The organism is Bacillus sp. LSHTCR4 (assembly GCF_057197025.1).
The window spans coordinates 300,594-415,936 of the sequence record NZ_JBXUNO010000002.1 but is presented as its reverse complement, the minus strand read 5'-3'; the positions used below and the strand labels follow the sequence as shown (position 1 = coordinate 415,936).

Sequence of the window (115,343 nt, the reverse complement as noted above, 5' to 3'; positions counted from 1 at the left end):
CTCACCAATCGGACTTTTATGGGCAGCCCGACCCCCACCTAACTTCTTTGCTTTCGCTGAATTTTGAGGTAGGGGTCTTACTGCCCATTAAAGTGGGATAAAAAAAGACTGCCATATTTCGGCAGTCTTAGTCGATAAATTCAAATTCATATTCAAGAATTTTTACAATATCTCCATCTTTTGCACCACGTGCACGAAGCGCTTCATCAATACCCATTCCGCGCATTTGACGAGCGAAACGACGTATAGATTCATCACGTGAGAAGTCTGTCATTTTGAATGTTTTCTCAATATCGTAACCAGAGATAACAAACGTGCCATCACTTTCACGTGTAATGTCAAATTTAACACCTTCAGTCTCAAATTTGTACATTACACTTGTATCAGACTCATCCGCAACTTCATGTATTGGGAATTCTGGTGTTGTTTCTATTAAGTTCGCTACTTCAAACAGTAAGTCACGAACACCTTGTTTCGTTACAGCTGAGATTGGGAATATTTTTACTTCGTCTCCCACTTTCTCTTTAAATGCTTGTAAGTTTTCTTCTGCATCTGGCATATCCATTTTGTTTGCAACAACAACTTGTGGACGCTCCGTTAGGCGAAGATTGTATTCTTTTAATTCATTATTAATCGTTACGTAATCTTCATATGGATCACGGCCTTCTAAACCAGACATATCAATAACATGCACGATTACACGTGTACGCTCAATATGACGTAAGAATTGGTGTCCAAGTCCGACGCCAGCATGTGCGCCTTCAATTAGTCCAGGAAGGTCAGCCATAACGAAGCTGCGGTTATCACCAGTTTCAACAACACCAAGATTTGGAACGATTGTTGTGAAGTGATACTCTGCAATTTTCGGACGCGCTGATGATACGACAGATAATAATGTAGATTTACCTACACTTGGGAATCCAACAAGTCCAACGTCTGCTAGTACTTTAAGTTCTAGAATGACATCACGCTCTTGACCTGGTTCCCCGTTCTCAGCGATTTCTGGCGCTGGATTCGTAGCTGTTGCGAAACGTGAGTTACCACGGCCACCGCGGCCACCTTTTGCAATTACAGCAGTTTGTCCATGCGTTACTAAATCGGCAAGAATTTGACCAGTTTTTTCATCTTTTACTACTGTTCCTGGCGGAACCTTTACAAGTAAATCTTCAGATTTACGTCCGTGCTGACCTTTACTCATTCCATGCTGACCGCGATCAGCTTTGAAATGACGTTGGTAGCGGAAGTCCATTAATGTACGTAAGCCTTCCTCAACAATGAAAACAACATCTGCACCTTTACCACCGTCGCCACCTGCTGGGCCACCTTTAGGTACATACTTCTCACGACGATACGCAACCATTCCGTTACCACCGTCGCCGCCTTTTACATATATCTTGACCTGATCTACAAACATTATTTCACCACACTTTTTTCGATTGGTTGTAATATAACTGAGACTTCTTCGTCTCGTACTGTATAAGAAATGGAATACCATTTATTGTTTTGGGTCGCAAGCCAATTCTGTAGTTCTTCTACACTCGTTAGCTTACCACGAAAATCAAAAAAGAAACGAGCATTCTCCGCGTCACATTCAATTGTGATACAAACATAATTTTCAACATATACGTCTAAACTATGCTGAAGCATTGAGAAAAATTGATTCGTCCATGTACATACAGTCTCATCTAAGTGAGATAAGTTATGTAATTTCCCTAATACTTCGTACTCCAATAAGCACGGCTGCTGTTTCCAATTATATGTTAAAATCCACTCTGAAAATAAAGGCATTGATAGCCCCATCAGATTGGATTCTTGTCTCGCTTCTTGGACAAAACGATCGATGAGACTATGAATCTCTTCCACTTTTCCAAGGGAAAGGTTTCCTTTCACCATCTGCATACGATTGAGCCAATCATGTCTTGAATGGCGCAATGCATCTATAATTGTCCATTTTTCATTCATTTAGATACCCCTTAATATAGAAAAACTCTAACCTGCACTCAGGTTAGAGTTTTCCGTGAGTTCTTATGCTTCTTGAGCAACAGGATATACGCTCACTTGTTTGCGGTCACGGCCAAGACGCTCAAAGCGTACTACGCCGTCAACTTTCGCGTATAAAGTGTCATCGCCACCACGACCAACGTTAACACCTGGATAAATTTTTGTACCGCGTTGACGGTAAAGAATTGAACCACCTGAAACCGTTTGACCATCTGCGCGTTTAGCACCAAGACGTTTTGACTGAGAGTCACGACCGTTCTTAGTACTACCTACACCTTTCTTAGATGCGAAAAACTGAAGATCTAATCTTAACATACGTTACACCTCCTGCACTTTTTCTATTAAACGGATATACTTTCCGTAATCAAGTTCGATCGTCTTAAGCGAAACAACCAATCCTTCTAAAAGCGTTTGTGCTTTTTCTGCTGCATGAACGTCTAAATCATTAGGCAATTCATACGTTAAGAATCCGCCATCACTTCCGAGTTCAATAGTTGCCTGCACATTACAAAGTTCTTCCACTGCATTTATAGAACCAAACACAACCGCTGTAGTTCCAGCACAGACAAGATCTTGTCCATGTGGCGCATAATCGGCATGTCCAGTCATTTTAAATGATTGGATACTTCCTAATTTCGTGCGACTTATCGTAATTTTAATCATGTTAACCTGGATTAAGCGTTGATAGCTTCAACAACTAGCTTAGTGTAAGGTTGACGATGACCTTGTTTCTTACGATTGTTCTTTTTCGCTTTGTATTTGAAAACGATGATTTTCTTAGCGCGACCTTGTTTTTCTACTTTCGCAGTAACTGTTGCACCTTCTACAACTGGGCTACCAACTTTAACGTTTTCGCCACCAACGAAAAGAACTTTGTCAAAAGTAACAGTTTCACCAGCTTCAACATCTAATTTTTCAATGTAGATTGCTTGACCAGCTTCAACTTTAATTTGTTTTCCACCTGTTTCGATAATTGCGTACATACTTGCACCTCCTCTTAATTACTAAGACTCGCCAAAAACGAGGTAGACATAAATGCCTTTAGGGAACCTGTCTTGTGCGGTTGTAGCATATAGCCGTTTAGGTGCTATAAACTATAACATAAAGATGTTATCATGAATCATAGACGGTTGTCAATAAATGTTCTGCTAACTATTTTTTCCGCTCTACAATTTCTTTTTTACTTCCAAAACGGATGATTGCATACTTTTCGATCATATCATCTTTGAAATAAATTTCAAATGGAATATTTTTTTGTAATTCTTTTTTCAAAAATTGTTTTTGCAGTTCTTTAGGTGCAGAGATTAATACCGCCTCATCTTCTATATTGCCATATGTAATTAGCTCTCTCTCTAGCTCATACGCAATCGTTTCATATGACATCACATACCCTGTCGCTTTGCACGGTGCACACTCTTCAAGTAATACGTCGCGTAAAGAATGTTTCTTACGTTTACGTGTCATCTCTAAAATCCCTAACTCTGTAAACCCGAGTACTCTTGTATATGTGCGATCATTTTGCATAGCAGCCATGAGACTTTCTCTTACCTTTTCTTTTTCTTCTCTTCTCTTCATATTAATAAAATCAATTAATATCATACCACCGATATCACGCAGTCTTAATTGACGCGCTATCTCTTCAGCCGCCAATTCATTTGTACGAAGAACTGTATCTTGTAAATTCTGTTTGCCAGTAAACTTGCCCGTATTCACATCAATTACAGTCATCGTCTCCATTTGTTCCACAATTAAATAAGCGCCATTCGGGAGCCACACAATTTTTTGAAGTGCTTTCTCAATTTCACGCTCTATTCCAAAATGGTTAAACATTGAAGATTTTTCGTTATAAAAAGATACTTTCTCTTTACCAACTTTTTCTTCTAATTCTTTTACTATACTTCTTGTATCTACAATTACTTTTTCAATTGTTTCAATTGGATTTTCTTGAAATACACGATCTAAAAAGGTTGCCGGTCGATGAAGTAGTAACGGCGCCTTTCCTTGGCCCTCTTTTCTTTTTAACTCTTCATATAACTGCTGTAACCTTTGCATTTCAGCTTGTATTTCTTCAATCTCTCCTTTTTCAGAAGCAGAGCGAAAAATATAACCTCCTGTCCCTTCTACTTCAATTTGGAGTAGTTGTTGCCTTCTTTTATTGTTTTTTATTTTCCGAGAAACCGCACGCATTTCATCATATGGCATATAAACGACATATTTCCCGGTAAATTCTATATTTGCTGTCAATTTCGGCCCTTTCGTATCAATTGCCTCTTTTACAACTTGTACGAGTACCGCTTGTCCTTCATGTATCCGATAAGAAGATGGTACATCATCGTACGAAAGATACGCATGTTTTTCTAAACCTATATTTACAAAAGCTGCGTTCATTCCAGCAATTGTTCTTACGATACGTCCAACATAAATATGCCCAACAATCTCTTGTTCTTCATTTCGTTTCCATAAGAACTCAACAATTTTCTTCTTCTCTTCAATTGCAACGCGTTTTTCCGATCCAGCATAGTTCATATATAACGTTTTCAAAATTCTTTCCTCACTTTATAATCTTCTTTGCTTTTACAATAATAAAAGGTTAGTGCTAACGTCAACACTAACCGATTAATTCTTCAACAGATGAAGTTGTTCGTTTTTCAGTAAAATACGCATAAAGCAATTCATTTTCATCCAATGTGTAATGCTCTTTATATTTTCCATGGACGATAATAGAGTGCTTATACCCTCTACGAAATTTTGTGAAGATTGTATATAAACGATCTTCTGTTTTCACCTCAATTGGTGCAATCTTTTCAATTCCTCTTTTGTTCCCATAATAACGTTCTAATAAAAAACGCATAAAGGCATACCGTCTTTGTTTCCATTCTTGATATAAAGACACCGCTAAAAATATGAGTAGTACCCACATCATAATATTGTTACTATTCCAAAGTAACTGCCATCCTAGTATGACACTAAAAAAAACACATGATAATTTCATCATCTTTTCATGTGCTTGTAAATAAGGAAAACGATATGATAATACGTTAAATAATACTTTTCCACCATCAAGAGGCCAAATAGGTAGTAAATTAAATGCTAAAATAATTATATTATTCCACATAAAGAAATAATATAATTCCGCATCAAGCCAACCAGCTTCAAACAACATATAGCCTACCGCCATCATCCAAATATGTTGAATAGGTCCTGCAATTACGACAACAAGTTCCTCTTTCAATGATTTATTCCCATGTTCCTCAAGCTCAGCCACACCACCAAACGGTAAAAGTTGAATCTTTTTAATACGCCAATTATAGTGTGCCGCTGCAAAAGCATGCCCAAGTTCATGAATAAGAACGATACAAAATAACAGTAGTAACTCTTTAAAACGTGCCGTAAAAATACCAATGACAATAATAACCCAAAACAATGGATGCACTGAAATCTTCGTTAAAACATCTCTATATTTAATCAAATGAAATCACCTGAATCGGATCAATAAATTTTTCATCCTTTTTTATTGCGAAATAAAACTTACCATTTTTATTATTCGCATCATTATTCACTGTTCCAATTTTTTGTTTCTTTGCAACATAATCATATAATTTCACTGACATATCATTTAAATTTGCATACCATGACTCCGTACCATCTGCATGCTGAATTTGAACTGTATTACCAAGTTCCTCTTTTTTGCCTGCAAAAACAACTAGACCTTCATTCACTGACTCAACAGTTGCATTTGTTGCTGTTTGTACAAATACACCTTGGCCATTTTTTTGAAACCCTTGCATCACCTTTCCGGAAGCAGGAATTGCATAATCTTTTTGCTGAATATTCCCTGCTTTTTTCTCATTAGGCGAATAGAACACGAGAGGTTTTCCAAACTGTTTTTCGTACCATTTCGCTACAGTAGCAAACTGAAACTCTTCTTTCATCACTTTTTCTGTAACAGCTTTCGCACCGTCGAAAGGAGCTGGTGCATTCTTATATAAAATAGCGACAGAAAGAACTAATATTGCTGATAACAATACTTTGAAGAAAAACACTTCTTTTCGAAATAAAGGATGAATTTCCTTTTCTCCATCTTCAATAAATACTGTTTCACTATCAAAATTCCCTCCAGCAAAATACTGCTCTTCCTCCATCCTTTCTTGCTCTGCCTTCCTTTTCGCAATCCGTTTTTTAATTTCTTCTACACGTCTATTCTTCATACTGTCTCCCTTCTTTCGTTCAGCTAATTTACATAGAAACAGTTGTATACAGTTTGTACATATGTATGAGCTAGGAAAGGAAGTTATTCGTGTGAAGAAAAAAGAAAGCACTCCGCAAATATGCGAAGTGCTTTTAACGGATCCCAAAGAAGTTTTTCATCTTTGTAAATACCGATACCTTTTCTTGTTCAAATGCTTGTAATGGGACATTCTCACCCAACAAACGTCTTGCAATATTACGATAAGCTAACGCTGCTTTTCCGCTCGGTTGCAACGCTACAGGTTCACCTGTATTTGTAGCACGAATAACTTCATCATCATCTTCGACAACACCAAGAAGCTCGATTGACAATGTACGTACGATTTCATCAACATCTAACATATCCTGTTCATGAAGCATATGACTACGCACACGATTAATAACAAGTTTCGGTGGTTCAATATCCTCTTTTTCTAAAAGCCCGATAATACGATCCGCATCGCGCATTGAGGATACTTCTGGCGTCGTAACAACAATTGCTTTATCCGCACCAGCTACCGCATTTTTAAATCCCTGCTCAATCCCCGCAGGACAATCAATTAATATGTAATCATAATCTTGACGTAATACTTGTATTAATTCATCCATTTGTTCAGGTGTTACCGCTGATTTATCACTCGTTTGGGCTGCAGGTAATAAATAAAGATCATCAAAACGTTTATCTTTAATAAGAGCCTGAGGTAAACGGCAACGCCCTTCAACGACATCAACAAGATCAAATACAATACGATTTTCCAGCCCCATTACTACGTCTAAGTTTCGAAGACCGATATCTGTGTCAATTAAGCACACTTTCTTTCCAGATAACGCTAGGGCTGTACCAATGTTCGCAGACGTTGTAGTTTTACCTACACCGCCTTTTCCAGATGTAATTACTATTGCCTCTCCCACAGCTATACAATTCCCCTTTCTAACTTTGTTAAATTAGGTCTAAGATGAGTGAGAAGTTGCAGTCGATCGACAACAATGTGATTGTTCTCATTAATATACGCACATTCTGCCGCCTCCGCTCCGTCTTCTTTCTCTTCCGGAGCCCGCATTGCCACATCACTAATTCGAAGTTGCATCGGGTTCATAACAGATGCAGCGATTACAGCATCCGAATCCCCATAATACCCAGCATGCGCAATTCCTCTTAATGATCCTACGACAAAAATATTCCCCCCAGCGATAACCGTTCCGCCTGGATTAACATCACCAATTAACAATAAATTTCCTTTTACATGTAAAACTTGTCCAGAGCGAACAATTTTGGAAATAGGGACAATTTCTGTTTCTTCTTTCCAAGCTATTGCTTCCTCTTTCGTTATAACATCACTTTCAATCGAATCCACAACGAGATTCTTTTTATTACGAATTAACGTACGAATCTCTTCTTGTTGGACTTCTGTTAAATAACGATTTCCCACTTTCACATGCACTTCAATTAAAGAGCGTCCATCACCATCATAGTAATGAGTAGAAAGCTTTTCATCCAATTCCTTCAGTAATTCAGAGAATGAACAACAATCATCTAAATGAAGCGTTATCCCGTCTTTTGTCCCTTTTATTGTTACATTTTGTTGCTTTTTTTCTTCCACTAAAGTTCACCCCACCGATTCAATTCGACATAAAATTAGAAAATCCTTTTTTCTTTTTCTTCCATCGCTTTTGAAAGACGCACTAAATATCGTCTCAGTGGGAAACAAACTATCAATAAGAAAATTGCATTCAGCAATAAAGTAGACAGGAGACGATCTGTGAAAAAGACATACGCCGACATATGAGTACGTCCTAACAAAGTTAAAAATCCATACACATAATACTCTAATGCTGCAATGCTAGCTAGTACGATAGAGACAACAATAAATAAATTTAATTGTAGTACTTTCATCACACTATAAACTAAATAAGCTAAGATCGGATACGCAAAAATATATATACCGACAAGTTCTGTGTATACGGTATCAAATAAGAACCCAAATAAAAGTCCGTAATAAATCCCTTGGACCGGACTATAGTACACAGTAATAAAACATAAAACAATTATAAAGAAATGAGGTGCTGCTATACTGTCTTTCCAAAAAACTGCTGTTGGAACAATAGTAGCAAACATATTTTCAAATAGAAAAACAAAAAGGAGCAAAAGAGGAAGAGCTGCTCTTTTTAAAATCTTCATCATCTCTTCTCCCCCTCCTATTCTAATGGCGCTGAAGGCATTGCACGTTTCGCAACTATAACATGCTCTACGTCATTTAAATCAGCGGCAGGTTTTACATAAGCTGTTTTTGTTAAACCATATGGATCCGGCTGAACATCTACGATTTTTCCAATTACAAGACCTTTCGGGAAAATATCACCAAGTCCAGATGTTACAACTAGTTGATCTTTATCTACCTGAGCATCAGAGCCAATCTTTGTGAAAAGGAGTAAGTGCTTTTCTTTGTCATACCCTTCAATCAATCCAAAGATTTTCTCATTTCCTTGTACGATAGCAGAAACACGATTTGTTCGGCTCATAGAGCTTAATAACTCTACTGATGATGTAAACTGAGATACACTTTTCACTCGTCCAACTAAACCTTGTGAAGTTACTACAGCCATATCTTTTTTAATTCCTTGCTGTGCTCCTTTATCAATTCCAACTAAATCGTACCATTTATCTGGATTACGAGAAACGACAGTAGCTGGAATTTCAGTATAATCACTAGGCAACTCTTTTTTACCAGTTAACTCTTGTAACTTCTTTTTATCATCTTCTAATTGCTTTACGTCACCTGATAACTTTGCATAGTTATCTAATTTTGCTTTTAATTCTTTATTCTCTTCATACGTGCGCTTTACATCCTCTACATTTTCGAAGAATCCAGCTACGTATTTCGCTGGCTTTTGGAATACACGTTCTACAACACCGACAGTGTCTTTAACAAACTGCTCTGGCCATGTTAAACTGTTCCGTTCTTTCAATGAGATTCCAATCAATGCCACGAGAAGAATAATACTAACTAACAAAACAATTAATCTTTTGTTTAAGAAAAACTGTGGCACGTTCACACCCTCTTAATTTCATTGATTTTTATTTTGCAATATTATCGAGCAGCAGTTTTGAAAAGATCGATATTGTCTAATGCTTTACCCGTTCCAATTGCTACGCAATCTAATGGGTCTTCTGCAACAAGAACTGGCATATTTGTTTCTTCACTAATCACTTTATCTAAGTTACGTAGTAATGCTCCGCCACCTGTTAATACGATACCACGGTCCATAATGTCTGCCGCTAATTCTGGTGGAGTTTTCTCTAACGTATTTTTAACAGATTCTACAATTGCATCTACTGTATCTTTTAATGCATCTGCAATTTCTTCTGGTTGAATTAGTACTGTTTTTGGTAAACCACTTACTAAATCACGACCGCGAATTTCCATAGGCTCGATACCTTCTGGCTCGCCTGCAGAACCGATTTCTAATTTTAATGCTTCAGCTGTTCTTTCACCAATCATTAAGTTGTAGCTTTTCTTAATGTACTGAATGATTGAATCATCCATATCATCACCAGCAACACGAACTGATTGACTTGTTACAATACCACCTAAAGAAATGATTGCAACTTCTGTAGTACCGCCACCGATATCAACAACCATGCTACCAGTTGGTTCCCAAACAGGTAAGTTCGCACCAATTGCTGCTGCAAATGGCTCTTCAATTGGATAAGCATCACGAGCACCAGCTTGACGAGTTGCATCGATTACTGCACGTCTTTCTACAGCTGTAATACCAGACGGTACACATACCATTACGTATGGTTTACGTGAGAAGAATCCATTTGATTTTTGAGCTTGTTGAATGTAATATTTCATCATTGTTGCTGTCGTTTCGTAATCAGCAATTACACCGTCTTTCATCGGGCGAAGTGCCACAACGTTTCCTGGTGTACGACCAATCATTTGTTTTGCATCGCTACCTACAGCAACGATTTGTTTCGTATCAGTTTGTAACGCTACTACTGAAGGTTCACGTAATACTACACCTTTTCCTTTTACATATACAAGCGTGTTCGCAGTTCCTAAGTCTATTCCAAGATCGCGAGTAAAGCCACCAAATCCAAACATATTATTTATCTTCCTTTCTTGTTTTCACGGACTCATTTTTTCTTACTTTATATTATAAAAACAGTACGTTTTTTATATCTTTATCCTTTTTGTAGATAATTTTCTACAAAAAACTCATAAATCACATTATAAAACAAAATAAGTAAAAAGCATAGTCTTAAATATGACCTTTTTCCTTTAAACTCACGAATTTATGGTCACCTATTATAATATGATCGAGCACTTCAATTCCGATAATTCGGCCGCATTCTACTAAGCGTTTTGTTACTTCAATATCTTCTCGGCTCGGCGCGGGGTCTCCTGAGGGATGGTTATGAAGACATATGATAGAGGCTGCTGCACGGCGAAACGCTTCTTTAAAAACTTCCCTTGGATGTACAATTGATGAGTTTAAACTTCCAATAAAAATCGTTTGCCTATGTATAACTTGATTCTTTGTATTCAAATAGAGACATACAAAATGCTCCTGTTGCAAGAAGCGCATTTCTTCCATCATATATCTGGCGCAATCTTCCGGACTTCGAATGCTGTATCTATTTTGATACTCTAAACGCACCATTCTTCTACCGAGTTCAAAAGCAGCTATAAGCTGCGTTGCCTTTGCAATCCCAACACCATGTATACTGACAAGCTCTTCTAACGTTGCATCTTTCAACATACGTAAACCATCAAAGTGATGTAAAATTTTATCTGATAACTTTAAAACTGTTTCTTCCTTAGAACCTGTTCTCAGTAACACTGCAAGAAGCTCCCGATTTGATAAACTTCCTGCTCCCTCTAACAATAAACGCTCCCGTGGCTGTTCTTCTTTGACAACATCACGAATACCGTTCATTTCTCCACCCCTTTATTTGTTCTCTCAAAGAAAATCCCATGCACTTTTACGCATGGGCTATATCAGTATCAAATTGTTTTAATTCCCGAACGAGACGTGCAATTGGTAGACCGACTACACTATAGTAATCCCCTTGAATATGTTGAACGAAAATAGAACCTTTTCCTTGAATCCCATAGCTTCCTGCTTTATCCAAAGGCTCTTTTGATGCAACGTATGCGTTAATTTCCTCTTCTGTTAATTCCCAAAACGTAACTTCTGTACGCTCGTAAAAAGTGACTGTTTTGTCTTTTGCTATAATTGCAACACCAGTATACACTTCATGTGTTTTCCCTGATAATAATTGCAACATTTCTTTCGCCTCAGCCTCATTAGATGGCTTTCCAAGAATACGCGACTCATATGTAACAATTGTGTCTGCACCTAACACAATATGATCACTGTTATTTTCTGCTACCGCAGATGCTTTTTGCAGAGCAAGGGACATAACAATATCAGAAGGTGATGAATAAGCACCAATCGTTTCTTCTACTTCACTTACAATAATTTCAAATGGTATACCCGCTAACTCAAGTAATTCCTTCCTGCGAGGTGATCCTGAAGCTAAAATAATTTTTTTCATATTTTCTCCTTCCTTTCTCATATGAAGCAGAATCATTTACATCAATCGTATCAAAGGAATAGTTTGTCCACAAATGAAAGAAATATTATTTTCTCTAAACAAAATAATACTTCCTTACTAAAACACGATTATATTCCTGTCATAGAGAAAGTACTTTACTCTAAATTCAAAAGAAAAGAAAGAAGCACCTATACTTCTTCCTTCTTCCTTCTTCCTTCTTCCTTCTTCCTTCTTCCTTCTTCCTTCTTCCTTCTTCCTTCTTCCTTCTTCCTTTCATTATCCTATTATTTCACCTTTTGTGAAACAATTTTTTCGTATGAAAGTATACCATCAATGATAACTTGATTTAATTTCGCCAAAGATTCCTTATCACCTTTTCCATCCTTCACTGTTTGCACAGCTACTGACGTGTACATATACAATTTCTTTGCTTCTTCCTGCTTCATGCTTTTCCCTTCTTTTTCAATCGCTTTCCACTCTTTTTCGATCGCACCTATATCTTTTGCATTACTTTTTTCACTAGCTTGTACGCTAGAAGCATATTTTGCTAAATGAGTATATAATGGCTGTACTTTTGTTAAAAACGCCCCGACTTCTTTATCATCTTTAAGTAACGCTTTATCTGTTATATCCCACTCCTTTTTCAATACGGAGACATTATCATTTTTATACTGCATCATTAATTGGTTTATGCCTTGTTCATCGCTAGCAATACCAACAACTAATGCATACTTATCACCACTCGGTTTTAAGGCTGCTACACCTCCATTACCTTTCCACTCTTCAAGAGCGGCCTGTCCCTTTTCTTCAGAAGAATAAACTCCTCCTTGAACAAAAAATAACTTCATTGGATCTAGTGACGTTCCTGTCTGTGCTTTTGTTTTTTCCTCTTTTGGTGCTGGTGTTTGTTCTGCCGTTCCGTCCACCTTTGATTCTTCATTTCGCACCTGCTTCGAAGTTGTTACTTCGCTTCCCCCTGTCGCACCTTGTCCTTTAAGTAACTGTAGCATTCCCATTCCAAACGCCGTACCAATAATAATCGCAGTTGCAACAATTGCAATTAACGTATTGCTCCACTTCTTTCGCTTTTTTTCCGTAGACGCTACTTTCGCTTTTTGAAACGGAACAACGTTTTTCGGTCTTTCACTTTCTACTACCATCCAGTCAAATTCATCTTTCTTCTTCTCCTCATACTTCGCTTCTGTTCCATTCACTTTCACTGAGATCGTTCGTGATTGCTTGTCCATACACTCACACCTCACCTCTTATCGTTGTCCGCATCATATCATATTCATTTCACAAAAAAACGAGATATTTGTCAGAGGAATTCGCCAAATAACCCTATATATTTATCTTATATGTATGCATTTGACTTCATTTGTAGAACAAAAAAACTAGATAGCAAAGACTATCTAGTTTTTCTCGCGAATATATTTTCGAACTTCCGAAATGAAATAAAGAGAACCTGTTATGATAAAAACATCATTTTCTCCAAGCATTTCAACCTTCGTATCAATTGCCTCTTTCCAATTTTCAAAAACTAATTTTGACTCCTTCTTTGAATACGATGCAAGTTTTTCAGCAGAAATAGCACGATCAAAGGCGAATGTTGTAAAAATAATTTCATCGGCGATCGTTTCTAATCGACCTACCATATTGTGCAATTGTTTATCACCAAGGGCAGTAAATAAAACTATTACATTTTTATCTTTGTAATGTGATTCTACCGTTTTCACAAGACTTTCAATACCTTCTGGGTTATGAGCACCATCTATAATAATATCTGGATTACTTTGCAGTTTTTCAAAGCGCCCCACCCAATACGCTTCCTGTAATCCAGTTCTTATTTCTTCTTCCTCAATTAAAAATGATAAGTATGTTTTTACATACATGACTGCCATAAGCGCAAGTGCTGCGTTTCCTACTTGGTGGCTGCCTTTCATTGTGATTCGCACATCTTCAAAAGAGGCGAAAGGACAAGTGAAATCGAACTGTTCTCCATCTTCACTAGACTGTTTATGTAACGCTGTAAAATGATTGCCCATCTCGTATAAGTTTGCATGATTTTCCTTTGCAACTTTTTGAATGACTTGCAACGCTTCCTCATCTTGCACACCAGTAATAACTGGAACACCAGACTTAATAATCCCCGCCTTTTCATATGCAATTTCTCCTAGTGTATTACCTAAAATATGCATATGATCGTGACCGATATTCGTAATAATCGTGAGAACTGGATGAATCACATTCGTAGAATCAAAGCGCCCTCCAAGCCCTGTTTCAAATAAAACAACATCACAGAAATTAACTTTACCGAAATAACAAATTGCCATAACAGTAATAATTTCAAACTCAGTCGCTTCCCCTAAATCCGTCTCATCTAGTTTTTCAACGACTGGCTTTACCATCTTTACAAGTTCAGTAATCTCTTCATCTGCAATTGGTGTTCCGTTCACACTAATACGCTCGTTAAATGTTTCAATATAAGGGGAGGTAAATGTTCCTACCTTATATTTTGCCCCTTCTAACATGTAGCGCATATATGTTAACGTTGAACCTTTTCCATTTGTACCAGCAAGATGAACACATTTTATGTGACGCTCTGGATTTCCGAGCTCTTCTAGCATCCATCTCATTCTTTCCAATCCTGGTTTAATACCAAATTTCAATCGGCTATGAATCCATCCTATCGCTTCTTCGTATGTATGTATCACGTATGCTTTCCCCTTTCAAAAGACAACCTTCTTCATTCTATTATACGCAAAGAAAAGAGACTCACCAATATAGTGAGTCTCTAAAAAACATTTTTATTTCTCAAGATCCGCTAGACGTTGGCGAACTGCTTCGCGTTTTTCTAGGTAATCTTGCTCTTTCGCACGCTCTCCTTCAATAACTGCTGCAGGAGCTTTCGCTACGAAACCTTGGTTTGAAAGTTTCTTCTGTACACGTTCTACTTCTTTATCGAACTTCTCAAGTTCTTTCTCAAGACGCGCTCTCTCTTCATCAAGATTGATAAGATCAGCTAACGGTAAGAATAACTCTGCACCTGTTACGATTGCAGTCATCGCTTTTTCTGGCGCTTGTAAATCCGTTTGAATTGTTAATTCGCTTGGGTTACAGAAACGCTCAATGTAAGAGCTATTTTTCGTAAGTTGAGCAAGTACAGCCTCATCTTTTGCTTTAATTTGCATTTGAACTTTTTTGCTCATTGGCGTATTAACTTCTGCACGGATGTTACGAACAGAGCGAATGATATCAACTAGAAGGTGCATTTCTGCTGCAGCTTCTGTATCTTGTAAATCTTCGCGAACTGTTGGCCACGCTGCTACTGTAATAGATTCGCCTTCGTGCGGTAAATGTTGCCAAATCTTCTCTGTTACGAATGGCATGAATGGGTGTAATAGACGCATTGTTTGGTCTAATACGTAAGCTAAAATAGAACGAGTTGTTTTCTTAGCTGCTTCATCTTCACCGTATAGAGGAAGTTTCGCCATTTCAATGTACCAGTCACAGAAATCGTCCCAGATGAAGTTGTATAATGAACGACCAGCTTCACCGAACTCATATTTATCCATGTTACGTGTTACGCTTTCGATTGTTTCATTTAAGCGAGTTAAAATCCACTTATCTGCAACTGATTTTTCACCAGTTAAATCGATTTCTTCATACTTCATGTCATCCATGTTCATTAATACGAAACGTGATGCATTCCAAATTTTGTTAATGAAGTTCCAAGTAGATTCTACTTTCTCCATGCTGAAACGTAAGTCTTGACCTGGTGCACTTCCTGTTGATAAGAAGAAACGCATTGCATCTGCACCGTACTTCTCGATAACTTCCATTGGGTCAATACCGTTACCAAGAGATTTACTCATTTTACGTCCTTGCTCATCACGAACTAAACCATGAATTAATACATCTTTAAATGGACGCTCGCCTGTAAACTCTAAACCTTGGAAAATCATACGAGATACCCAGAAGAAGATGATGTCATAACCAGTTACTAGTGCATCTGTTGAATAGTAACGCTTGAAGTCTGCTGCATCTTCATTTGGCCAACCAAGTGTTGAGAATGGCCATAGTGCTGAACTGAACCATGTATCAAGTACGTCGTTATCTTGATTCCAGTTTTCAATATCGGCTGGTGCTTCTGTACCTACATATACTTCACCAGTTTGTTTATGATACCAAGCTGGAATGCGGTGTCCCCACCATAATTGACGAGAAATACACCAGTCGTGAATATTTTCCATCCAACGTAAATATGTGTTTTCGAAACGCTCTGGTACGAACGTTACTTTCTCTTCTTCTTTTTGCTGAAGCGCTACTGCCTTCTCAGCAAGTGGAGCCATTTTTACGAACCATTGTGTTGATAGGTAAGGCTCAACAACTGCACCACTACGCTCACTATGACCTACTGAATGCATATGAGGCTCGATTTCTACTAATACGCCTGCTTCTTGTAAATCTTTCACTAACGCTTTACGGCATTCGAAACGATCCATGCCGTTATACTTACCAGCTTTTTCGTTCATCGATCCATCTTCGTTCATTACTAAGATACGCGGTAAGTCATGACGGTTACCTACTTCAAAGTCGTTCGGGTCATGAGCTGGTGTAATTTTTACAACGCCTGTTCCGAAGTCTTTTTCTACGTACTCATCAGCAATAATCGGAATCTCACGGCCTACGATTGGAAGTGTAACTGTTTTTCCAATTAAATGTTTGTAACGATCGTCTTCTGGATGAACCGCTACCGCTGTATCACCAAGCATCGTTTCTGGACGAGTTGTTGCAAGACGAATGTGACCAGATCCATCTGTTAATGGATAGTTCATATGGTAGAATGCACCTTGAACTTCTTTATGAATTACTTCGATATCAGAAAGAGCTGTGCGTGTTGCCGGGTCCCAGTTGATAATATATTCACCGCGGTAAATTAAGCCTTTTTCGTATAATTGAACGAATACTTTATTAACCGCATCAGATAAACCTTCGTCTAATGTGAAACGTTCGCGAGAATAGTCTAGTCCTAAACCAACTTTCCCCCATTGTTGACGAATGTGAGAAGCGTATTCTTCTTTCCATTCCCAAGCCTTTTCAAGGAATTTCTCACGGCCAAGATCGTAACGTGAAATACCTTCTTCACGAAGTTTCCCTTCTACTTTCGCTTGTGTTGCGATACCCGCATGGTCCATTCCTGGAAGCCATAATACATCGTAACCTTGCATACGCTTCGTACGAGTTAAAATATCTTGAAGAGTTGTATCCCAAGCATGACCTAGGTGTAACTTACCAGTTACGTTCGGAGGTGGAATTACAATTGTATACGGTTGTTTCTTCTCATCTCCTGTTGCTTCAAAATATTTGCCTTCTAGCCACCACTGATAAAGGCCTTCTTCAACGGACATATGATCATATTTAGTTGGTAAATTCTTTTCCGTGTTTGACATTATTTTCCCTCCTTAAAATAAAAAATGCCCCTCATCCAAAAAAGGACGAGGGACATCGCGGTACCACCTTTATTTACAAACAAATTCAGGAATTTGCTTATACTCTTAATTTGATAACGGACAAATCCGTCTTTTCCTAATGAGAACTATTCCGTTCAGAAAAGATGCTCCAGGGCTACCTTCTAACATAACTATCTAGAGAATCTCCCAGCTAATGATTCTCCTCTCTGAAGACGTTTCTTGTTATACTCTTCCCCTTCAAGGCATTTATATGATTGTTAATTATTATATACAATAGTGTAAAAAACGAAACCTTATTCGTCAAGATAAATTTAAGACTACAGCTTTTTGAGTAAAAAAAAGAAGATAAGTAGCATCCTCTACTTATCTTCTTTATCCGTTCCCTTGCTGGGCAGCTTGTAATTGCGAAAGGAAATATTCTATATTACTAACGAGCCAATGCGCTTGTTGCAAACTCTTTACTCCGAGAAGTTCATTTTCCTCATTACGACGCTCTCTTCTTTTCTTATAAGACTGGATTTGCCGAATAAATTGCGATGGATACGTCATATACGCAAACATGAGTAGTTGCTCTTCTTTCGTAAAAGGGAAATTTTTTTGATACATTTGATACCATTCAAACCGATCACTTCGCGCAATTGGATATGTGTTTAACGACCGAGAATAAAACTCTACAATATCTTGCACAGGTGTTGCAAACTTCGATTTTTCTAAACTAATAAAATAGCCATTCCGTTCATAATCAAATAAAAAATGATTAAGTGATACGTTACCATGTACAAAAGTAATACGTGTTTTTTCTTTTTCTTTCATCGCATCGTTCCACTCATTTAATTGCTTCGTTGCAAACTCACGTGCTCTCATTACATGATGATAATACGTACAATATTGCAATTCAAATGGAGACATATACCACTTCGCTTCCGATTCTACAAGAAACTCCTCTAACATCTCTCCATCATTTTCCCAGCGATCGGATATATTTGTATAATGTTTTTCTAAATCCTCTTCTGTATACGTTTCTTCCTTTACCGTTTTTTGATGCAACGTTCCGAGAGTCTGAAACATTTTATGGTATTGATCATTATCCTCGCCATTTCCTTCCGCACGCTCTAACCAAGGCATTAAATAGTAATTATACGTACCATCACTTAAAATATAATTTCCATCCGTCGCATGGTATATAGGTACATAATTTGAGAAACCCTTCTCCTTCAAATATTGAATATGGTGCAGAAAGTTATTCCGCTCTAACTTCCTGCCTTCTATTTTCTTGAGCGCATATGGACCTTGATTCGTATAAATTTTCGTTACGCTTCCGTGCTCTTCCATATGCTGCGTATCCAATCTATATTGCCTTACAATGGGTTCATAGCGATTTCGTAATTCCATATCCATACGAATAACCCTTTCTATTCAAAACATCGCCTTTAGAAAAATAAGTGAGTGAAAACACTCACTTATTTCGCTTTTGCTCTTGAAACAGGAATATAAATAATTTGTCCTGTAGTTAAATATATATCTTCTGTTTGATTGACACGGTATAAGTTTTGTACAGATGTTTCATAACGTTCTGCAACAGATTCGATCGTATCTCCTTCTTGCACGAAATACATTCTTAACTTTGTAAATTCTTCTTCCGGTTCTTTCGTAAATAATTTCGTTAAATAAAGCGCATTTTCATCTCGCTGTGAATACGTTTCTTCTTCTTGCTCTTCTTGTTTTTTCGCTTTTTCTTTCTTGAAATCTTTTCGTCCGAACAATTCAAATTGCGGCGTTGTTTCTTTCTCCTCTTCACGCTCTACAAATTCATGTTCTTCTATTTCCTCTTCCTCTACTTCTTGCTCTTTTCTTTCTTCTAATTGGAACGGTTCAAACGCGTAATCTTCCCACTCATCTGATTCCTTATAAGCTGGTTCTTCTACTTGCGGCGTTGGTCTATTTTCATCCTCTTGCTCTGAATCATCTTCTAACTCAGCGTATGCCGTTTCTTCCTCTTCATCCTCGATTCTTTCTTCATCACATAACCCTGTAATAGATATATCCGCTAATAATTGTAAGCAACCATTTTCCTTTAGTTCATAATCAAATTCCTCGATAGATACATATAGTTCTTCAATTACTTTCACACGGTTTCTTGGGATTGATATTTCAAGCGGAAAGGAATGAACAAGCTCATTAACCCCATCTTCTCTTGTTTCTACATAATCAATGGACTTCGCTGGCGATAGATCTCTTAATGAATAAGCTGAATCATCTTGCCTTGCAACATACTCTCCCGTTAAATCTAATTGCCCTCTCACAATAACCTCATGATCAAGCTCTTCTATCTCAACGTCTGGATCTAACGAAATTGACAAAAGTTCTTCGACTTCCTGTCCTTTTTGGAACCAAACAGATTCTTTTAATGAAAAACGTAATGAATGATCTGCTGCCACTTCTTTTCCCCCTCCCAAACTATATGTCATTACAGATTTATGTACGGAAAGCTGACTTTATGAATAAAAAAAATCGCTCCCCTTTTGGAGAGCGATTTTTTTTATTCAATTAAGCTTTTAATTTTGACATGGCAATTTCAGCCGCTGCAATCGTCGCTTCAATATCTGCATCACTATGTGCTGTCGATAAGAATAAACCTTCGAATTGAGATGGTGGCAAGAATACACCTTGCTCTACCATTTCACGATAGTAAGCTGCAAAGAATTCTAAGTTTGAAGATTTTGCTGCATCGTAATTAATAACTGGTTCGTCTGTAAAGAAGATACCAATCATAGAACCCGCACGGTTAATATGATGCGGAATGCCATGTTTTTCAGCCGCTTTACGTAAACCAGCTTCTAACATTTCAGCTTTACGCTCGAATTCTACATACGATTCTGGCGTTAACTGTACTAACGTTTCATAACCTGCTGCCATTGCTAGTGGGTTACCTGATAAAGTACCTGCTTGGTAAATCGGTCCGCTCGGTGCAACTTGGCGCATAATTTCTGCTTTACCACCGTATGCTCCTACTGGTAATCCACCACCGATTACTTTACCTAAACAAGTTAAATCAGGTGTTACACCGTAATAACCTTGCCCGCAATTATAAGCAACACGGAATCCTGTCATTACTTCATCAAAAATAAGCAATGCACCATTTTGCTCTGTTACTTCACGAAGACCTTCTAAAAATCCTGGTTGCGGAGGAACAACACCCATATTCCCTGCTACTGGTTCTACAATAACACAAGCAATATCATCACCGAATTGTTCGAAAGCGTATTTCACACTTTCTAAATCGTTATACGCTACTGTAATCGTATTTTTCGCTACACCTTCTGGTACACCAGGGCTATCTGGTAAACCTAGCGTTGCTACACCAGAACCCGCTTTAATTAATAACGAGTCACCATGACCGTGATAACAACCGATAAATTTCAAAATTTTGTTACGGCCTGTATAACCACGAGCTAAACGTAGCGCACTCATCGTTGCTTCTGTTCCAGAATTAACCATACGTACAATCTCAATTGATGGTACACGCTCAATAACAAGTTTCGCTAATTTATTTTCAATTTCCGTTGGGGCACCGAAGCTTGTACCTCTTTCAGCAACAGCTTTTAAAGCCTCAACAACACGATCATTTGCATGACCATGAATTAAAGGACCCCATGATAATACGTAATCGATGTATTCATTTCCATCGATATCATATACTTTAGAGCCTTTTCCACGCTCCATAAACAACGGATTCATACCGACAGACTTAAAAGCACGAACTGGGCTATTTACGCCACCAGGCATTAAATCTTGCGCCTCTTCAAACGCTGCAATCGACTTATCAAACTTTTTCATTATTTAGCGCCTCCTTCTTGTAACCATCTTGCTGCATCTTTCGCATGATACGTAATAATTAAATCTGCTCCTGCGCGTTTCATACTAATTAATTTTTCAAGTACAACTTCTTTTTCATTAATCCAACCATTTTGCGCTGCCGCTTTAATCATTGAATATTCACCGCTTACGTTATAAGCAACGACTGGTAAATTAAAGTTATTTTTCACATCACGAACGATATCTAAGTAAGAAAGAGCTGGCTTTACAATTAAGAAATCTGCCCCTTCCATTACATCTGATTCTGCTTCACGGAATGCTTCCATGCGGTTCGCTGGGTCCATTTGATATGTTTTACGATCACCAAATTGCGGTGCACCATGTGCCGCATCACGGAATGGTCCGTAAAATGCTGATGAATATTTCACAGCGTACGACATAACTGGTACATGTCCAAAACCATTTTCATCTAATGCGTGGCGAATTGCTGTTACGAATCCGTCCATCATGTTTGATGGCGCAATAATGTCTGCTCCTGCTTTCGCTTGGCTTACAGCTGTTTTTGCAAGAACTGCAAGAGACTCGTCATTTAAAATAATACCATCTTCAATTACACCGCAATGACCATGGCTTGTAAATTGACATAAACATGTATCCGCCACTACTACTAGCTCAGGGAATTCACCTTTAATTTGCTGAATCGCACGTTGCACAATTCCATGATCACAATATGCTGATGATCCAACTTCATCTTTTTCAGCAGGTAAACCAAATACAATAACAGAACGAATACCTAAATCAACAACTTCTTGCATTTCAGCTTGCAATAAATCTAAAGACATTTGATATACGCCTGGCATAGAAGGCACTTCATTACGAACATTTTCTCCTTCTAATACAAAAATAGGGTAAATAAAATCTTCCGTATGTAAAAACGTTTCACGCACAAGCGCACGCATGCCCCCGCTTTGTCTTAAGCGACGATGACGATTAAATTGTAAAGAGTTCATAGATTTCTATCCCCATTCTTTTATTTTATAGATTCACAAATGCATTGTAGTAATGCCTCTACAGTGTACTCTTTCGGCATAATAATATGCGGAAAATAAAGGCTCGCCTCTTTTTCCGTAATAGGCCCTATACAAGCAATTGTACATTTTTTTGTCCATTCTCTCCAGTCTGTACCCTCAAGTAAACGAACAAAACTAGTAACAGTTGAAGGGCTCGTAAATGTAATAACGTCCACTTTTCCTACTTCTAACGCTTCTATAAGCTCTCGCTTTTTCTCTACATTTTCTTTCGTACCATATACGATGAGCTCATCTAGAGAAACACCCATTTCGCGAAGCGCAACTGGAATTACATCTCTCGCTAAATTCCCTTTCGGAAATAAAATGCATTCGTTTCCACTTAATCTTTTTACAAACTCTTCTGCAAATACTTCTGCAACAAATGAAGTTGGAACGAAGTCCACTTCATAGCCTCGCTTTTCTAACTCTAACTTTGTTTTCACACCTACTGCAGCAATTTTAGTCGTTACAGGTAGCTTCTGTCCCAAACGATTTAGAAAAAAAGCTACCCCATTTTTACTCGTAAAAATAACCCAGTCATACGAATGTAACTGCTCTGCTATATGTTGAATTTGCCTATGAGACATACCTTCCATACGCAAAAGCGGAATTTCCAATGGAATTCCGCTCTTTTCTTTCACCGCTACACTCATTTGTTTTGCTTGATGCTGGGCACGTGTAACCAATACCGTTTTGCCAGCGAGAGCGCTCATATTTATTGTTGCCCCTTATTTGCAGCAAGAATGAGTTCTTTTGCGCCTTGTTTAATTAAACGGTCCGCAGCCTCTAACCCTACTTTCTCTGGATCAGTTCCTACTACTGTCTCTTTCAATAAAACCGAACCGTCCATAGACCCGACAAGAGCTGTTAATTCGATTGCATCATTTTCTGTAAGAGTTGCATATCCAGCGATTGGAACTTGGCATCCACCTTCAAGTTTATGAAGAAATACGCGTTCTGCTGCCACTGTTTTTTCTGTTACTCCATCATTCATATGAGCTAACAACTGTAGTAAATCCTTATCATCCTCACGACACTCAATCGCTAATGCACCTTGTCCTACAGCAGGTACACATAACGTCTCATCTAAATGTTCTGTAATAACTTCATTATCCCAGCCCATTCTTTGTAATCCTGCTGTCGCTAAAATAATTGCATCGTAATCTTCTTCTTTTAATTTGCGTAAACGTGTATCGATATTTCCGCGAATCCACTTCACTTGTAAGTCTGGTCTCGCAGCGAGTAGCTGTGCACTACGTCTTAAACTACTCGTACCTAAAATAGCGCCTTCTGCTAACTCTTTAAACGATGCACCGTTTTTTGAGATAAAAGCATCACGAGGGTCAACACGCTTCGGTGTACAACCGATCATTAATCCTTCTGGAAGTACGGCCGGCATATCTTTCATACTATGTACAGCCATATCAATTTCTTTCGTAAGTAACGCATGTTCAATCTCTTTCACAAACAAGCCTTTGCCGCCTACTTTTGAAAGAGTAACATCTAAAATAACATCACCTTTTGTGACGATTTCTTTTACTTCAAATTCATATGGTAAACCTAGCGCTTTTAACTGATCAATAAACCAGTTCGTTTGCGTTAATGCTAATTTACTCTTTCGTGACCCTACAATAATTTTGCGCATAATTTTCTCTCCTCATTATAAATACCAAAAGTGGAAGTTGGATAAACTGCTTAATAGAAAAATATTAATTAGCATTACGAGAAATGCTCCAATGTTCCACTGCACGATTTTCTTCCCTTGTAACACATCTGCGGCTCGTAAATATAGGCCAGCACAATATACAAATAGTACGACAAAAGACCCAATCACTTTCGTATCATACCAATGGAAATTGTCCAATTTTGTATATCCCCATATGCATCCTAATAAAATGGCTAGTAAGAAAAATGGAACAGAAAATAAATTTAATCCGTAAGACATCGATTCTAGCTTCGGTAAATTCCCTAATCTTCTTAATCTCGCATTCCATTTTTTCTTTTTTAATAGGCGATATTGCAATAAATACATAATAGAAAAAATGAACGATACAGTGAATGTTGCATAAGAAATAATAGCCATACCGACATGTACGTATACAAGTTCCGAAACTAATTGCTCTGCAAGTACCGGCGACATCTTTCCAAGCGGCGTAAAGATAGAAAAAGCGCTTACGCCAAATGCAACAACATTTGTAAAAAAGACTAAAAAATCGATTCTCATAAATCGATTAATGACTAACGACATCGTAATCAATAGCCAAACATAAAAATAAATCCCTGATAATAAGGTTAAAAGAGGGTTCGTTTCTGAATCTGTAGCTCTAAGCAACATAAAAATAGAATGCAGAACCCATACAATCGAAAGTAACCAAAAAGCAAATCGGTTCGCCTTTCGGTTACTTTGGAAATAATCTATAAAATATAAACTAATGCTACAAGCATATAAAATAATTGCAATATGATAAATAATACTGTTATTTAAAAAACTCATCCGATCATCCTTCCAAATTATAAAGATGGAACGGATGGTGTCCACGCTCTTTTATGTTCTACTTCTTCCGCACGACTCTCTACGTCTTCCATTTCTAAATCGAAAATCTTTGCAAATAACGCTAATTTTTCGTCTGCTCCCTCTTCAGCAGCTATTTCTTTCGCTACTAAAATTGGGTCTTTTAATAATTGATTAATAATACTTTTCGTATGCTTACTAATTACTTTTCTCTCACGATCACTAAGATTCGGTATTTTTCGTTCCAGGCTTTCCATCGTTTCACTTTGGATAGCAAGTGCCTTATCACGAAGAGCTGATATTAACGGAACGACACCAAGTGTACTTAACCACGTTTTAAATAAAACAATTTCCTCTTCAATCATAAATTGAATTTTCTCTGCTTCTTTCAAACGCTCAGCACGGTTCGCTTCCACTACTCCTTGCAAATCATCAATGTCATATAAGAAAGAACCTTCTAACTCATCAATCGCTGGATCAATATCACGCGGCACTGCAATATCAACCATAAATAATGGACGGCCAGAGCGCATTTTCTCTACCTTTGTCATCATCTCTTTCGTAATGACATAATCCGATGCACCAGTTGAACTAATTAAAATATCAGCTTCTAATAATGCACATTGTAATTCACTTAAAGGTTTTGCATGTCCCATATATTTCTCAGCCATTATTTCTGCTTTTGAAAGCGTCCTATTCATGACTGTTACTTTACGAGCACCGCTTCCATATAAGTTTTGCAGTGCAAGTTCACCCATTTTACCAGCACCGAGAATAAGCACGTGACAATCTGTTAACTCGCCGAATATTTTCTTCCCTAGCTCAACAGCAGCATAACTAACAGACATCGCACTTTCACCAATTGTCGTTTCTGAGTGAGCACGTTTCGCTAATGTAATAACTTGCTTAAACAATTCATTAAAAATTGTCCCTGTTGCTTTTACTTGTTGGGCTTCTAAAAAGCTATCTTTTATTTGACCTAAAATCTGCGTCTCTCCAACTACCATAGAATCTAAACCGCAAGTTACGCGGAATAAATGATCTATTGCACCATCTTGTTCAAAAATAGTTAAATATGGTGCGACTTCTTCTATTTCAAGCTGAAACCAATCAGCTAAAAACTTCTTAATATAATACCGTCCCGTGTGTAATTGATCGACAACAGCATAAATCTCAGTGCGATTACAAGTTGATACAATGACATTCTCTAACACGCTCTTTTGATTTTGTAATGTCGTCATTGCTTGCTCTAGCTCTGCTGCCTGAAATGTGAGTTTCTCACGAAATTCTACAGGGGCTGTTCGATAATTTACACTAACAACAAGAATATGCACGCAGCATGTCCCCCTTCACCCGTTTTATCACTTTATCTACTATCATAATACAACTTTCCTCTTATGAATCTGACAATCGTGTGAACAACCGATTATTTTTTATTTATTCTCCGTATGTAATAAAGGAGATTCAGTAAAACGAATAAAAATTTTCTACTTTATAATGATTATAAATTAATAACTCTATTTGTACGTTACCAAAAAAAGCCCTCATAATCAAGTGATGGAAACTATTCCATATGAATTATAACATCATCTTTCCTATCTTCTTTCATCATGAAGGAAAATATGTATGATTGTTCCAAATTGTAGCACGAACTTTCTCAATACAATGTATTTGACATTGTATTTCTTTTTCGTTATATTGGTTTTACAAAATTAAATTGCGCGCAACTTAATAAGAAAGGAGTTATGTATGGTAGATAATTCTTTACATCTAGATAACCAACTTTGTTTTTCCATTTACGCCTGTTCTAGAGAGATGACACGCTTTTACCGACCGTATTTAGAAGAAATGGGCATTACGTATCCACAGTACATTACTTTACTCGTACTATGGGAGCAAGATGGACTAACAGTAAAAGAAATTGGAGAACGTCTATTTTTAGATTCAGGTACGTTAACACCTATGTTAAAACGAATGGAATCATTAAACCTTGTAAAACGCGTTCGTTCCAAAGAAGATGAGCGAAAAGTATGTATTGAATTAACAGAACAAGGTAAAGATTTACAAGAAAAGGCTTGTTCATTGCCAAAAACGATGGCAACAAATTTAGGAATTACAGAACAAGAATATCGTTCTTTATTAATTCAATTAAATAAACTAATTGAAACAATGAAAACAATTAATGATAGAAAAGGGGAATAAACATGGATAAATTATATACTGCTTCAGTAACTGCTACAGGTGGAAGAAACGGAAAAGTAGTCTCAGATGATGGCATATTAAATCTTGATGTAAAAATGCCGAAAGCACTAGGTGGTGCAGGCGGAGAAGCAACAAATCCAGAACAACTATTTGCTGCTGGTTATGCCGCTTGTTTTGATAGTGCATTACAACTTGTCATTCGTACAAAACGTGTGAAAGTAGAAAGTACAGAAGTAACTGCTCACGTTTCTATCGGAAAAGATACAGATGGTGGTTTCGGCCTATCTGCTGTACTTGATGTACATGTCGCTGGCGTCTCACATAGCGAAGCACAAGAACTTGTAGAAGCCGCTCACGGTGTATGTCCTTACTCGAAAGCAACACGAGGAAATATTGAAGTTACGTTAAATGTACGCTAAAAGTGTATAAAGAAAAAACGCGCGACATTCGTCACGCGTTTTTTGTTTTTGTCATTTTATGAATTGCTTTCCATGCTTCTTCTTTTCCAAGTCCTGTTTCAGAAGAGAATAGAACAATTTCATCTCCAATTTCAACAGCAAGCGTTTCTTTTACAACTTTTAAATGCTTTTGCCATTTCCCTTTCGGAATTTTATCGGCTTTCGTTGCAATAATAATTGTTGGGATTTCATAGTGCTTTAAGAAATCATACATCATCACGTCATCATTTGTTGGTTGGTGACGTAAATCAACTACTAATACAGCTGCGTCTAGTTGCTCACGCGTTGTAAAGTACGTTTCAATCATTTTGCCCCATGCTGCGCGCTCTGATTTAGATACTTTCGCATATCCATAACCTGGAACGTCAACAAAATGCATCATCTCATTGATTAAGAAAAAGTTCAACGTTTGCGTTTTTCCTGGTTTAGAAGAAATACGTACTAACTTTTTACGATTTAAAATTTTATTAATAAAGGAAGACTTCCCGACATTTGAACGACCTGCTAATGCAATTTCTGGTAAATCACTGTCTGGATATTGTTCTGGTTTAACAGCACTAATTACAATATCTGCTTTTGTTACTTTCATTGTTTCACTCCTACTAATGCGTGCTCCAATACTTCATCTAAATGAGATGCAAGCACAAACGTAAGATTTTCTTTTACGCTCTCTGGAATATCATCTAAATCTTTCTCATTTTCCGCTGGTAAAATAATCTTAGTTAAACCTGCGCGGTGAGCACTTAATGTTTTTTCTTTTAAACCACCAATCGGTAATACACGACCACGAAGTGTAATTTCACCTGTCATCCCCACTTCTTTACTTACAGGAATACCTGTTAGTGCAGAAATAAGTGCTGTTGCCATCGTAATACCTGCTGACGGTCCATCTTTTGGAACTGCTCCTTCTGGAACATGAATATGAATATCATTTTTCTCATGGAAATTCGGATCAATCTGAAGCTCTTCTGCACGAGAGCGAATATAGCTAAACGCTGCTTGTGCGGATTCTTTCATAACATCCCCAAGTTTCCCTGTTAAAATTAATCTCCCTTTACCTGGCGCTACGGACACTTCAATCGCCAGTGTATCGCCACCTGCTGCTGTATACGCTAAACCTGTCGCCATACCAACTTGATCTGTTTTTTCGGCTTGCCCATAACGGAATATGTGCTTACCAAGTAAATCAACAACATTTTTCTCTGTTACTACAATACGCTTACGTTCTGCTGTAACGATAATCTTTGCTGCTTTACGACAAACTTTTGCAATTTGGCGCTCTAGTGTACGAACACCAGCCTCACGTGTATAATAGCGAATAATTTCAAGAAGCGCTTCATCACGTACTTGTAAATTACCTTTTCGTAAGCCATGCTCTTTTAATTGTTTCGGCAATAAATGTTCGCGAGCAATATGAACTTTTTCAAGTTCTGTATAACCAGCAATCGAAATAATTTCCATACGGTCAAGTAATGGGCCTGGAATACTGGAAAGTGTATTCGCAGTTGCTACAAACATAACTTTCGATAGATCATATGGTTCTTCAATATAATGATCACTGAAGTTATGGTTTTGTTCTGGGTCTAACACTTCAAGTAATGCTGCTGATGGATCTCCACGGAAATCATTAGACATTTTATCAATCTCATCTAATAAGAAGACTGGATTAACTGATTTCGCCTTTTTCATACCTTGAATAATGCGTCCTGGCATTGCTCCAACGTACGTACGGCGGTGACCACGAATTTCAGATTCATCACGTACACCACCAAGGGATACACGGACAAAATTACGATTTAATGATGTTGCAATAGAACGCGCTAACGACGTTTTTCCGACCCCAGGAGGTCCTACTAAACAAAGGATAGGTCCTTTTAATGAATTCGTTAACTTCTGTACTGCTAAATATTCAAGTACGCGTTCTTTCACTTTCTCAAGACCGTAATGATCTTTGTTTAAAATCTCTTCAGAATGAACAAGATCAATCATATCTTCTGTTGCTTCTGTCCACGGAAGTGCTAATAACCAATCCATATAATTGCGAATAACGCCGCTCTCCGCAGAACTTGCTGGTAACTTTTCATAACGATCTAATTCTTTCAGTGCAGCCTTCATTGTTTCTTCAGGCATTCCTGACTGTTCAATTTTCTCACGAAGTTCTTCAACTTCCCCGCCCTTACCTTCTTTATCGCCAAGTTCAGTTTGAATCGCCTTCATTTGCTCACGTAAGAAATATTCTTTTTGCGTGCGCTCCATTGAACGTTTCACTTTTTGTCCAATTTTCTTTTCTAAACTAAGTAATTCTTGTTCATCTTGAATAATTGAAATAAGTGTATGTAATCGTTCTTTCACAGATATGATCTCTAAAATCTCTTGTTTCTGCTTCGTTTTAATTGGCAAGTGAGAAGCAATTAAATCAGCTAATCTTCCTGGCTCTTCTACATCAGCTACCGTTGCAAATGTTTCATTTGAAACTTTTTTCGAAACTTTAATATATTGTTCGAAATGCTCCAGTAACGTACGCATAAGAGCTTTCTCTTCTAAATCAGCTTCCACTTCTTCCGTTATCGTTTTAATAGAAACTTGCACTACATTTTCTTCTTCGATAAACTTTACTACTTCTGCTCTATGTAAACCTTCTACAAGGACACGAAGCGTACCGTTAGGCAATTTTAACATTTGCTTCACTTTCGCCACTGTACCTACACTATATATGTCATCTTCTTTCGGATCATCGATATTCATTTCTTTTTGCATTGCTAAAAAGATGATATTTTCATCCATTGCCGCCTGCTCTAGTGCTTGTATCGATTTATCACGTCCTACATCAAGATGCAGAACCATCGTTGGATATACGAGAACGCCTCTTAATGGTAGGAGGGGTACGATTCTTTCATTCGTATTCATACTAGACATAGCACCTCCATAATAAATTAAACTCCTGTTCAACCATTTTATATTACAATACATCTAGATGCAATTGCAGAGATTTTCCGCAATTGTAAATCACTCGTTTTTTCTCCTTTATAAAAAGAAAAAAGACTCCGCTTAAGCATACAAACTTAAACGAAGTCTGGCAAATTTTATTATCGTTCACTCTCACATTGATTGTGCATCTGTTTCGTCTATCGTAGTATGTACATCAAGCTCTCGATGCATATTTTCTTGCATAAATGTTAGCTCAAATACTTCCTTTAACTTACGAACAGGGATAATTTCAATTCCTTTTATTGTGTACAAAAACGGTTGCATGTTTTCAGCAGGGATGATAACTTTCTTAGCTCCCGCCTTTTTCGCAGCTTTTATTTTTGCGTACACACCACCGATAGGTTTCACTTCCCCGTGTATACTTATCTCACCAGTCATCGCTACTTCATTATTCACATACGTATGATGCACTGCCGAATACACACCTGTTGCCATAGCAATTCCCGCAGAAGGCCCATCAATCGGGATACCACCTGGAAAATTAATATGTATATCGTACCCTTCTGGCAACACATCTAGAGATCGAAGTACTGTTAATACATTATCTACAGAACCTTTCGCCATACTTTTACGGCGAATTGATTTCGTTTGACTACCAATACTTTCCTCTTCAACAATTCCGGTAACATTTACCGACCCTTTATCTTTCGCCTTAATTGCTGTTACTTCAATTTCTAATAACGCGCCTGTATTTGGTCCGTATACAGCAAGTCCATTTACAAGACCGATTCTCGGAATAGGGTAAATGCGTTTTTCATACTTCGGTGTAAGCTGACTAGAGTGAACAACCCACTCAATATCTTCATCTTTAATGAAAGGACGTTCTTCATTTATTGCCATTCCAGCAGAAATTTGCACAAGATTAATCGCTTCTCGTCCATTTCTTGCATACATCCCAATCATTTCAATACCATTTTCACCGATTTGCATTTCCACTTTGTCAGCCGCATTCTTCGCTACTTTTTGAATTTCTTCTGTATCTAACTCACGGAAGAACACTTCTAAACAGCGCGACCGAATAGCAGGAGGAATCTCCTCTGGCGAACGTGTCGTCGCCCCAACTAAGCGAAAATCGGCTGGTAAACCTTTTTGAAAAATGTCATGTATATACGTTGGAATCATCGTATTCTCTTCACTATAGTATGCACTTTCCAAAAACACTTTTCGATCTTCTAGCACCTTTAACATTTTGTTCATTTGAATCGGATGTAGTTCACCAATCTCATCAATAAACAAAATACCACCGTGCGCATCTGTTACCGCACCTTTTTTCGGTTGTGGAATACCTGCTTGTCCCATCGCCCCAGCACCTTGATAAATGGGATCATGCACCGAACCGATTAAAGGGTCTGCAATACCACGTTCATCAAACCGAGCTGTCGTCGCATCCAGTTCAATAAATGTTGCATTTGTGCGAAATGGAGATTTTGGATTTCGTTTCGCTTCTTCTAATACAAGACGTGCTGCCGCTGTCTTTCCTACACCTGGCGGACCATATATAATCACATGTTGCGGGTTTGGGCCACAAAGAGCCGCTTTTAACGACTTAATCCCGTCCTCTTGCCCTACAATATCTAAAAAGGATGTAGGGCGCACCTTTTCCGCAAGCGGCTCTGTTAAAGAAATCTCACGCATTTTACGAAGCTGTTCTAATTCTTTTTTCGATTCTCGATCAATTGAAACTTTTTGTGTTCGCTGATTTCGAAGTAAATGCCAAAAATACAATCCGACAATTACACCAAAAACAAGTTGAACAAGTAAAAATATATTTGTCCAGCTCATCATTTATTTCCTCCCGCAATGTTTTATCTCTTAGTATTTCCGCGGAGGAACATAGCTAAACATAAAGAAAAACAGCAATTATAAAAATTGCTGTTTCTCTTTCGCATTATGCAGATGTTTTTGTATCAAGTACAGTACCGTCTTGTAACACCAATTTTGGCGGTGCATTATCAGCTACTGTTTCTTTTGTAAGAACACACTTCTCGATATCTTTACGAGATGGAAGTTCGAACATTACATCCAGCATTAAGCCTTCAATAATAGAACGAAGTCCACGAGCACCTGTTTTACGTTCAATTGCTTTTTTCGCAATCTCAATTAGTGCGCCTTCTTCAAACTCTAACTCAACATCGTCAAGCTCCAATAGTTTTTGGAATTGCTTAACAAGTGCATTTTTCGGTTTCGTTAAAATATCAACAAGAGCATCTTCATCAAGCGGCTCTAGGTTCGCAATAACTGGAAGACGACCGATAAACTCTGGAATTAAACCAAATCTTAAAAGGTCCTCTGGTAATACGTGAGATAAAACATGCTTCTCATTTACATCCGCATTTTTCTTCTCCGAACCAAATCCAATTACTTTTTCACCAAGACGACGTTTAATAATTGGCTCAATGCCATCAAACGCTCCACCACAGATGAATAAGATATTCGTTGTATCAATTTGAATAAACTCTTGGTGCGGATGCTTACGACCACCTTGAGGTGGAACGCTTGCTACAGTACCTTCTAAAATTTTCAGAAGTGCCTGCTGCACACCTTCACCAGATACATCACGTGTAATTGATGGATTTTCGGACTTACGTGCCACTTTATCAATCTCATCAATATAAATGATTCCTTTTTCCGCTTTCTCTACATCATAATCAGCTGCTTGGATTAATTTAAGTAAGATATTTTCTACATCTTCCCCAACGTATCCAGCTTCAGTTAAAGATGTCGCGTCCGCGATTGCAAATGGAACATTTAAAATACGCGCTAACGTTTGTGCCAGTAATGTTTTACCACTACCTGTTGGCCCGATAAGTGCGATATTACTCTTCGCTAATTCTACATCATCAATTTTGCTGTTAGAATTAATGCGTTTGTAATGGTTATATACCGCTACCGCTAGTGCTTTTTTCGCGTTATCTTGTCCGATGACATACTCATCTAAGATTTCACGAATTTCTACCGGTTTCGGTACATCTTTGAATTCTACTTCTTCGTCTTTCGCAAGCTCCTCTTGTACAATTTCAGTACAAAGTTCGATACACTCGTCACAAATGTAAACACCTGGACCTGCAACTAACTTTCGAACTTGCGTTTGTGTTTTACCACAGAAAGAACATTTTAATTGCCCTTTTTCATCATTAAATTTAAACATATTTTCACACCCCTTACAAAGTGCTAACCTCTTGCCTTCGTATGTACACGATAAATGTATCGTATGTAAATACATATTATGTCACTACGTGGCGAGAAATACAAATAATATGACTAGTTATGTACAAATAAAAAGTTTTTAAAACTTTTGAAATATGTATATTCGACTCATTAAGGAAGTTTTCCTTCTTCATCGAAAAGTTTTATAAATATATTTCTATATTTATAAAACAAGGCACGATTAAAATCGTGCCTTGTTATTTTATTATGCAGCGTTTTCTACTAAGAAGTCTACAGCTTTACGAACTTTAAGATCTTCAGCTAAAGCGTCTACGCTTCCAAGAGCTTGCTTGATAGCGTCTACTGGCATACCGTACATTTCAGCCATTTTTTCAACTTCTGCAGTTACTTCTTCTTCAGTAACTTCGATGTTTTCAGCTTCAATGATAGCTTCAAGAACAAGGTTGATTCTTACGCGTTTTTGAGCGTCTTCTTTCATTTGCTCTTTTAACTTGTCAGCATCAGTACCTGTGAATTGGTAGTAAAGCTCAAGGTTCATACCTTGTTGGCTTAAACGTTGCTCGAATTCACGAACCATACGATCTAACTCAGTGTCGATCATAGCTTCTGGAATGTCGATTTCAGCGTTAGCAGCAGCTAATTCTACTACTTCGTCACGTACTTTGTGCTCAGCTTCGTGCTTTTTGCCTTCTTCTAAGTTTGTACGAAGTTTTGCTTTTAATTCATCAAGAGTTGCAACCGCTTCGTCAGCTTCTTTAGCGAACTCGTCGTTTAACTCAGGAAGTTCTTTTGTTTTGATTTCGTGAACTGTTACTTTGAATGTTGCTGGTTTGCCAGCTAATTCAGCAGCATGGTACTCTTCTGGGAATGATACTTCAACGTCTTTAGACTCACCAGATTTAAGACCAATTACTTGCTCTTCGAAACCTGGGATGAATGTACCAGAACCGATTGCTAGAGAGTAGTTTTCGCCTTTTCCGCCTTCAAATGCTTCGCCATCAACGAAACCTTCGAAGTCGATTACAGCTGTATCACCGTTTTCAACAGTTCCTTCTTCTTTAACAACTAGTTCAGCTTGACGCTCTTGTAAAGATTTTAATTCGTTCTCTACATCTTCGTCAGTTACAGTTGTTTCAACTTTTTCTACTGCTAAACCTTTGTACTCACCTAATTTAACTTCAGGTTTCACTGTAACTTTTGCAGTGAAGATAAGGTTAGCATTTTTTTCGAACTTCTCGATGTCAATTTCAGGATGAGCAACTGGGAAGATACCAGCTTCATCGATCGCTTCACCGTATGCTTTTGGTAAGATGATATCTAAAGCATCTTGGTATAAAGATTCGATACCAAAGCGTTGTTCGAATAACGGACGAGGCATTTTTCCTTTACGGAAACCTGGTACGTTGATTGTTTTTACTACTTTTTTGAACGCAGCGTCGATAGAGTTGTTTACTTCTTTAGCATCAACTTCGATTGTTAAAACGCCTACGTTACCTTCTAATTTTTCCCATTTTGCAGCCATTTATTCTTTCCCTCCAACTATAATAATGTATGCACATACCTCTATAGATTAAGATCTTCATTATCTCTTTTTTGAAATAACAAAAGTACAAATAATCCTCTAGCAAAAGCTTTCAGATATAATGTTCCAATCTACTAATTGCCTAAAAGACAACTACGGTATATTTTGTTCGAGAATAATATGAAACATATTAAGTAAGAGAATTACACTTCTCTTCTCTTACAAACAGGCAGATTTCTGCCTTTTGCAACCCTTACATTATAACATAGAATATGCTCGTTTCAAGAACCGAACGATTCTTTTTCATAATTATACGGGCAAATATCCTTCTCTTTCAACACGTAATAACCATTGATAGGCAATATGAAACTCTTCTAATCCAATATTATACGCTGTCATAAGCTCTTCCTCATCAATAGTCAACCCGAAACGCTTTCTACCAATTCTCTCTAAAACAGCAGCCCAAATTTCCACTTTATCCATTAATAGAGCGAATGGGAAAACGCTAATTTGCAACTCTTTCCAATATGTAACCATCGCATCAAATATATCAGGATAATTTTGTTCTAATCGACTTGATAATGTATGTATAATGTTATCGGATTGCTCCTCATTATGACCTGTAAATGCCGGAATTACCTTGATCGTATTCCCAAACTTTTCTACCTCTATCTCTTCTTCTATTTGATTTTCTATCATTTTATATAAAATAGAAGTTTTCAAATAAGGGTGCTGTTTTTCGTCTACTAAAAATTTCTTTAAAACAGGTAATGCAAGATCCAAGTCTTTTAACGAAAGTTGCTGAATCGCTCTTAGCTTTTGCCCAAAGTTTTCTCCAAACATTTCATTAGTAAATTCATCTAATTCAAAATTCGAATCGACTAGTGACGTATCTACTTCATTTAACATACCTTCTGCAAATAAAGCGAGCTGTGCTAATTTTTCCTTTTGTTCAGGCATTATATCTTTCGTTTGCAAAACTTTTTCAACGGTTTCAATTACACCTTCATAATCATTTGTTTGAACTAAAATTGTCACATACGTTTCAAGAATATCACCAAATAATACAGCTCCTGTTTCCAGTAACTGTTCACACTTCTCTTTCGCTTCTTCCATATGCTTTAATTCTAACAAACAAATAACCGAAGCTAATTCCGTTTGTTCCGTTTCTGCATTATACTGACGTAATATTTCAAAGCAGCGCAATGCATCTTCGAATTTCCGCTCTTTCAGCGCTAAAAAACCTTCATCAATATAGCGCTCTGATAGCTGCGGAAACAATACGACCGTATTTTCTTTTTTATCCATACGTCCGCCTCTTTTTCTAGATTTTAATTATCTTTAAAGTAAATATATCAAATGAGTAATGAGAACACAACATCTCAACACCCTTTGTTTGAAATATGAAAATATTTAATTTTTATATTTCAATATAAACAAATCCTTACTTAAAATTTAAAATGTACAAATAAAAACCCTCAGCGATGAAAGCAGAGGATTTATCATTAATGGAAAGCTTTTATAATAGTGGGGTATATAACAAGGGTAATAATTTGGAGAACAATAATTGCCATAACAATCATGCTAAAATAGAAGATTGGTTTACTTCGCTTCATTAAAAACATAATGATAAGCATCGTACAAGCAAACAAACTTAAGAAGAACAAACTCGTTGTCGAACTAAGTATACCACTTGGGACAAAGAACAATAACACTACACTACAAGTACCTATAATTCCAAATAACCATTCCATTCATTCACTCATTCCCTTTCCCTCTCATGGTAGTTTCCTCTAAGCGATTAAATGTTTTACAACATCCACTACATACGTTAATTTCTCATACGCTACAAATCCAAAAGCAACTGTTAAACCCGTTACGATTAACCCTTTCATCATTTCTTCCTCCTCGTTTTATCGTTGTTACCTTCATTATAGAGGATTAGCAATTTGTTACCATCGAACTACCTTACAGTTACCTTACAGAATTGTAAGATTTCAAAAGAGAATAGAAAAGCACCTCACATAGCTTGAGGTGCTTTCACGGAATTTCTCTATAATCACTTGCAAAATTAACTTTTTTCTCTTGGTTATTTTTCGGAGAATCCACTCTTAAACTAATAGATTTACTAAATAATTTTTGGTTGAAGTAATAACAAAAATCCGTTTGAGGACAATATACACAATACACATCTATTTCTTCTTTATTCACTTCTTTTGTAGTGACTCCGCTTGTCGTAGAATAACTAGATCGGAATCTAACTTCTAGTATCCCTCTTGCATTCAATTCTCTATATTTCAACTTGTACCCTTTTAAATCTCCCGTCTTTATACACTACAAGAGCAAACGACGAATGCTCTGTTTGTGGCATTAAAATCATGTATCCTTTTTCATACAAATCAACTTGCGCCTTTAAAACAGCTAAATCTCCTTTTGTTTTTGTATGATGGTACACTTTTTCTCCGCACCTTTTTACATGTTTTAAAATAATATTTGTTCCTTTTCTTAACTTACCTCCCAATATTTTCACATTAAAAGAAAACTCTTCGTTAAAATCATGTTAATATATTTTTGTATAATTGAGATTTTTTTATAAGGGGGATTATATATGTTCAAAAAAGTAGCTGCTGATGTTTTAGGATTAAGTGATGTAGGTTCTGTCATTACACCGAAAGATTACGATAAAGTCGATGCCGATGATTACGTGATGCATGAAGATGGGGAGAAAATTTACTTTCTAATTAAATCGAAATCAGATGAATATTGCTTCACAAACAAAGGATTACTTCACCTAGATGGGACAAGTGCGACAAGTAAAAAACGTACACTACGCCGCTTTAGCTATAGTAAATATCAAATCAAAAACGTAGCACTTGAAACTGCCGGAACGATTGATTTAGATGTAGAAATTAAATTTCAAATGGGAGATGAACACTATTCAATTGATGTTCATAAAAAACATATCGAGGAATTAAAAGATTTATATAAAGCCTTACTTAAAATCGAAGAAATTTCATACGACAACGACATTACATTACAATATGCACATAAAAGTTTAGATATGGCATCTAATGCTTTCAGCCGTATTTCAAACGCACAAGTAAATTTAGCAGAGCAGTTTAAAGAAATGAACGAGATTGCCTTTAACTGGCTTGTTGATACGAAGAAACAATATAATGTGAAAGATTATGGTTTTGTGTTTGAGAAGTTTATTAATAACTAAACAGAAAACCTTGTTATCAAAAGATAACAAGGTTTTTTCAACGTCCTAGAAGATGCTCAAACTCTCAGTCCGCTCATTTCCGTACTATTTTATATATTTTGATCGCAGTCTTAATATATCTTCTCCTTCGCGAATGCCTGCCGATCCCTTCCTCACATTTTTTACGACAGTCCAATTCGGGTTAGTTTCATCACCGATGTTCTGTACTGTAAAGTTGCCATCACCATATTTCCGTTGACCTTCTGCCAATTTCTCCGTTAAATCATTCTCATTTGATCTCGCCATCTTTGCGCCATCTCCCTTTTTTATACAACCTTCTTAAACCGTCTAACCAATCACAGGTCCAGTCAATTGGAGATTCTCGTTTTCCGCTTCTATTAATTGTAACACACTGACAGGGATAAGTTTCGATAACGGATGCTCAATCCGCACTAGAATGATAAAAAGTTTTATAACATTGTAAGTGAACAACTAGGAGAATCTAGATATGAATTTGAGTTTCACCATAAGCCTATTGATTCTTTAAATTAGATAAGAGGAATACGGCGCATAAATGGTGCTCTTTTTATTTAAGAAAAAGAAGTACATATACAACTTGCTTAATATCGAAGGAAAAGTCGCAGATATTAAGGATAAACTACTCTTATAACCCATACATCAATTTGCAGACAAACAAAAAACCTTGTTATCTTTTGATAACAAGGTTTTTTTAGCGTCCCAGGAGAGATTCGAACTCCCGACCGTACGCTTAGAAGGCGTATGCTCTATCCGGCTGAGCTACTGGGACATGGAGCGGGTGAAGAGAATCGAACTCTCGACCAGAGCTTGGAAGGCTCTTGTTTTACCACTAAACTACACCCGCATATGTTATTTTATTTTTCTTCGTTAGCGCCGTTGCCCTATCGACAATATTTATTATATGTATAACCATACATAAAGTCAACACCTTTTTTAAAAGAGGATAATTTTTCTTATCCTCTTTTAAAAACTGCTTGTTCAACTAGCTGTCCGTCTAGTGTTTCAAAACGAACTTCCATTTGATTTTCATCCATTTCTAATAAAGCAAATGTCTTTTCTACACGCTGACGCGGTAATAAAATACTGCCTGGATTAATAAATAAAACGCCGTCGATTAATTCCGCACCTAATACGTGAGAGTGTCCGAAGCATGCAACTTGCGCCCCGACCTCTTCAGCACGGTACGCTAATGTTTGTAACGTCATTTTCACGTTATGACGATGTCCGTGCACAACTACGAAACGAATACCATCTACATCAGTGACAATTTCGTCTTGAAAGTTAGCATAATCACAATTCCCTTTTACAACATGGAAACCTTGCAGCTCTTCATGAGCAGGCGTTAGCTCTGAATCACCGCAATGAATCATGATATCTACTTTTCCTTCATACTTCTCTTTTAACCGCTGTAATTCCTTCACAGAACTATGACTATCGCTTACGATTAAAGCTTTCATCAATCTCTCTCCCTTATTCTCCTAAAAACCATTCAGGGATTTTTTCTTCTAGCTTACGTAGAGCACGTCCGCGGTGACTAATAGCATTTTTCTCATCTGAACTTAGTTCCGCCATCGCTTTTTTATATTCTTCCACATAAAAAATCGGATCATATCCAAAGCCGTTTTCCCCGCGGCGCTGTTCTAAAATAAATCCTTCACACGTCCCGTTTACAATGACAGGCTTTTTATCACCTTCAGGGAAAGCCACTGCTAATGCACAGTAGAAACGAGCTTTACGTTTTTCAAACGCTACGTCATTTAATTCTTGTAAAACTTTATCAATATTCGCTTGATCATCTTTCGGCTCTCCAGCAAAACGCGCTGAATACACGCCTGGTTTCCCGTTTAAAGCATCTACAATAAGACCTGAATCATCCGCAATTACAATGGCATTCAACTGTCTACTCAAACTATCCGCTTTTAAGATCGCATTTTCTTCAAATGTTTCACCAGTTTCTTCGACTTCTTCAATATGAGGAAAATCGTGTAATGATTTCACTTCTAAATCAAATCGCTCAAATAACTCAGCAAATTCACGTACTTTCCCCATATTTTTTGTCGCTACAACAACTTGTTTCATTTTTTCCACCTCTACTCTATATGAGATACGATGTCACCTAACGCTTCCTTTTGCATATCAATCAGTTGGAAAATGCCTTGTTCTGCAGCATCAAGTAATTCATTTAACTGCGCTCTGCTAAACGTCGCTTCTTCTCCAGTTCCTTGCACTTCAACGAACTGACCTTTTCCAGTCATAATTACATTCATATCAACGTCTGCTTTAGAATCTTCTGCATAGTTTAAATCTAAAACAACACCTTGCTCTTCAACAATCCCTACTGACGTTGCTGCTAAATAATCTTTTACTGGAATTTTAGATACTTTTTCTGCTTGTAATAACTTCTCAAACGCTAATACCATCGCTACGTATGCACCTGTAATAGAAGCAGTTCGCGTTCCACCATCCGCTTGAATAACATCACAATCAATCCAAACCGTTCTCTCACCAAGCGCTTCTAAGTCAACTACCGCACGTAATGCTCGTCCAATTAAGCGCTGGATTTCCATTGTACGTCCTGTTACTTTCCCTTTACTTGACTCCCTAATTGTACGTTGTTCTGTCGCACGTGGAATCATCGCATATTCAGCTGTTACCCAGCCCTTTCCTTCTCCACGCATAAATGGCGGGACGCGCTCTTCAATTGTTGCTGAGCAAATCACCTTTGTATCCCCAACCTCAATTAACACTGATCCTTCTGGATGTTTTAAATAATTCGTATGAATATGTATATGGCGTAATTCTGTTTTTTCTCTACCATCTACTCGCATAAAAATAACCTCCTCATAACTACTTGTTAGTATAGCCAAATTTAAATGTATGATATGTATACAATAAAAGAAGAGGAACCCAAAAAGCAATTCCTCTTTCTTACTTAAGTATATCAAATTATCGACGATTAAAAACTACCTGTATTCACGTTTTCTGGACGATCTACAGGTTTTATTAACTTTCCGCCCTTTTCATCTATAAGATTTGCTTTACCATTTACTTCAATAGAAACGCTTTTCACGCCTTTCTTTTCAGTTAAAGATAAAACTAACGACTTCAATACATAATTTGAAACCATATTTTTATCTGGGTTTATAAATATATTTTCGTTAAAGTTTAATGTAAGATTTCCATCTTGTAATTTCGGATTCGTAATCAGCTTAACTCCTGGATTGAAATCATTTAGGAGCGACTGATGAATCGGTCCTTTTACAAGTTCATCTACAATTGCTGCATAATCATTTTCTTTTCCTTCTACAACGCGGCGTGTTACTGGTACGTAGTATTGCTGCTTATTATTATTTTGCGCCATAAAATACAGCGTTACTGGTTTTGTATTTGTTACATCCGCTACTTGTTCATCATCGAAGTTGATACCGTTCGCACGGCTCACACCTTCCCCAAGCGGTGTACCACCAACAGGCATCTTCGCCAATTTCTCACCATTTATTTGGAACTGCACTTGTTTTATTTCTTTAAATTGCGTCAACGTCCATGCGATAGATTCAACGATTTGACGTTCTTCCTCTTTCGCATAGTTTTTCATTTCTTTAGAGAAATCAATGACTGCCGTCCCATCTTTTTTCAAGTTAAGGGTCATCGATGTATTCGCTGGAATGACTGCACGGAACCCATTCGGTAATAAATTCGTTACCGGTCCATCTTTCACAAGGTACTCTAACGTTTGCTGAATAACCTCATTTGCTTTCGGAGTAGGTATAGCTAACGTCTGCGGTACAACATAGCCATTTTTATCAACAAGGTATAATTCTCTATTCACCGTTTGTCCTTGCTTATCTTTTTTAGATACTTCTTTCTTTCCACCCTCTGTATATGTAACTTGTTTTGGTGGATCAATTTGTTCCGTTGCTTTCTCCTGATTTATAAAGCCACACCCTGTTAGTAAAACAGCGCTCACAGTAGCACCAACAACCCATTTAAAAGTGGATTTAGGCATGCCATTCCCCCCTAAAATCTAAGTTTGTACTATTATGTATACGAGCTGTTTCATGTTTTAGAACAAGCTGTGCTTCCTATAAACAAAAAAACTCCTGATTTCTCAGGAGTTCACTTATATGAATTCTATTATTATTCTTTTTCTAAATAAATATGTTTCACATTTTCAATCGGTTGACCGAACCATTTTGATGCAATTTCTTTAAATAGGCCTATTTTTCCTGTTGTTAAGAAGAGATGATCACTTTGTTCCTCTCCCTCATTCAACATTTTACTATGGTATAAAATGGTACTTACTTCACGCGCCGTTTCATCACCAGAACTAATGAGTTGCACTTTATCTCCCATTACTTGTTTAATAACAGGACCTAAAATCGGATAATGTGTACAACCTAAAATAAGCGTATCAATATCAGTGTTTTTCAGCGGTTGCAACGTTTCTCTTACAACTTCATACGCCATTTCACTTTCGAAATTGCCGCTCTCTACAAGCTCAACAAAAGGTGGACACGCTAAACTTTCTACCATAACACGATTATTAATAGACTTTAACGCTTCTTCGTATGCACCACTTTTCACCGTTCCAATCGTTCCAATAATCCCAACATGATACGTGTTTGTCATTTTTAAAGCTGTACGTGATCCTGGATGAATAACTCCTACCACTGGAATTGGTAATTTTTTCTGCATCTCTTCTAATACAACTGCAGTTGCTGTATTACATGCAATAACTAACATTTTGATATTTAAATCTAGTAAATGCTCCGTCATTTCCCACGTAAATTGACGCACTTCTTCTCGAGAACGTGGACCATAAGGGCAACGTGCTGTATCCCCTAAATATATAATACGCTCTTTCGGCAACTGACGAATTAACTCCTTCGCCACTGTTAAGCCGCCAACTCCTGAATCGATAACACCGATTGCTCTATTCAACTTCATCACCCGTTTTCTCATTCATCATCTTATTTTATCATTATATTTTACACACTTTAAGTTCGCGCACTTAAACTGCTTCTATATGAAAATTTTTATTTGTACCTGTATAGACTAGGACCTTTTTTATTTTGCTCCTTTTTTTCATAATTTGCAAGACAGAAAAATAACCGACCTTCTATAGGAAAGCCGGTTTCTTCTATATGAAGTACATATTTAGTGCTCCATCTTTTTTTGGAAAGAAGACATTCCTATTAATAAGAAGAAATGGGCAGAAATGAACATAACGATTAAAATAAAATTCAAACGATAACTATTTGTGGATTCCATAATTTTGCTCGCTACAGCTGGTCCAAATGCCATACCGAAAAAGTTAATTAAATTATATAAACCAAGACCGACTCCAACTTTAGCTGCATGTAATGTTTTCGGTATAAATGTGTTCAATGATACTTGAATGGCAGAATAACTCATAAACGTTAAAATAATCGCCAATACAATAACGACTAAACTTCCATTCGGAATAAACCCTAAAATTAAAAAGCCAACAATCATAATGACAGACGCTACATAAATCATATTCACATTTCCAAACGAAGGAACAATTTTCCCCGTAATAAAACTAGACACAATACCAAAGACTGATGCAACAAACAATACAACTCCGATAACAAACGGAGACAATCCGTGCACTCTCCCTAACAGTAATGGCAACAATAATAAATTAGCACATAACGCCACATTTATTATAAATCCGATCGCTATTAAACGAAGAAATGCTTTGTTCGAAAATAACTCAATATCGATAAATGGATGCTCCGCTTTCTTCATACGAACCGTGAATAAAAATAAAGAAATTATCGATAACACAAATAGCCAACTATTCATATTGACACCTAATAAAACAGTCGTAATGAATGCAAATAGTAACGCCGCTCCAATGTAATCAAAATGAAACGCTTCATCCGTATGCAGCGCTTCTTTTGGCATACATTTTATAAGCAAGAAAATCCCCACTACTGAAATAACCATAAATAAAAATAAATATGACCATCCGAGTGTATTTGTAATAGCCCCGCCAACTAAAGGGCCAATACCTATTGCTAATGCAATAGAAGAACTAATCATCGCTAACGCACCAGGCTTCTTAGCAGGAGCAACTAATTTTGCCACCGCAATCATACTAAGCGCAATAAACGCCGCACCCCCACTCGCCTGTACTAATCTTGCAAAAATGACAATCGCATAAGATTGATTTAAAAATCCAATAATGGATCCAGCTACAAATATGATGATTGAAATAATCAATAGTTTTTTTACACTGTAACGATCAGCAAGCTTCCCATATATCATTGAACCAATACCGACAACTAAGGAATAACCTACTACAACCCAACTCACTTTCGATTGACTAATGGATAAATCATGAGCCATATCCTCTAACGCAACATTAAATAAAACCGCATTCATCGGTCCCAACAAAACGATAAAGCATAATGTGAAAACAAACCATCTTGAATGGTTACTTATATCTTTCTCCATGTGTAACACCTCTCCTGATTGTAGTAATTGAAAACGAAAAATGAAGTTGTTTAGCTCCTCTATCATCACTAGACAACTTCATCAAATGTATAAATGTATCGCGCGACAAATTGAATTCAAAACGAAACATGTACGTTGTTCGATATCCATGGAACTATCATAGTTTCAGCATTACAGTTTGTCAACGAAAAATATACAAAGTAAACTAATTTAGTGTTTTTAGTTTACTTTGTTCAAAAATTGTTATACACTAACTTCGAATCCGATATAAGGAGGACTGACATGGTTATTCAAATTTGCAATTTCTAACTTAATAAAATAATGAACTTTTATATAGAAGAAACATTACAGGAGGATTATGATGAAGAAAAAAATGTTAGTTGTATTAACGAGTGTAGAAAAATATCCAAATTTAAATCGAGCTACTGGCCTTTGGCTTGGTGAAGCTGTCCATTTCGTTAAAAAAGTTGAAGAAGCTGGTTACGAAGTAGATTATGTTAGCCCACAAGGTGGTTATACACCGATTGATCCGCATAGTTTAGCAATGGCGGAGAGCATCGATTGGGAATGGTATCAAAAGAAAGAATTTATGAATCGCCTCGGCTCTACAATGAAACCGAGTGAGGTGAATCCAGAAGACTATGCTGTTATTTATTACGCAGGTGGTCACGGTGTGATTTGGGACTTCCCAGAAAATAAAGAGCTTCAAATGATTAGCCGTAACATTTATGAAAATGGCGGAATTGTTTCCTCTGTTTGTCACGGAGCTGCTGGTTTATTTCATATCACATTAAGTAATGGGGAACGTTTAATTAGTGGTAAAAAAGTAACAGGATTCTCAAATGAAGAAGAAAAACTAGCTGAATTAGATCAATTTGTTCCATTTTTAACAGAAGATGAACTCATTAAAAATGGAGGACTTTACGAAAAAGCTGCGCAACCTTGGGAAGCTTACGCTGTAGAAGATAATCGTGTTATCACTGGTCAAAATCCAGCTTCAGGTGGTCCAGTAGCTGAATTAGTATTACAACACGTAAAAAATAACATGTAATAAAAAAGCAGATTTTCCATTACTATAGGAAAATCTGCTTTTTTACGAAATCATTTGCAAAATAGCCATAACTTCTTTTTCAATTTCCGAATCATCAATTGCTTCTATATACTCTGGTTTAAACAGTTGGTACTTCTTTAATTGATAAAAATCAAGTATCGCTTTCTTTAACGTAATATCGTACTGAATACAAAAAGAATGATCTATAATACGTCTTAACATCACATCATCTTGCACCATAAATAATTGTGCGTTCATTTCATTAAAGTAACCTTGTTCCATACCCGCTTCAAAAAACATTTGCAAATTACGATTACGATTTTGTTGTGCAGCGACTAACTGATCAGATAAGTGCGGATATGCCTCTTTCAAATCTTGTAAAAAGACATCTGAAATATACGTCACACATTTTAAAGAGTGAATAAACGTCTTTTGGAAACGTTCTGCAAAAGACATACTTTCATCTTGATTATCCGCATCTCCTTCAAGAAGGTAGTTCATAAAATCTTCTACCGCAGCTTCAATAATCTCATCTTTTGAAGAAAAACGTTTATATAAAGTAGCTTTACTAATATCCATATACTTCGCAATTTCATCTATTTTCAATTGACTAAAACTCGTTTTTCTAATAACGGGCTTTATTTTATTAATATACGTATTTGCACACGCAACTTTTCTCATTAAAAGAGCCTCCCCTTTTGTCCATACAAAATAGTATAGCAAATTCACGATTAATTATAAATGAAGTCATTATACTCGATACATCTTTTTAGTTTAAGTGGTTTTCAATTTACGCTATAGAAAAAATGCCCGCTACCTTTATAAGTAGCGAGCATTTTTTCTATAATTTATTTACTGCTCTTCTTATAGCTTTCCCTATTTCAATGCTAGACTGCGGATTTTGCCCTGTAATTAAACGTCCATCTACTACAACATGTGGCGTGAAATTTGGAGCAACATAAAACAAAGCCCCTTCTTCTTTCAATTTACTTTCTAATAAAAAAGGCACTCGCTTTTCTAGATGCACAGCTTTTTCCTCATCATTCGTATAACCTGTTATACGCTTACCGGCAACAAAAAACGAGCCATCTTTATTTTTCACACCGACTAAAGAACTTACTCCGTGACAAACAGCCGCCACAATCCGGTTATTGTTGTACATATTCTGAATCAAATTTGCAACATATGGATTACCCGGAAAATCTACAATCGCCCCGTGCCCACCACCAAATAAAACCGCATCATAATCCGAAAAATGAACCGTTGAGATCGGCTTCGTATTTTGCAATAAAGAAGCGACATGCTTAAATTCACGAGGTATCCCGTTCGGAATAGACACTCTATCAATAGGTACTCTACCGCCCTGTATCGATACAATATCAACATCGAACTTAGCCTTTTTAAATACATGATAAGGAGCTGCGAGCTCTTCCAACCACAAACCAGTCGGGTGTCCATTCATATCATGAGCGCTTGTTGAAACTAACAATATCCTTTTCAACATATCCCCTCCTTACTACCTATTTATGTATGGAGTGTTCTTATCATTCATATAGCGCATGAAACAAACAAAAAATAGCCGACTCTTTTATGAAAGTCGGCTTTCTTTTTATAACTCGAGCTCTCCCATGCGAAGAAGCTCAACAACTGCTTGTGAACGTCCTTTAACTCCTAGCTTTTGCATTGCGTTTGAGATGTGGTTGCGAACTGTCTTTTCACTGATAAAAAGTTCACCTGCAATTTCCTTCGTTGTTTTATCTTGAACCAGTAATTCAAATACTTCTCTCTCTCTCTTTGTGAGTAAAGGTTTAGATTGATACGCTTTTTCCTTCAACTGGTATAACCCTCCTTGCTTAAGCCAGAGCCGTGTATGTGTAAGTTGGGTGTTTATTTAGTCAAGATATTGTATGAACGAAATGTGCGGGTGGTGAATGAAAATGGGCTTTATTTCACATGTTATTTTAGACTTTTATACAGTGCGTACACTCTTTGTATCCACTTACTTTTCGGTACGCCATATTTGTTCTAGTAATATGCTGACAACTGTACCTACGAACAAACCATTTCCGAATATATATTGCATAACAGACGGTAAGGATTGGAGCGCTCCAGACGGTAAAAACATAACACCGCTGCCAAATAATACTGCAACGCCTAAAATCGTTACATTCCTTTCATTAAGCTCCACTTGTTTTATATTATTTAACCCAATTCCAATTAGCTGTACGAAAGAAGCCATTAAAACGGCAGATGCGACAGCGGATGGTAAAGATGCTAAATAACGAATAATACTTGGGAACATCGACATTACGACTAGTAACATACATGCTAGTAAGAACGATCGTATATACTTTTGTTTTGTTAAACGTATAAATCCTGCCGTTGCTGGTAACGGCACGACGCCTACAGTTGAAAATACAGAAGAAATGATATGTGAAATACCTCCAACCCATGTTCCATCCTTCAACTGTTTCTGTTCAATAGTCCCTTTTTGAATGGTAGCTTGATTAATTGCTATAATAGCTGCCACTGTATTTGAAACTAAAATACATACCATAACGAAACTCGATACAGCCATACCTGTATTCCATTTTGGAAGTCCCCAAGCAAATATATGTGGAAGTTGCACAAAATGAGTTACTTGAGATGGAATCGTCACTTTTCCTGCAATGAGAAAAAGAATCCACCCACTAATTAATCCTATTAAAACCGCATAACTTTTGACAAAACCTTTTCCAAAACTAGATAGTATAATAACGAAAAGAAATATACTAAACGCAATTATCGCTGTAAATCCATCGATTTGAGAAACAGTAGCAGTAATTCCTAGCATTCCTTTTAGAAATACACCGCTTAATTGTAAACATAATAAAAGTAAAAACGTCCCTGTCACAAGCGGTGTAAATAAAAATAAAATACGTCCGATAAAACCAGTTACGCCTAATCCTATTAAAATAACACCAGAAATAATCATTCCTAATTCTAAAATTTGCAACGTACTATGTAATTGATCTTGTCCGGCCGTTGCGTAAGCAAGTACGGTAAATACTCCAACCCAAGATCCAGCTGGTCCATCCGCAATTGGAAGTCTATGTCCAAGCCAGCCTTGTAAAAAAGAAGATATACCAACTACAAAAAACGTACGCTGCATTAAATAAAATATTTCTTCCGTCGTAAGATGAAATAATCCGCCAACGACAATTGGTAATGCGATTGAATTCGCCAATAAAAATATAAACCATTGCAAAGTTCCCATAATATGATTTTGATTATGTTGCTTGTCCAAATTTTTCATCCCTTCTAGCTTCCTTATAAAAAATATATTGTAAGCATAAAAAAGAAGGGTTCTACACACACAATTAGAACCCTTCCAAAACATTTAAACGATTCCTTTACACAAGATTATTTAATTCCACCTCATTTAAACTTCCAACAACAATATTTCCTTTATGTACGACTAAACGCTTCTCTGTTTGACGCGCTACCGCTTCAGCAGTACATGTTGCATTCGTCAAAACAAAACTCGCTTCATCTCCTACATTCGGCCATGCTCGCTTCCCATCATCGTTTAACGTTTCTTTTCCTCCCGTAATAAAGCGAAGTGCTTTTCCTAAAGATCTTTCATCACTCCATCCGAAACGTTCCGCTAATCGATTTGCCTTTTGCAGCATATCACCAGTTCCAAACGGTGACCAATGATCTGTAATACTATCGTTTCCTAATGAAACTTTCACACCTTTTTTATCTAATAACGGAATTGGAATTACTTGTTTCCCAATTGGCACCGTTGAAGTAATATCGATATGTAAAGCAGCTAGTCTTTCTGCCACTTCTTCAGCTTCTTTATCCGTAACACCACCAAGTCCAAGCGCATGACTAATCGTTACTCGCCCTTGCCATCCCGCTTCTTCTGTTAAACTTGCCAATCTCTTCATCGTAAAAGTCCCAAGATTATTCGCATCATGCAGATGAATATCAACATCTGAATTAAATTCTACCGCGATATCCATAATGGTATGTAATGATTTTTCAATATCATTATCCACTGTAGCTGGATCCACTCCACCGACTAGATGCGCACCCATACGCATCGCATCTTTCACAAGTTGCACAGAATTACTGCGCAATAATCCATGTTGCGGAAAAGCAACGATTCTACCAGAAACTTGATTTTTATACGTTTCCAACGCCGCTAACGTCGCCTCCAAATTACCAAGTCCAATAATCGGATCAACATTACAATGCGTTCTTATATTCGTCGCACCGTTTCGAAGCAATAACGCTAGCATATTTTCCGCTCTACCTTGAGCAGTTGCTAGTTGCTTTGGCAAAATTTTTTCTTCTTCATTAAAACGTGTAAAGATACTTTCTGCTGGCATACAAGCTTTCCACGGGCCACTATAATAGGTTTTATCAATATGAATATGCATCTCTTCAAAAGCCGGTAAAATTAATAAGCGATTGGCATCAAGAATGAGTACTCCTTCCTCTTGAACAGCCCCAGCTATAATTTTTTTAATTCGTCCCTCTTCAATCAGTAAACTACATAATTCTGTTTCTGTTTGGGAAATTCTCCCCTCGTCATATGTATATCCCGATTCAAGCATTACATTAGTCAGCCAATATACTGCCATCTCTATTTCCCCACCCTTTATTAAAAATTATTCCTCTTACTATAAGTTTAATATCAACTGAAAATTAAGACAATTAATTTGACTACCTCTAAAAAAATGTAATACAACCTCATAGTCTCCTCATAGATTTCCATATAGAATAGAAGTATAGAGTTTGCTATAAAAAGGAGTGGATTGGAAGATGTCAAAAAGATTATGTAAATCCGAAACTGATAAAATGCTATTTGGTATATGCGGTGGTTTAGGAGAATATTTTGATATTAGCTCTACTCTCATTCGCATACTTTGGGTCATTGCTGTTTTATGTTTTGGGACGGGGTTTTTAGTTTATTTTATTTGTTTATTACTTATGCCACGCTCTTACTAATAACCTTCTTTCATACATTTGAGCATAGCGTATATAAAATCCCCTATAGATTTTTCTATAGGGGATTTTATCATGAAGAATATTTCATCGTTAAATGTAATACCGCCACTTCATCTTCTTCATTCTTATAACTATGTTTCTTATTCGCTTCAAATTGAATAGAGTCAAACTCATTTAATTCGTATACATCGCTTTCTACCTGAATCGATACTTTCCCTTTCATTACCGTTACAAGCTCAATAGCACCTTCATGATGAGCTTCTGGTTCATATATACTATTCGATCGTAAACAAGCACGATGCATTTCCATCCCCGTTTCTTTCGTATAACGGAACATTGTTTCTAAATGCCATGCTTGTCCCACGTCTACTGCAAATCCTTCTTCGCAGCGCGCAACAGCTACAGGTTCTCCAACAACCATCAATCTCGATAAAGGAATCGATAATCCTTTCGTTATTTTCCAAATGACGGCTAACGTCGGATTCGTTTCACCCCTTTCAATCTTTCCTAACGTTAATTTACTAACTCCTGTTTTTTGAGCTAATTCTTCTAAACTTAATTTTTGCTCATTTCGAATTTGCCTTAATAACTGACCTACTTGCTGAATGACTTCTTTCGTTTGCATATCTTCATGTTCTTTCATCTATAAAACCACCTTAAAATATAAAATAGTTTACTTTTATCTTTATAAAGTATATTATACTATACATAATTGTTGAATTTCGAAAGGAGTGTCATACTTCATGCGCGCAATTTTATTAGGCCTTTTATCATCAGCCTTTTTTTCTGCAACCTTTATTATGAATCGAGCGATGAATGTATCTGGAACGAGCTGGGCTTGGACAGCTTCCTTCCGTTTTTTATTTGCTCTCCCTATTTTATTCCTTATCGTTTTATTTCGCAAAAACTTAAGGGGATTATGGGAAGAATTAAAGAAACATCCATGGGCGTGGATCGGGTGGGGTTCTGTTGCTGGTATTGGTTTCTACTCTTTATTAAGTTTTGCAGCTGTCTTTTCTCCAGCTTGGCTCGTTGCTGGAACTTGGCAAGTGACTATATTAGCAGGTTTACTACTCTCGCCATTATTTTTCGTTAAAATAGAAACGAAATTAGGTACGAAACTTGTACGCGGAAAAATTCCACTTCGTAGTTTATATGTCGCATTATTTATTTTACTTGGTGTAATTTGTATGCAAGCAACCGCAGCAGGTCACATTACAATGACTCAGTTTATTTCAGGTTTTTTACCTGTCGTGTTAGCTGCTTTCTTATATCCGTTCGGTAACCGAAAAATGATGGAACTTGTTGGCGGGCGCCTTGATACATTCCAACGTGTATTAGGAATGGCAATAGGCAGTCTTCCTATAACAATTTTACTTGGTATATACGGATTTTCTACTACAGGTATTCCAACATCAAGCCAAATGCTACAAGGATTTTTGTTAGCATTATGTTCTGGCGTTATAGCGACAATGACATTTTTCTTTGCTACTGACTTAGCCAAAGATAATCTCGCTCTGCTTGGAGCTGTTGAAGCAACGCAAGCTGGAACGATGGTTTTTACCGTACTTGGCGAAATTATTTTCTTGAATGGTTCATTTCCTGGTGGTCTTTCCCTACTTGGAATGATTATTATTATGTTGGGAATGGTTGCAAATAGCATTTTAAATCGATCTGTTCCAGTCGTTAAACAGAGAAAAACAGCATAAAAAAGAGTGTGGTTCTATAAACAAAGAACCACACTCTTTTTTTATTGTCCCCCTATTCCCCCTTATCAGAATAGTATTTCATTAGCTGTTTATACTAAAACCTATGTTATAATACGTTTCATGCGCAATATTAGGAGGTAAATTATGTTAAAAAAAGCAATCGCTGAATTTATTGGTACATTTGTACTTGTATTATTCGGAACTGGAGTAGCTGTCATTGGCGGCGGAATTGAAGGAATTGGAACATTAGGAATCGCTATGGCTTTCGGTCTATCTATTGTGGCTATGGCATATAGCATCGGAACAATTTCTGGATGTCACATTAACCCAGCAGTATCAGTAGCTATGTTCATCAACAAAAGAATGAACGCTATGGAACTTTGTTATTATGTATTAGCTCAAATTTTAGGTGGTTTATTAGGAACTGCAACGTTAGTAACAATTTTAAAATCTGCTAAAACACCTTTAGATAATTTAGGACAAAACGGTTTTGGAACTCTTGGTTTATCTGGAGCATTTCTAGTTGAATTTATTTTAACTTTCGTATTCATTTTAGTGATCGTTGCTGTAACAGGTAAAAAAGGAAGTTCTTCTCTAGCAGGATTAGTAATTGGTTTCACATTAGTTTTAGTTCACTTATTAGGTATTCCGTTAACTGGAACTTCTGTTAACCCCGCTCGTAGTATCGCACCAGCTTTATTCGCTGGCGGAGAAGCACTTTCTCAACTATGGGTATTCATCGTTGCACCAATTCTTGGTGGTATCGTAGCAGCTATCGTAGGTAAATTCATTTTAAATACTGAAAAATAGAATTTTCGATATTTCTGAATAAAAAAAGGCGAGCCCTCATTATGAGGATGCTCGCTTTTTTACTCTTTCATTTTAGACTTTAAATTTGTAACTAATTGATCTACCGTTACATTTGCAAGTACGTTTTCCATCGCTTCTTGCGCTTGCATTAAAATAATTTCTAATACTGATTGAATATTAGCTCCTACTGGACATTCAATGTTGGGATTTTCATGGAAGGAAAATAGCTGTCCTTCTTCTACAACTTCCACTGCTTTATATACATCAAGTAATGTAATTTCTTCTAAATCACGAGCAAGTGTCGTACCACCTTTACCAGCTTGTACATCAACAAGTCCTGCTCTCTTCAACATTCCTGTAATGCGACGAATCACGACTGGATTTGTATTCACACTACCGGCAATCCATTCAGAGGTACAGCGAGAGTTTCGATCTATCGCAAGTAATGTCAGCATATGAACACCTACTGTAAAACGACTACTAATCCCCATCTGCACACCCTCCTTTGTATTCATTCTATTAAAAGACGACTCTTATTATTATATACTATTTTTAATTTATACATAAAGAAAAAGCATGATTTCAATAGGAAATCATGCTTTTCTCTCATTATTGACGCTTTATAAATTTCGCTAAGTCTTTAAATTTCACTTTATCTGAGTAATTCATTACACCGTTTACGTAAATACGACTTGCAAGCATATTAACGATAACAATAGTCACTAATAAAATGACTAACGTCACAATCATTTCTACAGTGCCCGCTTCACCAGCTACAAGCCTTGAAAAAGTAACCATAGGTGTAAAGAATGGAATATACGAACTAACTATCGCTAATGTACTATTAGGATCAAATAGCGATTTAATACTAATGAAAAATGCTGCCATACCTAGCATTGTAATCGGGAATGAAAGAGATTGCACATCCTCAATTTTCGATACAACAGCACCCACTGCTGCATATAGCATTGCGTATAGTAAGTAACCCGTAACAAAATACACAAAGAACATACTAATTACTACAGCATCCAATTTAGAAAAATCTAGTGTGAGTCCTACTAAAGATGCATTATCTAAATCTACCCATCCTAATAAACGTGGTACAAGAAAACCGAAGGAGCCAATAACTAGTAATAGTAAAGCGCTAGAAACAATTGCTAAAATTTTGGCATGTAGCATTGTTAATGGTTTTACTTTCGGAAGCATTAACTCCATAACACGGGATGATTTTTCAGATGCTACAGTTGTTCCAATTGCAGCACCAAAGATAACAATAAACATATATAAAGCAAACGAGAAAACATAGCCAATTCCAAAAGAAGATGCATGATCCTTTACTGCCTCTTGTTTTAACGGAATTTCCATCTGTAACTGTTTTGCTACTTCTGCAGATACATTATTTTTTTCAATCATTACCGCTGTATACTGTTCCTTCAAATAACTTGCCATAAGTGTGGCCGTTGATTGGCTCGGAAAACCACTATACATATACGTCACTTCTGGAATACCATTCTTTTCTGTAATACGGAATAAACCGTCTAAATCCCCATCTTCTACTTGCTTACGTAGCTCATTAAACTTATCCTTATTTTCTACCGTTACTTTAGTAGACGGAAGTAAATTTGTTATATCACTTTCTTGCACTTTATACGTATCGCTTTCTGTTATTACAGCAAATTTATCTTTTCCTTTATCTTTATCAGCTGTGAAATGATTAAAGGCAAAAAGGCCAAACACAACTAAAAATAAAATCGCACTCGTAATTAATGATTTTTTAGATAAAAATGCTTCCCTGAAATAAAATGAAAATACGTGAGAAAATTTACGCATCGTTATTTCGCCCTCTCTACAAAGATTTCGTTTAACGTCGGCTCTAACATTTTAAATTGTCGTAAAGTAATACCTTGTTCTTGTAATTGTTGTAAAATGTTTAGAGCTTCTGCATCATCTTGTACTCGCACATAAAGAAGGCCTTGTTGTTTTTCATACGATACATGTATAGATTCTAATCCCTTCTCATTCTCTTCTGTATCTTCAATCGTTAAATTACGGAAACCATATTCTTTTTTTATATCACTTAATTGGCCTTTTACGACTGCTTCACCTTTTTTCAAAATACATACATGTTGGCAAAAAGCCTCTACTTGTTCCATACGATGACTAGATAAAATAATTGTCTTTCCGCTTCGTACTTGTTCTTCAATAATGCTAGCTAACATCCCAGCATTCACTGGATCCAGTCCGCTAAATGGCTCATCTAAAATGAGAAGTTCAGGATTATGAAGAAGAGCCGCAATTAATTGGATTTTTTGCTGGTTCCCTTTTGAAAGCTCTCCTGCCGTTTTAAATTTATATTCCGGTATTGCTAATCGATCTAACCAGTGATCAATAGCAAGATCTACTTCTTTTTTCGTCATTCCTTCTAATCTACCAAAATATCGCAACTGGTCTATTACTCTACTTTTTGTATATAAACCTCTTTCTTCTGGTAAGTATCCTATCGTTACCCCACTAGTCCCAAATGCCTTTCCATCCCATGTAATAGAGCCTCCATTAGGCGTTAACAATCCGAGAAGCATTTTGATTGTCGTTGTCTTTCCTGCACCGTTTCGTCCAAGTAATCCTAGCACTTCACCTTTTGGTAACGAAATTTGCAAGCCGTTAACTACTTTTGATTCCCCAAATTGTTTCGTTAAGTTTTGAATTTGTAAACTCAAAGTATAAAGCCTCCCCTTTAATATCATTCATACTCTCTTTCAAAGACTATGTTTATGCAAGATAAAATATAGCACTACACTTCATGCTCTTAATATGTAACATCGCTTTAATCCATCATTTGTTCTATTTAGTTAAAATTGTAAATAATATCACATGATTTGTCAATTATAATTGTCATTTCGACAATTATAATTGACAAAATAACTTCCATTATTTTTTCTCATCTTTCTAATATAGGTCATACTACTATATATACAAAAGGCAATATGCAAATGTTCATACAAAAAATATTATTTTTCGATATATAATATTAACTGATTTTCTAACATCAAGGAGGATACATATGAAGATGAAGAGGGGCATTACCACTTTATTATCTGTAGCAGTTCTATCTACATCGCTTGTAGCATGTTCAGGAACAACAGAGAAAACAGTGGCGAAAGAAGAGAAAGTAAAATTAACAGACCAACAATTAATGGCTGATTTATGGTATCAAACAGCCGGTGAAACGAAAGCACTGTACTACCAAGGATACAATATCGGTCAATTGAAGCTTGATGCAGCTCTTGCAAAAGGGACAGAGAAAAAACCCGCTATCGTACTTGATTTAGATGAAACTGTTTTAGATAACAGTCCTCATCAAGCAATGAGCGTAAAAACAGGAAAAGGTTATCCGTATAAATGGGATGATTGGATTAATAAGGCTGAAGCTGAGGCCCTTCCAGGTGCAATTGATTTCTTAAAATATACAGAGTCTAAAGGTGTAGATATTTACTACATCTCAAATCGTAAAACAAACCAACTAGATGCAACAATTAAAAATCTTGAGCGTGTAGGCGCTCCTCAAGCAACAAAAGAACATATATTACTACAAGACCCGAAAGAAAAAGGAAAAGAAAAACGCCGTGAACTTGTTTCTCAAACACATGATATCATCTTATTCTTCGGTGATAACTTGTCTGATTTCACTGGTTTTGATGGAAAGTCTGTAAAGGACCGAAATCAAGCAGTCTCAGATTCAAAAGCACAATTTGGTGAGAAATTTATTATTTTCCCGAATCCAATGTATGGTGATTGGGAAGGCGCTTTATATGATTATGATTTCAAAAAATCAGATGCAGAAAAAGATAAAATCCGCCATGACAACTTAAAATCATTTGATGCAAAATAAAAGAGGATGGCATGTGCCATCCTCTTTTATTGCATATTTCTCGTTAAAGGTAAAATAAACACTTCTACACGTCTATTTTTCGCTTTTCCTTCTTGTGTATCATTTGGAGCAATTGAGCGGTATTCTCCGTAACCAACTGCACTAAATTTCCCTGGCTGTAATTCTTTATTTTGCAGTAATACTTGCATAAAATTAACTGCCCGCTGCGTACTTAATTCCCAGTTCGATGCAAATTGCGCATTTGCAATAGGAACATTATCTGTATGTCCAGATACTGTAATTTCACGAGGTGATGCTGAAACAAGTAAATTAGACATTTCTTTCGCAATACTTAACGATTCTAACTTCACATCCGCTTTTCCGGAATCAAATAGTACATTTTCTAATATTGTCACCATTAATCCCTTTTCAGTTAATTTAGTTTGAAAAGAAGAGGATAATTGCTTTTCATTAATATATTGATCAATCTTTTTTTGTAATGCTTTCAATTCATCCATTTCTTTTTTTTCTTTTTCTCTAGCTTCTTCTTGTTTTTTTGCTTGTTCTGCCTCAAGGCTACTTGCTGATAATTCCTTTTCATCATTTGGCTTCTGATCGCTTAAAAACTCTTTATTTCCTGTTCCACCTGCTAGTTCGCTTCGAAACGCTACTGCCATCTGTTTGAACTTCGCCGCATCTATACTACTCATTGCGAATAAAACGATAAACAGTGCAAATAACAACGTTAACATATCAGAATATGGAATTAACCAAGTTTCATCGATATGTTCCTCATGCTTTTTCTTTTTACTTCTTCTATTTTTTTTACTCCGCATTTTTTTCTGCCCCTTTTTCAAGCTTTTTACGCTCAGTTGCAGAAAGTGCACCTAAAATGCGGTTCTTCATAATAAACGGATATGTACCTTCTTGTAACATTAATAGACAATCAATAATTAAACGTTTTTTCTCTAATTCAGCTGCAGATTTTTGCTTTAATTTATTTGCAAATGGATGCCATAGTATATAACCTGAGAAAATACCAAAAATCGTTGCAATAAATGCACCCGAAATAGCGTGACCTAACTTTTCAATATCAGTTAAATTACCAAGTGCAGCTACAAGACCAATAACAGCACCTAAAACCCCTAATGTTGGTGCATATGTACCAGCTTGAGAAAAAATTGCAGCTCCCTTTGCATGCCTTTCTTCAATTGCTTCTAATTCAGCTTCTAAAATCTGTTCTAAGTCTTCTGCAGATACGCCATCAATCACAAATTTCATACCACGCAAAAGAAATTCATCTTGAATTTTGTCCAATTGCTGTTCTAAAGACAAAATACCGTATTTTCTACTTTCAGATGTCCAATGAACAAACAATTCTAGCAACTGTTCATAACTTAAATCTTTTTTATTAGAACCAAAAAGAACTTTAAATAATTTTGGAATCTTTTTTAATTGATTCATCGGAAATGCGATACATACTGCAGCAAATGTACCAACAAAAATAATTAATGCTGCGGCAGGATTAACTAAGGACATTACGTCAGCGCCCTTGACGACCATCCCTACTACTACCGCCACTACTCCTAAAATGATTCCAATAAGTGTTGCAAAATCCATTCCCATTCACTCCTAGTCTATACAAGAAGTTCTTTATTCTCGATAATCGCTACATCTTCTTATGTATATATATTACATAAAAAATGAATTTCATGAAAGATAAGAAATGAATTATATAAAAAAATACTACAATTTCACACATTTTCTGACATTTTCTTTGCATTTCTATTACGTTACGACTCTTATATTTCTTTTTCAGTAAACTAGATTTATAATAAAAAACGATACACACTTTACTAAGAAAGGACTGTGATTACAAGGTATCATGAAAAAGATAATCATTATTTCTGCCACTACTATTGTAATCGGTATCACTTCTTTCGCTTACTTTGGTTCTAAATCGCCACTACAAAACGAGGCGAAAGCTGTCGAAAGTCAACAGCATAATAATCACCAAAAAGAAGAGATTCCTGCTTTTCCAAAAGCTGATCATAATGCAAAGAAGCTAGACAATGATTTTTCCGTTGTAAAAAATCCAGAGTCTAACCTTGTATTAGTTAATAAACATCGAAAACTACCAGACGGATACACACCTGAAGACTTAACAAGACCAAACGTACCATTTACTAGTCCAAAAGATAAAGAAAAAACATTGCTGCGCAAAGATGCTGCAGATGCACTTGAAAATATGTTTGAAGCGGCAAAGAAAGAAGGACTTGAACTTACAGCTGTATCTGGTTATCGTTCATACAAACGCCAAAAATCATTACATGATACATACGTTAGACGTCAAGGAAAAGCTACGGCAGATTCAGTAAGTGCCATTCCCGGTACGAGTGAACATCAAACTGGTTTAGCAATGGATATTAGTTCAAAATCTGCTAAATTCCAATTAGAGCCTATTTTTGGAGAGACAGCCGAAGGAAAATGGGTTGCAAAACATGCTCATGAATTTGGCTTTGTCATTCGTTATTTAGAAGATAAAACAGAAACAACAGAATATTCATATGAACCGTGGCATTTGCGCTACGTTGGAAATCCATACGCTACATACATATATAAACATCATTTAACATTAGAAGAGGCGATGGAAGACAAAAAATAAGAGAGCAACTTGCTCTCTTATTTTTCTTTCACTCTATCATTGTAGTAATTTTTTCTTCCACTCTTCAGGCCACGGTTCGCCTCTTCCCGTTTTTTTCGATGCTTGGACCATCATTCCACGACCAACTAAGCAAACTTCTCCTTCTGCATTCTTCACCATATAATGCAAATCTAATGAAGAATTCCCAACTAATCCCGCTTTTACATACACCTTCAACTGTTCATCAAAATATATTTGCTTAATAAAATTACACTGTAAATCCGCAACAACAATCATCGTTTCTGAAGATTCATGCGTCCATTCTTGCATAAATCCAAGTTCTTTAAACAATGCGATACGCGCTTCTTCAAAATAGGTAAAGGCAACGACATTATTTACATGTCCAAACATATCTACTTCACCAAAACGAACCTTTACAGGGTTGTAAAATGAAAAACCACTTTCCCATTTCTCAAAGTCTTCAATATAAGAAATCCTCTTCATTGTTCCCTCTCCTTTTCATCATTAAAATAAACAGAATAAACAGAAAAATAAAGTTATAAATATTGCCTCTTCAATATGAAGAGGCAATATTTATTAATAGTTATTATCACTACCAAAGAAATCTTTGAACGATTGAATTGTTGTATCACGGTTTAATGCCGCAATTGAAGTTGTTAATGGAATACCCTTTGGACATGATTGCACACAGTTTTGAGAGTTACCACAGTTTGCAAGTCCTCCATCACCCATAATCGCACGTAAGCGATCTGCTTTATGCATTTCACCCGTTGGATGTGAGTTGAATAAACGAGCTTGCGATAACGGTGCTGGTCCAATAAAGTCCGATTTGCTATTTACGTTTGGACATGATTCTAAGCAAACACCACATGTCATACATTTTGAAAGCTCATAAGCCCATTGACGTTTCTTCTCTGGCATTCTTGGTCCTGGTCCTAAGTCATACGTACCATCAATTGGAATCCAAGCTTTAACACGTTTTAGAGCATTAAACATGCGACTACGGTCAACTTGTAAGTCACGAACAACTGGGAATGTCTTCATCGGCTTTAAGCGAATTGGTTGTTCTAATTGATCGATAAGCGCTGTACATGATTGACGTGGTTTTCCATTAATCACCATCGAACATGCGCCACACACTTCTTCTAAACAGTTCATATCCCATGCAATCGGAGTTGTCTGATTTCCTTTTGAATCAACAGGGTTACGACGTATTTCCATAAGCGCCGAAATAATGTTCATATTCGGACGGTACGGAATTTCAAACTCTTGATCAAACGCTTGCGCGTCTGGTCCATCTTGTCTCGTAATGATGAGGCGGATTGTTTTCTCAGACATGTTGTTTATCCCCCTTCTCTTCGTTCTTAGCAGCTACATCGTGTTTTGAAGAATAATCACGTTTACGTGGTTTAATTAATGAAACATCCACGTCTTCGTAATGGAATGCTGGTGCATTTCCTTCTCCTTCAAATTTTGCCATTGTAGTTTTTAAGAAGTTAGCATCATCGCGATTTGGGAATTCAGGTTTGTAATGTGCCCCACGGCTCTCATTACGGTTATATGCGCCAATTGTAATAACACGCGCTAACTCAAACATATTTGCAAGTTGGCGTGTAAATGAAGCACCTTGGTTACTCCATCTCGCTGTATCGTTAATGTTGATACGTTTATAACGAGCCATTAATTCTTCAATTTTTGCATCTGTTTCTAATAACTTTTTATTTTCACGAACTACTGTAACGTTATCTGTCATCCATTCTCCAAGCTCTTTATGAAGAACATACGCATTTTCATTACCATCGAGCGTTAAAATATTGTTAAATTTCTCTGTTTCGATTAATTCATTTTGTTCATACACAGTAGATGAAACAGCATCTGATGATTTAGAAAGACCTTTCATATATTCAATTGCATTTGGTCCTGCTACCATACCACCGTAAATTGCTGATAATAGTGAGTTCGCACCAAGACGGTTACCACCGTGCATAGAATAATCACACTCACCTGCTGCAAATAAACCTGGAATGCTTGTCATCTGCTTATAATCAACCCATAGCCCACCCATTGAATAGTGAACAGCTGGGAAGATTTTCATTGGTAGTTTACGAGGATCGTCACCTGTAAATTTCTCATAGATTTCAATAATTCCACCAAGTTTAATATCTAGTTCTTTCGGATCTTTATGAGAAAGATCTAAGTACACCATGTTTTCACCGTTAATACCTAGTTTTTGCTCTACGCAAACATCAAAGATTTCACGCGTTGCGATATCACGAGGTACAAGGTTTCCGTAAGCCGGATATTTTTCTTCTAAGAAGTACCATGGTTTACCATCTTTATATGTCCAAACACGTCCACCTTCACCACGTGCAGATTCACTCATAAGACGTAATTTATCGTCTCCAGGAATTGCCGTTGGGTGAATTTGAATGAACTCACCGTTTGCATAATATGCGCCTTGTTGATATACAGCAGAAGCTGCTGTACCTGTATTGATAATGGAGTTTGTTGATTTTCCGAAGATGATACCAGGGCCCCCTGTTGCCATAATCACGGCATCAGCTCGGAAACTTCTAATCTCCATAGTTTGTAAGTCTTGTGCAACGATTCCTCGGCACACACCTTCATCATCAACAACAGCTCGTAAGAAATCCCAACCTTCATATTTCGTTACAAGTCCTGCTACTTCGTGACGACGTACTTGCTCATCTAATGCGTATAGTAATTGCTGTCCAGTTGTTGCACCAGCAAATGCTGTACGGTGATGTTGCGTTCCACCAAAACGACGGAAATCAAGAAGTCCTTCTTCCGTACGGTTGAACATAACACCCATACGGTCCATTAAATGAATGATACCAGGTGCTGCTTCACACATTGCTTTAACTGGTGGTTGGTTCGCTAAGAAGTCCCCACCATAAATTGTATCGTCAAAGTGGATCCATGGAGAATCCCCTTCACCTTTCGTATTTACGGCACCGTTAATTCCACCTTGGGCACATACAGAATGCGAACGTTTTACTGGTACTAAAGAGAACAGTTCAACATTTACTCCTGCTTCCGCCGCTTTAATCGTTGCCATTAAGCCAGCCAAGCCACCGCCGACTACTATAAGTTTCCCTTTCATGCTCTCCCACTCCTTACTGGTTTGCTAGCTGTGGATCGATGAACGCTAATAATGCACTCACACCTACATAAGATAGACCTAAGAAAATAGCTAATGTTACATAAGTAGAGATTCTTTGTGAACGTGGAGATACTGTAATTCCCCAGCTGATGCAGAATGTCCATAGTCCATTTGCAAAGTGGAAAATTGTTGAAACAACACCAACTAAGTAGAATGCAAACATAGCTGGATTGTTTAAAATATCTGCCATCATATCATAGTTTACCTCTTTACCTAACATTGCTTGAATACGAGTTTCCCAGACGTGCCAAGAAATGAAAATCAGTGTAACGATACCTGAAATTCTTTGGAAGACGAACATCCAGTTACGGAAATAACCGTAAGAAACCGCATTGTTCTTAGCTGTAAATGCAATATATAAGCCATATATAGCATGGTACAGTATTGGTAAAAAGATAATGAAAATTTCTAGCGCATACCGGAATGGAAGGAGCTCCATAAAGCCTGCAGCTTTGTTAAAAGCCTCTGCTCCTCGTGTTGCAAAGTTGTTTACAATTAAATGTTGCGTCAAAAAGACACCAACCGGGATGACCCCCATTAATGAGTGCCACTTACGAAACGTATACTCGCGGCCTTTCATGTCCCCATTACCCCCCTTGAATGATTGACTGCTGTTTTCAGATTAGTTTATGGCAATAATGTTTTTTCACTATTGGCATAAGAAAAACTGAAAAAATTATTCGAAATATTTCAGCATAATTTGATACCAAGTTCATTTTACTCCTATTTTTGTCGAAGCGTCAAGAAAACGTATACATAATTTGCATATAATTTGCCGATTCTTTTTTTCTTCTTATATATTCAGATTTTCCTAAAGAAAAATCTGTTTTTATAAATGAGAAATGTTATATAATAATCCCTATAGAAAGAGGGGAATATTGTGAGTAAAAATACAATCGATACAACATCTTTAGAAGATGTTTCATTGAACGCCTTCGCTTATGAATTGCTACGTGAAGAATTACTACCTGATTTAATCGGTAACGATTTAGATGGTATTTTATACTGGTCCGGTAGAAACCTTGCAAGAAAATATCCACTAGAAACAATTGAAGAAGTCATTCAGTTCTTTGAAAAAGCTGGCTGGGGCACTTTAAGCATTATTGAACATAAGCGTCGTGAAATGCAGTTCCAACTTAAAGGCACACTCATTGCTGAACGTCAAAAACAAAAAAGACATTCTTCTTATCAATTAGAAGCTGGATTCATTGCTGAACAAATTCAAAAACAACGTAACGTCGTTGCAGAGTCCTACGAAGAAAAGAAAAAACGTTCAGACTCTATTACATTTCTTGTAAAATGGGATATAAAAGATTTCATTGAAGTGTAGCATTACCCGCAGTCAACTAGACATATAAGTTTAGTTGACTTTTTTGCATTTTCATTCACTTGAATTTATTTTAAATCTTCAGAAATTATACCAAAAAATAGAAGACGTTGTAAACTACAACGTCTTCTTATCCGCTAAATAAGTATAAATCGTCTCTGCGACATTTTTCGGCATACCCGCTTCGACAAATTCTGTTACAGAAGCCTCTTTCATCTTTTTTAACGATCCGAAATGTTTTAACAATATCTTTTTTCGTTTATCTCCAATTCCAGGAATATCATCCAATGCCGATTGAATGACAGATTTCCCGTGTAATTGACGATGGAATGTAATTGCAAATCGATGCACCTCATCTTGAATACGCTGCAATAAATAAAATTCTTGGCTATTTCTCTCAAGCATCACAGGTTCAGGTGGATCCCCAATAATTAAATGGGATGTTTTATGTTTGTCATCTTTTACAAGACCTGCCATCGGAATATATAAACCGAGCTCGTTTTCTAGAATATCACTCGCCGCCGCCAGATGGCCTTTTCCGCCATCAATAATGATTAAATCTGGTAAAGGTAAGTTCTCTTTCAGTGCCCTTGTATAACGGCGTCTCACAACTTCTCTCATAGACTCATAATCGTCTGGCCCTTGAACCGTTTTAATTTTATATTTCCTGTATTCTTTCTTAGCTGGTTTCCCATCAATAAAAGCAATCATTGCAGAAACAGGATTTGTACCTTGAATATTTGAGTTATCAAACGCTTCAATACGATAAGGCGTTTCAATTCCAAGCTGCTTCCCTAAATTCTCTACCGCTTTAATCGTTCGCTCTTCATCACGTTCAATTAAATAGAATTTCTCTTCCAGGGCAATTTTCGCATTTTTATTTGCCAGTTCTACAAGATCTTTTTTCTTACCACGTTTCGGCTGTGTCGCTTCTACTTCTAAAAAGCGTTCTACTAATTCTGAGTCTATACTTCCTGGAACGACAATTTCCTTCGGCTTAAAATGACTGCTGTTTTCATAAAATTGACCGATAAACGTTAAGAATCCCTCTTCTGGTTCATCGTAGATTGGAAACATAGAAACATCACGTTCAATTAGCTTTCCTTTTCGAACGAAGAAAACTTGAACACACATCCACCCTTTATCAACTGCATACCCAAACACATCACGATCCACTAAATCACTCATAATCATCTTTTGTTTTTCCATAATCGCATCGATATGAGCGATTTGATCACGTAACTCTTTCGCACGTTCAAACTCTAGTTTCTCTGAAGCTTCATACATTTTTGTTTCTAATTCTGAACGAACTTCTTTATGTCCACCATTTAAAAACTTAATAATTTCATCAACAATTTCTTTATTTTGTTCTTCCGTCACTTCTTTCACACATGGTGCTAAACATTGACCCATATGATAATATAAACAAACTTTATCGGGCATATTTGAGCACTTACGAAGCGGATACATACGATCTAGCAGCTTTTTCGTTTCATGAGCTGATTGTGCATTCGGGTAAGGGCCAAAATATTTTCCCTTATCCTTTTTTACATTTCGCGTAATGAGTAATCGCGGCTGTTTCTCAGCTGTAATTTTAATAAAAGGATATGTTTTATCATCTTTTAATTGAATATTATATTTGGGATCATGTTTTTTTATTAAGTTTAACTCTAAAATGAGAGCCTCTAGATTTGAGGAGGTTACAATATATTCAAAATCTACAATTTCGCCTACTAGCCGAAGTGTTTTCCCATCATGCGAACCAGTAAAGTACGAGCGCACACGATTTTTAAGCACTTTTGCCTTTCCGACATATATAACCGTTCCTTGCTTATCTTTCATTAAATAACAACCAGGTTGATCTGGTAAAATAGCCAATTTTTCTTTTAAATGTTCGTGCACTCGTTACCCTCCATTTCTACATGCTTAGCATTTTTATTTTCACATGAAAACATACTATGCCAAAACACCCAACATACGTTCTTTTATTGTAACGGAAAGGTGTAAAAAAGGAAAATAAAAAAAGCTACCAAATGGTAGCCCTTTTATTTTAGAAGTGTTTAGAAACTAATTCTACTAACGCTTCTTTCGGTTTGTAACCTAACGCTTGATCAACTACTTTACCGTCTTTTAATACGAAAAGAGCTGGAATGCTCATTACTTCGAATTGACGAGCAGTTTCTTGATTTTCATCCACGTCTACTTTTACTACTTTTACTTTTTCGCCTAGTTCTGCATCAATTTCCTCTAATACAGGAGCGATCATTTTACAAGGTCCACACCAAGGTGCCCAGAAATCTAATAATACAACACCTTCGCTAGTTTCTGCTGCGAAGCTTTGGTCATTTGCGTTTACAATTGCCATTTTATTTCCTCCTTCAAGTATATTCTACCAAGAGTATATCATTAACTTATATACGTGGCGAATAATATGTATCGTTATGTATTGTAACAAAAAAGTGTTCCTTTATACTATATAAAAATACGGATTAAATACTAAAAAGATGAGAGACAGGGGATCTCTCACCTTTTTCTATATATAGGGGTACTTCACTTGGAACTCAAGGGTACTCAAATCATGAATGTACTTTTAACTTTTTAAACTCTTCTGTTAAAAGAGGTACGACTTCAAATAGATCGCCAACAATACCGTAGTCAGCTACTTTGAAGATACTTGCTTCTGGGTCTTTATTAATCGCAACGATTATTTTTGAGTTAGACATACCAGCTAAATGCTGAATCGCTCCAGAAATACCGCATGCAATGTATAGGTCTGGCGTAACAACTTTACCAGTTTGACCAATTTGTAATGAGTAATCGCAATACTCAGCGTCACAAGCACCACGAGATGCTCCAACAGCGCCGCCTAATACGTCAGCTAACTCTTTTAATGGTTTGAATCCTTCTTCACTCTTCACGCCGCGTCCGCCAGCGATAATAACTTTCGCTTCAGAAAGGTCAACGCCTTCTGCCGTCTTACGAACGACATCTTGAATGATTGTACGCAAGTCTTTCACATCTACCGTAATAGAAGACACGTCACCACTGCGAGACTCATCTTTTTCAAGCGTTGCGATGTTATTTGGACGCACTGTTGCAAATAAGATGCCGTCTGTTACAATCTTCTTCTCAAACGCTTTACCAGAGTAAATTGGACGAGTAAAGATAACATTTCCACCTTCAACTTCTAAAGCAGTTACGTCCGAAACTAGACCAGCTTCAAGCTTCGCCGCTAATTTTGGTGATAAATCTTTACCAAGTGCTGTATGTCCAAATACAATACCTTCTGGATTTTCTTCAGCATATACAGCTAAAAATGCTTGTGCATATCCATCAGATGTATATGATTTTAATTTATCATTTTCAACTGTCACAACGCGATCTGCACCGTAATGAATCAACTCATTTGCAAAAGAGGCAACGCTGTCTCCAACTAGAAGACCTACTACTTCACCGCCTTCTGCAATTGTTTTTGCTGCTGCTACCGCTTCAAACGAAACGTTACGTAGCGATCCATCACGAACTTCACCCATTACTAATACTTTACGAGCCATAGATTTTCCCTCCTGCATATATAATTTCGTATTTTATTAGATTACTTTCGCTTCTGTATGGAGCAACGATACAAGTTCTTTTACTTGATCTTGCAGCTCGCCTTGTAACACTTTTCCTGCATCTTTCTTAGGAGGCAAATAGATTTCAATTGTTTTTGTCTTTGCTTCCACATCATCTTCTTCTAAATCTAAATCATCTAATTCTAATTCTTCTAGTGGCTTTTTCTTCGCCTTCATAATACCTGGAAGTGATGGATAACGAGGTTCATTTAAACCTTGTTGTGCTGTTACTAATACTGGTAATGACGTTTCAATTACTTCTGTATCACCTTCAACGTCACGTTCAATTTTCACGTTTGTACCGTCAATCTCAAGTTTTGTAATTGTCGTTACGTACGGAATATTTAACGCTTCAGCTACACGCGGTCCAACTTGTCCAGATGCACCATCAATTGCAACGTTTCCGCCTAAAATTAAATCTGCATCTTTATCTTTTAAATATTCAGCAAGCACTTTTGCTGTCGTGAACTGGTCACCATTTTCTACATCATCTTCAATATTAATTAATACCGCTTTATCGCAGCCCATCGCTAACGCCGTACGAAGTTCTTTCTCACTATCTTCGCCACCAACTGTTACGACAGTAACTTCTCCACCTTGTGCGTCTCTTACTTGAATTGCTTCTTCAATTGCATATTCATCGTAAGGGTTGATGATGAATTCCGCTTCGCCATCGTAAATTGCACCGTTTTTAATTACGATTTTTTCTTCTGTATCAAATGTTCGTTTCATGAGTACGTAGATGTTCATTCCATTTACCCCCTTGTTTTTCAGAAAGATTCTATCAATTTTAATTTTCTGTTAATTTATATTAAAAAAATAATTGAACTACCTGCAGCTAAATGAAGGCTTACGTTTTTCTAAAAACGCTGCTACACCTTCTCTTCCATCTTCACTCGTAAATACTTCACCAAAGATTTGAGCTTCGCGCTGTACACCTTCATAATAATGAGACGATTTCGTCGTTTGCAATAACTCTAGTACAGCACGAGTTGTCGCTGGGCTTTTTCCAGCAATCTGTTTTGCAACTTTAAGCGTATCATCTAAAAATGTTTCTTCAGCAAAAACTCCGTTAACTAGTCCCCATTTTAATGCTTCTGCACCAGTAATCGGTGTACTTGTTAACATCATTTCACAAGCTTTCGCTTTCCCAACATAACGTGGTAATCGCTGTGTACCTGCAAATCCAGGAATTAATCCAAGTGTTAATTCAGGTAAACCAAGTTTTGCACTTTCAGTTGCAAAGCGCATGTGGCAAGACATAGCAAACTCAAGGCCGCCGCCAAGTGCCGCTCCATGAATTGCCGCGATAACTGGTTTTGAACATTTTTCAACGCGCTCAAACGTAACTTGTCCAAGCTGCGCTAATTCAGTCGCTTGTTTCGCTTCAGTAACAGATGTAAATTCTTTAATATCTGCTCCCGCCGAGAAAAAGCGCCCTTCACCGTGAATAACAACAACACGAATGTTGTCATCCTTCTCCACTTGATCAATTAATTCAGTAACGTCATGCATAACTTGTGAAGACATCGCGTTAGCTGGCGCATGATTTAACGTAGCCACCGCGATATGATCTTCAACTTTTACAGATAGGAATTTCAACACGATCCCTCCCCTTATTGACGATAACCACAAGCTGCAATAAGTAGCCCATGTACCGTTTTTGAAAGTGCGACCAGATCATACTTATGATCGCTCATTACCCAATTGGTCACAACTTCATCTACTGTTCCAAAGATCATTTGTCTTGCCACGCGAACATTTAAATCCGCTTGGAATTCACCTTGCTTTATACCTGTCTCTAAAATCTCATCCATAACTTGTAAGTAGCCTTTTAATACTTCATTTATTTTCAGGCGTAAGTCTTGATTGGACTGTCTTAGCTCTAATTGCGTAACGATAGCAAGAGGATCATTTTGCGACAACAGCAAGAAGTGCGTTTCTACCAACATGAATAACTTCGATACAGCGCTTTCAATTCCTGCTGTTTTTTGACGAATTGTTTCGACAAATTCTCCCATCTTCTCTTGGAATAAGGATATTAATATATCTTCTTTATTTTTAAAATATAAATAAATGGTGCCATCAGCTACCCCAGCTTGCTTTGCTATTTTAGAAACTTGCGCTTGGTGGTACCCATTCTCCGCAATCACAATGACTGCCGCATCAATAATTTGATTGTATTTCGGTCTATTTTTCTTCACTTTACTGTCCCCTTCAAGAAGATGACTGAATGAATAGTCATTCATATTCTTATAATACTGACTATTTAGAAAAGTGTCAATCCTATTTTTTCAAAAAGAAAGGGCCTTAGCCCGTTTGCTCATCCTCATTCTTTCTTTTCTCTTCATCAATTAGGACACGGCGTAAAATTTTTCCAACTGTCGTTTTCGGCAGTTCTTCTCTAAACTCATATACTTTCGGTACTTTATAGGCCGCTAAATATTTACGAGCAAACTGATTTAATTCTTCCTCAGAACACTCCGTACCTTCTTTTAACACAACAAACGCTTTAACTGTCTCTCCTCGGTATGGATCGGGAACTCCAATCGTCACTACTTCTTGCACTTTTTCATGCTCATATAATACTTCTTCTACTTCACGAGGATACACATTAAATCCACTCGCAACAATCATATCTTTCTTACGATCTTTCACATAGAAAAAGCCATCTTCATCCATGTAGCCAACATCCCCTGTATGGAGCCATCCATCTTGCAGTACAGCTGCTGTTTCTTCTGGCTTATTCCAATACCCTTTCATAATTTGAGGACCTTTTACTACAATTTCACCGATTTCTCCCGGTGGTAATGCCTCACCAGTTTCAAGCGACATAATCATTGCTTCTGTATCTGGCCACGGAACTCCAATGCTACCTGGTACTCGCTTTTCCCATAAAAAATTACTATGTGTAACTGGAGATGATTCTGTTAAACCATATCCCTCTACTAATTTACCACCTGTAACTGTTTCGAACTTTTCCTGTACTTCTACCGGCAGTGGTGCTGATCCACTAATACAAGCACGAATAGAAGATATATCGTATTCTTTTAAAAGCGGGCTATTTAAAAGAGCTATATAAATAGTTGGTGCCCCTGGAAACAATGTCACTTTATGCTTCTTAATCGCTTCAAAAACCATTTTCATATCAAATTTTGGTATAAGAACCATTTTGTATCCTTGCATAATACTTAAATTCATGACAGCCGTCATGCCGTACACGTGGAAAAATGGGAGAACCCCAAGAACAACTTCTTCTCCTTCTTTGCAATTATATAACCATTGAACTCCCATCAAAGTGTTAGAAACGAGGTTTTTATGCGTTAACATAACACCTTTCGGAAATCCGGTTGTTCCTCCTGTGTACTGTAAAAGAGCTAAATCATTCTCAGGATCACATGGCACTTCAACATCCGTATTCACTTCTTTTTCTACTGAATTCCAAAGATGAATCGTTTCACTCTCTGATACTTTCACAACTAAATTCGACTGTTTTTTCTGCACAAATGGATACAATAGATTTTTAGGGAAGGGTAAAAAATCCGCAATACGCGTTACGATAATATGCTCAATTTTTGTAGCAGATTGAACATTCGTTACTCTTGGAAACACTAAATCGAGACAAAGAATTACTTTTGCTCCCGAATCATGAAGCTGATATTCTAATTCTCTTTCTGTATACAGTGGATTTGTTTGTACTACGATACCTCCTGCAAGTAATGTACCGTAATAACCAATTACAGCTTGCGGACAATTCGGCAACATAATAGCAACTCGATCACCCTTTTCCACACCGAGCTTTTGAAGATAATTTGCAAACCTCTTCACCTTATCATGGAAGTCCGAAAACGTAATATCCTTCCCTAAAAAGTGAAGCGCTTTCTTTTCAGGATAGCGAGAAGCCATCTGTTCTACATATTTATGAAGCGGCTGAATATCATAAGAAATCGTACTTGGAATTTCCTCTGGATAACTTTTCAACCATGGTTTTTCCACCTTCATTCCCCCTTCAAATACATAAAAAATAAATGAATGTTCATTCATGAGGTTGTTTTCATTATATTATAGTCACCATAACGTTACAATCATAATATTCTGACTTTTATATAACTATGCTTTACTTCATTAACTTCTTATTATATGTATACCCCCTCCTAATCTATAAAAGAATAAGAGAGTTATGGTTTAGCTCAATCTTATTATCGTTAACACTGCTCCTGGAGTAGTTGTTGATAATGTTGCGACAGCTAACAAACCAAATAATTGCAAGCTAATAGCATCTCCTGCTGCAAGAGTTGTAATAATTGTTGCGCTAAATGATGTAGTTGCTACAGCAGGAGAATTTATCGTCCCAGCAAGTGGTGCTCCATTAATTGTAATTCGTGAACTGACCAATAATGAAGCTGTTATATTAATCGAATATGAAATATAATAATTCCCAGCATTTGCAACCGTAAATACTGTATTCCCCCCGGAAACCGTAATACCAGGACCGATATTTTGATTATTCGGAAGCGGGACATTCGTTCCACCAAGAACTACCGATATCGCTGTTCCCGACGTATTATTTGCAAATGCATACGTCGCCGTGATACTTGTACCTGTAGCCCCGGTTGCCCCCGTTGAGCCTGTTGCTCCCGTTGGGCCTGTCACTCCTGTTGAACCTGTTGCTCCTGTTATTCCTGTCGCTCCCGTTGGACCCGTTGATCCTGTTATTCCTGTCGCTCCCGTTGGACCTGTTGAACCCGTTGATCCCGTCGGACCTGTTGATCCTGTTGCTCCTGTTATTCCTGTCGCTCCCGTTGGACCTGTTGAACCCGTCGCTCCCGTTGGACCTGTTGAACCCGTTGCTCCCGTCGGACCTGTTGATCCTGTTGCTCCCGTCGGACCTGTTGATCCTGTTGATCCTGTTGATCCTGTTGATCCTGTTATTCCTGTCGCTCCTGTTGGGCCTGTTGATCCTGTCGCTCCCGTTGAGCCCGTCGCCCCCGTTGGGCCTGTATCGCCTGTTGATCCCGTCGCCCCTGTTGGGCCTGTTGATCCTGTTGATCCTGTCGCTCCCGTTGGACCCGTTGATCCTGTTATTCCCGTCGCTCCCGTTGGACCTGTTGAACCCGTTGATCCTGTTACTCCCGTTGCTCCCGTTGGACCTGTTGATCCCGTCGCTCCTGTTGGACCCGTTGGACCTGTTTCGCCTGTTGATCCTGTTGGGCCTGTCGCTCCCGTTGATCCTGTTGCCCCCGTCGCTCCCGTTGGACCAACCTTAGGCACTGTCCCATCACAACTAAAACAGCATGAATCAACATGTACACCATTTTGATTATTACAACTACAATATCCATTTGTATTATTGAGCCATGAAGACATGTTGATCACTTCCTTCAAATTCAATCTTTTAAGTACCAGTAAGTAATAAAAAAATTTATTTGGTGGGTATACACATACCGGTTTATTGCGTACATTCCAGTAATTATTACATGCAACAAACTCTTCTTTTGCTTGTACTTTTGCCTCCTTGATTAAACGAAATCCCTTTTTTACATTTGCTATATACGGTGCTAACATATCTTATTTTCGAAGACATTCTACTATTTCTATTGCAGCAAATGCTCAACTCAATATTTCTTATTGAACAGGGATTCTATAATCTCTCACGAATTTAATCTATGAACAAAAATAGGAGGGATAACTATGTACCAAACAATTGACGGCTTCTTGCAATCATGGACATACGAGGCTGAGTCTACTCAGAAAATGCTTGATTCATTAACCGATGCATCTTTATCACAAGAAATTGCACCTGGGCACTGGACGTTAGGCAGAGTTGCTTGGCATATTGTGACGGCAATTCCAGTTATGCTATCTGGCACAGGGCTTAAGTTTGAAGGAGAAACGAAAGATTATCCTGTACCAAGTTCAGCTAAAACAATTGCAGATGGGTATCGTAAAGTGAACGCGGCTTTCGTTGAAGCACTTCAAAGTAAATGGACTGATAAAGATTTAGCAACTATTAATGACTTCTTTGGTCGCCCTATGCCGAATTCTATATTTTTAATGACACTTATTAATCATCAAAATCATCACCGCGGGCAAATGACGGTTTTAATGCGACAAGCCGGCTTAACAGTTCCTGGTGTGTACGGCCCCGCAAAAGAAGAGTGGGCTGCTGCTGGAATGGAAGCACCTAAAATGTAACAACAGAAAAAGACAAGATGTGTACACATCTTGTCTTTTTCTGTAACTTGTTTCATGTGAAACTATTTTTTAAAAATGGTTGTTTTATGGAATATATAGGTTAAAATGAATACATATTACGAAGAGGAGTAACCAAATTGAATACAAAAAATAAAAAAATAGCTATGGGAACTATTTTACTAACTTCTCTTATTGGAGTTATTAGTGTATCTATTTATTTCACCTATTATGGTACCCCTTGGGGAAAACAAGCAGCAATTACGGAATCAAAAGAGTATATTACTAAATATTTTAATCTAGATGCAGAAGTCAAAAATACTTCTTACGATGCTAAAATGAATAGCTATGCAATCTCCTTTGAAACAAATAAAGACGGAGAGTTTACTATCGAATATAAAAGTCCTAATAACTTTAACATTTCTCCAGGAGTGCAAAAGTATTTAAGCACACACTCTAAATTTACAGAGTAGTAACGAAGCATACATATACAAAAAAGAGTTGGTGTAACGCCAACTCTTTTTTACGTATTCTTATCATACAGTTATATCTTCCTTCTCTATATTTTTAATTCCGTAATATGCAATCACCACTCCAATTGCTGCAAGTGCTAGTTGAAGGGGAAGAAAAGTTGCTGTGGGAAACTCTGGGTTGCTATTCATTGCAATTGAGACAACGATAAGAGATGAAACAATTGTAGTTGGCACTGAACGTTTACGCATTCCGAAATATAGAGGGATTAAACTCATTCCCGCAGTTGCAATGGCTAAAGGAACCAGTTTTATTCCTTCTTGCACCAATTGATCTACTGTGAATGAATTAGGAAGAATTGAAAAATAACTATCTATCCCAAAGAAAATTCCTACTACTAAAATGTTAGATACAATAACCGTTATAAATGTTACTATCGCTGTAATAGCCAACTTACTCGCCATCATTTTCTTTCGGTTAATGGGATAAGAAAACATGAGTAGTATTGTTTTATTTTTATATTCGCCAATTATTAACCTTGCTATTAATACACTACCAAAAATAATAAATGTTGCTCTTACTATTGTGCTAGCCATTAACAATATCGTCTCTGGATTCCTTATTTCTGCATCACCTTCTACTTGAGCGATGATGCTCACAAAGATCATTAATGCCAGTATAACAATATTTGCAATAATTGCCCTCTTCACGTACCAACCAAGCTTAAACTTTTTCAATTCTAGCTTCATTAAATGTAGCATGATAGTCCTCCTTCCTCCTAAGACTTAATCAATATAAATGACTCCTGTTTCACTTAAAATCTTCGCTTCATTTTTTGCATCACCAATCGTTCCTACTTTTATTTTTTCTGTATTTTTATCTTTCTTAAGTCCTTTTAAATCCACTATTACGTCAGCCGAATTACTTTTAGCCGTAAGCTTCAATGATGCCGGGACACCTTTATACCGTACGCCAATATCCCCTGATTTTGTTTCTATAAATAATGATTTTCCTTCTGTCATATCTTTCAGCAATACTTCCCCAGATGTTGAAGTGATGTTCATGTTTTCGTTTTTTACATTTTTCACATAATTATCACCAGTAGTGGAAGTTATATTTACTTCTTGTAATGAACTATCTTTTAACATTAAATCTCCACTTTCGGATGTGAATTCACCCTTCTCTGCCGATAATCCTGTAATCATTTCATCTCCAGATTTGCCTTTCGTCACGATACTTTTTACTACTATATCTCTTATTTTCACATCACCCGATTTATTATTTACTACAATTTTATCTATTTCTTTCTTCGGAATAGCTATAGATATACTATTTTTCTTCCTAAACGTAAAACCATTAAAAAATCTGTTGATCTTTTGTTTTTGCTTAATCACAACTTTATTTTCATCATTTTCTATTTTGACGGGATCTATTTCTTTATCTACTTGTTGACCTTGGACGGAAATTACTATTTTATTAACGTCTGTACTTTTAAATTCAATATCCCAGTTTTCATTGTCTACTTCTATTTCTTTTATATTATTGATCTCAAAAGACTTTTCTTTCTTAAAATCTTTCCCCTGAAATACCTTAAAACCAAAAACTACACTAGCAATTGTAATGAATAATATTGCAATTACTATTATTTTTTTCACCATTCATACCCCAGTTCGTTTTTTGTTTTAAGCTTGCTTCACGCCACATCGATCTTGTCGATTTTACGAAACGATAGATAACTAATGAAAATTCCTAATAAACAGAGCACGATTGGGATAGCTATAAAATCAAACATACTTACTTGACCGTTTCCAGGACCAAAGTTACCACTAATCAGCATACCAATTATTACTGCCGAAGTAATCGTTGTCGGTGTCGATTTCTTTCTCATTCCAAAAAACAAAGGAATTAAACTTATACCAGATATCATAAATGCACTTATAATAGTACCTGGAACGATAGCTATTATTTCACCTATCGTAGCTGGCGTTTCAATCAGTCCCATCATTGGACTCACAAAATATACGAGCAAACTAATAATGAAAGTCGCGATAATCGTGCTCACAAAACAAAAACAAAAAACAATTGTTAATTTCGCACTCATTAGCATTTTCCTTTGAAGCGGATACATAAATGATAGTTGTATCGTTTTGTTCTTATACTCATCAATTACTAAACGTGATAAAATGACCGAACTAAAAATAATGAATGTTATTCTAATAAAAATATTTGCTAAATCCATGTTCTGTTTGAAGTCAGAGAAGAGCACGTCTCCTTCAGCTTTCATTCCCAATGCCATAAGGCTTACTACAGCGAAAATTGCTATAATACAAATTGCTACACTTTTAAAGCAACTAGATAATTGATGTTTCTTCCATTCGAGCTTCATTAATTTAAACATACAAACCACGCCTCCATTCTTTATATAACTGTCTCTACACTGCTAACATTCTAATTCCAGCAGTAACTACGCTTAACATTCCTATCATTAGTAGAATTAACAACCATTTCCGCCCTGGTTTCCTATAATATAAAATCCCACTTATGAACATTACAACCAATCCACTTACTAGATTCACTAACAATCCATTAAGCATGAATGCCCTCTCCATCCATTACATTTAAGAAATATTCCTCTAAGGAACTATGTTTCTTATTCATACTTTCAATTTCCACATCGTTCATAATAAGTGCTTTTGAAATGGCTTGCTGAGACACTGCCGTATCATACACACGAATCATATTTCCGCTCATGATTTTATAATTTTTTATACCAAGTTTATCTTCTAAAATATAAGCTGCACGCTTCACATCAGGAACAGTAATTTCAATGTACTCTGTTTGTTTTCCGTTAATACTCTTCATTGAAACTTCTTTTATTAGTTTTCCATTTTGAATGACACCAATTGTATCCGCCATTAGTTCCATCTCACCTAAAATATGACTAGAAACTAATAATGTAATGCCATATTCTTTGCAGAGCATTTTAAATAAGTCTCGTAACTCTTTAATACCAATTGGATCTAAACCGTTAATTGGTTCATCTAAAATGAGCAATTCTGGCTTTGTCACGATTGCCCTTGCAATACCAAGTCGTTGTTTCATTCCCAATGAAAAATCTTTTACTTTTTTATTATCTATCCCTTGCAGCTTCACTAAATGTAAAGCATGGTCAATTTCATTTTTGTCGTAATAGCCCATATACTCACAATGTAATTCTAAGTTTTCTTTCGCCGTTAATTTATCATAAAAGATTGGATATTCAATAATTGTCCCCATTCTTTTTAATACTTCATAAGATGTGTCTGTTAACTTCTCACCGAAAATTTCAATCTCACCGCTCGTCGGTTTTATTAAATTTGTAATCATTTTCATAATCGTTGTTTTACCAGCACCATTCGGTCCTAAGAAACCGTATATCTCTCCTTTTTTCACATGCATGTTAACGCTAGAAATAACTTCTTTCCCTTTAAACACTTTCGTTAACTGATTCGTTTTTAATATATAGGTCATGTCACTTTCCCCTTTCGTACTACTTTATATTTCTATAATAGACAACGGAAATCTCTTTTTTCTTACCCGTTTCTTACAAATTCCTTACGCTGCAAAAAAGCTTGTAGAATCTACTTCTCTACAAGCTAAAACTGCATCTTTTTTAATACAACTGTAAAAATTGTTTTTTCATACGGCTTACTAGAAAGATGAATTTTTCCATCCATCGCTTCCACCAGTCTTTTCGTAATCGTTAACCCTAAACCGCTTCCTTGGTACAATCTATTTCTCGAATCTTCAAGTGTGTACATACGCTCAAACACTTTATCAATATGAGATTCATCAATTCCTTTTCCTTTATCCCATACGTCTATATACACATTCGTTTCATCATCTCTTAACGTCATACCCAGTGTCTTTCCATCGTCTCCATATGTAATTGCATTTGATATTAAATTGTTCAATACCCTACCTAATACTTCTACATTTCCAAGTGCATATATATTTCTTTCTGGTATATCAATATGAACTTGAAACCCTTTCGACGTAACTAAATCATAAAAAGATAAAATCTTCTCACGACAAACTTCATTCATATTTACTTTTGTCATCTCGATTGCCTTGTCACCAGATTCTAGTTTTGCTAAATCAAAAAACTTATGAATTAATTCCATTACTTCTAGTGTTTTCACATGCACCTTTTCAAGTAATATTTGCTGTTCTTCTTTATTCATCGTTTTATCCTTATTTAACATTTCTGTATATCCAAGAATAACTGTTAGTGGCGTCTTTAAATCATGTGAAATATTTGAAAGCATTTTTCTCATCGAAATTTCTACTTTCGCATGATCTGCATTCGTTTTCTGTTTTGCATCTAATAATTGATTAATTGCCACTAACAATTTTTGCAATTCTAGATCATCTGTCATAACGAGTAACTTCTCGCCTGTTTTTTCATTAACAATACTTTCTAATTTTTCATATGTGTATCTTAAATTTTTATTACTATTTTTCCTCATTTTATATTGTATATAAATGACACATAACAATATAAAAATAATACCTATTAACAAATTGACCATATTACATCACTTCCAACTTATAACCGATACCCCATAACGTTTTAATGTATTCTGGATTAGATGGATCACTTTCGATTTTCTCACGCAATCTTCTCATATGAACATTAATAACGTTATCGTCACCGTAATACTCTTCGTTCCAAATTAGCGTATATATTTGTGCTTTTGTAAATACACGATTTTGATTCTTTACAAACAGTTTTAGAATCTCAAATTCTTTTAAAGTAAGTTTGAGAGGCTTCCCGTTTTTTTCCACAGTAAAATTAATTGGATCAATCGTTAAATCACCAATTTGAATCATCTTTTCTGTTGTTTCTGTAGCCGAATATTTCGTAGACCTCCGAATACCCGCTTTTACACGCGCGGCTAATTCAATCATAGAAAATGGCTTACAAATGTAATCATCTGCTCCAAGTCCTAATCCAACAGCTTTATCAACATCTGTATCTTTTGCCGACATCATTAAAATCGGAACGGCACTTTTTTCTCGAATGATGCGTACAACCTCTAAGCCATCTAACTTTGGCATCATAATGTCGAGGATAATCAAATCAAATGAACCTTTTAAATATGTGTTTACCCCTTCTTCTCCATCAGATGCAATTGTAACTTGAAAGCCTTCTTTTATTAAATACTTTTCCACCATCTCTTGAATTGAGAGATCATCTTCGACTAATAAAATATGATGTGACATATGTCTATCCCCTTTTTACAAACGTTAACAACTCAATTGTATCGTAACTACTACAGACTGGAAACAATTATATGAATTTTCAAACCAACTTCCCTTCCTTCCCTAACAATGATATGATGAAATTTACTACGATAGTTCATAATTAACTTTATATAAAGGAGACTTATCATGTCAGAAAACAAAAAAGTAAGCTTAGCTGATTTAATGCGTGAACAACTTGCAAAGAAAAAGCAAGGTAACGGTAATGGTCAAAATGCCAAAAACCAAAGCCAGGAAACGAAAAAATTACAAAACCAACAAACGAAGAAAACAAACAACCAACGTAGACGTACAGGTGTATAAATGAACGGACAAAAACGTTCTAATATCGCACCCGGCCTTGAAGTTGATATTGTATTAAAACAAGATCAACGAACTGGCAAATTAACACGTGGCATTGTAAAAGATATTTTAACGAACTCCCCTTCTCATCCGCATGGCATTAAAGTGCGCTTGCAGGACGGGCAAGTCGGTAGAGTACAAAATATCGTTCAATAAGAAAAGGAGCTCAAGTAAACTCGAGCTCCTTTTTCTTTATTACCCTTTAATTTTCTCAATGAAAACTACTTTTAAATAGTCTCCTTCTTTAAATTGATCGATTGTACGGAAATCTTCTGGTAAAGAATGTTCTTCTAATATTTTATATTTGCCATTCATTTCTTTAAATGCTGTATCGATAAAGCCTTTAAACTTTTTCATATCAAATGCGCTACAATTTGTAGAAGCAACAATAATCCCGTTATTTTCTGTAATGGCAATTGTTTCTTTTAATAAGTTTTTATAATCTTTCGCTGCACTAAACGTATATTTTTTTGAGCGTGCAAAGCTTGGAGGGTCTAATACAACCATATCGAACTTCATCTTTTTCTTCGCTGCATATTTAAAGTAAAGAAATACATCTTCTACAATAATATCTTGCGCTTCATAATCCACTTCATTTACACTAAACTGCTCAATCGTTTTACTTAAACTACGATTTGCAAGGTCGACACTCGTCGTTTTGCTCGCTCCACCAAGCGCTGCAAATACAGAGAAAGCACCTGTATAAGAGAACATATTTAAAACAGTTCTTCCCTTCGCATACTTATCACGAATTTGTTTTCGCACGTTACGTTGATCTAAAAATACCCCAACCATCGCTCCGTCATTTAAATAAACAGCGAAGTTCACACCATTTTCTTTTACGATAAGCGGGAACTCACCGCGCTCTCCTGCTACGAAATCATCACCTTCAATGTATTTCCCTTTCGTATCAAAACGCTTCTTCTCATAAATACCTTTAAAGTTTGCTACTTTTTGAAGAGCTGCTATAATCTCATCTCTGAAAGTATAAATCCCTTCACTATACCAACTTACTACATAATATCCAGCATAATAATCGATGATTAAGCCTCCAAGACCATCACCTTCACCATTTAGGGCACGGAATGCTGTCGTATCACTTGATTTGTAAAATTGCTTTCGTTTATGTAAGGCAGATTTTATTTTACTTTCAAAGAAAGATTGATTAATTTGTTCACTCTCTTTTCTCGTTAAAATCCAGCCGTATCCTTTATTTTGTTTTCCATAATAGCCTTTTCCGACAAAGTGGTTCTTCTCATCTACCACTTTAATGATTGTTCCTTCTTCCTGAACATCATTTAAATTTTGAATCGCATCTTTTAAAATAAGCGGATATCCACTTTTAATTTCTTTTATAAATTTCGGTTTTATTTTTACAGTTACTTCTGATCGCATATAATAACTTCCTTTCCATTTGCATGCTTTCTCTATAGGAAGCATTTGAAAAACGAGACTGAAAAAACAGCCTCGTTTCACTATACCATATTATTGCTTTGCTAGTACAACTCACTCATTCTCTCACTTAACCGCCACATATTTACTGCATTTTGAAATGTAAATCTTACTGTCCAAAACAACAAAGAAACTTATTTATTTTTACATTTGCCATTGACAATGATAATGATTTTCATTATCATTTAATGTATATGAGTTCTCGAAAATAAAGGCCACATTTAATAGGAGGAATAAACATGATTATTGTTACAAATACAGCTAAAATTACAAAGGGAAATGGGCATAAATTAATTGATCGTTTTAATAAAGTAGGTCAAGTCGAAACGATGCCAGGCTTTTTAGGTTTAGAAGTTCTTTTAACGCAAAATACAGTTGATTATGACGAAGTCACAATTAGCACACGTTGGAATGCAAAAGAAGATTTCCAAGGTTGGACGAAGAGCTCAGCATTTAAAGATGCTCACTCACATCAAGGCGGGATGCCAGATTATATTCTTGATAATAAAATCACTTACTACAATGTTGAAGTTGTACGTATGCCAATGGCTGCAGCACAGTAAACATATTTCTTTTTTAAAGTATAGACTATGAGAAGCGTTACCACTTCTCATAGTCTATACTTTTTTATTTACTGTCTTTTTACTAGTTTCGCATGCACGACTAACCTTCCTGCTTCCGGATCGAGTGCATAGTCACACGTCGAAAGTGTTACGATTTGATCACTTGCTGTCAATTTTGTGTCCGTTTTGTACAGCGATTTTTCTTGAATTTTCTCCAAAAATGATGTGTATTCCGTATCACCGCTAAAATCCGTTTCAATGTAATAAAAATCAGTTGTTGTTGTATACACCGAGAACACTTCAAGATCATATCCTTCAAATAATGTATCGTAATATAATTTACGATGCGACATGAAGAAATCTTCATCTAACATTTTCTTTAAACTTCCAAACATAGAACCATCTTTCATACGATGACCATATAAAATAGTATTTCGATTTTGAGATTTCACATCATTACGATAGTCCATAAATATGCTTCCTGCTCTCATATCTTCACCTTTATAATTACGAAATAAATAGTAATCATTGTCTTTCGCTTGAACGATTGGATAATTAATTTGTGTATCATCCATCGTAACCCATCCAACTATCTCTTGGTTAATTTGCTGCAGAGCCTTGAACTGTTTACGTACTTCCCCGTCTTGTGATTGCTCTTCCATCGGACTTTTTCCATAAATATTTTGTGCTTCGGCCATTACTTTACGATTTTCATAGTAATCCATGAAAATATCACCTAATTCATATACTGAATAGAAAAAGGTACCTAAAAAGACAACTGTAAGTATTCGTTGAAAAAAAGAATTCTTCTTCCGTTCTTTTTTACTACTCAAATTATCACCTCAAAACGGATTATGCTCAGCCTTTAGATTCCCATAGGTACCATATATAATCCTGTATCTTCATCTTGCTTTACAACGACATCTACACCGTATATCGTCTTTATCATACTCTCTGTCACAACATCATTTGGCTTACCTTTCGTAACAATCTCGCCATCTTTCATAACAATGATGTGATCACTATAGCGAATTGCCTGATTAATATCGTGTAATACCATGACGATCGTCAATCCATGTACTTCATTTAACTCTTTTACTAGCTCTAATATTTCAAGTTGATAATAAATATCTAAATAGGTTGTCGGTTCATCTAAGAAGAGCATTGGTGTTTTCTGAGCTAACGTCATGGCAATCCAAACACGTTGTCTTTCTCCACCAGATAAAGCATGAATTTCTTTATCACGTTTACTTAATAAATTCGTACATGCTAAAGCCCTTTCGATTGCTTCTCTATCTTCATCCGTTTGCGCGGAAAAAATATTTTTATGAGGCATACGACCAAAACTTGTTAATTTCTCTACCGTCATATCTGCCGGTGCTTCATTTTGTTGATGGACAACGGCTAACTTTCTAGCAAACTCTTTCGGTTTATATTGGCTAATCGCCTTCCCATCCAGTATGACCTCTCCGCTACGAGGATCATGATTTCTTGACATCACGCCCAGTAATGTCGATTTCCCGCAACCATTTGGACCAATAATTGTTGTAATTTTACCAATTTCTATTTCACTACTAACCGACTTTAATCGATCCGTTACATTATCATACGAAAAGGTTACATTTTTAATTTCCATGAACTTTATCACTCTTTCTAAGCAAGAATATTAAGAATGGGCCACCAATAACTGCCATAATCGTTGCTGCTGGAATTTCGTTAGGTGGCACAATTAACCTTCCAATCGTATCCGCCGTCAAAATTAATAACGCACCTGCTAGAGCAGAAAACGGAATTAATACTTTATGATCTGAACCGACTAGTTGTCTTGAAATGTGCGGAACGAGTAATCCTACGAAGGCAATAACACCTGCAATCGCTGTTGATACCGCTGCTAAGAGTACTGCAATAGCAGAGATAATAAGACGAACTCTCGTCACATGCAAACCTAAGTTTTTCGCAGTCTTATCTTGTAGCGATAATAAGTTACACCAAGCTCCTACGAACAGTGCAAGAATAAGACCAATTGTTCCATACGTAACCATTATTTCTACATCGCCCCACGTCTTCATCGTTATATTAGAAGTCGTCGTTTGCTTAATACTCTTAATGAAATATCCACAAATCGTAATGAACGATTCATTTAACCCAGTGAACATCGCATTAATAGCTATACCAACTAAAATAATACGAAGTGGACTTAACCCTGACTTCCATGAAAATGCATAAACGAGATAACATGCAAACGCACCACCTAAAAAGGCGAATACTGGTGTCCAGAAAAAGAATTGCGGGAATAACGTAATAATAACAAGTGTCATAAAACTTGCTCCTGAAGATATCCCAATCACTCCAGCATCAGCAAGTGGATTTTTCATAACAGCTTGAAAAAGCACACCTGAAACAGCAAGAGCCGCTCCAGTGAATAACGCAATAATAATACGCGGAAAACGTAAATCTTTAATTACTTCAACATCTTCATTTCCACCTGTAAATATCCCTTGTACAAGTTCAACAATACCTACTTCTAAACTCCCTTTCATCGCTGACAATGATGTCATAACGATAAGTAATGCAGTAACAATGAGGAAACTCCAAGTTTTTTTATTCATTCTACTCTTCCTTTATATTAAAATGCATCACCGATACATCATTTTTTTCAATTCATCTAACGCTTCAATTGCTGCTAAATTTCCTGTCGTTCCAAATAAACGCTCTTCTAAATCGTAAACACGATTATTTTTAACTGCTGCAAAATGCTTCCAAATGTCATTCGTTTTAAATTCTTTATCAAACATTTTTACAACTTCATCAGGCATACCATGAGCTGCTCGTAAAATAATATCTGGATCAGCTTTCTTTAAATACTCTGTATTAGAAGCTAAATATTCTACTTTTTCACCTTGCACAATATTTTTACCACCTAGTTGTTTCACTAAATCTCCAATATAAGAATGCTCTGTTGCTACTAAATAACTTCCAGGCACACCTAATAAAATAAGTACTGTCGGTTCTTTCTTTCCTTTTACTTCTTTTCGAATGCTAGCGACTTTTTTATCTAACTTGGTTACAACTTCTTCAGCCTGCTTTTCGCGTCCATATCTCTTACCTAAATCGCTAATGGAATTTTGCATATTTTTCAAGCTTGTTAAATCTAAAAAGTTTGCTTTCATGCCCACACCATCAAAAACCGGTTTTAATTCATATTCAAGTGTTGTCACAGATAACACTTCTGATGGCTTTAATGATTTTACCTTTTCCATATCTGGACTCATTGGATTCCCAACTTCAGGTAAACCTTTATATCGCTTCGGTAAAGTTTTAGAACTTGTTGGCACGCCAACTAAATCTACTTCTAACGCATCCATAATTTCAGTAACAGCAACTGTCGTTGCAACAATTCGCTCTTTACTCTCACTCTTTACCTGCTTCGGTGTTTCTTTTTTTGGTGATGAGCATCCAGCTATACTCATTAACAGAATGATAGCCATTAGCACACTTGCGATTTTCTTCACTCTTAATCACCACTCCTTTCCAAACAATATGAAACAAGTCTTGATGCATGCATACATGCATCAAGACTCCAAAAATTACAATCTACCTGCTCTATATTTACGAACTAGTAAAGCAAGTGACCCAAGCAGTAACACCATGTATAAACCTAGTTGTGCTGTATCTGCTGTTTTTGAGTTTTTTTCTTTTTTCACATCATTATTTGTAGCTTCATTTTTCTTCTTACCATCTGCATTTCGGTTAAAATCAGGCGTAGCAATTGTTTTTACATTATCTACTTTCGGCGTAATTACCGGATTTTTCGGTTCATTCTTCGGCTCTTCTTTTACCGTTCCTACAGCACCAATCTTCGTCGTATCAAATTGAATTTGCACGTCGTAGAAGTGATGGTAGTTCATTGAATCGATATCTACTTTTACCTTTGCATTTAATTTTGCAAATAAATCATTAGCTTCAAATTCTACGACTCTTGTATTTGTGGCCTTATCTTCACTTACTACTTTTGCATCTGCAAATCCACCATTCTTTTCCGTTTGGAATTTTGTAATCCATTCACTATTTTTTAGTGTCATTGCAATATACTTCTTACCATCTTTCACCGTTAACCTTGCTGGACTTACAACATATTGATTCATCATTGAAATTTCTTCAGTCTTATCTTTTAACACTTTAAAAGCAATCTCGTACTGACCATCCTTTAAATTTTTCGGATCAACTGTTGGATTTTCATTTAGATTATTCGTTCCATCTTTGTTATTGTTATCATCTTGGTTGTTACTTCCACCTTGGTTATTGTTATCATCTTGGTTGTTACTTCCATCTGGCTTGTCATTTCCACCCTGATTACCTAAAGATTTAATACTTCCTTTATCAAATGCAAATTGAATATCATAGAAATGGTGATAATTCATTGAATCAATATCCACTTTCACTTTTGCATTTAACTTTTTCGATAAATCAGCTACTTCCACTTCTACTACTCTTGTATCTTGCTCTTTATTTGTACCTAATACTTTCGCATCAACGAACGAACCATTCTTTTCAAACTCAAACTTCGTAATCCATGAGCTATTTGTTAATGTAAAGGATACATACTTCTTACCATCTTTCACTTTTAACACACCTGGACTTTTTGTATATGTGTTCATCATTGAAATTTCTTCAGTCTTATCTTTTAACACTTTAAAACCGATACTATATTCACCGTCTTTAAGAGCATTGGGATCAATTGTTTTGTTATCGTCTTGGTTGTTTTTTCCGCCTTGGTTATCGTTTCCGCCTTGGTTGTCGTTTCCGTCTTGGTTATCGTTTCCGTCTTGGTTATCGTTTCCGCCTTGGTTGTCGTTTCCGCCTTGGTTGTCTAACGGTTTAATGCTACCTTTATCAAATGCAAATTGAATGTCATAGAAATGGTGATAATTCATTGAATCGATATCTACTTTTACTTTTGTATTTAACTTTTTCGATAAATCGTCTACTGCTACTTCCACTACATGTGTATCAGCTTTTTTATCTTCACTTATTACATTTGCATCAACAAACGAACCATTTTTCTCAAATTCAAATTTTGTAATCCAAGAACTGTTCGTTAACGTAAATGATACATACTTCTTACCATCTTTTACTTTTAGCACACCTGGACTTTTTGTATATGTGTTCATCATTGAAATTTCGTCTGTTTGATCTTTTAACGCTTTAAAATTGATGCTGTATTCACCATCTTTAATTGTTTCAGCATCTGGTTTTTTATTTTCATCTGGTTTTTCTACTTCTGGTTTTTCTACTTCTGGTTTTTTCTCTTCATTTTTAATTTGTTCAAGTTTATCTTGTTCAAATAAAAGTTGTACATCATGCGTTTGTTTATAATTTCTTGATACCATCTCAATAAATACTTTTGTATTTAGTTTTTTTGATAAATCAGCTACTTCGAACTCTACTACTCTTGTATCTTTTTCTTTATTTTCACTCACTACTTTTGCATCAACAAATGCACCATCTTTTTCCGTTTGGAAATTTTTAATTAATGAGCTACTTTTTAATGTTACAATTGCTTTTTTCTTACCGTTTTCTACTTTTAATACTCCTGGATTTACCATGTAACTATTCATCTTAGATTCTTCATCTGTTTGATTTTTTAACACTTTAAATGGAATGCTGTACTCTCCATCTTTAATTGTGTTAGAATTTGGTTGTTGATCTGGGTCAGGCTTTTGGTCGGGCTTCTGACTTGGATCCGGTTTTTCATTTGGATCTGGCTTATTAGCTGGGTCCTCTTTTTCATTTGGTTGTTCCACATGAATCGGTGTAATACTATTTTGATCAAATGCAATACGAACGTCGTACTCATGATGATAATTTAAAAAATCAATATCTACTTTTACTTTTGCATTTAATACCTTCTCTACATCTTCTACATCAAATTCTACTACTCTTGTATCTTTTTCTTTATCTTCACTAATTACATTTGTCGCAACTAGCTTACCTGATTTTTCTGTTTCAAACTTCGTAATCCATGAACTATTCGTTAATGTAAAAGATACTTTCTTTTTCCCATCCTTCACTTTTAAAGTCCCGGGGCTTACTGAATATTGATTCATCATCGATTCTTCATCTGATGTATCTTTTAAAACTTTGAACCCAATTGAATATTCACCATCAGCCAACTTGGTAGCTGCTTGAACTGCAAGTGGTTGTAATGTTGATACGAATGTAAATATCATTAAAAACATAGAAACAATAATTTTTGTATACCTGTTCAATGGAACGACTCTCCCTTTTGAAAATTATTTAATACTGTTCCCATCAAATACAAAGCGAATATCATATGAAGCATTATAATTAATAATTGGAATATTAATTTTCACCTTGCCATTTAGTTTTTTTGACAAGTCAGCAACTTCAAATTCTACAACTCTAGTATTATCTTTTTTGTTTTCACTTAACACGGTTGTTTCTACAAATTGACCATCTTTTTCTACTTGGAAACTTTTAATAGAAGTACTATCTTTCACTTTAAATGAAACATATTGTTTTCCATTTTTAACTGTTAATGTTGCTGGGCTTTCAAAATAACTATTCATTCTAGACGATTCATCTTTATCGCCTTTCCATACAGTAAAAGCAATATTATATTTTCCATCAGCTAGTTTTGTAGCAGCCTTTGCATCTTGTAAACCTAGTGTTGCGATAAACGTAAATAAAACAGCAAATACAGCAATAATCATTTTAAATTGTTTAAACATATATTCATCACCCTTCAAAAGATTTATTTACTCAACTTCACTTTACGAATTAAGAACGCACCTGAAATAAGAATTAACGCTGCAAACAATCCAATACGTGCTTCATCGCCTGTTTTTGGGTTATCTGTTTTTTCAGCTTTTCCATTTTCATTTTTTGTTTCTTTGTTCACTTCTTTAGCTATTTCCTTACTCTCTACTTTTGTTTTCTCTTCTTTTACTTGTGTATCTGTTTTCGCTTGATCATTATTTTTTGTTGTAGCAGCTACACCGTTATCGCCACCTACAGCTTTTACATTTGCATCAAAAGCAAAACGAATTGTGTAGTGGTGGTCATAGTTTGCATTTGGTACAACAACATGAATTTTTACAGCTGCCGGTTTGGATAAATCATCTACTTTAAACTCTACTGTTCTTTTATCTGCCGATTCATCTTTACTAACAACTTTCGCATCAACAAAATTCCCGTTCTCTGGTGCTTTAAATTCTGTAATCCAAGCACTATGATTCATCGGAACTTGTACTCTCATCTCACCGTTTTTCACTATTAATTTTGCCGGCTTTTCAAAATAGTCATTTGCCATTGAAGCTGAATCATTTTCCGCTTTTTGAATTACGTAATTAATATCGTAAGTACCATCAGCTAGTTTTGCTGAAGCATTCCCGTATGGCATTACAAGAAAAGCTAGCATACATACGAACGTTATAATAAAAGCGGGTAATACAGAAACCTTTTTCATTTTTCTTGTTTCCTCCTTGGTTATCTTTCATTTCACTTTTCCCGAAAATGATAATTATTCTCAATTTATAAGAAAAAAATAATCTCTTCTACCCATTATTTAATTAGCATTCTTTTATGTAATATAAGTATTATTGATTATCATTCTCATTGAATATTAAAAATAATATCTCACCCTATTCCTTATACAAAGGCATAGAAACTGAGAAAAAATTATAAAACGCATTTATTGATTATCATTCTCAATGCAAATCAAAAAAAATAAACTATCTCTTCTCCTCTTCTCTTCTTTCACCTCTTCCCATAACAACACTATAGTTATAGAAACCCCTTTTCCCTCACTTCCCTTCTAATATTTCCACAACTAAGTCAATCTTAGCCTACTCATAAATTTTTTGTCAACTGTATTACGTATAAAATTTTTAATATCTAAATTTCTCTATATGCGGCTTTTTTTACAAAAAAAGAGACTTTCTATTATAGAAAGCCTCTTTTCTCTATTTTTCTACAGCAACTTCTTGCTTTTGAAACTTAGAAACTATATAACCAAATCCTATACCGATTATGCCTGGAACTAACCAACCAATTCCTACACTATATAATGGAATCTTATCTAAAATAGGTGCTAGCGCTGCAATTTGAAGGTTTGCATTGTGTAACCCATCAAAGAAACTTATTGCAAATGCTCCTACAATCCCGCCCACATACATCCCTAATGGAAGACGAACGTAGTTTTCAACAAGTGATAATACGATAAGTACGATTCCAATTGGATAAATTGCGATTAAGATTGGTAATGCTAATGCATTTAACTGAGTTAACCCAAGGTTTGCTACCATAAATGCTAATACACAGAAAATGAAAACGACTTTTTGATAAGAAAGCTTTGGTAATAAAGAAGAGAAGTAATCACCACAAGCTGCAACAATACCTACAGAAGTTGTTAAACATGCTGCTGTAATTGCGATCCCTAGTAATAAAGTTCCGTAGCTACCAAATAAATGATTCACGACATTTGTTAAAATAATTCCTCCGTTTGCGCCCATTCCAAGTGACACACTAGAAGCTCCAAGATAAGCAAGTGCTAAATACACAAGTAGTAGACCAAGCGCTGCAATAAATCCTGCAAAGATTGTTACTTTTGCAATACTATTTTTATTTGTAATGCCTTTTTCTTTTAACGCATGAATTACAACATTTCCGAATACCAGTGCTGCAAGTCCATCTAAAGTTAAATATCCATCAATAAATCCTTTAAAAAGAGGAGCACTATACGCTTCTGTCGGTGCACCAAATTCTCCAATTGGTGTAATAAGTGCTTTACCTACAATAATTGCAATAACAGCTAATAATATTGGAGTTAGCACTTTACCAATACGACCCACTAATTTCGAAGGATTTAAAGCTAAATAGAAAGTGACTGCAAAGAAAATAAGTGTAAAGATAACAAGTGGATATGATTGACCAGCTACCTCACTTGGTAAAAATGGTGCGACACTCATCTCATAAGCTACTGTTCCTGTACGTGGCACACTTACGAATACGCCTAAACATAAATAAATTGCAGTGATAAAAACAAGTGCGAATATAGGATGTACACGTCCTGCTAACTCATTAATATCTCCCTTTAAAGCTATAACAATTACTCCTAATAAAGGTAGTCCAACGCCTGTTACGATAAAACCAAACAATGCGATCCATACATCTGTTCCAGCGCCTTGTCCTAATGCTGGTGGAAAAATCATATTACCCGCACCGAAAAATAGTGCAAATAACATTAAACTTATTGCAAACATCTCAGAAAACTTTAAAGATGATTTCATTTCTACTAACCTCCTAAATAATTATAAATTAACAAAATATTCTGAATTAAAATCCGTCACATATCCTCTTTCAAGCATACTTCCCCGTAAAAGAACGCAAAAAACACCCGTCCCTAACAAAGGGACGAGTGTTGAAATCGTGGTTCCACCCTTATTCTAATAAAATGAATTTATAACGAAATAAGCTCATTTTATAGCTCGTGTAAATTGATAACGGTTTTATCCGCCAAGAATTACAATGCATCATGTATGCAGTTCACTCTTGAAGTTTAGAGGTGGTAAGCTTGTCTTTTCGTATTAGGAAGCTCACAGCCTAAGGCTTCCCTCTCTGAGAATCGTAAAATACAACTCATGTCCTCATCATTACTTTTATAAAATATCTTGTCGAAACTTGTTGTTTTTTATTATATGGGCTATTTTTTAAAAAATCAATAGTTTTATTTTTTCTGACAAAAAAATATAGGGAGAAAATTTTTCCTCCCTATAACTGCCCTATTAAAATTTCTAACTCTTCAGCTGTAACGCTCCGCCACTTTCCAACTTCAAGCTCATTTAGCTCTATATTCATAATGCGTACTCGCTTTAACTTTGTTACAGTAAACCCGAAAGCTCGACTCATTCTACGAATTTGTCTGTTCATTCCTTGCGTTAAAACGATGCGAAATGTAGACTGATCCACTCTCGTCACTTTACATGGCTTCGTCATTCCATCTTTAATCTTTACACCGCTGGACATCTCATCAATAAACCAATCCGTAAAAGGTTTATCGACTGTGACAACATATTCTTTCTCATGCTCATGATCACCGTGTAAAATTTGATTCGCAATCGCACCGTCATTCGTTAATAAAATAAGGCCTTCTGACGCTTTATCTAATCGCCCAACTGGAAAGATTCGCTCTGGGTAATTGATATAATCAATAATATTATCTTCAATATGATCAGCTGCTGTACAAGTAATGCCAACTGGCTTATGAAAGGCTATATACACCTTTTCTTTCTCTTCCTTTACAATAACCCGTCCATTAATCGTTACTACATCATCATCACTTACAATTGCACCGTGCGTACATATTTCGCCGTTAATAGCCACGCGTCCAGCTTTAATAAGGCGATCTGTTTCACGTCTGGAGCATGATTTTGCTTCGCTTATGTATTGGTTGATTTTCATGTTTTATTCCTTTTCACATATATTAAAAGCGTCAATCTATGGCAATATCATTCTGCCACGATTGACGCTTTTTCACTTCGCAAAAACAACTAAATAAATAACCCCAATCACCAAAAATATTCCGCAACAAGCTAACAATACTTTTGCAAGTTTGTCCATAAACATATAATGGTTTCCCCTTTGTTTCGTTGTTTTCTATTTTAATTCGACAACTGTTACGCCTAGGCCTCCCTCGCCCATATCACCGTAACGGAATGTTTTCACACCGCGATGTTTCTTCAAGTAATCTTGTACACCTTGGCGAAGCGCTCCTGTTCCTTTACCGTGAATGATTGATACGCGAGGATAGCTTGCAAGCTGGGCATCGTCTAAGTATTTCTCGACGCGCGCCATTGCATTTTCAAATCGTTCACCACGAAGGTCAAGTTCTAACGAAACATGATAGTCTCTACCTTTTACTGTTGCTACTGCTTTTTTCTCTGTTTGTTTCGGTGTGTTAATGTATTCCATGTTAGATTCTTTTACTTTCATCTTCAGAATACCGATTTGTACGCTCCACTCTGTATCACTTACTTTTTCAAGCAATTGACCTTTTTGACCGAACGTTAATACTTTTACTTCATCACCTGCACGCAACTGTTGTTTTGGCGCAGTGTTTTTCACGTTTACTTTTTGTTTCTTCACAAGCTCTGGCGCTGCGCCTTCTAAACGGCTCTTCGCTTCAATTAGCTCGTGATCTTTCACGTTTGCAAGCTGTGCTTTACGCAACTGACGAAGTTCTTGAATAATGCCTTCTGCCTCTTTCTTTGCAGCTTCGACTTTTTCTTCCCCTTCTTTTTGCGCTTTTAATAATCGCTCATCACGATCTTCATTAAATTCAATGATTTGACGCTGTAATTCGCGATGCAGTTTTTCAGATTGCTTGCGAAGTGCTTCTGCTTCGTTCCAGTCACGCTCTGCGTTCTTTTGACTTTCTTCTAACTTCGCAATCATATTTTCAATTTTGTTTGTATCTGTACTAATGTGGTTACGAGCTTGATCAATCACGCGATCAGATAATCCAAGACGTTTCGAAATTTCAAAGGCATTACTACGTCCTGGTACACCGATTAATAATTTATACGTTGGACTTAATGTATTTACATCAAACTCAACGCTCGCATTAATAACTTGCTCTCGGTTATATCCGTATGCTTTTAATTCTGGGTAATGCGTCGTAGCAACAACGCGAGCACCACGATTACATACTTCATCTAAAATTGAAATGGCTAGTGCAGCCCCTTCTTGCGGGTCTGTTCCAGCACCTAATTCATCGAATAAAACTAAGCTTTCAAAATCAGCTTTTTCTAAAATATCAACAATGTTCACCATATGTGAGGAGAACGTACTTAAACTTTGTTCAATCGATTGCTCATCACCGATATCAGCAAAGATATTCTTGAATACACAAATCTCTGACTCATCCATTACTGGAATATGAAGGCCAGATTGCGCCATTAATACACAAATACCAACTGTTTTCAGCGTAACTGTTTTACCACCTGTATTCGGTCCTGTAATAACAATTGTCGTGAAATCTTTCCCTAACATAATGTTATTTGGCACAATAATTTCTGGATCAATAAGCGGATGACGCGCTTGTCTTAAATCCATGTAACGCTCGTTGTTTACGATTGGTTTCGTTGCTTTAATACGCTTCGCATAGAAAGCTTTCGCAAAGATGAAATCAAGATTTGCAACTACCTCTACGTTTGATAAAACGATATCCGCTTCTACTGCCACTTCTTCTGTTAACATCAATAAGATGCGTTCGATTTCTTGTTTTTCTTTCACTCGTGCTTCTTGCAGTGCGTTATTTAATTCTACAATGACTTGCGGTTCAATAAATAACGTTTGTCCAGAAGCTGATTGATCGTGAACAATACCGCCATATACGCCGCGATATTCTTGTTTTACTGGGATTACGTAACGTTCGTTACGAATCGTTACAATCGAGTCAGACAACATCTTTTGCGCGTTTGAAGAGCGCGTCATATTTTCTAATTTTTCACGAATACGGCTTTCCGCAGTACGAATTTGAGTACGAATACCACGCAGTTTATCACTTGCGCTATCGACTACTTCACCGCCATCACCGATGCAATTTGTAATTTTCTTTTCTAAATCATATAAAGATACAATTTGAGCGACGTGAGTTTCTAAAATCGGAAGCTCGACACCGTTATCAACCATATCTTCAATGAAACGTTTCATATTACGACTACCATACATCGTATTCGCAATATCAAGTAATTCATTTGGACTTAACATACTTCCAATCTTTGCACGCTTCACATTTGAGCGAATATCCGTAATGCCACCTAATGGTGCACTGCCTTTTAAACGAATGACTTTCGCTGCTTCATCCGTGGTATCTTGCATCTCTACAATTTCTTCAAAATCAGTACTCGGCACTAAATTCTTCACTTTGTCACGACCAAGTGAAGATGCTGTATGTTCAAGTAATTGTTCTTTTACTTTATTGTATTCTAATACACGCAACGTTCTTTCTAACATGTTGCAGGTCCCCCTTGTGTTACTTATTACGTTTAATATAGTCTAATAAACGTTCAATATCCCACGTGTTAATCACGTTATCTTTTTGAATCCAACCTTTACGAGCTGCCGCTACACCTGTTTCCATATCTTCTAACATTTCAAGTGTATGAGCATCCGTATTAATCGCTACTTTTACACCAGCATCTTGTGCTTGTTTTAATAATTTTGCGCTTAAATCTAGACGGTTTGGATTCGCATTTAATTCTAAAACTGTATTTGTTTCTTTTGCGAGCTCAATTAATAAATCTGTATCTACATCATAACCCTCACGGCGTCCAAGAAGACGTCCTGTCGGATGAGCAATCATTGTGACATGCTTATTCTCTAGCGCAGCACGAAGACGTTTCATAATTGTTTCACGGTCTTGTGAGAAGCTAGAGTGAATCGCTCCAATGACATAATCTAATTCAGCTAATACTTCATCATCAAAATCAAGCGAAGCATCCGGTAAAATATCCATTTCAATTCCGCGTAAAATTGTAATGTCTGGATACTTTTCATTCATACGTTCAATTTCTTTCGCTTGTTCACGAAGGCGCTCTTTCGTTAAACCATTCGCCACTTTCAAGTATTGTGAGTGATCAGTAATTGCCATAAACTTATATCCACGAGCACGGCACGCTTGTACCATCTCTTCAATTGAAAAAGCGCCGTCACTCCATGTTGTATGCATATGTAAATCACCTTGTATATCAGAGAACTGAATTAAGTTTGGATACTCTTTAATTAATTCAATTTCTTTTCCATCTTCACGCACTTCTGGCGGAATAAATGGAAGACCGAAATGAGCAAAGAATTCTTCTTCCGTCTCGAATGTTTTCACTTCACCTGTTTCCAAGTTCTCTACACCGTACTCACTAATTTTCTCGCCTTTATCTTTTGCGATTTGACGCATTTTTACGTTATGGTCTTTTGATCCTGTGAAATGGTGAAGAGTTGTAATAAACTCTTCTGGTTTTACTAAGCGGAAATCAATTGAGATATCATATTCATACTGAAGACGAACAGAAACTTTCGTATCCCCGCTCGCGATTACTTCAATCATATTATCAAATTGTAGTAAATGCTCACGTACTGCAGCTGGTTCTGTCGTTGCAATAATAAAGTCTAAATCTTTCACTGTTTCACGAACGCGGCGCAAACTACCAGCGCGAGAGAAACGGATTACTTCAGCAATATTCGACAATTTCTCCTCTATTTCCCCGGCAATAGGCAATACCATCGCAATTGGTAAACGCTCTGGACGAGAGCCTACTTGATCGATTGCTTCTAATATTTTCTCTTCTGTTTTTTTACCGAAACCAGCTAAAGCTTGTACTTTATTTTCCTCACAAACCGCTTTTAGCGATTCCATATCAACAACACCAAGTTCTTTATATAACTTAGCTACCTTTTTACCACCAAGGCCTGGCAATTTTAATAACGGTAATAAGCTACTTGGCACTTCTTGTTCAAGCTCTTGTAATACTTCAGATGTTCCCGACTCTATATATTCTTGAATAACTGCTGCTGTTCCTTTTCCAATGCCCGGAATCTTCGTGAAATCTTCAATCTCAGAAAGACTACGATCATCACTTTCTAGCGCTGCTGCCGCTTTACGAAATGCAGATATTTTAAATGGATTCGCGCCCTTTAATTCCATAAAAAGCCCGATTGTCTCTAATAATTTAATCACTTGTTTTTTATTTACTTTCATCATTGTCCCGCCTTTCTTTCATAGAAAAAAACTTCTCTTTCCGAAAAAAGAGAAGTTATACTCTGCTACCTGTCTGCCATAGTTCCTTCACCTTTTCAGAGAGAATCGGTGTATCGTCTACAATTATTTTGCTAATTGATGATTGTTGTAATGGTGTTTGTAATTGTTCAATCGGAAGAATGTTTCCAATGATAATTAAGACAAACAAAATAATATATACTTCTAAAAATCCGAGGATTGCCCCCGCAAACGCATTTACTTGCTTTAAAACCGGTATTTCTGCAAACATATTTAACAAATTACCAAGTAATGAAAGTGCAATTTTTGTGATAATAAACAATATGATAAACGCAAGCGCTTGATAAAATACTGTCTCAATATTATTTGCATCAATCCATTCTGGAACAGATACGTTTTTATCAAATGGATACGGAATAAATTTCGCAAGTGCTGGCGCTAAATCTTTACAGTACCAGTATGCAACAAGGTATGCGATAATAAAGCTTGTTAACTTTACAAGTTGCAGAATAAACCCTCTGCGTAAGCCGAGGAAAAATCCCATAACAAGCAGTAAAATGATAATAATATCAATCATGTTATTCCATTCCTTTTTTTGTCATACTTTCTTTCAATTTCTCATATTCTTCTTTTAATTTTATGTAATCGTGTATGACGTTTACCGCCGTCAATACCGCTAGTCTACTCGTGTCAAGCGAAGGATTCTTGGCATTGAGTTCGCGCATTTTATCATCCACAATCGCTGCTACCATGCGGATATGACTTGTACTTTCATCGCCAACAACTGAATATTGCTGACCATAGATTTCTACATTAATTCGACTTTTCTTTCCCTTTTGTTGTGACAACTCACCGGCCTCCAATCACGTACAGAATCCTAAAGTTTATCATACCATGAACCTTCATAATATGGAAACAGAAAGAACAATCCGATATGATAAAAATAACAATATAAAAAAAGGGGTGACTCTTATGTCAAATTCTATCGTAATTCAAACAAATTCTACAGTAATTGAAGACATGAAACAACAATATAAACATTCGCTTAGCCCGAAAATTCCACAAGGCGGAATCTTCATGGCAAAGGTGCCATCTTGCACAATTACAGCGTATAAATCTGGAAAAGTAATGTTCCAGGGCGGACGTGCTGAAGCAGAAGCTTCTCGTTGGCAAACTGTCTCTCACGCCCCGAAAACAGCTATAAAAAAATCTGTCGATTCACACCGTTATGCACCGCCTGCTTCCATCAGTACAATGTCTATCGTAGGATCAGATGAGGTTGGTACTGGTGATTTCTTCGGACCGATGACAGTCGTTGCTGTATATGTGGATGCGAAGCAAATTCCACTACTAAAAGAACTTGGTGTAAAAGACTCTAAAAACTTAAATGACGATCAAATTACTGCCATTGCGAAACAACTTCTACACGTTGTTCCTTATAGCTCTCTTGTCCTTCATAACGAAAAATATAACGAGCTATTTGATAAAGGAAACAACCAAGGTAAGTTAAAAGCTTTACTACACAATAAAGCTATTACAAACTTATTAGCTAAAATGGCACCTACAAAACCTGAAGGCGTCTTAATCGACCAATTCACACAACCTGATACATACTACAAATATTTAGCAAAACAAAAGCTGGTACAACGTGAAAATGTTTACTTCGCGACGAAAGGCGAAAGTGTCCATTTAGCAGTAGCCGCTGCCTCCATTTTAGCTCGTTACTCATTCGTGAAACAATTTGACGAACTAAGTAAAAAAGCTGGTATGCCCCTTCCAAAGGGTGCTGGTAAACAAGTTGATATCGCTGCCGCTAAATTAATTCAAAAGCTTGGTAAAGAACGATTACCTGAGTTTGTGAAACTGCATTTTGCTAATACAGAGAAGGCATTTCGCTTATTAAAATAGTATCGACAAAAACAGGAGCCTACAAACTCCTGTTTTTTGTTTCATCCTACTATTGTCCTTATAGTTTTGTTATAATCATAATATACAGATTATTCTAACACAGGAGGGAATCCCCATTGCTACTTATACAAATGATTCTAAATATTTTACTAGGTAATCCACACGAAAGACAGTTTGAAATTAGGGAAAACATTCAGCTACTAAGTGAACAACGAGCGTTCAACGATTTAATAGAGCGCTATGGCCGATCTTTCTTATTAAACTTTCGGATTCGGAGATTTATCGGGAAACACGATGCTCGCTCGTTAATACATAATCCAGCAAAACTACAACACTTCTGTGAGGAACTTGAATGTATGATTAGAAAAAGGAGGTTTTTCATATGAACGCTGTAAAAGTTAAAAAGGTACTTTATGCTTTCGTACACATCGTAGGTCCTCTTTCTTACCTCACTATTTCTACCATTTGGGGAGCTTTTTTCACTACTAAATCTACATTTGAAAATATATCTGATAATCTCGGCGTGATGGCCATCTATTACGTGTTCATAAGTTTACTGTGGTTTTTCTATTTAGATCGATTAGACAAAGATGTAGATAATATTACAAAAGAGATTCATGATAAAAAGATGTAATACATAAAAAAGGAGAGTCTTGGCGACTCTCCTTTTTTATGTTAGCTTCGTTTCTGCTTCTTATTAGATGAAGGTACTTTATGAGAACCTGTTTCATGTGTCGTCGTTCCTTGTCCTTCTACTTCTGGAGAACCTAGGCCCGATCTTGAATGATCTTTTTTCACTTTTTTACTCATTTATATTCACCCCTTCGCGTTACTTTTTGCTACGAGGGAATAAACTATACAATATGCAAAATAAAAAGCGAGAGGAAATCCTCTCGCTTTTTTCATATTTTAGAATTCAGAAGAACCTGGAGTTCTTGGGAATGGAATTACGTCACGGATGTTAGCCATGCCAGTGATGTACATTAGGAAGCGCTCGAAACCTAGACCGAATCCAGCGTGTTTTGTACCGCCGTATTTTCTAAGTTCTAAGTACCACCAGTAGTCCTCTTCGTTCATACCTAATTCTTTAATTCTGTCTACTAAAACGTCCATTCTTTCTTCACGTTGACTTCCGCCGATTAATTCGCCGATGCCAGGAACTAGAAGGTCAGTAGCAGCTACTGTTTTACCGTCTTCATTTAAGCGCATGTAGAATGCTTTAATGTCTTTCGGATAGTCAGTTACGAATACAGGGCGTTTGAAGATTTCTTCTGATAAGTATCTTTCGTGCTCTGTTTGTAAGTCAATACCCCATTCTACTGGGTATTTGAAGTCAGCGCCTGACTCTTGAAGCACTTTAATTGCTTCTGTATAAGTGATGCGACCGAAGTCAGAGTTGATTACGTTGTTCATGCGCTCTAGAACTGTTTTATCAACGAAGCTGTTGAAGAATTCCATTTCTTCTGGTGCATGCTCTAATACGTATTTCATTGCATATTTCAGCATATCTTCTGTAAGGTTCATTACGTCACCTAATTCAGCGAATGCAATCTCAGGCTCAACCATCCAGAACTCAGCTGCGTGGCGAGTTGTGTTTGAGTTTTCTGCACGGAATGTAGGTCCGAATGTGTATACATCACGGAATGCTAATGCATAAGCTTCTGCGTTCAGCTGTCCACTTACTGTTAAGTTTGTTTCTTTGCCGAAGAAGTCTTTTGATTCATCAATTTGTCCGTCTTCACCTTTTGGTACGTTGTTTAAATCTTGTGTTGTTACGCGGAACATTTCGCCAGCACCTTCTGTATCACTACCAGTGATGATAGGTGTGTGAACATGTACGAATCCACGCTCTTGGAAGAATTGGTGAATCGCAAATGCTGCGATAGAACGTACGCGGAACGTTGCAGAGAATGCATTTGTTCTTGGACGTAAGTGAGCGATTGTACGTAAGTATTCAAACGTATGACGTTTCTTTTGAAGTGGGTAATCAGAATCTGATAAGCCCTCGATATCAATTTTTTCTGCTTTAATTTCAAATGGTTGCTTCGCTCCAGGCGTTGCAATTACTTTACCTTCTACTTTAACTGAAGAGCTAAGTGGAAGTTTTGCAATTTCTTTGAAGTTATCTAATTCTGTATCGAAAACGATTTGAACGCTTTTGAAGAAGCTACCGTCGTTTAATTCGATGAAACCAAATGCTTTTGAATCACGTAAGTTACGAATCCACCCTGATACTTGTACTGTTTGACCTGCGTATTTATCTGTATCTCTATACAGACTTTTTACTAATGTGTTTTCCATAGTGAAATTCTCCTTTGCTGATATATTTAAATACAAAAAAACCTTTCATCCATAAAGGGACGAAAGGTTAAACTTCGCGGTACCACCCAATTTGTCATAAAGACCAACTTTAACTCGTATGTAATACATACTTCCCGGTTTGTAACAGGCCGGATTCCCGTCTAAGTCTACTCTTGAATACAAGATTCAATTTCGGTTAGCAACTCCAAGGTGTTCTTCACATATACCGCCTCATCAGGCTCTCACCGTCCCTGACTCGCTTTGGATTATAGTATATACTACTTTTCCTTATCATCGTCTTTCATTTTGTTAAACTAAAATTAATGTACTACATTCGAGAGAAAGATGCAAGACGCCTAAAAATATATCGACGATTTTTACAATCGCTCCATAAAAAAATTGCCGGCATAAATCCGGCAATTTCTTATTACTTACGTAACTCCGCACCAAATTTCTCTTCTACCGTTGTTAATACACGGTTATGTGCTTCTGTTACTTCTTCGTCTGTTAACGTACGTTCTGCATCGAAGTAAGTCATAGAGAATGCAAGTGATTTCTTGCCTTCTTCCATTTTTTCACCTTCGTATAAGTCGAATAATGTTACGTCTTTCAGAAGTTCTCCACCAGCTTCAGCAATAACTTGCTTCATTTCGCCAGCTTTTGTTTCTTTCGTTACGACAACAGCCATGTCACGTATCATAGATGGGAAACGTGGAATTGCTGCGTAGTAAGTTTCTTCTGCGTCTGCACTGAATACTTTTACAAGAGATAGTTCGAATACGAATGTATTTTTCACATCTAATTGTTTTTCTGCTTCTGGGTGCAATTGACCGATGAAACCAATTACTTCGCCATCTAATACGATGTCAGCTGTACGACCTGGGTGCATACCTTCACGTTTTGCTGGTGCATATGTGATTTGGTTTGAAACGCCAAGTACGTCAAATAGACCTTCTAGTACACCTTTCACAACGAAGAAGTCTACTACTTTTTTCTCACCTTGCCATGCATGGTGAAGAGCAAGACCTGTCATAACACCTGCAAGATGTTGTTCTTCTTTCGGAAGTTCTCCTTCTTCTGTCGGTAAGAAGATAGAACCTACTTCGTATAAAGCAACACTGTCGTTTTTACGTGCAACGTTGTATGAAACTGCTTCTAACAATTGTGGTACTAAGCTTAAACGAAGTTGGCTGCGTTCTTCACTCATTGGAAGTGCAAGAGCTACAGGCGCTTTTTCGTTTGGCTCCACCATATATTGTTTCGCTTTGTCAGCGCTTGTTAATGAATACGTGATTGCTTCATATAAACCAGCACCTTCTAAGAAGCGACGTACTTTACGACGTTTCGTTTGCGCTGCTGTTAATTTACCACGTGTCATCGTTCCAGAAGGTAATGTAACTGGAATGTGATCATAACCGTATAGACGGCCCACTTCTTCTACTAAGTCTTCTGAAATTGTAATATCAGGACGACGTGCTGGTACATTCACGTGGAATGTTCCTTCTACTTCTGTGAATGGGAATTTTAAGTTTGTGAACATTGTACCCATTTCACTTGCAGAAATATTTGTACCTAATACACGGTTTACCTTCTCAGCAGTAACAGATACTGTACGCTCTTGTACTTGTAAGTTGTCAGCTTCTACTACACCTTCAAGTGCTTCACCGCCAGCGTATTTTGCCATTAAAGCAGCTGCGTGTTGAATTGCTTCAAATGTACGTGTTGGGTCGATTCCTTTTTCGAAACGTGCACTTGATTCACTGCGAAGACCTAAGTCTTTTGATGTACGGCGCACTGTTTGACCTGCAAAGTATGCAGATTCAATTAGAACGTTTACTGTCTCATTTGTAACTTCTGAATCCGCTCCGCCCATTACACCAGCAACTGCTAAAGCTTTTGTTCCGTTTGTAATGACAAGATGGTGGTCTTGTAACGTACGCTCTTGATCATCTAACGTTTCAATTTTTTCGCCTTCTTTTGCAAGACGAACAACGATTTCTTTTGAACCTAATTTATCGTAATCGAATGCATGTAACGGTTGACCGTATTCCATTAGAATGTAGTTTGTAATATCAACTACGTTGCTAATTGGACGAATGCCAGCTGCCATAAGGCGAGTTTGCATCCACATTGGTGATGGACCAATTTTTACGTTCTTCACCATTTTTGCAATGTATAATGGATTTTCTTCTTTCGCTTCTACACTTACAGAAATGTAATCAGCAGTTTTTTCTGCTGTTTCTTGTAAGTCGATAGCTGGAAGTTTTACTTCACGGCCGTAAATAGCAGCTACTTCATATGCAACACCTAACATGTTTAAGCAATCTGCACGGTTTGGTGTTAAACCAAGCTCAAGTACTTCATCATGTAAGTTTAAAATTTCAAGTGCATCTGCACCAACTTCAGCGTCACTTGGGAAGATGAAGATACCATCTGCATATTCTTTTGAAACTAACTTTCCATCAATGCCAAGCTCTTGAAGAGCACAAACCATACCGTGAGAAGCTTCACCACGTAGTTTTGCTTTTTTGATTTTGAAATTACCAGGAAGTACAGCGCCAACTTTTGCAACTGGTACTTTTAAACCTTTTGCAATATTAGCAGCACCACAAATAATTTGAACTGGTTCTTCTTCACCGATATCGATTAAACATTTGCTTAATTTATCAGCTTCTGGGTGTTTTTCACATTCTAATACGTGACCAACTACAACACCTTTTACACCTTTATTTAATACTTCAACGCCTTCTACTTCAATACCACTTTTCGTGATTTTGTCTGCTAGTTCTTGTGCCGTTACATCTTTAATATCTACATACTCTTGTAACCAACGATATGATACGAACATACTTATCCTCTCCTTCCCTTACGCTCGTTTGAATTGTTGTAAGAAACGTACATCATTTGTATAGAAATGACGAATGTCATCTACGCCGTATTTCAACATTGCGATACGCTCTGCGCCCATACCGAATGCGAAACCTTGATATTCTTTTGAATCATAACCAGCCATTTCAAGTACGTTCGGGTGAACCATACCTGCGCCTAAAATTTCAATCCAACCAGTTCCTTTACAAGTGCCGCAACCTTTGCCGTGACACATCATACAAGAAATATCCATCTCTACAGATGGCTCTGTGAATGGGAAGAAACTTGGACGAAGACGGATTTCACGATCTTCACCGAACATCTTTTTCACGAATACTTGCAGTGTACCTTTTAAGTCACTCATGCGAATGTTTTTATCGATTACAAGACCTTCAATTTGCATGAACTGGTGTGAATGCGTCGCATCATCGTCATCACGGCGATACACTTTACCAGGACAAATAATTTTAATTGGGCCTTTTTCTTTATTATTTTCCATCGTACGTGCTTGCACAGAAGATGTATGTGTACGTAGTAACGTTTCTTCTGTAATGTAGAATGTATCTTGCATATCACGCGCTGGGTGATCTTTCGGTAAGTTTAATGCTTCGAAGTTGTAGTAGTCTTTTTCTACTTCTGTTCCTTCAGCTACTTCATAACCCATACCGATGAATACATCTTCAATTTGTTCAACAACAGCTGTTAACGGATGGTGACAGCCTGTTTCAACAGGACGACCTGGCAGTGTAACATCAATTGTTTCAGTTGCTAATTTCGCTTCAATTACTGCTTTTTCTAAGTTACCAATTTTGTCGTCTAGACGCGTTTGAATCGCTTCACGTACTTCATTTACTAATGCTCCCATACGTGGACGCTCTTCTGCTGATAATTTTCCCATGCCGCGTAATACTTCTGTAATTGGGCCTTTTTTTCCTAAATACGCTACGCGTACGTCGTTTAAGCCTTTTAGCTCTTTCGCTTCTTCAATAAGCTCTAACGCTTTTTGCTTTAGCTCTTTTAAACGTGCTTCCATTTTGGAACCCTCCTAATTTTAAAAATAAAAAAACCTCGCTCCCAAAAAGGGACGAGGTAAATTCGCGGTACCACCCTAAATTGACAGAACATGTCTGCCCACTCATTAGTTATAACGATCAATTCTGACCGGAACGCCTTTACATATACATGGTCCTGGCGTCAACTCCAGAGGTGAATTCACTTCCGTCTACCATAAGAATGCTTTCAGTCTACGGCATTCTCTCCCTATATGGCGATTTTGTAAGCTACTCTTCTCTATCAACGTTTTTCGTTATTTAACTTTTAATATAATGCACTTCAACTTATTATAAGAAGTTTTTTATTGGTTCGCAACCGGGCTTTGCAAATAATACGTTAAAATCCCTGCTGCAACTGCAACATTTAATGATTCTGCCCCGCCGTAAATCGGAATATACAAGTTTTGGTCCGTTTTTGCAAGAATTTCTTGGCGTACGCCGTTTCCTTCATTTCCTACAATTAATGCAAAACTACTAGCTGGTGTTACTTTCCCATACGGAACTCCATTTTCAAGAGCTGTTCCATATACAGGAACGTTATTTTCTTTTAGCTTGTCTACCCATTCTTCTAAGTTCCCTTTTACAATTGGTAAGTGGAAAATAGAACCTTGTGTAGAACGGAGTACTTTACTATTATAAACATCAACACAACCTTCTCCAAGCACAACGGCATGAATACCAGCTGCATCAGCTGTACGAATAATTGTCCCTAGGTTACCTGGGTCTTGCAGGCCATCTAATAAAAGAAACTTCCCATCAGTAAGAACTACTTCACTCTCGTGTTTCTCACAAACAGCAAATACACCTTGCGTCGTTTCTGTTTCACGAAGTACTTTTACGATTGCTTCCGGTACGATATACATTTCTACATCATTAACTGTCCAATCTTTCGGAAGGTCTGTCTGATCTGAAACGATAAGTTCTGTTACAACTCCTGCCTTTAAAGCTTCCTCAACTAAGTGGAATCCTTCTACAAAAAATAAACCTTTTTTATCGCGCTCTTTTTTCGTTTGCAGCTTTTTCCACTGCTTCACACGCGGATTTTGTACTGAATCAATGTTTTTCATAATATGTATTTCCCTCTCTTCTTGTCTTATCATTATAGCCTATTTTTCATACATATTTACATAAAAAAGAACAAAAACTAACGTCAGTTTCAATTCTGAAGAAGAGGTGAAAACAATGAGTTTTAATTTACGCGGTGCTGTATTAGCAAATGTATCTGGTAATACACAAGACCAATTACAAGAAACAATTGTCGATGCAATTCAAAGCGGTGAAGAAAAAATGCTTCCAGGTCTTGGTGTTTTATTTGAAGTCATTTGGAAAAATGCTGATGAAAATGAAAAGCATGAAATGTTAGAAACACTAGAGCAAGGATTAAAAAAATGAGCAATTTAAAAATCACCTTTGCATAAGCTAAGGTGATTTTTTTGCTGAAAATTTTTTTCTTCTCCTAAACATTTCTACTTTACTAACGAACTATGATGGAGTACAATGTTCAAAATACATTTAAACCGATCGATTTTTCTTCATATACACCATAAGATAAAAGGAGTGAATGTTTTATGCACCGTATTACGCTTGAACAAATTTTTAAACACCATATTACACAAAAATACGTAAATCGTTCTGGGATGGTCCACGCGATTGCTGTCGCTTACCATGCGTTTCACTTAGCTAAAAAGCATCACGCCTCAGTCGATGCTGCGACAAAAGCCGGTTTCCTTCATGATATCGGACACCATACGTGGTACACAGGCGGCGAATGGGACTATGATTTATATAAAAAGAATGATATACACGCAATTAAAGGAGCAGAAAGAGCTCATAAATTGCTTATTAGATTAGGAGAGCACCCTAAACTAGCAAAAGAAATTTCTATCGCAATTCTTCTTCATACAGATTCTTTCTTAGTGGAACAAGAAATTGAAAGAACATCTCTGCAAAATATTATTAAATGGGCAGACGAAGCAGATGAAGAGCCGGGCGGAGCGCATCATTATCGAACAATTTCTTATGAAAAAGCACTAAAAGCAATTCAACAGTTAGACCGATTGGTAGAGCGTGAATTACAAATAGAGCAATCAAAATCTAATAACAAAGCAGAACATAGTTATCAATAAGAAAGAGGCATCACTATAGGGTGATACCTCTTTTATTATTTTATGGAAAATACACCTTTATATGTAATATTTAAATGTTACACCCGAAAACAATATGCTCTATAATTAAATATACAAATATAAAGAGGTGATTTTACAAATGCAACCCGCTACACAACTTTCTAATGAACAGAAATACTCTATGTCATGGGGACAATTTATTAGCTCCGTTTTATTCGCTTTTTTCGGAACCGGACTTATTACTGTGTTCCTCGCAATGCCAGTAACAATTTATACAGCAGGTCTTACAGATAAAAAACAAATTGCCCTGTATGAATCTATTGCAAATACTGCAAGTATCGCATTACAACTAGCCGTGTTGTTATTCTTCATTTTCAAATTCGAACCTGCAAAAAATTTACTACTAAAATCTTTTAACTTTACAGCACTTAAAGAATGGCGCACATATGTATACTTACTTCTTTTCTTCATTATAAACATCGTACTCAATTACATACTGCTAAATTATGTATTCCAAGACGCAACGAAGCAGCAATCTTCCGCACTAAACTTAGATGTCTTTAAGCAGTATCAAATATTATTACTTCTCGGTTTCGCCATACTCACACCTATTTTTGAAGAGCTTATTTTCCGTGGTTTTATACTTCGCTTCTTCTCAGAACGCTTTCCATTTTGGCTTGCAGCCATCGTAACAAGTTTCTTCTTCGGTATCGCTCATACATACTCACTTGGGGTAATGGTCATTACTTTCTTTATGGGATTATTAATGGCGATTTTATGTAAAAAAACAAAGTCCATTATTCCAGCTATGTTATTTCATATTATGAATAATATGTTGGCATTCTTGAGCTAAAAAGAGGTATCATCGCGATACCTCTTTTTACTCTTTTATAACAACTTCAAACTCTTCTTCCATTAGCACTTTTCGATAATTCGTTTTCTTTTCTCCTTCTTCACCAGAAGTTAGAACAGGCGTCAGTATAATTTTCGTTACACTATTTTCTAGTTTTTCAAAACGCCAATAACTATTTTTCGATAAGGTAAGACCTGAATGTGGTATTAACTCTTTACCATCTTGATCTTTTCCAATAAATGTTACATCTAACTTTGTTCCATTCAACATCTTATAGTTCAATTTCGTAGATATAGGAGACACTTTCAAATCTTCTACTTCTATTTTTTGACCATTCTCCAATTTAAATTGTTTATGGATTGGTATTGTTTTCGTTTCAGCTTTTAATTTGTCTCCAGATGCTTTGAAGGAAAAGCCCCATTCTCCTTTCCATGTTGAATTCCCCTCTTTTAAAGAGATATCCCTATACACAACTTGTATATCACATTCTCCACGGATTTCTAGAGGATTCATTTCATCATCTTTTAAATCTACATTTGAGAAAAATGTATATGTGTATTCATTTATTTTTTTGTCTCCGCCACTACCGCTGCCATTTAACAGTTTTCCATTTATATAAATATCAGGGCTAGGATAAGAGTCCTCTAAATTGACCCGACTAGACTTAAACGTACTATTAACAATAATCTGTCCCTCATCTATCATCACTTCGTCTAATCGTACTTCTACACCGTTATCATAAACTGTTTGTCCTATTGTCGTTTTATATTCTTTTAAAGGTTCTCCTCTACTGTTTACGTAGTCCTCCATTTTACTTCCGATTAACGGTATATCTGCAATCATCCTTCTCATATCTACAGTCATCATCATAATAAATAGTGCCGCGGCCGTTGTTACAATAGCTATATTCCGTTTCGTATGGGCTTTGTTCTTGTTTATTTTTTTGTGAATTCGCTTTTTTATTTTCTTTTTCTCTATGTGCGTTAAGTTAATCTCTTCATATTCATTCTCATCCATTTTTATATCATTTAACATTTCATATGGATCTTTCATTTCCTTCACCTCTTTTCTTATTTATTTCATCCGGTTATGTAAAAATAATGCCCTTAACTTCTTTCGACCTCTTGATAGACGATTGTATATAAAAGAAGTTTTCACCCCCATTTTCTCCGCAATATCTTCTACACTATCCTCTTCCACGTAATGCTTCATAAAGATTTCTTTATCGTTCTTCTTTAAATGATTTAATATATGTTCCATATCATTACTAATTTCTCTTTTAGTAGTATCGGTATGTACCGCTATTTCATCTATTTGGTCTATCCCTTTTTCCTTTACTGTCTTCGCATATTTTCTCGCATAATCGATAGATTTATATTTTGTAATAGCTGCAATCCAATTTTTTAGCGTATTTTTCTCTTCATCATACTTTTCAATATGATTCCAAATTGCCAATAACACATCATCCATACATTCCTCTTGCACATCTTCAAACGAAGCTAAATGCTTCTAAATAATACTTTTTATTAGTCCGCTGTACTGGTCGATAATAAAATATAATGCTTTTTCGTTTCTTTTCCTTAGCTGATTCACAACATTTTCTTCTGTAATTTTCATATGTTTCCTCCTCTCTCACATGCTCTACATCTATTAATTCGTATCGTTATTACTCATTTCTATCAATTTATACATATTTATTAATAATATCCAAAATAAACCTCATGTAGTAAAATATAACTGATTACACAGAAGGAGACTATACATGTTGAGCTTACTTTGGATTGTTTATATGCCACTTCTTGTTTTATGCGGATTTTTCGGTGGTATTTTTTTAATTGTTACTAGCGTGAAACACCGTAAATTATTTGTCGGTTTAATGGGGCTACTTAGCTTTTCCTTTGTCACACTACCTTTTGTTTTTTGGGGCATGGGTGTGGAGCGCAATACAATCCTCCCTATTTCAACTACTTTATATTGGATACTGTTTTCTTTAACTGGATTATTAGCTGGAGTAAGTGGGTTACAAGCAAAAATTAAAAGTATCCGTAATATGGGATTCATTATTTTTATTACTGGTATATTAGGGGTTATTTTCTGGGTACTCATGTCTGTAGGTGATTCATTCTATATATAACATTTTTTTGAAACCCACAAATCGGAGGTAATACAGAAGTGTTTGGAATATTAACTTGGATGATTTTAGCTCTTACTTTCATGTTATGCGAATTCATCGTCGGCATTTTTTTAATTATTGCTGGCATGAAACATCATAAATTACTTACTATTATAGCTGGTTTCATTAGCATATTACTTATCGTTGTTCCTATTGTTTGTATAGGTTCTGGAATAGATTTAGAGGGGATGATTCCAATTTCGGGAACTTTATATTGGTGCTTCTTCTCTTTAGCTGGACTATTAGCCATTATAAGCGGAAGAGAAATATCGAGTATTCGTTCTATGGGGACGATTTTGTTTATAACAGGGCTGTGCTCCGTAACTGGTTATCATCTTTTATATGTAACTGCATAAAAAACAAAAAAGCAGGGAAATTAATTCCCTGCTTTTCTATTTGGTTTATTGCCTGATGGTAAGAAGAATGATAACACCCAAGCAATCCCTGCGAGTATCGTTGCAATTAAGAAGGCATCGTTAATACCGTTAATTGCAGATAACTTTGAAATTTGTCCGAATAATAGTTGCGTGCTCATCGCATCTCCTGCTTGCGCTGATCCAGCTAAGGCCGCTAAGCTTTGCCCCATACCATGTACTTTATCAACTAAAATTGGATTTGACGTCGTTAACATATTCCCGTAATCTGCTACGTGAGCAGTCGTTTGTTGCGTCATAAGTGTAATTAAAATCGCTGTTCCGATTGAACCCGCTACTTGTCTTGACGTATTTTGTGTTGCTGTACCGTGAGAAATTAATTTCATCGGCAGTGCATTCATACCAGCTGTCATAATCGGCATCATAATGAATGACATACCAATCGAACGTATAATATAATCCGTCATAATAACGCTATACGGTGTATCCATCGATAATTTCGTAAATTCATATGTCGCATACGTCGTAATTGCCAATCCAATTATCGCTAATGGACGAATACCATATTTATCGAATAATTTACCCGCTACTGGTCCCATGATCCCCATAATTAATGATCCTGGAAGAAGTAGTAAACCAGATTCAATTGGCGTAAAGCCACGAATGTTTTGCAGATATACCGGAAGCAATAACATACCTCCGAATAATGCCATCGTAACGATTGCATTAATTACTAAAGTAAAAGTAAATACCGGGTATTTAAACACTTGTAAATCAAGCATTTTATTGTCCGTTGTTAACTCTCTCCAAATAAATAACGCTAAACCAATTACACCGATAATAAGTGAAATAACAACTTCGGCACTAGTCCAACTATTATTTCCAGCTTCACTAAATCCGTACAGCAAGCTTCCTAGTCCAATACTTGAACTAACAACACCAAATACATCTAATTTTGTTTTAGACACTGGCTGAGCTAGTGTAAAGAATTTTAAAGATAGGAACGTAATAATTAAACCGATAATAAACATTGCATAGAACATTAAGTTCCAGCTGTAATTTTCAATCACCCAACCTGTTACAGTTGGTCCGATAGCTGGTGCTAAAATCATTGCTACACCTAGTAATCCCATCGCTGCTCCACGCTTATGAGGCGGGAATAATGTCATGAAGATATTCATACCAACCGGCATTAAAATACCCGCACCAACCGCTTGAATTACGCGGCCTGTCATCATCATTGTAAAGTTTCCTGAAATAGCACAAATGATAGATCCTACCGTGAAGAATAACATTGCTGCTACGAATAATTTACGATACGTAAATCGCGAAACTAAAAAGGCACTAATCGGTACTAAAATACCATTTACAAGCATGAAACCTGTAATTAACCATTGTGCTGTTGAAGTTGATACGTTAAATTCATTCATTAACGGAGGTAATGCAACGTTAATGATTGTTTGGTTTAAAATAGAAACGAACATGCCGAGAATTAATACTGCTACAACTGCTTTTACGTTCACATTCTCTACAGGCGTAGACATTTGTTTTTTCGGCACTTCTTTTTCTTGTTTTACTTCTTCTTGCTTTCCTGTTTCTAACTCAACTACATTAGAAATTTCCGGTTCTTGCTTTTGTACAATTTCTTTCTCTTCTGTTTCAACTTTACTTACTTCTATTTTACTTACGGCTGGGACTTGTTCTTCTCCCATTTTCGTTTTTTTCTTTCGTAAAAGACGATTTACAAGGAAGAAGACGATTATACAAAATAGTGCATATCCTGCAATTACAATTGAGGACATCTCATCTCCCCCTTACTTATGAATACGAACTGTCACATTCATGCCAGGAACAATATTTACTGATTTGCTATGATCTAAAGAAATTTTAACTGGTACTACTTGTGTTACTTTCGTATAGTTCGCTGTTGCGTTGCTTGATGGTAACATAGAGAATGTGTTCGCTGTTGTTAAACCAACTTGTTCTACTTTTCCTGTTAACGTTGTATCTGGGTATGCATCTACATACACATCTACATCTTGACCTTTTTGAACATCATCAACATCTGTTTCTTCAATATTTGCCGTTACCCATAAATTGTTCATATCAAATGCATAAGCAATCGGGCTACCTGCTCCAACGAAAGCATTTGTTGTCGCGTTTGATTGTACAACTGTTGCATTTTGTGGAATTGTTACATCTACTGTTTGTTCTCCATTCGCTGCTGCTACAGTGACAGCACCTAATTTATCATTCTCGTTGTAGTTCTTACCTACTTCAGCTTTCCAGTCAGTTAATTTACCTGCTACTGGTGATGCAATCGGAATTACCTTTCCATCAATTTTTGCATTGTCTGTTTTTAAGTAATTTTCCGCTTGATTGTAATAGTAATAACCGCCAATACCGCCGCCAACTAGTACAATTAATGTGATAATGTTGATAATCACCATTCTTCGAAACTGATTCATTGCATTCCTCTCCTTATATCGCATATAATTTTTTTCTAAACTATTTACGTCCTTATTGTTTAGACTGTTTAATTGTTAATTATATTAACTTTTAAACAAAAAAATCACACCATCTGCGGTGTAAATCGAAATTTATCTACCTGCGAGCGGTGCTGATTTCTGAAGGACTATCGTTTATAATTATAAATAATTATTTTAAATCTACAACCGACAATTTACGTATGAAATGTCGCTTAAACAACAATATAATACCAATATGTTGTTTAAGTACAGAAAATTAAACGAGGGGAAATAAAAATGTCTATTAAAAATACAAATGATCCACGTGTAAAACGGACGAGACAACTCATACAGGATGCTTTTGTCGCTTTAGTAGGCGAAAAAGGGTTTGAAAATGTAACTGTTCAACATATTGCAGAACGTGCTCCTGTAAATCGTGCTACGTTTTATAGCCATTACCACGATAAATATGACTTATTAGACAAAAGCATTGAAGAAATGTTAGAGAAGCTAACAGAAGTTATTAAACCGAAAAATAGAAATAAAGAAGATTTTCAACTTGCATTTGATTCACCACACCCAAATTTCTTAGCTTTATTTGAACATATCGCAGAAAACGCGAACTTCTATAACGTCATGCTTGGTGATAAAGCTGCCGGAAACTATACGTATAAGATGATGAAAGCAATTCAAACACATTTAACATTAAGCCTCTCTATTTCACAACCTAATGATGAAAAATTAATGGTTCCACGTGATATTCTCATTAGTTATGTTACTGGTGCCCACCTCGGAATGATTATGTCATGGCTAAAAAGAGGGATGATATATACCCCGCATTTTATGGCCATGCAATTAACTCGTTTAATCATTTTAGGTGCTCATACTGCAGCCGGATTAGAACGACCTTTTTAAAATATAAAAAAAGCGAAGGAGAAGCTCCTTCGCTTTTTCTATTAATTAAATGTAATGTTATGTACAGCCTCTTTATCAAGACGTTTAATAACTTCTACAATTAACTTCACTGCATTTTCATAGTCATCACGGTGTAACATTGCCGCATGAGAATGAATGTAGCGCGTCGCAATCGTAATTGCCATAGACGGAATACCATTTACAGCAATATGAATTGCACCTGCATCCGTTCCACCGCCCGCTACTGAATCATATTGGTATGGAATTTGTAATTCATCAGCAACATCAACTACAAAGTCACGTAAACCTGTATGACCAATAACAGAAGCATCATATAAAATGATTTGTGGTCCATCACCCATTTTACTTTGTGCTTCTTTTGACGTTACACCAGGTGTGTCACCAGCAATACCAACATCTACCGCGAACGCGATATCTGGTTTAATATAGTTTGCAGATGTTTTTGCACCACGAAGACCGACTTCTTCTTGTACAGTCCCTACGCCATATACAACGTTTGGATGCTTTTCATCTTTTAATTGTTTTAATACGTCAATTGCAATTGCACAACCAATTCGGTTATCCCATGCTTTTGCAAGTAACATTTTTTCATTCTTCATCACTTGGAATTCAAAATAAGGTACAACTTGATCTCCAGGTCGTACGCCCCACTCCATTGCTTCTTCTTGGCTCGAAGCACCAATATCGATGAACATATCTTTAATGTCAACTGGCTTTTTACGCGCTTCTGGAGGTAAGATATGAGGTGGTTTTGAACCGATAACACCTGTTACATCTCCTTTACGCGTTACAATTGTTACGCGCTGTGCAAGCATAACTTGTGACCACCAGCCACCAACTGTTTGGAAACGAAGGAAACCTTTGTCATCAATTTGCGTAATCATAAAGCCAACTTCATCTAAATGACCTGCAACCATAATTTTCGGGCCGTTCTCTTCCCCTACTTTTTTCGCAACTAAACTTCCTAAATTATCAGTAGAAAGTTCGTCCGCAAACGGCTCAATATATTTCTTCATTACTTCACGTGGTTCACGCTCGTTACCCGCAATACCACGTGCATCTGTTAATTCTTTTAGCATTGTCAATGTCTCGTCTAATTTTGTCATTGCCAACACCCTCCTTTTTCTTCAGTCACTTCATTATACAAAAGGAAATTGAAATATTCAAAAATTAACTTAGTATCCTTGTGTTTGACGCTGATGATTTACT

At 36.6% G+C, this 115,343-nt stretch carries 118 protein-coding genes, 2 tRNA genes, 3 pseudogenes and 5 other annotated features (1 of these 128 only partly in view); of the genes and pseudogenes, 25 read left to right on the top strand and 98 right to left on the bottom strand.

The genetic code is table 11. The features are described from left to right. Positions 1 to 127 precede the first annotated feature (127 nt). The 26 genes from obgE to hemA all read right to left on the bottom strand — a co-directional run bounded on the left by obgE (position 128) and on the right by hemA (position 26,000). On the bottom strand, positions 128 to 1,414 hold the full coding sequence (obgE, locus tag AC2CGR_RS15840; RefSeq protein ID WP_029440021.1) for a GTPase ObgE: 1,287 nt from the start codon (positions 1,412 to 1,414) through the stop codon (positions 128 to 130). Continuing rightward, a complete protein-coding gene (locus AC2CGR_RS15835) occupies positions 1,414 to 1,962 on the bottom strand; it encodes a sporulation initiation phosphotransferase B (protein WP_001003587.1) in 549 nt (182 codons plus the stop codon). Before AC2CGR_RS15835 ends, obgE begins: the two co-directional genes overlap by 1 nt. 63 nt (positions 1,963 to 2,025) lie before the next feature. Continuing rightward, complete coding sequence (rpmA, locus tag AC2CGR_RS15830; RefSeq protein WP_000944957.1) at positions 2,026 to 2,316, bottom strand: 50S ribosomal protein L27; 291 nt, start codon at positions 2,314 to 2,316, stop codon at positions 2,026 to 2,028. A gap of 3 nt (positions 2,317 to 2,319) precedes the next feature. After that, positions 2,320 to 2,664, bottom strand: coding sequence for a ribosomal-processing cysteine protease Prp (locus AC2CGR_RS15825; protein WP_001973720.1), 345 nt, complete (start codon positions 2,662 to 2,664; stop codon positions 2,320 to 2,322). Positions 2,665 to 2,675: 11 nt separating this feature from the next. Further along, positions 2,676 to 2,984, bottom strand: coding sequence for a 50S ribosomal protein L21 (gene rplU / locus AC2CGR_RS15820; protein ID WP_000270907.1), 309 nt, complete (start codon positions 2,982 to 2,984; stop codon positions 2,676 to 2,678). Positions 2,985 to 2,998: 14 nt separating this feature from the next. Then, positions 2,999 to 3,076, bottom strand: a sequence feature (ribosomal protein L21 leader region). Between the two features lie 77 nt (positions 3,077 to 3,153). Beyond that, positions 3,154 to 4,542, bottom strand: coding sequence for an Rne/Rng family ribonuclease (locus tag AC2CGR_RS15815; protein WP_087965894.1), 1,389 nt, complete (start codon positions 4,540 to 4,542; stop codon positions 3,154 to 3,156). A gap of 67 nt (positions 4,543 to 4,609) precedes the next feature. Next, entirely contained in the window at positions 4,610 to 5,470 is an 861-nt protein-coding gene (gene spoIVFB / locus AC2CGR_RS15810; RefSeq protein ID WP_087965896.1) for a stage IV sporulation intramembrane metalloprotease SpoIVFB, read from the bottom strand. Then, positions 5,463 to 6,209, bottom strand: coding sequence for a stage IV sporulation protein SpoIVFA (gene spoIVFA, locus AC2CGR_RS15805; RefSeq protein ID WP_087965898.1), 747 nt, complete (start codon positions 6,207 to 6,209; stop codon positions 5,463 to 5,465). The genes spoIVFB and spoIVFA overlap by 8 nt, the downstream gene beginning before the upstream one ends. Positions 6,210 to 6,342: 133 nt before the next feature. Further along, on the bottom strand, positions 6,343 to 7,140 hold the full coding sequence (gene minD / locus AC2CGR_RS15800; protein ID WP_000503310.1) for a septum site-determining protein MinD: 798 nt from the start codon (positions 7,138 to 7,140) through the stop codon (positions 6,343 to 6,345). A gap of 2 nt (positions 7,141 to 7,142) precedes the next feature. After that, a complete protein-coding gene (gene minC, locus AC2CGR_RS15795) occupies positions 7,143 to 7,829 on the bottom strand; it encodes a septum site-determining protein MinC (RefSeq protein WP_000391517.1) in 687 nt (228 codons plus the stop codon). Between the two features lie 35 nt (positions 7,830 to 7,864). Then, a complete protein-coding gene (gene mreD / locus AC2CGR_RS15790) occupies positions 7,865 to 8,410 on the bottom strand; it encodes a rod shape-determining protein MreD (RefSeq protein ID WP_087965900.1) in 546 nt (181 codons plus the stop codon). A gap of 14 nt (positions 8,411 to 8,424) precedes the next feature. Further along, positions 8,425 to 9,276: a rod shape-determining protein MreC gene (gene mreC, locus AC2CGR_RS15785; protein WP_087965903.1), complete on the bottom strand. Its 852-nt coding sequence runs from the start codon at positions 9,274 to 9,276 to the stop codon at positions 8,425 to 8,427. Positions 9,277 to 9,317: 41 nt separating this feature from the next. Next, a complete protein-coding gene (mreB, locus tag AC2CGR_RS15780; protein WP_000466737.1) occupies positions 9,318 to 10,337 on the bottom strand; it encodes a cell shape-determining protein MreB in 1,020 nt (339 codons plus the stop codon). Between the two features lie 157 nt (positions 10,338 to 10,494). Further along, positions 10,495 to 11,172, bottom strand: a complete 678-nt coding sequence (gene radC / locus AC2CGR_RS15775; RefSeq protein WP_484480994.1) for a DNA repair protein RadC — start codon at positions 11,170 to 11,172, stop codon at positions 10,495 to 10,497. Positions 11,173 to 11,218: 46 nt separating this feature from the next. Next, positions 11,219 to 11,794, bottom strand: coding sequence for a Maf family protein (locus tag AC2CGR_RS15770; RefSeq protein ID WP_087968458.1), 576 nt, complete (start codon positions 11,792 to 11,794; stop codon positions 11,219 to 11,221). 284 nt (positions 11,795 to 12,078) lie between these two features. Next, positions 12,079 to 13,041 (bottom strand): stage II sporulation protein B, encoded by a 963-nt coding sequence (locus AC2CGR_RS15765; RefSeq protein WP_484480993.1) that lies wholly within the window; start codon positions 13,039 to 13,041, stop codon positions 12,079 to 12,081. Between the two features lie 165 nt (positions 13,042 to 13,206). Beyond that, complete coding sequence (locus AC2CGR_RS15760) at positions 13,207 to 14,508, bottom strand: bifunctional folylpolyglutamate synthase/dihydrofolate synthase (RefSeq protein ID WP_087968456.1); 1,302 nt, start codon at positions 14,506 to 14,508, stop codon at positions 13,207 to 13,209. A gap of 93 nt (positions 14,509 to 14,601) precedes the next feature. Then, positions 14,602 to 17,247: a valine--tRNA ligase gene (locus tag AC2CGR_RS15755; protein WP_087968455.1), complete on the bottom strand. Its 2,646-nt coding sequence runs from the start codon at positions 17,245 to 17,247 to the stop codon at positions 14,602 to 14,604. A 38-nt stretch (positions 17,248 to 17,285) separates the two neighbouring features. After that, positions 17,286 to 17,518: a binding site (T-box leader), on the bottom strand. 122 nt (positions 17,519 to 17,640) lie between these two features. Beyond that, on the bottom strand, positions 17,641 to 18,666 hold the full coding sequence (ysxE, locus tag AC2CGR_RS15750) for a spore coat protein YsxE (RefSeq protein WP_087968454.1): 1,026 nt from the start codon (positions 18,664 to 18,666) through the stop codon (positions 17,641 to 17,643). 62 nt (positions 18,667 to 18,728) lie between these two features. After that, entirely contained in the window at positions 18,729 to 19,706 is a 978-nt protein-coding gene (spoVID, locus tag AC2CGR_RS15745) for a stage VI sporulation protein D (protein ID WP_087968453.1), read from the bottom strand. A 109-nt stretch (positions 19,707 to 19,815) separates the two neighbouring features. Beyond that, complete coding sequence (gene hemL, locus AC2CGR_RS15740; protein ID WP_000712928.1) at positions 19,816 to 21,105, bottom strand: glutamate-1-semialdehyde 2,1-aminomutase; 1,290 nt, start codon at positions 21,103 to 21,105, stop codon at positions 19,816 to 19,818. Beyond that, on the bottom strand, positions 21,105 to 22,094 hold the full coding sequence (gene hemB / locus AC2CGR_RS15735; protein ID WP_029440033.1) for a porphobilinogen synthase: 990 nt from the start codon (positions 22,092 to 22,094) through the stop codon (positions 21,105 to 21,107). The genes hemL and hemB overlap by 1 nt, the downstream gene beginning before the upstream one ends. 20 nt (positions 22,095 to 22,114) lie before the next feature. Continuing rightward, positions 22,115 to 22,867: a uroporphyrinogen-III synthase gene (gene hemD / locus AC2CGR_RS15730; RefSeq protein ID WP_484480992.1), complete on the bottom strand. Its 753-nt coding sequence runs from the start codon at positions 22,865 to 22,867 to the stop codon at positions 22,115 to 22,117. A gap of 2 nt (positions 22,868 to 22,869) precedes the next feature. Further along, the gene (gene hemC / locus AC2CGR_RS15725) at positions 22,870 to 23,799 is read right to left on the bottom strand and encodes a hydroxymethylbilane synthase (protein WP_001226411.1); all 930 of its coding nucleotides are present in this window, start codon (positions 23,797 to 23,799) and stop codon (positions 22,870 to 22,872) included. Positions 23,800 to 23,814: 15 nt separating this feature from the next. After that, positions 23,815 to 24,648 (bottom strand): cytochrome C assembly family protein, encoded by an 834-nt coding sequence (locus AC2CGR_RS15720; RefSeq protein WP_000008996.1) that lies wholly within the window; start codon positions 24,646 to 24,648, stop codon positions 23,815 to 23,817. A gap of 17 nt (positions 24,649 to 24,665) precedes the next feature. Continuing rightward, complete coding sequence (hemA, locus tag AC2CGR_RS15715) at positions 24,666 to 26,000, bottom strand: glutamyl-tRNA reductase (protein ID WP_029440036.1); 1,335 nt, start codon at positions 25,998 to 26,000, stop codon at positions 24,666 to 24,668. Positions 26,001 to 26,415: 415 nt separating this feature from the next. On the opposite strand from hemA, the gene AC2CGR_RS15710 reads away from it, so the two are divergent. Beyond that, the gene (locus AC2CGR_RS15710; protein ID WP_087968451.1) at positions 26,416 to 26,868 is read left to right on the top strand and encodes a MarR family winged helix-turn-helix transcriptional regulator; all 453 of its coding nucleotides are present in this window, start codon (positions 26,416 to 26,418) and stop codon (positions 26,866 to 26,868) included. A gap of 2 nt (positions 26,869 to 26,870) precedes the next feature. Further along, the gene (locus AC2CGR_RS15705) at positions 26,871 to 27,287 is read left to right on the top strand and encodes an organic hydroperoxide resistance protein (RefSeq protein ID WP_000359781.1); all 417 of its coding nucleotides are present in this window, start codon (positions 26,871 to 26,873) and stop codon (positions 27,285 to 27,287) included. 31 nt (positions 27,288 to 27,318) lie between these two features. Here the strand turns inward: AC2CGR_RS15705 and ysxC are convergent, their stop codons facing one another. The 8 genes and pseudogenes from ysxC to AC2CGR_RS15665 form a co-directional block, all read right to left on the bottom strand. Then, positions 27,319 to 27,915, bottom strand: a complete 597-nt coding sequence (ysxC, locus tag AC2CGR_RS15700) for a ribosome biogenesis GTP-binding protein YsxC (RefSeq protein ID WP_000869114.1) — start codon at positions 27,913 to 27,915, stop codon at positions 27,319 to 27,321. Next, positions 27,912 to 30,242 carry an endopeptidase La gene (gene lon / locus AC2CGR_RS15695; RefSeq protein WP_484480991.1) on the bottom strand — a complete coding sequence of 777 codons (2,331 nt, stop codon included), beginning with the start codon at positions 30,240 to 30,242 and terminating at the stop codon, positions 27,912 to 27,914. The genes ysxC and lon overlap by 4 nt, the downstream gene beginning before the upstream one ends. Before the next feature lie 183 nt (positions 30,243 to 30,425). After that, positions 30,426 to 32,096, bottom strand: a complete 1,671-nt coding sequence (lonB, locus tag AC2CGR_RS15690) for an ATP-dependent protease LonB (protein WP_029440040.1) — start codon at positions 32,094 to 32,096, stop codon at positions 30,426 to 30,428. Positions 32,097 to 32,202: 106 nt separating this feature from the next. Next, entirely contained in the window at positions 32,203 to 33,462 is a 1,260-nt protein-coding gene (clpX, locus tag AC2CGR_RS15685; protein WP_000472281.1) for an ATP-dependent protease ATP-binding subunit ClpX, read from the bottom strand. Positions 33,463 to 33,726: 264 nt separating this feature from the next. Beyond that, a complete protein-coding gene (tig, locus tag AC2CGR_RS15680; RefSeq protein ID WP_000729253.1) occupies positions 33,727 to 35,004 on the bottom strand; it encodes a trigger factor in 1,278 nt (425 codons plus the stop codon). A gap of 309 nt (positions 35,005 to 35,313) precedes the next feature. Beyond that, positions 35,314 to 36,312, bottom strand: a complete 999-nt coding sequence (locus tag AC2CGR_RS15675) for a hypothetical protein (protein WP_484480990.1) — start codon at positions 36,310 to 36,312, stop codon at positions 35,314 to 35,316. Positions 36,313 to 36,509: 197 nt separating this feature from the next. Continuing rightward, on the bottom strand, positions 36,510 to 36,758 hold the full coding sequence (locus tag AC2CGR_RS15670; RefSeq protein WP_001983650.1) for a hypothetical protein: 249 nt from the start codon (positions 36,756 to 36,758) through the stop codon (positions 36,510 to 36,512). 286 nt (positions 36,759 to 37,044) lie between these two features. Continuing rightward, positions 37,045 to 37,459, bottom strand: a pseudogene (locus AC2CGR_RS15665) (group I intron-associated PD-(D/E)XK endonuclease). Between the two features lie 153 nt (positions 37,460 to 37,612). On the opposite strand from AC2CGR_RS15665, the gene AC2CGR_RS15660 reads away from it, so the two are divergent. Then, entirely contained in the window at positions 37,613 to 38,227 is a 615-nt protein-coding gene (locus tag AC2CGR_RS15660; protein ID WP_000475206.1) for a PH domain-containing protein, read from the top strand. 84 nt (positions 38,228 to 38,311) lie between these two features. Here the strand turns inward: AC2CGR_RS15660 and AC2CGR_RS15655 are convergent, their stop codons facing one another. Beyond that, positions 38,312 to 38,512, bottom strand: coding sequence for a hypothetical protein (locus AC2CGR_RS15655; protein WP_000124461.1), 201 nt, complete (start codon positions 38,510 to 38,512; stop codon positions 38,312 to 38,314). 156 nt (positions 38,513 to 38,668) lie between these two features. Between AC2CGR_RS15655 and AC2CGR_RS15650 the strand changes: the two are divergent. Next, positions 38,669 to 38,758: pseudogene (locus AC2CGR_RS15650) on the top strand (DUF6572 domain-containing protein); the annotation flags it as partial. A gap of 182 nt (positions 38,759 to 38,940) precedes the next feature. Here AC2CGR_RS15650 and AC2CGR_RS15645 read toward each other — a convergent pair. The 8 genes from AC2CGR_RS15645 to AC2CGR_RS15610 all read right to left on the bottom strand — a co-directional run bounded on the left by AC2CGR_RS15645 (position 38,941) and on the right by AC2CGR_RS15610 (position 44,728). After that, positions 38,941 to 39,014: transfer RNA gene (locus AC2CGR_RS15645), tRNA-Arg, on the bottom strand. A gap of 1 nt (position 39,015) precedes the next feature. Beyond that, positions 39,016 to 39,089 (bottom strand) — tRNA-Gly (locus tag AC2CGR_RS15640). A 109-nt stretch (positions 39,090 to 39,198) separates the two neighbouring features. Continuing rightward, positions 39,199 to 39,702 (bottom strand): metallophosphoesterase, encoded by a 504-nt coding sequence (locus AC2CGR_RS15635; RefSeq protein WP_087968448.1) that lies wholly within the window; start codon positions 39,700 to 39,702, stop codon positions 39,199 to 39,201. Positions 39,703 to 39,715: 13 nt separating this feature from the next. Beyond that, entirely contained in the window at positions 39,716 to 40,324 is a 609-nt protein-coding gene (locus AC2CGR_RS15630) for an XTP/dITP diphosphatase (protein WP_000815935.1), read from the bottom strand. 11 nt (positions 40,325 to 40,335) lie between these two features. Then, positions 40,336 to 41,073 (bottom strand): ribonuclease PH, encoded by a 738-nt coding sequence (gene rph / locus AC2CGR_RS15625; RefSeq protein WP_001261765.1) that lies wholly within the window; start codon positions 41,071 to 41,073, stop codon positions 40,336 to 40,338. 128 nt (positions 41,074 to 41,201) lie between these two features. Next, entirely contained in the window at positions 41,202 to 42,251 is a 1,050-nt protein-coding gene (gerM, locus tag AC2CGR_RS15620; RefSeq protein ID WP_001126763.1) for a spore germination protein GerM, read from the bottom strand. 131 nt (positions 42,252 to 42,382) lie between these two features. Beyond that, positions 42,383 to 43,192, bottom strand: coding sequence for a glutamate racemase (gene racE, locus AC2CGR_RS15615; protein WP_484480989.1), 810 nt, complete (start codon positions 43,190 to 43,192; stop codon positions 42,383 to 42,385). Positions 43,193 to 43,402: 210 nt separating this feature from the next. Further along, complete coding sequence (locus AC2CGR_RS15610) at positions 43,403 to 44,728, bottom strand: MFS transporter (RefSeq protein ID WP_131100786.1); 1,326 nt, start codon at positions 44,726 to 44,728, stop codon at positions 43,403 to 43,405. 361 nt (positions 44,729 to 45,089) lie between these two features. Between AC2CGR_RS15610 and AC2CGR_RS15605 the strand changes: the two genes are divergently transcribed. Then, entirely contained in the window at positions 45,090 to 45,779 is a 690-nt protein-coding gene (locus AC2CGR_RS15605) for a type 1 glutamine amidotransferase domain-containing protein (RefSeq protein WP_270184767.1), read from the top strand. Between the two features lie 42 nt (positions 45,780 to 45,821). Here the strand turns inward: AC2CGR_RS15605 and AC2CGR_RS15600 are convergent, their stop codons facing one another. The 5 genes from AC2CGR_RS15600 to AC2CGR_RS15580 form a co-directional block, all read right to left on the bottom strand. After that, on the bottom strand, positions 45,822 to 46,460 hold the full coding sequence (locus AC2CGR_RS15600; RefSeq protein WP_484480988.1) for a TetR/AcrR family transcriptional regulator: 639 nt from the start codon (positions 46,458 to 46,460) through the stop codon (positions 45,822 to 45,824). Positions 46,461 to 46,620: 160 nt separating this feature from the next. Beyond that, positions 46,621 to 47,283: a type 1 glutamine amidotransferase domain-containing protein gene (locus AC2CGR_RS15595; RefSeq protein WP_087968444.1), complete on the bottom strand. Its 663-nt coding sequence runs from the start codon at positions 47,281 to 47,283 to the stop codon at positions 46,621 to 46,623. Positions 47,284 to 47,388: 105 nt separating this feature from the next. Further along, positions 47,389 to 47,613 (bottom strand): spore germination transcription factor GerE, encoded by a 225-nt coding sequence (gene gerE / locus AC2CGR_RS15590; protein ID WP_000659484.1) that lies wholly within the window; start codon positions 47,611 to 47,613, stop codon positions 47,389 to 47,391. A 165-nt stretch (positions 47,614 to 47,778) separates the two neighbouring features. Further along, entirely contained in the window at positions 47,779 to 49,074 is a 1,296-nt protein-coding gene (locus AC2CGR_RS15585; RefSeq protein WP_087968443.1) for a purine/pyrimidine permease, read from the bottom strand. Between the two features lie 97 nt (positions 49,075 to 49,171). After that, positions 49,172 to 50,413, bottom strand: a complete 1,242-nt coding sequence (locus AC2CGR_RS15580; protein WP_087968442.1) for an amidohydrolase family protein — start codon at positions 50,411 to 50,413, stop codon at positions 49,172 to 49,174. A 181-nt stretch (positions 50,414 to 50,594) separates the two neighbouring features. Between AC2CGR_RS15580 and AC2CGR_RS15575 the strand changes: the two genes are divergently transcribed. Further along, positions 50,595 to 50,780, top strand: a complete 186-nt coding sequence (locus tag AC2CGR_RS15575; protein WP_000044337.1) for a PspC domain-containing protein — start codon at positions 50,595 to 50,597, stop codon at positions 50,778 to 50,780. A 70-nt stretch (positions 50,781 to 50,850) separates the two neighbouring features. Here the strand turns inward: AC2CGR_RS15575 and AC2CGR_RS15570 are convergent, their stop codons facing one another. Next, positions 50,851 to 51,423 carry a helix-turn-helix domain-containing protein gene (locus tag AC2CGR_RS15570; protein WP_484480987.1) on the bottom strand — a complete coding sequence of 191 codons (573 nt, stop codon included), beginning with the start codon at positions 51,421 to 51,423 and terminating at the stop codon, positions 50,851 to 50,853. A 100-nt stretch (positions 51,424 to 51,523) separates the two neighbouring features. Here AC2CGR_RS15570 and AC2CGR_RS15565 point away from each other — a divergent pair, with 100 nt between their 5' ends. Continuing rightward, positions 51,524 to 52,489, top strand: a complete 966-nt coding sequence (locus AC2CGR_RS15565) for a DMT family transporter (protein ID WP_484480986.1) — start codon at positions 51,524 to 51,526, stop codon at positions 52,487 to 52,489. Between the two features lie 144 nt (positions 52,490 to 52,633). Then, entirely contained in the window at positions 52,634 to 53,299 is a 666-nt protein-coding gene (locus tag AC2CGR_RS15560; RefSeq protein ID WP_074607624.1) for an MIP/aquaporin family protein, read from the top strand. Positions 53,300 to 53,358: 59 nt separating this feature from the next. Here the strand turns inward: AC2CGR_RS15560 and AC2CGR_RS15555 are convergent, their stop codons facing one another. The 3 genes from AC2CGR_RS15555 to AC2CGR_RS15545 form a co-directional block, all read right to left on the bottom strand. Beyond that, the gene (locus AC2CGR_RS15555; protein WP_000512998.1) at positions 53,359 to 53,790 is read right to left on the bottom strand and encodes an Rrf2 family transcriptional regulator; all 432 of its coding nucleotides are present in this window, start codon (positions 53,788 to 53,790) and stop codon (positions 53,359 to 53,361) included. A gap of 118 nt (positions 53,791 to 53,908) precedes the next feature. Further along, positions 53,909 to 55,129 (bottom strand): ABC transporter permease, encoded by a 1,221-nt coding sequence (locus AC2CGR_RS15550; protein WP_087968440.1) that lies wholly within the window; start codon positions 55,127 to 55,129, stop codon positions 53,909 to 53,911. A 2-nt stretch (positions 55,130 to 55,131) separates the two neighbouring features. Further along, positions 55,132 to 56,016 carry an ABC transporter ATP-binding protein gene (locus AC2CGR_RS15545; protein WP_484480985.1) on the bottom strand — a complete coding sequence of 295 codons (885 nt, stop codon included), beginning with the start codon at positions 56,014 to 56,016 and terminating at the stop codon, positions 55,132 to 55,134. Between the two features lie 344 nt (positions 56,017 to 56,360). Between AC2CGR_RS15545 and AC2CGR_RS15540 the strand changes: the two genes are divergently transcribed. Next, the gene (locus AC2CGR_RS15540; protein ID WP_087968438.1) at positions 56,361 to 57,188 is read left to right on the top strand and encodes a 5'-nucleotidase, lipoprotein e(P4) family; all 828 of its coding nucleotides are present in this window, start codon (positions 56,361 to 56,363) and stop codon (positions 57,186 to 57,188) included. A gap of 26 nt (positions 57,189 to 57,214) precedes the next feature. On the opposite strand, the gene motB is transcribed toward AC2CGR_RS15540, so the two are convergent. Continuing rightward, positions 57,215 to 58,003, bottom strand: a complete 789-nt coding sequence (gene motB / locus AC2CGR_RS15535; protein ID WP_029440058.1) for a flagellar motor protein MotB — start codon at positions 58,001 to 58,003, stop codon at positions 57,215 to 57,217. Next, on the bottom strand, positions 57,993 to 58,787 hold the full coding sequence (motA, locus tag AC2CGR_RS15530) for a flagellar motor stator protein MotA (protein ID WP_087968437.1): 795 nt from the start codon (positions 58,785 to 58,787) through the stop codon (positions 57,993 to 57,995). The genes motB and motA overlap by 11 nt, the downstream gene beginning before the upstream one ends. 265 nt (positions 58,788 to 59,052) lie before the next feature. Between motA and AC2CGR_RS15525 the strand changes: the two genes are divergently transcribed. Further along, positions 59,053 to 59,832, top strand: a complete 780-nt coding sequence (locus AC2CGR_RS15525; protein WP_087968435.1) for a M15 family metallopeptidase — start codon at positions 59,053 to 59,055, stop codon at positions 59,830 to 59,832. 36 nt (positions 59,833 to 59,868) lie between these two features. Here AC2CGR_RS15525 and AC2CGR_RS15520 read toward each other — a convergent pair whose 3' ends face one another. From AC2CGR_RS15520 to sdhC, 4 genes are all read right to left on the bottom strand, one after another. Then, entirely contained in the window at positions 59,869 to 60,315 is a 447-nt protein-coding gene (locus AC2CGR_RS15520) for an acyl-CoA thioesterase (protein ID WP_087968434.1), read from the bottom strand. Positions 60,316 to 60,408: 93 nt separating this feature from the next. Next, the gene (gene sdhB / locus AC2CGR_RS15515) at positions 60,409 to 61,170 is read right to left on the bottom strand and encodes a succinate dehydrogenase iron-sulfur subunit (protein WP_001291827.1); all 762 of its coding nucleotides are present in this window, start codon (positions 61,168 to 61,170) and stop codon (positions 60,409 to 60,411) included. Beyond that, positions 61,163 to 62,956: a succinate dehydrogenase flavoprotein subunit gene (gene sdhA, locus AC2CGR_RS15510; RefSeq protein WP_000676755.1), complete on the bottom strand. Its 1,794-nt coding sequence runs from the start codon at positions 62,954 to 62,956 to the stop codon at positions 61,163 to 61,165. The genes sdhB and sdhA overlap by 8 nt, the downstream gene beginning before the upstream one ends. Positions 62,957 to 62,969: 13 nt before the next feature. Beyond that, positions 62,970 to 63,596 (bottom strand): succinate dehydrogenase cytochrome B558, encoded by a 627-nt coding sequence (gene sdhC, locus AC2CGR_RS15505; protein WP_000678354.1) that lies wholly within the window; start codon positions 63,594 to 63,596, stop codon positions 62,970 to 62,972. 300 nt (positions 63,597 to 63,896) lie between these two features. On the opposite strand from sdhC, the gene AC2CGR_RS15500 reads away from it, so the two are divergent. After that, positions 63,897 to 64,346 (top strand): YslB family protein, encoded by a 450-nt coding sequence (locus AC2CGR_RS15500; RefSeq protein WP_087968433.1) that lies wholly within the window; start codon positions 63,897 to 63,899, stop codon positions 64,344 to 64,346. A gap of 114 nt (positions 64,347 to 64,460) precedes the next feature. Here AC2CGR_RS15500 and uvrC read toward each other — a convergent pair whose 3' ends face one another. The 8 genes from uvrC to AC2CGR_RS15460 form a co-directional block, all read right to left on the bottom strand. After that, positions 64,461 to 66,245: an excinuclease ABC subunit C gene (gene uvrC, locus AC2CGR_RS15495; RefSeq protein ID WP_000544276.1), complete on the bottom strand. Its 1,785-nt coding sequence runs from the start codon at positions 66,243 to 66,245 to the stop codon at positions 64,461 to 64,463. A 148-nt stretch (positions 66,246 to 66,393) separates the two neighbouring features. Then, complete coding sequence (gene trxA, locus AC2CGR_RS15490) at positions 66,394 to 66,708, bottom strand: thioredoxin (RefSeq protein ID WP_001018943.1); 315 nt, start codon at positions 66,706 to 66,708, stop codon at positions 66,394 to 66,396. A 211-nt stretch (positions 66,709 to 66,919) separates the two neighbouring features. Next, positions 66,920 to 67,897, bottom strand: a complete 978-nt coding sequence (gene etfA / locus AC2CGR_RS15485; RefSeq protein ID WP_000101965.1) for an electron transfer flavoprotein subunit alpha — start codon at positions 67,895 to 67,897, stop codon at positions 66,920 to 66,922. A gap of 36 nt (positions 67,898 to 67,933) precedes the next feature. Next, a complete protein-coding gene (etfB, locus tag AC2CGR_RS15480; protein ID WP_001029030.1) occupies positions 67,934 to 68,707 on the bottom strand; it encodes an electron transfer flavoprotein subunit beta in 774 nt (257 codons plus the stop codon). 78 nt (positions 68,708 to 68,785) lie between these two features. Next, the gene (locus AC2CGR_RS15475; RefSeq protein ID WP_484480984.1) at positions 68,786 to 69,562 is read right to left on the bottom strand and encodes an enoyl-CoA hydratase; all 777 of its coding nucleotides are present in this window, start codon (positions 69,560 to 69,562) and stop codon (positions 68,786 to 68,788) included. 11 nt (positions 69,563 to 69,573) lie between these two features. After that, positions 69,574 to 70,161 (bottom strand): fatty acid metabolism transcriptional regulator FadR, encoded by a 588-nt coding sequence (gene fadR / locus AC2CGR_RS15470; RefSeq protein ID WP_000742223.1) that lies wholly within the window; start codon positions 70,159 to 70,161, stop codon positions 69,574 to 69,576. A gap of 106 nt (positions 70,162 to 70,267) precedes the next feature. Continuing rightward, complete coding sequence (locus tag AC2CGR_RS15465) at positions 70,268 to 71,953, bottom strand: long-chain-fatty-acid--CoA ligase (RefSeq protein WP_140349824.1); 1,686 nt, start codon at positions 71,951 to 71,953, stop codon at positions 70,268 to 70,270. Between the two features lie 189 nt (positions 71,954 to 72,142). Continuing rightward, entirely contained in the window at positions 72,143 to 73,324 is a 1,182-nt protein-coding gene (locus tag AC2CGR_RS15460; protein WP_484480983.1) for a BclA C-terminal domain-containing protein, read from the bottom strand. 324 nt (positions 73,325 to 73,648) lie between these two features. Here AC2CGR_RS15460 and AC2CGR_RS15455 point away from each other — a divergent pair, with 324 nt between their 5' ends. Together AC2CGR_RS15455 and AC2CGR_RS15450 are read left to right on the top strand one after the other, a co-directional pair. Beyond that, positions 73,649 to 74,152, top strand: coding sequence for a DinB family protein (locus AC2CGR_RS15455; RefSeq protein WP_086403982.1), 504 nt, complete (start codon positions 73,649 to 73,651; stop codon positions 74,150 to 74,152). Between the two features lie 137 nt (positions 74,153 to 74,289). Further along, positions 74,290 to 74,622 (top strand): YfjL-like protein, encoded by a 333-nt coding sequence (locus tag AC2CGR_RS15450; protein ID WP_087968431.1) that lies wholly within the window; start codon positions 74,290 to 74,292, stop codon positions 74,620 to 74,622. A 63-nt stretch (positions 74,623 to 74,685) separates the two neighbouring features. On the opposite strand, the gene AC2CGR_RS15445 is transcribed toward AC2CGR_RS15450, so the two are convergent. The 7 genes from AC2CGR_RS15445 to AC2CGR_RS15415 form a co-directional block, all read right to left on the bottom strand. Further along, on the bottom strand, positions 74,686 to 75,381 hold the full coding sequence (locus AC2CGR_RS15445; protein ID WP_087968430.1) for an ABC transporter permease: 696 nt from the start codon (positions 75,379 to 75,381) through the stop codon (positions 74,686 to 74,688). Between the two features lie 24 nt (positions 75,382 to 75,405). Then, positions 75,406 to 76,278 carry a DUF4097 family beta strand repeat-containing protein gene (locus tag AC2CGR_RS15440; RefSeq protein ID WP_131100801.1) on the bottom strand — a complete coding sequence of 291 codons (873 nt, stop codon included), beginning with the start codon at positions 76,276 to 76,278 and terminating at the stop codon, positions 75,406 to 75,408. Positions 76,279 to 76,313: 35 nt separating this feature from the next. Beyond that, positions 76,314 to 77,018: an ABC transporter permease gene (locus AC2CGR_RS15435; protein ID WP_484480982.1), complete on the bottom strand. Its 705-nt coding sequence runs from the start codon at positions 77,016 to 77,018 to the stop codon at positions 76,314 to 76,316. A 34-nt stretch (positions 77,019 to 77,052) separates the two neighbouring features. Continuing rightward, a complete protein-coding gene (locus AC2CGR_RS15430) occupies positions 77,053 to 77,214 on the bottom strand; it encodes a hypothetical protein (RefSeq protein WP_165507115.1) in 162 nt (53 codons plus the stop codon). Then, entirely contained in the window at positions 77,207 to 78,130 is a 924-nt protein-coding gene (locus AC2CGR_RS15425; protein ID WP_087968427.1) for an ABC transporter ATP-binding protein, read from the bottom strand. The genes AC2CGR_RS15430 and AC2CGR_RS15425 overlap by 8 nt, the downstream gene beginning before the upstream one ends. A gap of 125 nt (positions 78,131 to 78,255) precedes the next feature. Further along, a complete protein-coding gene (locus tag AC2CGR_RS15420; RefSeq protein WP_087968426.1) occupies positions 78,256 to 79,191 on the bottom strand; it encodes a HAMP domain-containing histidine kinase in 936 nt (311 codons plus the stop codon). A gap of 1 nt (position 79,192) precedes the next feature. Further along, on the bottom strand, positions 79,193 to 79,885 hold the full coding sequence (locus AC2CGR_RS15415) for a response regulator transcription factor (protein ID WP_000018056.1): 693 nt from the start codon (positions 79,883 to 79,885) through the stop codon (positions 79,193 to 79,195). A gap of 168 nt (positions 79,886 to 80,053) precedes the next feature. Here AC2CGR_RS15415 and AC2CGR_RS15410 point away from each other — a divergent pair, with 168 nt between their 5' ends. Continuing rightward, positions 80,054 to 80,227, top strand: a complete 174-nt coding sequence (locus AC2CGR_RS15410) for a hypothetical protein (RefSeq protein WP_001293578.1) — start codon at positions 80,054 to 80,056, stop codon at positions 80,225 to 80,227. Next, positions 80,228 to 80,422, top strand: coding sequence for a YwbE family protein (locus AC2CGR_RS15405; protein ID WP_001014310.1), 195 nt, complete (start codon positions 80,228 to 80,230; stop codon positions 80,420 to 80,422). A 39-nt stretch (positions 80,423 to 80,461) separates the two neighbouring features. On the opposite strand, the gene AC2CGR_RS15400 is transcribed toward AC2CGR_RS15405, so the two are convergent. Further along, positions 80,462 to 81,661, bottom strand: coding sequence for a class I SAM-dependent rRNA methyltransferase (locus AC2CGR_RS15400; protein WP_131100803.1), 1,200 nt, complete (start codon positions 81,659 to 81,661; stop codon positions 80,462 to 80,464). A 296-nt stretch (positions 81,662 to 81,957) separates the two neighbouring features. On the opposite strand from AC2CGR_RS15400, the gene isdG reads away from it, so the two are divergent. Next, positions 81,958 to 82,281, top strand: coding sequence for a heme oxygenase (gene isdG, locus AC2CGR_RS15395; RefSeq protein WP_087968424.1), 324 nt, complete (start codon positions 81,958 to 81,960; stop codon positions 82,279 to 82,281). Positions 82,282 to 82,349: 68 nt separating this feature from the next. On the opposite strand, the gene srtB is transcribed toward isdG, so the two are convergent. The 13 genes from srtB to zapA form a co-directional block, all read right to left on the bottom strand. Further along, on the bottom strand, positions 82,350 to 83,114 hold the full coding sequence (srtB, locus tag AC2CGR_RS15390; RefSeq protein WP_484480981.1) for a class B sortase: 765 nt from the start codon (positions 83,112 to 83,114) through the stop codon (positions 82,350 to 82,352). A gap of 32 nt (positions 83,115 to 83,146) precedes the next feature. Next, the gene (locus AC2CGR_RS15385) at positions 83,147 to 83,917 is read right to left on the bottom strand and encodes an ABC transporter ATP-binding protein (RefSeq protein ID WP_087968422.1); all 771 of its coding nucleotides are present in this window, start codon (positions 83,915 to 83,917) and stop codon (positions 83,147 to 83,149) included. After that, positions 83,907 to 84,890: a FecCD family ABC transporter permease gene (locus AC2CGR_RS15380; protein ID WP_001036835.1), complete on the bottom strand. Its 984-nt coding sequence runs from the start codon at positions 84,888 to 84,890 to the stop codon at positions 83,907 to 83,909. Before AC2CGR_RS15380 ends, AC2CGR_RS15385 begins: the two co-directional genes overlap by 11 nt. Positions 84,891 to 84,917: 27 nt before the next feature. Then, positions 84,918 to 85,793 (bottom strand): heme ABC transporter substrate-binding protein IsdE, encoded by an 876-nt coding sequence (gene isdE, locus AC2CGR_RS15375; RefSeq protein ID WP_087968421.1) that lies wholly within the window; start codon positions 85,791 to 85,793, stop codon positions 84,918 to 84,920. Positions 85,794 to 85,868: 75 nt separating this feature from the next. Then, positions 85,869 to 88,550 (bottom strand): NEAT domain-containing protein, encoded by a 2,682-nt coding sequence (locus tag AC2CGR_RS15370; protein ID WP_484480980.1) that lies wholly within the window; start codon positions 88,548 to 88,550, stop codon positions 85,869 to 85,871. A 24-nt stretch (positions 88,551 to 88,574) separates the two neighbouring features. Continuing rightward, positions 88,575 to 89,033, bottom strand: coding sequence for an NEAT domain-containing protein (locus AC2CGR_RS15365; RefSeq protein WP_000476167.1), 459 nt, complete (start codon positions 89,031 to 89,033; stop codon positions 88,575 to 88,577). A 23-nt stretch (positions 89,034 to 89,056) separates the two neighbouring features. Beyond that, a complete protein-coding gene (gene isdC / locus AC2CGR_RS15360) occupies positions 89,057 to 89,770 on the bottom strand; it encodes a heme uptake protein IsdC (protein ID WP_048551266.1) in 714 nt (237 codons plus the stop codon). Between the two features lie 496 nt (positions 89,771 to 90,266). Beyond that, positions 90,267 to 91,592 (bottom strand): branched-chain amino acid transport system II carrier protein BrnQ6, encoded by a 1,326-nt coding sequence (gene brnQ6, locus AC2CGR_RS15355; protein WP_087968419.1) that lies wholly within the window; start codon positions 91,590 to 91,592, stop codon positions 90,267 to 90,269. A gap of 117 nt (positions 91,593 to 91,709) precedes the next feature. Next, positions 91,710 to 91,965, bottom strand: a binding site (T-box leader). Positions 91,966 to 92,073: 108 nt separating this feature from the next. After that, positions 92,074 to 92,763, bottom strand: coding sequence for a 23S rRNA pseudouridine(2604) synthase RluF (locus tag AC2CGR_RS15350; protein ID WP_087968418.1), 690 nt, complete (start codon positions 92,761 to 92,763; stop codon positions 92,074 to 92,076). Between the two features lie 195 nt (positions 92,764 to 92,958). Then, positions 92,959 to 95,319, bottom strand: coding sequence for an endonuclease MutS2 (locus AC2CGR_RS15345; RefSeq protein WP_484480979.1), 2,361 nt, complete (start codon positions 95,317 to 95,319; stop codon positions 92,959 to 92,961). 19 nt (positions 95,320 to 95,338) lie between these two features. Beyond that, on the bottom strand, positions 95,339 to 97,057 hold the full coding sequence (polX, locus tag AC2CGR_RS15340) for a DNA polymerase/3'-5' exonuclease PolX (protein ID WP_000867555.1): 1,719 nt from the start codon (positions 97,055 to 97,057) through the stop codon (positions 95,339 to 95,341). Between the two features lie 55 nt (positions 97,058 to 97,112). Beyond that, positions 97,113 to 97,652, bottom strand: coding sequence for a CvpA family protein (locus AC2CGR_RS15335; RefSeq protein WP_000565408.1), 540 nt, complete (start codon positions 97,650 to 97,652; stop codon positions 97,113 to 97,115). Between the two features lies 1 nt (position 97,653). Next, positions 97,654 to 97,923: a cell division protein ZapA gene (zapA, locus tag AC2CGR_RS15330; RefSeq protein ID WP_377892001.1), complete on the bottom strand. Its 270-nt coding sequence runs from the start codon at positions 97,921 to 97,923 to the stop codon at positions 97,654 to 97,656. 124 nt (positions 97,924 to 98,047) lie between these two features. Between zapA and rnhC the strand changes: the two genes are divergently transcribed. The 3 genes from rnhC (at position 98,048) to AC2CGR_RS15315 (ending at position 99,617) form a co-directional block, all read left to right on the top strand. Further along, on the top strand, positions 98,048 to 98,983 hold the full coding sequence (rnhC, locus tag AC2CGR_RS15325) for a ribonuclease HIII (RefSeq protein ID WP_087968417.1): 936 nt from the start codon (positions 98,048 to 98,050) through the stop codon (positions 98,981 to 98,983). A 116-nt stretch (positions 98,984 to 99,099) separates the two neighbouring features. Further along, the gene (locus tag AC2CGR_RS15320) at positions 99,100 to 99,369 is read left to right on the top strand and encodes a hypothetical protein (RefSeq protein ID WP_000924591.1); all 270 of its coding nucleotides are present in this window, start codon (positions 99,100 to 99,102) and stop codon (positions 99,367 to 99,369) included. After that, positions 99,366 to 99,617, top strand: a complete 252-nt coding sequence (locus AC2CGR_RS15315; protein WP_000994755.1) for a hypothetical protein — start codon at positions 99,366 to 99,368, stop codon at positions 99,615 to 99,617. Before AC2CGR_RS15320 ends, AC2CGR_RS15315 begins: the two co-directional genes overlap by 4 nt. A gap of 41 nt (positions 99,618 to 99,658) precedes the next feature. Here the strand turns inward: AC2CGR_RS15315 and AC2CGR_RS15310 are convergent, their stop codons facing one another. The 5 genes from AC2CGR_RS15310 to AC2CGR_RS15290 form a co-directional block, all read right to left on the bottom strand. After that, positions 99,659 to 99,793 (bottom strand): YuzL family protein, encoded by a 135-nt coding sequence (locus AC2CGR_RS15310; RefSeq protein ID WP_000039588.1) that lies wholly within the window; start codon positions 99,791 to 99,793, stop codon positions 99,659 to 99,661. Positions 99,794 to 99,892: 99 nt separating this feature from the next. Beyond that, positions 99,893 to 101,284 carry an asparagine--tRNA ligase gene (asnS, locus tag AC2CGR_RS15305; protein ID WP_484480978.1) on the bottom strand — a complete coding sequence of 464 codons (1,392 nt, stop codon included), beginning with the start codon at positions 101,282 to 101,284 and terminating at the stop codon, positions 99,893 to 99,895. A 52-nt stretch (positions 101,285 to 101,336) separates the two neighbouring features. After that, positions 101,337 to 101,588, bottom strand: a binding site (T-box leader). Between the two features lie 123 nt (positions 101,589 to 101,711). Continuing rightward, positions 101,712 to 104,132 carry a phenylalanine--tRNA ligase subunit beta gene (gene pheT, locus AC2CGR_RS15300; protein ID WP_484480977.1) on the bottom strand — a complete coding sequence of 807 codons (2,421 nt, stop codon included), beginning with the start codon at positions 104,130 to 104,132 and terminating at the stop codon, positions 101,712 to 101,714. An 18-nt stretch (positions 104,133 to 104,150) separates the two neighbouring features. Beyond that, the gene (gene pheS, locus AC2CGR_RS15295) at positions 104,151 to 105,185 is read right to left on the bottom strand and encodes a phenylalanine--tRNA ligase subunit alpha (protein WP_000388217.1); all 1,035 of its coding nucleotides are present in this window, start codon (positions 105,183 to 105,185) and stop codon (positions 104,151 to 104,153) included. A gap of 44 nt (positions 105,186 to 105,229) precedes the next feature. Next, positions 105,230 to 105,458: a binding site (T-box leader), on the bottom strand. 48 nt (positions 105,459 to 105,506) lie between these two features. Further along, the gene (locus AC2CGR_RS15290; RefSeq protein ID WP_270184761.1) at positions 105,507 to 106,304 is read right to left on the bottom strand and encodes a TrmH family RNA methyltransferase; all 798 of its coding nucleotides are present in this window, start codon (positions 106,302 to 106,304) and stop codon (positions 105,507 to 105,509) included. Positions 106,305 to 106,386: 82 nt separating this feature from the next. Here AC2CGR_RS15290 and sspI point away from each other — a divergent pair, with 82 nt between their 5' ends. The 3 genes from sspI to AC2CGR_RS15275 all read left to right on the top strand — a co-directional run bounded on the left by sspI (position 106,387) and on the right by AC2CGR_RS15275 (position 108,183). Next, on the top strand, positions 106,387 to 106,596 hold the full coding sequence (sspI, locus tag AC2CGR_RS15285; protein ID WP_000009513.1) for a small acid-soluble spore protein SspI: 210 nt from the start codon (positions 106,387 to 106,389) through the stop codon (positions 106,594 to 106,596). A gap of 176 nt (positions 106,597 to 106,772) precedes the next feature. Beyond that, complete coding sequence (locus AC2CGR_RS15280; RefSeq protein ID WP_000554788.1) at positions 106,773 to 107,330, top strand: HD domain-containing protein; 558 nt, start codon at positions 106,773 to 106,775, stop codon at positions 107,328 to 107,330. 139 nt (positions 107,331 to 107,469) lie between these two features. Continuing rightward, positions 107,470 to 108,183, top strand: coding sequence for a CPBP family intramembrane glutamic endopeptidase (locus AC2CGR_RS15275; RefSeq protein ID WP_484480976.1), 714 nt, complete (start codon positions 107,470 to 107,472; stop codon positions 108,181 to 108,183). 27 nt (positions 108,184 to 108,210) lie between these two features. On the opposite strand, the gene AC2CGR_RS15270 is transcribed toward AC2CGR_RS15275, so the two are convergent. Together AC2CGR_RS15270 and AC2CGR_RS15265 are read right to left on the bottom strand one after the other, a co-directional pair. Next, a complete protein-coding gene (locus AC2CGR_RS15270; RefSeq protein ID WP_484480975.1) occupies positions 108,211 to 109,236 on the bottom strand; it encodes a DUF4179 domain-containing protein in 1,026 nt (341 codons plus the stop codon). 21 nt (positions 109,237 to 109,257) lie between these two features. Next, positions 109,258 to 109,800 (bottom strand): annotated as a pseudogene (locus AC2CGR_RS15265) (sigma-70 family RNA polymerase sigma factor). Positions 109,801 to 109,945: 145 nt separating this feature from the next. On the opposite strand from AC2CGR_RS15265, the gene AC2CGR_RS15260 reads away from it, so the two are divergent. After that, entirely contained in the window at positions 109,946 to 110,317 is a 372-nt protein-coding gene (locus AC2CGR_RS15260; RefSeq protein WP_484480974.1) for a DNA-binding protein, read from the top strand. A gap of 38 nt (positions 110,318 to 110,355) precedes the next feature. After that, complete coding sequence (locus AC2CGR_RS15255; protein ID WP_484480973.1) at positions 110,356 to 110,712, top strand: ammonia permease; 357 nt, start codon at positions 110,356 to 110,358, stop codon at positions 110,710 to 110,712. Between the two features lie 20 nt (positions 110,713 to 110,732). On the opposite strand, the gene AC2CGR_RS15250 is transcribed toward AC2CGR_RS15255, so the two are convergent. Both AC2CGR_RS15250 and AC2CGR_RS15245 read right to left on the bottom strand, forming a co-directional pair. After that, positions 110,733 to 112,532 (bottom strand): DHA2 family efflux MFS transporter permease subunit, encoded by a 1,800-nt coding sequence (locus tag AC2CGR_RS15250; protein ID WP_270184759.1) that lies wholly within the window; start codon positions 112,530 to 112,532, stop codon positions 110,733 to 110,735. Positions 112,533 to 112,544: 12 nt separating this feature from the next. Next, entirely contained in the window at positions 112,545 to 113,198 is a 654-nt protein-coding gene (locus AC2CGR_RS15245; RefSeq protein ID WP_001071404.1) for an HlyD family secretion protein, read from the bottom strand. A gap of 297 nt (positions 113,199 to 113,495) precedes the next feature. On the opposite strand from AC2CGR_RS15245, the gene AC2CGR_RS15240 reads away from it, so the two are divergent. Further along, the gene (locus AC2CGR_RS15240; protein ID WP_000023665.1) at positions 113,496 to 114,113 is read left to right on the top strand and encodes a TetR/AcrR family transcriptional regulator; all 618 of its coding nucleotides are present in this window, start codon (positions 113,496 to 113,498) and stop codon (positions 114,111 to 114,113) included. A gap of 41 nt (positions 114,114 to 114,154) precedes the next feature. Here the strand turns inward: AC2CGR_RS15240 and AC2CGR_RS15235 are convergent, their stop codons facing one another. Together AC2CGR_RS15235 and AC2CGR_RS15230 are read right to left on the bottom strand one after the other, a co-directional pair. Continuing rightward, positions 114,155 to 115,240 (bottom strand): M42 family metallopeptidase, encoded by a 1,086-nt coding sequence (locus AC2CGR_RS15235; RefSeq protein ID WP_000163564.1) that lies wholly within the window; start codon positions 115,238 to 115,240, stop codon positions 114,155 to 114,157. A gap of 69 nt (positions 115,241 to 115,309) precedes the next feature. Next, on the bottom strand, positions 115,310 to 115,343 hold the final stretch of the coding sequence (locus AC2CGR_RS15230; RefSeq protein ID WP_000365050.1) for a dUTP diphosphatase. The gene runs 458 nt beyond the window's last position; 34 of the gene's 492 nt are visible here — the last part of the coding sequence; its start codon lies off the right edge, out of view — the gene reads right to left on this strand; it ends in the stop codon at positions 115,310 to 115,312.

Coding starts and splice junctions, on each gene's coding strand:
- obgE (WP_029440021.1), bottom strand. CDS start 1,414: ATGTTTGTAGATCAGGTCAAGATATATGTAAAAGGCGGCGACGGTGGT.
- AC2CGR_RS15835 (WP_001003587.1), bottom strand. CDS start 1,962: ATGAATGAAAAATGGACAATTATAGATGCATTGCGCCATTCAAGACAT.
- rpmA (WP_000944957.1), bottom strand. CDS start 2,316: ATGTTAAGATTAGATCTTCAGTTTTTCGCATCTAAGAAAGGTGTAGGT.
- AC2CGR_RS15825 (WP_001973720.1), bottom strand. CDS start 2,664: ATGATTAAAATTACGATAAGTCGCACGAAATTAGGAAGTATCCAATCA.
- rplU (WP_000270907.1), bottom strand. CDS start 2,984: ATGTACGCAATTATCGAAACAGGTGGAAAACAAATTAAAGTTGAAGCT.
- spoIVFA (WP_087965898.1), bottom strand. CDS start 6,209: ATGAAGAATAGACGTGTAGAAGAAATTAAAAAACGGATTGCGAAAAGG.
- mreD (WP_087965900.1), bottom strand. CDS start 8,410: ATGATGAAGATTTTAAAAAGAGCAGCTCTTCCTCTTTTGCTCCTTTTT.
- mreB (WP_000466737.1), bottom strand. CDS start 10,337: ATGTTTGGATTTGGTGGCTTTACTCGCGATCTTGGAATAGACTTAGGA.
- radC (WP_484480994.1), bottom strand. CDS start 11,172: ATGAACGGTATTCGTGATGTTGTCAAAGAAGAACAGCCACGGGAGCGT.
- AC2CGR_RS15770 (WP_087968458.1), bottom strand. CDS start 11,794: ATGAAAAAAATTATTTTAGCTTCAGGATCACCTCGCAGGAAGGAATTA.
- AC2CGR_RS15765 (WP_484480993.1), bottom strand. CDS start 13,041: ATGGACAAGCAATCACGAACGATCTCAGTGAAAGTGAATGGAACAGAA.
- AC2CGR_RS15755 (WP_087968455.1), bottom strand. CDS start 17,247: ATGTCAAACACGGAAAAGAATTTACCAACTAAATATGATCATATGTCC.
- ysxE (WP_087968454.1), bottom strand. CDS start 18,666: ATGGATATGGAATTACGAAATCGCTATGAACCCATTGTAAGGCAATAT.
- hemL (WP_000712928.1), bottom strand. CDS start 21,105: ATGAAAAAGTTTGATAAGTCGATTGCAGCGTTTGAAGAGGCGCAAGAT.
- hemB (WP_029440033.1), bottom strand. CDS start 22,094: ATGAACTCTTTACAATTTAATCGTCATCGTCGCTTAAGACAAAGCGGG.
- hemD (WP_484480992.1), bottom strand. CDS start 22,867: ATGAGCGCTCTCGCTGGCAAAACGGTATTGGTTACACGTGCCCAGCAT.
- hemC (WP_001226411.1), bottom strand. CDS start 23,799: ATGCGCAAAATTATTGTAGGGTCACGAAAGAGTAAATTAGCATTAACG.
- AC2CGR_RS15720 (WP_000008996.1), bottom strand. CDS start 24,648: ATGAGTTTTTTAAATAACAGTATTATTTATCATATTGCAATTATTTTA.
- AC2CGR_RS15710 (WP_087968451.1), top strand. CDS start 26,416: ATGGTAGATAATTCTTTACATCTAGATAACCAACTTTGTTTTTCCATT.
- AC2CGR_RS15705 (WP_000359781.1), top strand. CDS start 26,871: ATGGATAAATTATATACTGCTTCAGTAACTGCTACAGGTGGAAGAAAC.
- ysxC (WP_000869114.1), bottom strand. CDS start 27,915: ATGAAAGTAACAAAAGCAGATATTGTAATTAGTGCTGTTAAACCAGAA.
- lon (WP_484480991.1), bottom strand. CDS start 30,242: ATGTCTAGTATGAATACGAATGAAAGAATCGTACCCCTCCTACCATTA.
- lonB (WP_029440040.1), bottom strand. CDS start 32,096: ATGAGCTGGACAAATATATTTTTACTTGTTCAACTTGTTTTTGGTGTA.
- clpX (WP_000472281.1), bottom strand. CDS start 33,462: ATGTTTAAATTTAATGATGAAAAAGGGCAATTAAAATGTTCTTTCTGT.
- tig (WP_000729253.1), bottom strand. CDS start 35,004: ATGGCTGCAAAATGGGAAAAATTAGAAGGTAACGTAGGCGTTTTAACA.
- AC2CGR_RS15675 (WP_484480990.1), bottom strand. CDS start 36,312: ATGGATAAAAAAGAAAATACGGTCGTATTGTTTCCGCAGCTATCAGAG.
- AC2CGR_RS15670 (WP_001983650.1), bottom strand. CDS start 36,758: ATGGAATGGTTATTTGGAATTATAGGTACTTGTAGTGTAGTGTTATTG.
- AC2CGR_RS15660 (WP_000475206.1), top strand. CDS start 37,613: ATGTTCAAAAAAGTAGCTGCTGATGTTTTAGGATTAAGTGATGTAGGT.
- AC2CGR_RS15655 (WP_000124461.1), bottom strand. CDS start 38,512: ATGGCGAGATCAAATGAGAATGATTTAACGGAGAAATTGGCAGAAGGT.
- AC2CGR_RS15635 (WP_087968448.1), bottom strand. CDS start 39,702: ATGAAAGCTTTAATCGTAAGCGATAGTCATAGTTCTGTGAAGGAATTA.
- AC2CGR_RS15630 (WP_000815935.1), bottom strand. CDS start 40,324: ATGAAACAAGTTGTTGTAGCGACAAAAAATATGGGGAAAGTACGTGAA.
- rph (WP_001261765.1), bottom strand. CDS start 41,073: ATGCGAGTAGATGGTAGAGAAAAAACAGAATTACGCCATATACATATT.
- gerM (WP_001126763.1), bottom strand. CDS start 42,251: ATGCCTAAATCCACTTTTAAATGGGTTGTTGGTGCTACTGTGAGCGCT.
- racE (WP_484480989.1), bottom strand. CDS start 43,192: ATGAAGTTGAATAGAGCAATCGGTGTTATCGATTCAGGAGTTGGCGGC.
- AC2CGR_RS15610 (WP_131100786.1), bottom strand. CDS start 44,728: ATGGAGAAAGATATAAGTAACCATTCAAGATGGTTTGTTTTCACATTA.
- AC2CGR_RS15605 (WP_270184767.1), top strand. CDS start 45,090: ATGAAGAAAAAAATGTTAGTTGTATTAACGAGTGTAGAAAAATATCCA.
- AC2CGR_RS15600 (WP_484480988.1), bottom strand. CDS start 46,460: ATGAGAAAAGTTGCGTGTGCAAATACGTATATTAATAAAATAAAGCCC.
- AC2CGR_RS15595 (WP_087968444.1), bottom strand. CDS start 47,283: ATGTTGAAAAGGATATTGTTAGTTTCAACAAGCGCTCATGATATGAAT.
- AC2CGR_RS15585 (WP_087968443.1), bottom strand. CDS start 49,074: ATGAAAAATTTGGACAAGCAACATAATCAAAATCATATTATGGGAACT.
- AC2CGR_RS15580 (WP_087968442.1), bottom strand. CDS start 50,413: ATGGCAGTATATTGGCTGACTAATGTAATGCTTGAATCGGGATATACA.
- AC2CGR_RS15575 (WP_000044337.1), top strand. CDS start 50,595: ATGTCAAAAAGATTATGTAAATCCGAAACTGATAAAATGCTATTTGGT.
- AC2CGR_RS15570 (WP_484480987.1), bottom strand. CDS start 51,423: ATGAAAGAACATGAAGATATGCAAACGAAAGAAGTCATTCAGCAAGTA.
- AC2CGR_RS15565 (WP_484480986.1), top strand. CDS start 51,524: ATGCGCGCAATTTTATTAGGCCTTTTATCATCAGCCTTTTTTTCTGCA.
- AC2CGR_RS15560 (WP_074607624.1), top strand. CDS start 52,634: ATGTTAAAAAAAGCAATCGCTGAATTTATTGGTACATTTGTACTTGTA.
- AC2CGR_RS15555 (WP_000512998.1), bottom strand. CDS start 53,790: ATGGGGATTAGTAGTCGTTTTACAGTAGGTGTTCATATGCTGACATTA.
- AC2CGR_RS15550 (WP_087968440.1), bottom strand. CDS start 55,129: ATGCGTAAATTTTCTCACGTATTTTCATTTTATTTCAGGGAAGCATTT.
- AC2CGR_RS15540 (WP_087968438.1), top strand. CDS start 56,361: ATGAAGATGAAGAGGGGCATTACCACTTTATTATCTGTAGCAGTTCTA.
- motB (WP_029440058.1), bottom strand. CDS start 58,003: ATGCGGAGTAAAAAAAATAGAAGAAGTAAAAAGAAAAAGCATGAGGAA.
- motA (WP_087968437.1), bottom strand. CDS start 58,787: ATGGATTTTGCAACACTTATTGGAATCATTTTAGGAGTAGTGGCGGTA.
- AC2CGR_RS15525 (WP_087968435.1), top strand. CDS start 59,053: ATGAAAAAGATAATCATTATTTCTGCCACTACTATTGTAATCGGTATC.
- AC2CGR_RS15520 (WP_087968434.1), bottom strand. CDS start 60,315: ATGAAGAGGATTTCTTATATTGAAGACTTTGAGAAATGGGAAAGTGGT.
- sdhB (WP_001291827.1), bottom strand. CDS start 61,170: ATGTCTGAGAAAACAATCCGCCTCATCATTACGAGACAAGATGGACCA.
- sdhA (WP_000676755.1), bottom strand. CDS start 62,956: ATGAAAGGGAAACTTATAGTAGTCGGCGGTGGCTTGGCTGGCTTAATG.
- sdhC (WP_000678354.1), bottom strand. CDS start 63,596: ATGAAAGGCCGCGAGTATACGTTTCGTAAGTGGCACTCATTAATGGGG.
- trxA (WP_001018943.1), bottom strand. CDS start 66,708: ATGGCAATTGTAAACGCAAATGACCAAAGCTTCGCAGCAGAAACTAGC.
- etfA (WP_000101965.1), bottom strand. CDS start 67,897: ATGGCTCGTAAAGTATTAGTAATGGGTGAAGTTCGTGATGGATCGCTA.
- etfB (WP_001029030.1), bottom strand. CDS start 68,707: ATGAACATCTACGTACTCATGAAACGAACATTTGATACAGAAGAAAAA.
- AC2CGR_RS15460 (WP_484480983.1), bottom strand. CDS start 73,324: ATGTCTTCATGGCTCAATAATACAAATGGATATTGTAGTTGTAATAAT.
- AC2CGR_RS15455 (WP_086403982.1), top strand. CDS start 73,649: ATGTACCAAACAATTGACGGCTTCTTGCAATCATGGACATACGAGGCT.
- AC2CGR_RS15445 (WP_087968430.1), bottom strand. CDS start 75,381: ATGCTACATTTAATGAAGCTAGAATTGAAAAAGTTTAAGCTTGGTTGG.
- AC2CGR_RS15440 (WP_131100801.1), bottom strand. CDS start 76,278: ATGGTGAAAAAAATAATAGTAATTGCAATATTATTCATTACAATTGCT.
- AC2CGR_RS15435 (WP_484480982.1), bottom strand. CDS start 77,018: ATGTTTAAATTAATGAAGCTCGAATGGAAGAAACATCAATTATCTAGT.
- AC2CGR_RS15430 (WP_165507115.1), bottom strand. CDS start 77,214: ATGCTTAATGGATTGTTAGTGAATCTAGTAAGTGGATTGGTTGTAATG.
- AC2CGR_RS15425 (WP_087968427.1), bottom strand. CDS start 78,130: ATGACCTATATATTAAAAACGAATCAGTTAACGAAAGTGTTTAAAGGG.
- AC2CGR_RS15420 (WP_087968426.1), bottom strand. CDS start 79,191: ATGGTCAATTTGTTAATAGGTATTATTTTTATATTGTTATGTGTCATT.
- AC2CGR_RS15415 (WP_000018056.1), bottom strand. CDS start 79,885: ATGTCACATCATATTTTATTAGTCGAAGATGATCTCTCAATTCAAGAG.
- AC2CGR_RS15410 (WP_001293578.1), top strand. CDS start 80,054: ATGTCAGAAAACAAAAAAGTAAGCTTAGCTGATTTAATGCGTGAACAA.
- AC2CGR_RS15405 (WP_001014310.1), top strand. CDS start 80,228: ATGAACGGACAAAAACGTTCTAATATCGCACCCGGCCTTGAAGTTGAT.
- AC2CGR_RS15400 (WP_131100803.1), bottom strand. CDS start 81,661: ATGCGATCAGAAGTAACTGTAAAAATAAAACCGAAATTTATAAAAGAA.
- isdG (WP_087968424.1), top strand. CDS start 81,958: ATGATTATTGTTACAAATACAGCTAAAATTACAAAGGGAAATGGGCAT.
- AC2CGR_RS15385 (WP_087968422.1), bottom strand. CDS start 83,917: ATGGAAATTAAAAATGTAACCTTTTCGTATGATAATGTAACGGATCGA.
- AC2CGR_RS15380 (WP_001036835.1), bottom strand. CDS start 84,890: ATGAATAAAAAAACTTGGAGTTTCCTCATTGTTACTGCATTACTTATC.
- AC2CGR_RS15365 (WP_000476167.1), bottom strand. CDS start 89,033: ATGTTTAAACAATTTAAAATGATTATTGCTGTATTTGCTGTTTTATTT.
- isdC (WP_048551266.1), bottom strand. CDS start 89,770: ATGAAAAAGGTTTCTGTATTACCCGCTTTTATTATAACGTTCGTATGT.
- brnQ6 (WP_087968419.1), bottom strand. CDS start 91,592: ATGAAATCATCTTTAAAGTTTTCTGAGATGTTTGCAATAAGTTTAATG.
- AC2CGR_RS15350 (WP_087968418.1), bottom strand. CDS start 92,763: ATGAAAATCAACCAATACATAAGCGAAGCAAAATCATGCTCCAGACGT.
- AC2CGR_RS15345 (WP_484480979.1), bottom strand. CDS start 95,319: ATGTTAGAAAGAACGTTGCGTGTATTAGAATACAATAAAGTAAAAGAA.
- polX (WP_000867555.1), bottom strand. CDS start 97,057: ATGAAAGTAAATAAAAAACAAGTGATTAAATTATTAGAGACAATCGGG.
- AC2CGR_RS15335 (WP_000565408.1), bottom strand. CDS start 97,652: ATGATTGATATTATTATCATTTTACTGCTTGTTATGGGATTTTTCCTC.
- rnhC (WP_087968417.1), top strand. CDS start 98,048: ATGTCAAATTCTATCGTAATTCAAACAAATTCTACAGTAATTGAAGAC.
- AC2CGR_RS15315 (WP_000994755.1), top strand. CDS start 99,366: ATGAACGCTGTAAAAGTTAAAAAGGTACTTTATGCTTTCGTACACATC.
- AC2CGR_RS15310 (WP_000039588.1), bottom strand. CDS start 99,793: ATGAGTAAAAAAGTGAAAAAAGATCATTCAAGATCGGGCCTAGGTTCT.
- asnS (WP_484480978.1), bottom strand. CDS start 101,284: ATGGAAAACACATTAGTAAAAAGTCTGTATAGAGATACAGATAAATAC.
- pheT (WP_484480977.1), bottom strand. CDS start 104,132: ATGTTCGTATCATATCGTTGGTTACAAGAGTATGTAGATATTAAAGAT.
- pheS (WP_000388217.1), bottom strand. CDS start 105,185: ATGGAAGCACGTTTAAAAGAGCTAAAGCAAAAAGCGTTAGAGCTTATT.
- AC2CGR_RS15290 (WP_270184761.1), bottom strand. CDS start 106,304: ATGATAAGACAAGAAGAGAGGGAAATACATATTATGAAAAACATTGAT.
- sspI (WP_000009513.1), top strand. CDS start 106,387: ATGAGTTTTAATTTACGCGGTGCTGTATTAGCAAATGTATCTGGTAAT.
- AC2CGR_RS15280 (WP_000554788.1), top strand. CDS start 106,773: ATGCACCGTATTACGCTTGAACAAATTTTTAAACACCATATTACACAA.
- AC2CGR_RS15275 (WP_484480976.1), top strand. CDS start 107,470: ATGCAACCCGCTACACAACTTTCTAATGAACAGAAATACTCTATGTCA.
- AC2CGR_RS15270 (WP_484480975.1), bottom strand. CDS start 109,236: ATGAAAGATCCATATGAAATGTTAAATGATATAAAAATGGATGAGAAT.
- AC2CGR_RS15260 (WP_484480974.1), top strand. CDS start 109,946: ATGTTGAGCTTACTTTGGATTGTTTATATGCCACTTCTTGTTTTATGC.
- AC2CGR_RS15250 (WP_270184759.1), bottom strand. CDS start 112,532: ATGTCCTCAATTGTAATTGCAGGATATGCACTATTTTGTATAATCGTC.
- AC2CGR_RS15245 (WP_001071404.1), bottom strand. CDS start 113,198: ATGAATCAGTTTCGAAGAATGGTGATTATCAACATTATCACATTAATT.
- AC2CGR_RS15240 (WP_000023665.1), top strand. CDS start 113,496: ATGTCTATTAAAAATACAAATGATCCACGTGTAAAACGGACGAGACAA.
- AC2CGR_RS15235 (WP_000163564.1), bottom strand. CDS start 115,240: ATGACAAAATTAGACGAGACATTGACAATGCTAAAAGAATTAACAGAT.